Raw genomic sequence first — 113,597 nt, forward strand, 5'->3', positions numbered from 1 at the left:
GCACCCGGTTTTGCCGTCTGGTTGCGTGACCGCCGGGCGGTATCTCAGCCGCTGCCGGTCAGCAGCGATCCATTGTGCCATGCCGTGCGAGCTGCACGAAATCGCGCGATCGCGCCGTCGGGCGCTCCGGGCCCGCCGCGCGGGATTCCACTCGCCCTGCCGCCCCGGACGAGCGGCGGTAGCGTGCGGCCATGAGCACGAATCCCCTCGACGACGACGCCCTCCTCATCCCCGCCTACGCGGGCCGCCTCGGCACCGATCCGCTCCCCCGCGCCCGGCTGGCCGACGCGGAGACCACGCCGTCGGAGGCCTACCGCTTCATCCACGACGAGCTGATGCTCGACGGCCAGTCCCGGATGAACCTCGCGACCTTCGTCACCACGTGGATGGAACCGCAGGGCCAGGCGCTGATGTCCGAGTCCTTCGACAAGAACGCGATCGACCACGACGAGTACCCGGCGACCTCCGCGATCGACACGCGGACCGTCGCGATCGTCGCCGACCTGTTCCACGCTCCCGGACTCGACCCCAAGGACCCGGCGTCGGCGACCGGGACCACCACGATCGGCTCGTCCGAGGCCGTGATGCTCGCCGGCCTCGCGCTGAAGTGGCGCTGGCGCAAGGCGCGGCAGGCGCAGGGCCTGGACGCGAGTCGCCCGCAGCTGGTGCTCGGGTCGAACGTGCAGGTGGTGTGGGAGAAGTTCTGCCGCTACTTCGACGTCGAGCCCGTCTACCTCCCGATCGAACCCGGCCGCTACGTGATCACGCCGGAACAGGTGCGCGCCGCCGTCGACGAGAACACCATCGGCGCGGTCACCATCCTCGGCACCACCTTCACGGGCGAGTACGAGGACGTCGCGGGCGTGTGCGCCGCATTGGACGACCTGGCCGCGCAGGGCGGCCCCGACGTCCCCGTCCACGTCGACGCGGCCAGCGGCGGCTTCGTGGCCCCGTTCCTCGACCCCGATCTCCGCTGGGACTTCCGTCTTCCCCGGGTCGCGTCGATCAACGCCTCCGGGCACAAGTACGGCCTCACCTATCCCGGCATCGGCTTCGTGGTCTTCCGCGACCGGGCCGCGCTCGACGAGGATCTGGTCTTCCGGGTCAACTACCTCGGCGGCGACATGCCGACCTTCACGCTCAACTTCTCGCGTCCGGGCGCGCAGATCATCGGGCAGTACTACAACTTCATCCGGTTGGGTCGCGACGGCTACACCAAGATCATGACCGCGCTGCGCGGCACGGCGACCTGGCTGGCGAAGGAGCTGGGGGCACTGCACCACCTCCGAGTGGTCAGCGACGGCTCCGCACTCCCCGTGGTCACCCTGGAGGTCGACGACGACGCGCCGTTCACCGCGTTCGACGTCTCGCACGAACTACGGGCGTTCGGATGGCAGGTCCCCGCGTACACGATGCCCGCGGACGCGCAGAGCGTCACGGTGCTCCGCATCGTCGTGCGGGAGGGTTTCTCGGGCGACCTCGCCGGCAAGCTCCGCGACGACCTGACGAGCACCCTCCAGCGGCTGAGCAGCACGAACACGCCCCGTGAGCACCGGATCGCCTTCCACTACTGAGGCCCGATCGCCGGTCCCGCACCGCCGGGCGTCACGCCGCGACACGCGGCTCCCGTCACCGCCCGCATCCGGACGCTAGGCTCGGATCGAGCACGGTCGCCGCCGCGTGACACGCGCCACTCCGGGGCGAATGTTGCGAAAGCAATGGTTACCAGCGGGTAAACTAAAGCCCGTTGTCGCCTGCGCGGTGCACCGCCAGCCCGGTGTAGCCCACTGCCAGGCCACGTCCAGCAGCCTCGCAGGAACGGACCGCACACTCGGATCATGGCCACGCACCTGGATCGCCCCACGACGTCCCCGGCCCGCGCCGGGGACGCGGCGGCCGCACCCTCGCGCGGCGGCTATCTGCACCAGCTCGACTTCGTCCGCACGATCACCTTTCTCCTGGTGGTCTTCATGCACACGCTGACGAACACCAACGATGAGGTCGACGGCACCGTCACCAACGCGATCGCCATGAATCTGCACTTCACCCGCAACGCCTTCTTCGCGCTGACGGGTCTGGTACTGGCCTACGGCGTCGTGGAGCGCGGCGCCCGGATGAGCCCGATGCGGTTCTGGCGCAAGCGGCTCACGCTGGTGATCACCCCGTTCGTGCTGTGGGCCTTCGCCTACTGGGCGTACGACATGGCGGTCGGCGGCAATGCCGGCCGGATCCCGCACGAGCTCGGCGACTTCTGGAACAACCTCAAGTGGGGCGGCCTCAACGGCTACCAGCTCTACTTCATCTTCGTCACGCTGCAGATCTACCTGCTCTTCCCCCTGATCTTCGCGTTCGCGGAGCGCACCCGCCGCTTCCACGGCCGGGTTCTGCTGGCGAGCGCTGTGCTGCAGGTGGGCATCTACGTGGCCGCCACCTACTGGAATCCGACCACCGGCTGGTGGGGCGAGAACTTCTGGCACCTCTACGCCACGTTCATCCCGTACCAGTTCTTCATCCTGCTGGGCGTCATCGCCGCCTTCCATAGCGAGCGCATCGAGGCGGTCCTCCTGCGGCACACTCCGCTGGTCTTCGCCGTCGCGGTGTTCGTGGTGATCGGATCGCAGGTCCTCTACCGGATGCGCCTGAGCGACGAGACCGCCCCGAACGTGGCGTCGGCGACCTTCCAGCCGGGCAACTTCGTCCTCTACTTCACGCTGGTGGTGGCGGTCTACACCGTCGGACTGCTGTTGGCACGCAACCGGCACCGGATCCCGCGTCTGACGCGCTTCGCCTCCTACGGCGCCCAGCGCTCGTTCGGCGTCTTCCTGGTGCACGTGATGGTGCTGTCGACCCTGCTTCTCCCGCGGACCGCCGACGGTGCGCCCTGGCTCACGTCGGTCCTGCCCTCGCCCTTCGGCACCGCGGTCGCGTACGTCGTGACCATCGCCATCACCCTGGGTATCGTCGAGTTGCTCAGCCGGGCGCCCAAGGCCCAGTGGTGGGTGGGCCGGCCGCGGCCGGCCAAGCGGGTGCGCACCGACGCGGCGACCGCCCGGGCCTGAGCGCGCCTACCGGGGCAGGTCCGCGAGCTCACCCCGGATCACCACGGCCGACGGTGCCGGCAGCCCGCCGTGGGCGAGCGCGGTGCGCGGATCCTCGTCGTAGATCACCAGGTCGGCGGGAGCACCGTCGTCGATGCCGGCGAAGCCGAGCCACTGTCGCGCCCGCCACGAGGCGGCGGCGATGGCCTCCTCGGGAGGCATGACCGCGGCGAGCGCCTCGATCTCGCGCGGCAGCGCGCCGTGCACGTTGAAGCCGCCGGCGTCGGTGCCGGCGTACATCGCGACTCCCGCCTCCCAGGCGGCGCGGAAAGTCGCCTTACGGCGGTCGTGTAGATCCATCATGTGCCGGTGGTACGTGGGGAACTTCTCCGCGGCGGGTGCGGCGATCGACGGGAAGTTCTCGATCTGGATCATGGTCGGCACCAGGCCGATCCCCTTCTCGACCATGGTCTCGATGGTGTCCGCGGTGAGTCCCGAGCCGTGCTCGATCGCGTCCACCCCGGCGGCCAGTAGCCCCGGGAGTGCGTCCTCGCCGAAGACGTGCGCGGTGATCCGGGCGCCCGCGTCATGGGCCGCCGCCACGGCGTCGACGAGCACGTCGTCGGGCCACAGCGGCGCGAGGTCGCCCACGGACCGGTCGATCCAGTCCCCCACCAGCTTGATCCACGGGTGCCCCTCGGCGGCCCGGCGTCGCACGGCCTCCACCAGCTGGGACGGCTCGTCGAGCTGCTCTCCGAGCCCGCGGGTGTACCGCTTGACGAGGGCGATGTGCCGACCCATGCGGACGAAGCGCGGCAGGCCCGGCCGACCGTCCAGCGGCGACGTGTCGAGGTCGGATCCGGGTTCGCGGATGACGGTGACCCCCACGGCGACGTCCTCCAGCGCGAGGGCGCGGCCGCGCACGAGATCCGGCTCACCGTCCTCGACGATGCCCACGTGGCAGTGGGCGTCGACGTACCCGGGCACGGCGAAGCCGGTCAGCTCGGCCCGTGCCCCGGACGTCCCCGGATCGGAGAGGTGCACGGCACCGTCGGACACCCAGAACTCGCCCTCGCCGCCGGGCAGGACGACGCCGGAGAAGTGCAGATCGCTCACTCCGGCACTGTAGCCCGCCTACCGCTTCTTGCGGAGCTGCTCCTCGAGCGCGGCCATGTCGATGCCCTCGAGGCCGGGGGGCAGCTGGTTGAGGCCCTGCGGCATGCCGGAGAGGTCCATGCCCGCGGGCAGGCCGGGGAAGCCACCACCCATGCGCGGTGCCGACGGGCCGGACTGCCGGGCGCGGTTGTTCTTCTTCCCCTGCTTGCCCTTCTGCTTGCGCTTGGAGAGCCGCTTGGGGCCGCCGCCACCGAAGCCCGCCATCTGGGACATCATCTTGCGCGCCTCGAAGAACCGGTCGACCAGCTGGTTCACGTCGGTGACGGTGACGCCGGAGCCCTTCGCGATGCGCAGGCGGCGGGAGGCGTTGATGATCTTCGGATCGGCGCGCTCGGCCGGTGTCATGCCGCGGATGATGGCCTGGATGCGGTCGAGCTGGCTGTCGTCGACCGCCGCGAGGGCGTCCTTCATCTGGCCCGCGCCGGGCAGCATGCCCAGTAGGTTCCCGATGGGACCCATCTTGCGGATCATCAGCATCTGGTCGAGGAAGTCCTCGAGGGTCAGCTCGCCGGAGGTGATCTTGGCGGCCGCCTCCTCCGCCTTCTGCTGATCCATGTGCTGCTCGGCCTGCTCGATGAGCGAGAGCACATCGCCCATGCCGAGGATCCGCGAGCTCATCCGGTCCGGGTGGAAGACGTCGAAGTCGTCGAGCTTCTCACCGGTGGACGCGAACAGGATCGGCTTACCGGTGATCTCCCGGACGGAGAGCGCGGCGCCGCCGCGGGCGTCGCCGTCGAGCTTGGTGAGCACAACGCCGGTGAAGTCGACGCCGTCGGCGAAGGCCTGCGCGGTGGTCACGGCGTCCTGGCCGATCATGGCGTCGAGGACGAAGAGCACCTCGTCGGGGTTCACCGCGTCGCGGATGGCCCGCGCCTGGCCCATGAGCTCCTCGTCGATGCCGAGGCGGCCGGCGGTGTCGACGATGACCACGTCGTGCTGCTTGGCCTTCGCCTCGGCGATACCGCCGCGTGCCACCTCGACGGGGTCCGCCGCGCTGACCCCCAGGGTGCCCTCGCCGCCGACGGAGGTGCCGGGGTGCGGCGCGAAGGTGGGCACGCCGGCGCGCTCGCCGACGATCTTGAGCTGGTCGACGGCACCGGGGCGCTGCAGGTCACAGGCCACGAGCATGGGCGTGTGGCCCTGCTTCTTGAGGAAGTGCGCGAGCTTGCCGGCCAGCGTCGTCTTACCGGCGCCCTGCAGGCCGGCCAGCATGATCACCGTCGGCGGGGTCTTCGCGAGGTTGAGTCGCCGGGTCTCGCCGCCGAGGATCCCGACGAGCTCCTCGTTGACGATCTTGACGATCTGCTGGGCCGGGTTGAGCGCGGCCGAGACCTCGTGGCCCTTGGCCCGCTCCTTGACCCGCGCGACGAAGGCGCGCACCACGGGCAGCGCGACGTCGGCCTCGAGCAGCGCGAGGCGGATCTCGCGGGCCGTCGAGTCGATGTCGGCGTCGGTCAGCCGGCCCTTGCCGCGCAGGTCCTTGAGCGCGCCTGTGAGCCGATCGGAGAGGGATTCGAACATTGCTCCAGACTATCGGGTCGGTTCGTCCTCCGGTGGCGCAGGCGGTACGGCCTCCGGCAGAACCGCCAGGACGGCGCTCTCGGCGCTCGCCCGCACCGCGGTCGGGTCACCGTCGACGCTGAGGCAGAAGACGTCGACCGCGGTGGCGCCGAGCGTGGCGACCTTGGCCCACCGCACGTCGATCCCGGCGTCGTCGAGCGCCCCGGCGACCCGCGCGAGCAGGCCGGGGGTGTCGCCCGCGCGGACCTCGAGGACGACGGTGCCGGGCGCACCGTCGAACCAGCGCAGCCGCGGCGGTGCGGCCACCCGTAGTGGCGGGGCCGCCGCGCTCCCGTCGACGGGGGCCGACGCGGCGCGCTCGCGGTCGCGTAGCTCGGCGAGGACGTCGGTGCCGTCGAGGGCGGCGAGGAGCCGCTGCCGCACGAGGGCCGGATCGGGCGGGTCGCCGAAGGTGGGCACCACGACGAAGGTGTTGACGGCCGACTCCCCCACGCCGGCGACGGATGCGCTCTGCACCCGCAGGCCCGCGAGCGCGAGCACGGCGGCCATCCGGGCGAGCACGCCGCGCCGGTCGGGTCCGACGACGGCGACGGTGAAGGTGTGCGGCCCCATGGCGGGCGCCGGGGTGATCCGCACGTGCGTCCCGCCCGACGCGGCCATCGCCGCCACCTCCTCGGCCACGGGTGCCGGCTGCGGCGCCGGCTGCCCCGCCAGGACGCGAGCGGTGCGACGGACCAGTTCGCCGATCAGGCGCGACTTCCACTCGCCCCAGACGCCGGGTCCGGTGGCCAGCGAGTCGGCCTCGGCGAGCGCGTGCAGCAGCTCCAGCAGGACGGGGTCGTGGCCGACCTTCTCGGCGACCATCTCGATGGTCGCGGGATCGTCGAGGTCGCGCCGGGTGGCGACGGCGGGCAACAGCAGGTGCTGCCGGACCATCGCGGCGAGGAGCTCGGTGTCGGCTTCGCACAGTCCGAGGCGCGCGGCGATCGCCTCGGCGAGCTCGGCGCCGATCACGCTGTGATCGCCGCCGCGTCCCTTGCCCAGGTCGTGCAGCAGCGCGCCGAGCACGAGCAGGTCGGGGCGGGCGACGTCGGTGGCGCGGGTCGCCGCGTACGCCGCGGTCTCCACGAGGTGCCGGTCCACGGTCCACGTGTGGACGGCATCGCGCGGCGGCAGGTCGCGCACCGCGCCCCACTCGGGCAGCAGGCGGCCCCACAGGCCCGTGCGGTCGAGGGCCTCGATGACGGGCACGGCGCTGCGACCCGCGCCGAGCAGGGCCAGGAGGTCCGCAACGGTCTCCGCCGGCCACGGGCTGCGCGGCGCGGGCGAGACCTCGGCGAGGCGGTTCAGGGTGGACGCCGACATGGGCAGTCCGGAGGCCGCGGCCGCGGCGGCCACGCGCACGGTGAGGCCCGGGTCGCGATCGGGCCGCGCGTCGCGGGCGAGGGTGACCTCTCCGGCGTGCTCGACGACCCCCTCCGCGAGGGGCCGCCGTACCGGCGGACGGCGCAGCCGCGCGAGGCCGCGCCGGGGCAGGGCGTTCTGGGCGGTGCGAATCCCCACGTCGACGGCGTAGGCGACCGTCCGGCCGCTGTCACTGATCGTGCGGGCCAGGTCGAACCGGTCGCCGAGGCGCAGCGCCGCGCCGATCTCGTCGGCCTCCTGCGCGCGCACCTGATCGCGTGCCCGCCCGGAGATGCGGTGCAGCTCGGTGCGCACGTCCAGCAGCCGCCCGTACGCGGCTCCCAGGTCGTTGCCGGTGGTGCCGCTCGGGGTGGCCGACGGTGTCGGGATCCCGTCGGTCAGCTGGGCGAGCGAGAGGGCCTGCAGGAGCTGGACGTCGCGCATGCCGCCCCGGCCGTTCTTCAGGTCGGGCTCGGCGCGGTGGGCGATCTCCCCCGAGCGGCGCCACCGCTCGCGGGCCTGGTCGACGAGGTCGTCCACGCGGGTGCGGATGTCGGAGCGCCACTGCCGGCGCACACCGCTGATCAGCAGGTTGGTGATCTCCTCGTCGCCGACGATGTGCCGGGCGTCGAGCAGTCCGAGGGCCGCGGTGAGGTCCGACTTCGCCACGCGAACGGCCTCCGGCACGGTGCGCACGCTGTGGTCGAGCTTGATGTGGGCGTCCCACAGCGGGTACCAGATGCTCTCGGCCACGGCGGTGACGTGCTCGGGATCGATGCCGTCGTCGTGCACCAGCAGCAGATCGAAATCACTGTGGGGCAACAGCTCCCTTCGCCCCAGGCCGCCGACGGCGACGAGCGCGAGACCACTGTCCGGGCCGATGCCGGCCGCGGTGCCGTGCGTGGTGAGCCACACCTCGGCGAGGTCGGCGAGCGCTCCGCGCAGGGCCGCGGGATCGAGGCGGTGCTGCCCCGACGCGCGATCGAGGAGCCGGGACCGCGCGGCCACCAGTTCTTTCGCCCCGCCCGGCGCTGTGGCCCTCTCCGGCACCGTCATCGGCGTCCCTACAGCGCCTCGGCGCCGCGCTCGCCGGTGCGCACGCGGACCACGGACTCGACGGGCGTCACCCAGACCTTGCCGTCACCGATCTTGCCGGTGCGGGCGCCCTCGACGATCACGTCGACCACACTGTCCACGACGGCGTCGTCGACGACGACCTCGATGCGGACCTTGGGCACGAAGTCCACGGAGTACTCGGCGCCGCGGTAGACCTCGGTGTGGCCCTTCTGCCGCCCGTAGCCCTGCACCTCGCTGACGGTCATGCCGAGGATCCCGGCCTGCTCCAGGCCGGCCTTGACATCTTCGAGCGTGAACGGCTTGACGATCGCGGTGACCAGCTTCATCTCTGTTCCTTCTTGTTCGGGGGATTTCAGCTTATGCCCGGGTCACTCAGACCAGGTCGTAAGCCGTTTCAGCGTGCTCGGAGTTGTCGATGCCGTCCGCCTCGGACTCCTTGTCGATGCGCCATCCGAGCGGCTTCAGCGCGAAGGCGATGACCGCGGTCAGGATCGCCGTGAACGCCAGGGCGACTGCGGCGATCACGATCTGCACCACCAACTGCTTGTAGTCACCGCCGTAGAACAATCCGGTGTCCTTCGCCAGGAACCCCAGGGAGACGGTGCCGATCACGCCGGCCACGAGGTGCACGCCCACCACGTCGAGCGAGTCGTCGAAGCCGAACCTGGACTTCAGGCCCACACCGAAGGCGGCGGCGATACCGGCGACGACGCCCAGGATGATGGCGCCGACGGGGGTCACGTTCGCGCAGGCCGGGGTGATGGCGACGAGGCCGGCGACGACACCCGACGCGGCGCCGACGGTGGTGGCGTGTCCGTCACGGAACTTCTCCACTGCGAGCCAGCCGAGCATCGCGGCGGCGGTGGCGGCGGTGGTGTTGACCCAGGCGAGGCCCGCCGTGGCGTTGGCCGTGCCCGCGGAGCCGGCGTTGAAGCCGAACCATCCGAACCACAGCAGCGCGGCGCCGAGCATCACGAACGGGATGTTGTGCGGGCGGTAGGACTGCTTGCCGAAGCCGAGGCGCTTGCCGACGATGATCGCCAGTACGAGGCCCGCGATACCTGCGTTGATGTGCACGACGGTGCCGCCGGCGAAGTCGATGGGAGCCACGGTCGCCTTGCCGTCGGTGGTGCCGAAGAGCTTCGCAGCGATGCCCCCCTCCGCGGCGGACAGCAGTCCGCCGCCCCAGACCATGTGGGCGAGTGGCAGGTAGACGATGGTCGTCCAGATGCCGGTGAACAGCAGCCACGTCCCGAACTTCACACGCTCGGCGAGAGCGCCCGAGATCAGAGCGACCGTGATCACCGCGAAGGTCAGCTGGAACCCGGCGAAGACGATGGCCGGGAGCCCACTGCCCGCGGCGTTGAGCACCACCAGGGTGTCCGCGCCCGACGTCTTGGTCTCCATCAGTTGATCGAGGCCGAAGTACTTGAACGGGTTGTCGAACAGCCCGAGGTAGTTCCCCTCGCCGGAGAACGACGTGGAGTAGCCCCACAGCACGTAGATCACGGAGACCAGGCCCAGCGAGCCGATCGACATCATCATCATGTTGAGCACGCTCTTCTGACGGGAGAGACCGCCGTAGAAGAACGCGAGAGCGGGCGTCATGAGCAGCACCAACGCCGCGGACATCAGCATCCACGCGGTGGTGCCGGTGTCGACTTTGCCGAACAGTTCGTCGGGCACGGAAGCCAAGAGCACGGGAAACCTCCTCGGACGCGCCGCCGGTGCGACGCGAGTGAGAAAAGCTTCTGCCGCCGCGGTTTCCCGGCGGTCGCGCCCGTGTTGCCCGTGTGTAACCGGTCCGGGCGCCGTCGGGTCGCTGGGTTACGCCCGTGTTTCCGACGAGACCCTGTGCCTACTGCGCGGCGCGGCCGATCCCCCGCGCTCCCAGCCACCGCTCGATCTCGCGACCCGCGAGAGTCGCGGCCGTGGGCTCGCCCTCGGTGAGGGCCGCGCCGAAGTGCTTGCCCCGCACCCGCACGTGCTCGACATCGTCGGTGCCGAAGGCCGCGACCATCGCGCGGGCGTCGTCCGGGAAGCACGCCTGGTCGCCGGTGATCTCGATGAACAGCGTCGGCATCGTCACCGCAGGCGCGCAGCGCAGAAAGCCTGCGCGGCTGCTGAGCCCGGACCACGTCGACAGCCAGGCCTCGGGCGTGGTGAGCCGCCCGAAGCCGACGACGCCGTAGTCCGTGAGGTCGGGCCGGGCGCCGAACAGCGACCCGTAGGGTCGGTCGTTGGGGTCGATCGACGGATCCATGCAGCGCAGGTCGGCGTCGGTGCGCTGCACGGTGAGGAACTCGGTGGCCAGCGCGGCACGGCGGTCCGCCGGATCGCCGCCCTCCTTGAACCGCCGCTGCGCCTCCCGCGCCACCGCGACGCGCTCCCGGGCCACGGTGTCGAGCCGCTCCACCCGTACGCGCTGTGCCGCGCGGTACCTCTCGATGAAGTCCGGCGGGTACGACGACGGCTCGGGCGCCGGCCGGTAGCCGTTGGCGGGGTTGAACGGGTCCAGCTCCGGGATCACCGACAGGGGGTCGGACTCGTCCGCCACGGACGGATCGATCATGCGCAGCAGCAGCTCCCCCTGGCCGGGGTGCGGCGCCATGAACACCGCGTGGTCGGGCAGGGGCATCGTCGCCGTGCGCAGCGGCACGGGCTTGCCGCCCGGAGTGCCCGCGAACCGATCGTGGGCGGGCAGGCCGGCCTGCTCGATGTAGAACGCCGCGAGCGCCCCGCCGCCGGAGTGGCCGACGGCGATGACGCTCTCGTATCCCTGGTCCCGCAGGAAGACGTGACCCGCGGCCATGTCCAGCAGCGCCTGCTCGTGCAGCAGCGTGAGGTCGTTGCCCTGGGTGCGACTCCCCTGGGTCCACACCGCGACCCCGCGCCGGAGGAACTCGGGCACGAGCACGTGGTGGGTGAAGTCCTGGCGGGGGTGCATGAGGAAGGCGACGGCGGTGGCTCCGGGCACCGTGCGCAACACGCCGGCCACCTTGGCCCCGTCGACGGTGACCAGCTCGACGGGCGTCGCGACGGTGCCCTCCGGCACGTCCTCGGCGTCGAGGTACCGTCCCGCGCCGAGCCGCTCTGCGGTGGTCATCGGTCCACCACCCGGAGGGCGTTCTTGTCGTGCTGCGCGACCTTCGAGTCCTCCAACCCGGCGAGGGAGCTGTACCAGACGGCGTGCCGACAGCCCGTCGCGCGACGGTCGATGACGATCTCCTCGGGCCGGGTGATCCGGAAGTACGGCCCCACCTTCGTGATCTCGACGTCGGCCTCGGCGCCCGCGACCGTGACGACGCCCTCGTTCTCCGGGACGTCCAGGACGTACATGCGGCTCATCGGGCGGCCTCCTTCTCCAGGTTCTTCTCCCAGGCCTCGGCGCGCTCGACGATCAGCTCGGCCTTGCGGACGAGCAGCGCGTCCATCGACGGTGCGCCGCCGGAGACCACGTCGCACAGCGCCTCGATGGTGAGCGCGGCGTCGAGGTCCTCCTGGGGTGTCACCGGGCGCAGGGCCCGGGTGATCTCGATCATGTAGCCGTTGGGGTCGTGCGTGTAGATCGACTCGATGGTCTCGTGCATCACCTGCATCTCGCAGGGCCACGCCGAATCGTCCAGGCGGCGGCGGTATTCGAGCAGATCCTCCTCGCTGTCCACGTGGATGGCGAGGTGCCGCGAGTTGACGAAGTAGCCGGGCGTGCCCTGCGGCAGCCGGGCCCAGGAGTCGCCGGGGGCGCTCGGATCGCCGATCGGCTCGAGGCCGAAGTAGAAGAAGAAGGCCATCCGGTCGCCGTTGCCGATGTCGAAGAAGAAGTGGATGAAGTCCGGGTGGTCCTCGGGCCCCCAGCCGGCGGCGCAGATCGAGTGGACGATGGGGAACTTCAGCACGCCGTTGTAGAAGCGCACGGTGCCCACCGGATCGAAGGTGGGGAAGGCGGCGTGGTCGACGCCCTGCACGCGGTGCTCGGTGTTCTCGGTCATGACGGTGCTCCTTTCGGGTGCGGGTTCGAGTGTCAGGCGCCGACGGCGGCGGGAGCGTCGGCCCGCAGCAGCGAGCCGGCCCCGGGGATGTCGACGGTGGCGCCCACGGCCCGCAGGATGCGGTAGGCGCCGGCGGTGGCGGCCGTGATGACGGGCACGCCGAACTCGTCCTCGGCGGCCTGGACCAGGTCGAGCGAGGGCATCTGCACGCAGGCGGAGAGGACGAGCGCGTCCACGCCGCTCAGGTCCATGCTGCGGGCGGCCTCCATGACCCGGTCGCCGGGTATGCAGCCGACCTCGGCGTTGTCGGCCACCTCGAGGGCGCGCCAATCGGTCACCGTCAGGCCCTCGTGCTCGAGGTAGGCCATGACCTGTTCGGCCAGGGGGCGCAGGTACGGGGTCACGACGGCGATCCGCTTCGCGCCCATGTCGGCGAGCGCGTCCACGAGAGCCCCGGCGCTGGAGAGCACGGATGCCTCGCTGCCACCGGCGGCGAGTTGCTCGGCGATCGACAGCTCGACCTTGTGATGCTCGCCGAGTCCGCTCGACATGATCGCGACCAGGCAGGCGTAGAGCATGGCGTCCACACCCGCGTCGCCGAGCTCGATGACGCACCGCTCGCGCTGCGCGTTCATCGCGGCGAGCTGCTCGGGCGAGACCTTCTTCATGCGCATCCGGCTCGAGTGGAAGGTGAACTCCTGCTCCGGGTGCCGGGCCAGGATGCGCGGCATCTCGGTCTCGACGGTGACGTTCGAGCTGGGGACGACCAGTCCGATCCGAATGGGCTTGGCGCTCATGGTTCTCCTCCGATGGGTTTCGCCTTCCCTCCCAGTATTCGACGTCAGCGTTCAAATGTCAACACCAATGTCAGGATCGTGACGTCGATGTCACCGCACACCGACGACGCCCGCCCCGCCGGGAGGCGGAGCGGGCGTCAGGCAGGCGACGAAGTCGCGGAAAGATGCTGTCAGATCAGAGGTTCGAGCCGGTCCAGGCGGCTGCGGATCTCCGCGAGCAGGTCGGCCGGGCCGGCCACGGCACCGTCGACCTCGGGGACGCAGAGCATCTGCCGGGCGAGGGCGCTGATGGTGTCGACGATGGCCTGCACCTCGACGCCGTTCGCGGGTTTGGCCCACCAGGCGACCCAGTTGCACATGCCCAGCAGGCTGAGCGCGGCGGTACGGGGGTCGACGGGCGTGAACTGGCCCGCCTTGATCCCCTCCTCGATGATCGCGACCACCTCGCGCAGCACGCGGCGGCGAGCAGCGGCGTGATCCTCCCCCGCCTCCTTCGGCAGCATCATCTCGGAGCGGTCGAGGATGCGGAACTGGCTCGGATGCTCGGCGCGCTGCCGGACGAGCTGCTCGGTCAGGATGGTGAGCTTCTCGGTGGGCTCGAGGTCGGCGCGGGCGCTGAGCTCGGCGAAGACGTCGGCGAGCGCCTGCGAGACCCGCTCGACCAGCATCACCAGCAAGTCCTCCTTGCTGCTGATGTAGTGGTAGAGCGCGGGCCGCGACACCCCGACGGCGTCGGCGATGTCCTGCAGGCTGGTGGCGTCGTAGCCCTTCACGGCGAACAGGTCCGTCGCCGCGTCGAGCACGTCGCCGATCACCAGTTCGCGCCGCCGCTGACCGCTCGCCTTACTCGTGCGTTCCCCCGTCGCCATGGCTCGCAGTGTACGCACGCCGCGACTCACCCCACGGTGACGACGGCGTCCGCCCGGCCCGCGCCCACGGCCGCGGCACCCTCCGACCGCAGGGCCACGGGAATCTCCACGACCACGGTCTTGCCGGCCCAGCGCACGCGCTCGGCCAGGTCGATCCGAGCGCCCACGTCCGTCGGGCTCGACGGTCCGCCCAGCACTACGACGGGCGCGCCGGCACCGCGCAGCGCGGCGACGAGGTCGTCGTGCGCGGGCCCCCACACCTCCCCGCCGGTCCACTCGGCGCGGACGGCGTCGGCACCGTCGAGCCGCCCGGCCGGCAGCTCCCGCCGGGGCGCGGACAGTCCGGGCACCTCGAGCGGACGGCTCAGCACCCAGTCGTCGACGGTGCCGGGCGCAGCGACGGGCGCCTCCCCCAGTTCCCGCAGCGCGACGGCGGCGACCTGCGGGTACTCGGCGGCGTAGTGCTCGAGCCCGAGGTTCCCGGCGCGGGTCATGTAGGACAGGGCGATCCGCTCGGGCGCCTCGGCGGTGCGCTCGCGGAAGCTGGACCACCAGTTCTGGGAACGGGCGGCGAGGTGCTTGAACCGGCTCACGTACGGGCGGCGCGCGGCCTCGTAGGCGGCGAAGGCCTCGGCGACGTCCTCGTGCTCGGAGAGCGCCCGCGCCAGGGCGATGGCGTCCTCGAGCGCGAGCTTCGTGCCGGAGCCGATCGTGTAATGCGCGGTGTGCGCGGCGTCGCCGATGAGCACGACCTTGCCGATCGACCAGCGATCGAGGGAGACCGTCGGGAACTGCGCCCACCGGGTGCGGTTGGCCAGGAGCTTCCGGCCGCCGAGTTCCTCGGTGAAGACGTCCTCGAGCAGCGCGAGGCTGCGCTCATCGGACTCGCCGGCGGGGGTCTCGTCGGCGAACCGGTCCAGGCCCGCCGCACGGAAGGAGTGGTCGTCGGTCTCGATGAGGAAGGTGCTCCGGTCGTCGGCGTACGGGTAGGCGTGGACCACGAACGTGGCATCGCCCCGGGTGCGCCAGGTGAAGTTGGCGTCGTCGACCGCGAAATCGGTGCCGCACCACATGAAGTGGAGGCTGCCGTAGCTGACGGACGCGCCGAGCTCGTCGGCGAAGCGCTCCCGGACGGCGCTGCGCGCACCGTCGGCGGCGATGATCACGTCGGCCTCGATGTCGTCGATCCCCGTCTTCGCGCCGAGCCGGATGTCCACGCCCACCTCGAGCGCCGATTTGGTGAGCACCTCGAGCAGCACGGCGCGCCCGATCGCGAGGTTGCGGGCTCCGTGCAGCTCCACCTCGCGGTCGCCGGTGCGCAACACCAGGCTGTGCCCGTCGTGGCTCGCCTCGCGGAGCCGATCGGCGGTGACCGGATCCGCGGCGGCCATGTTGGACATGGTCGATTCGGTCAGTCCCACACCGAATCCGAAGGTCTCGCCGCTCGCGTCCGACCGCTCGTACACGGCGACCTGCGCGCGCGGGTCGCCGAGCTTGATCAGCCGCGCCGCGGCCAGACCGGCGGGCCCGCCGCCGATGATCGCTACCGTCCTGTTGCCCATGATCGTCTTCCTCGTATTCGTGTCGGTCAGCGCGCGGACTCGGCGCGCAGTGCTTCGGCGACCCGCTCGCGCAGGTCCTTCTTGGAGACCTTCCCCACGTTGGAGAGGGGGAACTGGTCGACGACCTCGATGCGCTCGGGGCGCTTGTACCCGGCGAGGCCCTGCGCGGTGAGGAACTCACCGATCGTCGCGACCGTCGGCGCGGGACGCCCGTCCTCGACGATGAGGTACGCGCACGCCTTCTCCCCCAGCACCGGGTCGGGCATGGCGACGAGCGCCGCACTGACGATGTCCGGGTGGCGCAGCAGCACCTCCTCGACCTCCTCCGCGTGGATCTTCTCGACGCCGCGGTTGATCACGTCCTTGATCCGCCCCTCGATCGAGTAGACGGTCACGCCGTCGATCACGTGGGCCCGCGCGAGATCGCCGGTGCGGTAGAAGCCGTCGGCGCTGAAGGCGTCGCGGTTGTGCTGCTCGGCGCGGTAGTAGCCGCGGATCGTGTACGGCCCTCGGGCGCAGAACTCGCCGATCTCGCCGACGGGCACCTCGTCGTCGCCGCCGATCTCGGCGATCCGCACCTCGTCGGCGGGCGAGACCGGTGCGCCCACGCTGTGGTGCCGGACGTCCTCGCCGGCACCGTCGGGCGTCACGAGGAACATCCCCTCGGCCATGCCGAACATCTGCCGCACCGGGATGCCCAGCTCGTCACGCAGCCGGATCGAGACCTCCTCGGGCAGCGCCTGCCCACCGACGATGAGGTCGACGACGCTGGAGAGGTCCGCGGTGGCGCTGCGCGGCTCCTCCAGCAGGCGCACCACGAGCGCGGGCGGCATGAGCGGCAGCACCGTGGGCCGCTCGGCCTCGATGAGGTCGAGCAGCTCGGGGATCTTCGGCGTGGGCGCGAGGACCACGGTGGATCCGCTGAGCAGCGCCGGCTGGAGGGCGAGGGCGATGCCGGCGTTGTGCATCACCGGCAGCGGGTAGAGGATCCGGGTCTCGGTGCCCCATCCCAGCGCGCGGGCCCAGGCGCGGGCGTTGTGCACGTACTCCTCGTGCAGGCGGGGCGCGACCTTCGGCAGGCCGGTCGTGCCGCCGGAGAGCTGGAACAGGGCGATCTGCTCGGGATCGACCGCGGGGGCCGCCGGTGCCGTCGCGCCGGCCGCGAGCAGGTCCTCGTACGTCGGGGTGGCACCGATCGCGGCACCGCGAGCGACGATGACGACCGGAAGCGCACCGTCGGCGTGCAGGGCGGAAGCGACGGCGATGGTCTGCCCCTTGCCGTAATCGCCCTGGACGACGGTGGCCCGGGCGCCGACGTGCTCGGCGAGCAGGCCGATCTCGCGGACGCCGTGCTGCGGCAGGGTGCAGACGGGGCGCAGGCCGGCGATGAGTGCGCCGAGGTAGGCGACGACGGTCTCCGCGACATTGCCCATCTGGAACATGATCGGTTCGCCCGGCCGCAGGTCCGTGGCGGAGAGGACGCCGCGGGCGAACCGGTCCGCGCGGTCGAACAGCTCCGCGTAGGTCCAGCGGACCTCGGGCGTGATCAGGGCCGCGCGCTCGGCGAAGACGCCCGCCGCTGCGCGGAGTTCGTCCGGGAGGGAGGAGCCGCGCCACAGCCCCTCGTCCCGGTACCTGCGCACGTACTCGTCGGGGTAGGCAACGAGGCCGGGCTCGTGGAAGGGGCTGGTCATCTGCATCACCGCAATCGTCTCTGACATAGAAGTCAAATTATCAACACAACTGTTGACAATCAAGGGGTTCGCGGAGTTTTCTTGACATCGACGTTGAAATCTCGCCATCGACGTATCGTTGCTTCACCCGCACAAGGAGACCTCACCATGACCACCGCCACCGCCCCCGTGGAATCGATCACCCTCGTCGCCGACGACGTCTCGCTCGCCGCCCGCATCGCCCGTCCCGCCGGTACCTCGCGCGCCCTGATCCTCGCCGTGCACGGCGGCACCTACGACTCCGAGTACTTCGAGGTGGGCGACGATTCCCTGCTCGCGATCGCCCCCGCGCTCGGCTACACCGTGGTCGCCGTGGACCGCCCGGGCTACGGCGGCAGCGCCGACGTCGCCGCGGATCGCCTGGGCTTCGACGCCCAGGCGAGGATCCTCACCGCCGCGATGGACGGACTCGCCGCGAGCTTCGACCTCCCCGTCGTGCTCGTCGGCCACTCGATCGGCGGCATGCTCGCGCTGCTCGTCGCGGCGTCGTCGAGCACGCCCCGCGGCGTCGAGGTCAGCGGGCTCGGCGAGCTGTGGCAGCCCGGCATCCGTGAGATGTGGGGCGGCCTGCGCGGCGACGCGCCGTCGATCGCGCTACCGCCCGAGGCGCACGCCGGCGTCATGCTGGGACCGGAGGGCACCTACCCCGCGGCCGCGACCGCCCGCGACGGGGAGCTGCTGCGCCCCATGCCGATGCCCGAGCTGTACGACGTCGTCGACTGGGCCGACCGGCTGCCCGCGGTCGGCGCCGCGGTGAGCGCACCCGTCCGCCTGACCTTCGCGGCGCACGACAACATCTGGCGCTCCGACGACGAGGCCGTCGCCGCCGTCGCGCGACACTTCACCGCCGCACCCTTCGCCGCCACGCTGATGGCGGACGTCGGCCACTCCATCGAGTTGCACCACATGGCCCGCGCGTACGTGCTCAGCCAGCTCTCGTTCGTCGAGCAGGTCCTGGCCTGATCGATCGCCAGGACGAGGGAACTACCCCAGCAGGGCGTCGACGAACGCGGCCGGCTCGAACGGCGCCAGGTCGTCGGCGCCCTCGCCGAGGCCCACGAGCTTCACCGGCACGCCCAGTTCGTGCTGCACGGCGTAGACGATGCCACCCTTGGCGGTGCCGTCCAGCTTGGTGAGCACGACGCCGGTGATATCCACGACCTCCGCGAAGACCTTCGCCTGCGCGAGGCCGTTCTGGCCGATGGTCGCATCGAGAACCAGGAGCACCTCGTCGACCTTGGCCTTCTTCTCGACGACGCGCTTGACCTTGTCCAGCTCGTCCATCAGGCCGGTCTTGGTGTGCAGGCGGCCGGCGGTGTCGATCATGACGACGTCGACACCCTGCTCCGTGCCCTTGGCCACGGCGTCGAAGGCGACGGCGGCGGGGTCGGCCCCCTCCTTGCCGCGCACCACCTCGGCGCCGACGCGCTCGCCCCAGGTCTGCAGCTGATCAGCCGCGGCGGCACGGAAGGTGTCCGCAGCGCCCAGCAGCACCCGGCGGCCGTCGGCCACCAGGACCCGGGCGAGTTTGCCGGTGGTCGTGGTCTTGCCCGTGCCGTTGACGCCGACCACCAGCAGGACCGACGGTGCGCCCGCGTGCGGCAGGGCCTTGATGCTGCGGTCGTACTCGGGGTGCAGCTCCTCGATCAGCACCTGGCGGAGAAGCGCCCGGGCCTCGGCGGCGCTGGAGACGCCCTGCGTCGCGATCCGGTCGCGCAGCTTCTCGACCACGGCCATCGTCGTGGGGGTACCGAGGTCCGCGAGCAGCAGCGTGTCCTCGATCTCCTCCCAGGAGTCCTCGTCCAGGTCGCCCGCGCCGAGCAGGCCCAGCAGCGACGCACCCACCGTCGACTGCGAGCGCGCGAGCCGGCCCTTGAGCCGGTCCAGGCGGCCCGCCGTCGGGGCGATCTCGTCCAGCTGCGGGGCCGACGGTGCCGCATCCTCCGCCGGAGCGGCGGGCGCCGCAGGTGCGGCCGGCGCCTCGGGCGCCTCGGGCTCGGGCTCGGGCTCGGGCTCGGCAGGAGCCTCCGGCTCAGCAGGCGCGATGGGCGCCGAGTCCTCGATCAGCTCGATCTCGGTGGGCACCTCCGGAGCGACGTTCGCGATGCCGGGGTCGATCTCCTCGGCCTCGGCGAGGCGAGCGTCCGCCTGCGCCTGCTCAGCCTCGGCGGCCTCCTGCTCACGGCTCTCCTGCAGGTTCTTGAGCGAGACCTGGGGCGCGGCTTCGACCTTCGGCGCGGGCGGCGCCTTCGGCACCAGCGGCACGGGCTCGGCCTCGCGGGTTCCCTCACTGAACGTGAAGCCGCCGCCGGCCTTGTACCCGCCCGACTTGTCGAGGCTCTTCGGCTCCGGAGTCTCGTCCTTCAGCGACACCCGCCGGCGCTTGTTCAGGTAGAAGCCGGTGGCCAGAGCCACCAAGACCACGAGGATGACGGCGACGGCGATGAGGATCGCGATGGTGGAAGTGCTCACGCCTCGACTGTAGTCAACGGCCGCTCAGCGACCGGCGGCGCTGCGCGCGGCGCGGCGACGGGCCCACGCCGGCGCATGCTCGGGAAGGGGCCCGATCGCGATCATCCGGGCGGTCACGCCCTGGAGGACGGGAAACCGGCGGAGCACCCGCAGCGGCAGTGGCAAGGCGGTGGCACCGTGGGTCCCCGCCACGGGTCCGGCGAGGGCGGGCGCGAGAATCGCGCGGTGGATCCCGCGCTGCACGCCCTGGATCACCACGGTCGGCAGCCACCGTCGCCGCTGGACCTTCGCCAGCAGCCGTGCCGGAACCGCACCGCGGGAGCGCAGAGTGGGCCCGAGTATCCGAGCGGCGGCTACCGCGTCGGCGACGGCCAGGTTGATCCCGACACCGCCCACAGGTGACATGGCGTGCGCCGCGTCGCCCAGAAGAAGCAGGCCGTCCGCGTACCAGCGACGGAGCCGGTTGAGCTCGACGTCGAGAAGTTTGACGTCGTCCATCGATGCGACGGAATCGAGCCGGTCGGCCGTCCAGGGCAGCAGCGCGGCCACGTCGCGGCGGAATTCCTCGATGCCGGCCGACCGGAGAGCCGCGTCGTGCCCCTTGGGGATGACGTAGGCGCACTGCCAGTACTCGCCCCGGTCGATGGTGATCGCGAACCGCCCGACGCTGAGCCGTCCGAAGACCCCGTCGGGGTCGGTGCTCGTACGCGGCAGCCGGAACCACAGCACGTCCATCGGTACCCCGAAGCGACGCGGCCTGATCCCGGCGGCGGCGCGGACGGCGGACGACCGGCCGTCGCACGCAACCGTCAGAGACGCCGCCAGGTCGTGCTCGGTGCCCGTCGCGCGGTCGCGATAGCGCACGCCGACGACGGTGTCGTCCTGCCGGAGCACGTCGATGACTTCCGCGTCACGGATCAGAGTGAAGGTGCGCTCCTCCGCCGCAGCTGCGGCGAGGAGATCGAGCAGGTCCCACTGCGGCGCGAACGCGATGTTCCTGTGCGCGCCGGGTAACCGGCGGAAGTCGGCGACCGGAGCCTCGCCCGCATCGAGCCGGACCGTCATCCGTTCGACGTCACGGTGCGGCATCGCCGCGAACCGCTCGCCGAGGCCGAGTTCGTCGAGCAGGGTCAGGGTCGAGGCGTGCACCGTGTCGCCGCGGAAGTCGCGCAGGAAGTCGGAGTGCTTCTCCAACACGGTGACTCGCACCCCGCCGCGCGCGAGCAGGAGTCCGAGCACCATGCCCGCGGGGCCGCCGCCCACGACGGCGCACTCATTATTCATCATGTGTTGAAATCTACTCCAGGCGTGACGCGCGGACAAGAGCGAGCGGCGTCCGGGCACCGCTGCGATCGAGATCACGGATCCCGGATCGCGGTGATCAGAACTCTTCGCGGGCCGTACGACCACAACTAGCGTTCAGCTTCCATCGGGCTCCCCACCTCCTGAAGAAAGCGAGATCGCCCCATGCGCACTCCCCTTCCCCGCCGGACCTTCGTCGCCGCGGTGGCCGTCACGGCGGCCGCAGCGGCGGGCGTCGTCGCCGCGCCCGCCGCGAACGCCGACACCCTCACGGGCACGTTCTCGATCGACTCGGGTTCCTACTTCCGGATGATCCTGCCCAGCGGCACCTCCTCGGGCCCGTTCCTCGCGAACGGCAACTCGACCGACTCGGACAAGACGATCACCCCGCTCTCCGGGTCGTTGACCTCGGGCTCGTACCAGGGCCAGGTGACCTCGGCGCGCACCTTCTTCGGCTCCGACTTCGTGACCTCGACCAAGGCCACCGACCCGCAGACCGGCTCGACGACGGCCGTCCCGACGATCACCCGCAACGGCTCGTCGCTGTCGGGTGACCTCTCGGCGTTCGGCGTCGCCTGGAACGGGCAGGTCTTCAACCAGGGTGCACCGAAGCCGGGGGGCGGCCTCCCGGGCAAGACCAGCCGCGTCACCGGCTCGATCAACGGCTCCAGCTACACCCTCACCTGGACCAGCCAGATCGTCGGCGGACCGTTCAACAACTTCACCGGCCTGTGGCATCTCACCGGTACGTACAGCAAGTAGCCGGTCCGGCCGGCGCGACGGCGGCGTTGCTCGGGGGCGTCCCCCGGCTGCGGGCGGTCGCGCCGCCCCGCACCGCGGCGGCGGCTCCCGCTCGTCTCTGGCCCGCGTGGATCCTCCTCGTTGCGGGGCTGGCCCTGGCACTGGGCTCGGTGGCGGGCGGGCTGCCCACCACCTCCGCCGGCGCGACGAAGATGCTCGACGCCTTCTCGCCGCACCTGACGCCGGCATCGCTGGATCGCCTCGACGGTGACGTCGACGGGATCTCCCGCTTCGGGGCAGCCACCCGCGCGGAGTCCGCGGCGGGCCGTCTCACCGGTGCGCCGCGCACCGCCGACTACGCGAACCGGTCGGTGGACATCGAGACCAACGCCCGCGAGCTGCTCGCCTCGGCCCGGGCGGCGAAGCCCGACGTCGACGCCCTCGCCCGGATCCGCGGACTCGGGACGCTCCCCCAGCTGCTCCTGCTCGTGGGGATCGTGCTGGCGGTCGCCGGCGCGGTGCTTCTGCGTTCCCGATCGGCGCCGCAGCGGCGATGGGCGAGCGCAGCCGCGGCGGTCGGTGCCGTCGTCCTCCTGGTGCATCCCTTCGCCTCCGGGCTGGCGGGCGGCTCCGGATCGGCGGGACGCGTGATCGACCGGTTCGCTCCGATCATGACCGAGCAACAGGTCGTGCGCCTCCAGCACGACTTCCTCTCCCTGGTCGGCGCCGTCGGGGAGATCGACCGCGGCACCGCGGTCCGGCGCACGCCGGAGGTCCGCGCCTTCACCGCCTCCTGGCAGACGGTCTCCTCCGACCTCGCGTCGCTCACCGGCGCGATCAACGACAACCTCCCCGACTACCGGCGTCTGGCATCCACCAACGCCGCGCTTCCGACACCCGGCGGGACCTTCGCGGTCCTGCCCTGGGCGGAGCTCGCCCTCGGCGTCGTCGTGGCGGGCGCCCTGGTCGGGTCCCGACGAAAGGCCCTCCCATGAGAGCGATCTCGGCTCCACGCCGGACCACGCGGCGCGTCGGCGCGCTCGCGCTCATCGCTGTGATCGCAGCGGCGTCCGCGGCATGCGGCTCGCCAGCACCGTCGCAGCCGGAGAATCCCGAGCAGCTCGTCGGACTCTTCCGTTTCACGCCCGGTGGATTCGCCGGCGGGAAGCCGACGGGCACCTACTTCAAGATGGCGATCGTCGGCGGCACGGCCGACGGGCCCTTCGTGAACAACGCCAACTCGCCGATCGACGAAGGCCGGGTCACCGCCCTGCGGCCGGGCTCCGCGGGCGGCCTGCGCACCGGCGCCTATCAGTCGGAGGCGAAACCCGGTTTCCGTAACGGTGATTCGCTCTCGGGATCGGTCATCACGCCGACGAAGTTCTTCGACGTGCTGTTCGGGATCTCGACGAACGCCGTCGACCCGCAGACCCTCGCGGCCCTCCCGACCCCCTCGGTGACGCGGACCGGCACGCGGCTGACCGCGGACGTCTCCGCCTGGGCCGCGTCGTGGAACAACCAGGAGTTCAATCAGGGCGCACCGAAACCCGTCGCGCGCACCGACGCCGCCGCGGCGGGCCAGGAACAGGTCGCGAAGGCCTGGGACGTCGTCTCGCAGCGCTGGCTGGCCCAGCCCGCCGCAGCGAAGTCCACCGGCCCCACCGCGACCGGGACCTTCGACCCCGCCACCCGGCGCTTCACTCTCGACTGGACGAGCCACATCCAGGGCGGACCGTTCAACGACTTCACGGGCGTCTGGCACCTGGAGGGCGTCTTCGAGCCCGGACTCCCTCCCACCGCCGCCGGTCCGCCCGCGTCTCCCCATTCCTCCGCACCGAAGAAGGCACCATGACCCGCATCCCGCCCGCGCTCGCCCGCACCGTCGTCACCGCCGCCCTCGCGGTCGCGGTCCCCGTCGCCGGCAGTGCGACGGCGGCCCCGACTCCGAAGCCTGCACCGAATCCGGCACCGTCTCCGGGCAGTTCGACAACGTCCCCGTCCGCTGCTGCGAAGCCGACCGGGGCGACGTCGTCGACGGGAAAGCCCGGGGGTGCGGCGTCCACCGTCGTGCCCGGCGTGAACCCGGCCGACATCCAGTGCCCGCTCGGCTGGCCCAAGCCGCGGGAGAAAGGCGGCCTGGCCTCCCTCATCCTGCTCGCACCCGCAGCCGGTGCGTTCACCGACGAGGCCTTCGCCGCCGGCCAGGCCTACGATCCGATCCTCAGCCTGTTCGGCCCCTTCCTCGCCGCGATCAAACCCGTGATCGAGCAGTCGCAGCCTGCGCTCGCAGGCCCCGTCGGCGCGCTCAACGCCGCCGAGCAGGCCGTCTACGACGCGATCAAGCCCCTCTACGCGCAGTACCGGCCCAAGGTCATCGAGGCCCTGACCAAGACCGGCGACGACCTCGCGCCCGCCCTCCAGGAGCTGGCCGCCACACCCGCCGCCGCGTGCCTCGTGGCCTGGGAGGACCAGGTCCTCGTCGGCCTGCAGACCGGGAAGTGGTCGCCCATCGCCACCGGCGGGCTGGCCGCGCTCGGCGAGCTCGCCACGAGCGGCAAGGGCGGCGGGGCCGCGCAGGCGGCACCGGCCACAAAGCCGGGCGCGAAGCCCGCCACACCGAAGCCCGGCACGACCGTCGCCGCGAAGCCGCGGTGATCGAACTCTCCGGGGTCACGGTCCGCTACGGCGGGGCGGTGGCCGTCGAGGACGTGACCTTCACCGCACAGTCGGGCGAGGTCACGGGGCTGATCGGCCCGAACGGCGCCGGGAAGTCGACCACCCTGCGGCTGATCGCCGGTCTGGAGCACCCTGCGTCCGGGACGGTCACGATCGACGGCCTACTCTACGCCGATCTCCCGAACCCGGGCTCCGCGATCGGCGTCCTCCTCGACGCCGGTTGGGCGTCGCCGACGCGGACCGCGCGCGAGCACCTGCGCTGGATGGCGGCGGCGATCGGGCTGCCTGGCGACCGTGTCATCGCGGCGCTGGAGCTGGTCGGCCTCCAGGACGTGGCCGACCGGCCCGTCGGCGGCTTCTCGTTGGGCATGCGGCAGCGGCTCGCGATCGCGGGCGCGGTGCTCGGTGACCCGCCGGTCATCGTCCTCGACGAGCCGGTCAACGGCCTCGATCCCGAGGCCATCGCGTGGATCCGCCGTACGCTCCGCGCCCTCGCCGACGAGGGGCGGACGGTTCTGCTGTCGTCGCACCTGCTGAGCGAGCTGGAGCAGACCGCGGACCGGATCGTCGCGCTGCACGAGGGCCGCGTGGTCGCGGATGCACCGCTCGCCGAACTCATCGAGCCCGCGCCGCCGGGGCGCTCAGGGCTCGAGGAGCTGTACTTCCGGCTCACGGGCGACGACGGTGCCGACACCCCCGCTCGCGCAGAGGCCCCCGCCCGGCCGCCCGGCGTCGTTCGACGGTCCGTCGCCGCAGAATCCCGGAAGTCGCTGACCTCCCGCGGTTTCCGCGCTGCGCTCGGCGGCGCGCTCGGCGCGGCCCTCGCGGTGGCCGTGGTCGTGGGCGTCTTCTCGCCGGTCTTCCGCGACGCGTCCGTGACCACCGCGGCGTACGGTGCCGGGCTCGTCGGCGGAGCGCTCATCGTGGTTGCCGGAACCCTGCTGATCGGCCTCGATCGCGAGCACGGCACCCTGGCGCTGACGCGGATACTGCTCCCCCGGTCGCTGCTCGGCTACGGCGCGAAGGCACTGGTGGCCGGCGTATCGGGCGCCGCGACCGGGCTGCTGAGTGCGGTGCTCGCCATCGTGATCGCGCTCGTCACCGGGCTTGCCTCTCCCGGCCGCGAGGTGCTGCACCTCCTCATCAGCATCCCGGTCGCGGGCGTCCTCCTGGCGGTGCTCGGGCTCGCCGTCGGGCATCTCGTCCCGTCCACGACGGCGGCGGTCGGGGTCGTGCTCGGCTGGTGGTTCCTCGTGGAGGCGATCGCGGTGCCCGCGCTGCCCTTCGGTCGTGCGCTGGCGGCGTGGCTGCCCGCGACCAGCGCGCAGTTCGGGACGATCGGCGTCCCCGCCCACACGGCGGCGTGGTCGCCGTGGATCTCGGTGGCGATCCTCGCCGCATGGACTGCCGTTCTCAGTGCGATCGCCGCGGTCCGGGAACGCCGGGCCTGACGCCGCCGTCGGCCGCCACGCCGCCTGCTAACGTCGAAGTCCGATTCGGTCAGGGGAACCCGGTGGGATTCCGGGACTGGCGCGCAACGGTGTGGGGCAACACGCTCCGAGTCCGATACCCGGCCGACTCGCATGTGTCCATCGCCGCCCCGCGCACGGGCTGCCGACGAAAGAGTGAAAACCATGCGCTCTGCCGCCCTTCTCGCACCCGTCGTCGCCGCCGCGACGCTCCTCGCCGGATGCGGCACCGCCGATCAGGCGGCCGCTCCGAGTAGCCGGGCGAACGGGAGATTCCCGGTCACCGTCAGCACCTGCGACTTCGCCTCCGAAGTCAAGGCCGAGCCGCGACGGATAGTCACGATGAACCAGGGCGCGACCGAGGTGGCGCTCGCTCTCGGCGTCGCCGATCGGATGGTGGGTACGGCGTACCTCGACGACGCCGTCGCACCACGCTTCCAGGCCGATTACGCCAGGATCCCCGTGCTCGCGGCGAAGTACCCGACGCAGGAGAAGATGCTGTCGGTGCGGCCGGACCTGGTCTACGGCTCGTACAACTCCGCATTCAGCGAGAAGAACGCCGGCGATCGCGCGAAATTGCAGGGGCAGGGCATCGCGACGCTGCTGGCACCGTCGGGCTGCGCGAAGAAGCCGGAGCGCGCATCGTGGGACCTGATCTGGGAGGAGCTGACCGACGCCGGTAGGGCCTTCGGCACCGAGGATGCCGCCGCGAAGCTCATCGCACAGCAGAAGGCCGAGCTCGAGAGCCCTGCCCTCAAGGGCGCGGCGAAGGGCCAGCGCATCCTGTGGTGGGATTTCGGCGCCAACTCGGGCCTGAACGTGGGCGCCGGCAAGGGCAGCCCGCAGCTGATCATCGACTCGGTCGGCGGCGTGAACGTCTTCGCGGACCAGCCGGGTAACTGGGCGGAGATCTCGATGGAGAACGTCGTGGGCACGAATCCCGACGTGATCGTCGTCGCGGATGCGTCCGGCCATCCGGCGCAGGAGCGGATCGACCAGGCACGCAAGGATCCGGCGATGGGTCAGCTGCGTGCGGTCCGCGAGAACCGCTTCGTGGTCATCCCGTTCTCGGAGACCACGTCCGGCGTCCGCCTGCTCGACGGTGCGCGCCGCGTCGCGGACGGGATCAAGGCCCTGCCGTGACGGCGGTCCTGGTGGGCATGTCCGCCGGCGTCGACCCCGCTGAGCTGCGTTCCCTCGCCGCGAATGCGGGAGCCGAGCCGGCGTTCCTGCAGGTCCACGACCCCGCGCTGGTCGACGTCCTGACGACGGTGGCCGACCGCGGCACTTCCGACCTCCTGCTGATCGGCACAGGGTGGGCGCAGCCCGGCCCGAAGCGGTCGTGGTTGCGCCGGGTCGCCGCGCACTGGCTCCGGAGCTACGACGGAGCGCCGACCGTCCGGCTCTCCCCGCAACTGCTCGCCGCACCCGATGCCGGCCTGCTCGCCGCCGCGATCGCCGCGGGTGGATCGCCGATGACGGATGACGCGGCGCCACTGCACTCCCCCGCGTGGGAGGACGTGCCACGGCACCGGCACCAGGTGCTGATCTGCCGCGGCCCGCGCTGCTCCGCGCTGGGCGCGTCGGCGCTGACCTCCGCCTTCGGCGACGAGCTGCGCCGCGCGGGGCTCGGCGACGATGACGCCCTGATCACCGTCACCGGCTGCCAGTTCCCGTGCAATCACGCGCCCGTCGTGACGGTCCAGCCGGATGACGCCTGGTACGGACGGGTCAGCGTCGACGACGTGCCCGACCTCGTCGAGCGGCACCTCGTCGGCGAGGCGCGCGTGGAGGGCCTCGCGCTGCCCCGGGAACGTTCCCCAGCCCGACGGTCCGCGGAATATTCGGACCGTGGTCCGGGGTTGTAGCGGCCATGAAGAAGATCGGCTTCCTGTCCTTCGGCCATTGGTCGGACTCGCCCGGCTCGCGGACCCGGACCGCGGCCGACGTCCTGCATCAGTCGATCGATCTCGCTGTGGCGGCCGAGGAGGTGGGTGCCGATGGCGCCTACTTCCGTGTGCACCACTTCGCGCGGCAGCTCGGCTCGCCGTTCCCGTTGCTCGCCGCGGTCGGTGCGAAGACGTCGCGGATCGAGATCGGCACCGGCGTGATCGACATGCGCTACGAGAACCCGCTGTACATGGCGGAGGACGCGGGCGCCGCGGATCTCATTGCGGGCGAGCGGCTGCAGCTCGGCGTGAGTCGGGGATCGCCCGAGCAGGTGATCGAGGGCTACAAGTACTTCGGCTACCAGCCGTCCGAGGGGAAGACCGACGCCGATATGGGCCGCGAGCACACCGAGGTGCTGCTCAAGGTGCTCGAGGGCGGCGGTTTCGCGCAGCCGAACCCGCGCCCGATGTTCCCCAACCCGCCGGGTCTGCTGCGCGTGGAGCCGCACTCCCCCACGCTGCGGGACCGGATCTGGTGGGGCGCCGCATCCGACGCGACCGCGGAGTGGGCGGCGAAGCTCGGCATGAACCTCATGAGTTCGACGCTCAAGACCGACGAGTCGGGCGAGCCCTTCCACGTGCAGCAGGCGAACCAGATCCGCAAGTTCCGCGCGGCCTGGGCCGAGGCGGGGCACGATCACGAGCCGCGGGTCTCCGTGAGCCGCAGCATCATGCCCATCATCGACGACGAGAGCCGCGCCTACTTCGGCCACGAGCGCTCCAGCGATGACCAGTTCGGCGTGATCGACGACTTCCGTGCCGTCTTCGGCCGCACCTACGCGGGCGAGCCGGACGAGCTCGTCGAGCAGCTCCGCGACGACGAGGGCATCGTCGAGGCCGACACCGTGCTGGTGACCGTCCCCAATCAGCTGGGCGTGGAGTACAACACCCGCCTGCTGGAATCCTTGGTCAAGGACGTGGCCCCGGCCCTCGGCTGGCGCTGACCGCTACAGCCGACGCCGCATCAGGACGCGGGTGAATCCGTTCAGCACTGAGGTGGTCTCCATGACGTACTCGAAGCCTGCGCGCTCGAACAGCGCGCGGGTGCCGACGTAGGCCATCGTGAGATCCACCTTCGCACCCTGGTTGTCCACGGGGTACGCCTCCACCACGGAGGCGCCGTGGGAGCGGGCGAATTCCACGGCGCCGGCGACGAGGTGGTGGCTGATCCCCTGCTTGCGGTGGCCGGGTCGCACACGCACGCACCACAGGGACCACGGATCGTCGTGCCCCTCGACGTGCGGGATGCGACGGTTCGTCGCGAAGCTGGTGTCCGACCGCGGATGGATCGCCGCCCAGCCGACGGGTTCGACACCGTCGTAGGCGAGGACGCCGGGCGGCGGGTCCTCCGCGCAAAGACCTCGCATCCGCTCGAACCGCGCGGGACCGCGCAGCGTCTGGTTCTCGACGGAGCCGATGCGGTACGAGAGGCAGAAGCAGTTGCTGGAGGTCTCCTTCTTCGGCCCCAGTATCTGCCTCACGTCCTCGAAGACGTCCGCCGCGCGCACCTCGATACCGGTCACGCGCACACGCTAGCTCAGCGTGCGGTCCAGCGGTCCTCGATCCGTCCGTAGCGCCAGATCAGCAGTGCGACGGCCCAGACCGCGACGAACAGGCCCACGATCACGAAACCCGCGTAGTCCAGATCGATCGACGCGATCCAGCCCAGCGGCCCGGTGTCGACGTGCGCCCGTTCGGCGAGCACGCCCAGCAGTTCGACGGTGCCGATCGCGAGCGCGACGGCGACGGACAGCGAGGTGATCGTGATGTTGTAGTAGACCTTCCGCACCGGCTTCGCGAAGGCCCAGCCGTAGGCGGCGTTCATGAAGACCCCGTCGATGGTGTCCAGGAGCGACATCCCCGCCGCGAACAGGATGGGCAGCACGAGAATGCAGTAGAAGGGCAGGGTGAACGCGGCCATGCCGCCGGCGAGCACCAGCAGGCCGACCTCGGTCGCGGTGTCGAAGCCGAGGCCGAACAGAATTCCCACGGGATAGATGTGCCAGGGCTTGCGGACCGAGCCGGCGACTCCGCGCAGCAGGCGGTTCATGAGGCCGCGGTTGTTCAGCCGGTCCTCGAGTTCGGCCTCGTCGTACTGCCCGGACCGCATGTCGCGGAAGACCTTCACGATGCCGACGAGCACCACGAGGTTGATGATGCCCAGGATCCACAGGAAGACGCCGGACACCGAGGTGCCGATGAAGCCGAGGATGGTCTGCATCGTCGAGTTCTCGTCCTCGACGGGCCCGACCAGGGCGCGCACGCCCAGCGCCAGCAGGGCGGCAAGGCCGAAGACGACCGTCGAGTGCCCGAGTGAGAACCAGAATCCCACCGACAGCGGCCGTCTCGGATTGCGCTCGCCAGTGGCGATCCGGTTCTCCCGGTCGGCGAGCAGCTTGCGGGTGGTGTTGTCGACAGCGGCGATGTGGTCGGCGTCGAAGGCGTGCCGCAGGCCGAAGGTGTAGGCGAGCAGGCCGATACCGATGGTGAACTCGCCGCCGTCGCCGATCCGGTAGTGCCCGGGGACGATCAGCAGGACGAGGGCGCCGAAGCCCACGACGTGCAGCGCGATCACGGTCGTCGTCATCCCGAGCAGCGATCGCCGGTCACCCGGGCCCAGCGCTGTCCACGCCGCCCGCAGACGGTGCGCGGTGGGAGAATGCGTCACGGAGTCCACCTCAGTACTTTCGCAGGTTCAGGGGCGCCTGTCCGGTCCATCGCCGGCGCAGCAGTGCGATGATCCCGTCGAACAGGCCGGACAGTTCGGCGGTGTCGTCACCGAGGCACCGGAGGACGAATCCGGGGCCGGCGAGCGCGGTCAGCCCGCTCCGAACGCCGGGCACCGTCGCGGTGACGCCGTGCACCTCGTCGAGCAGGTCCTCATCGATCCTCGGATCGACCGCGGTGAGCGAGCCGACGTGCGTGTGTCCGTCGAGGAAGCCGATCCCCGACGGGTCGGCCCGGCCGGGCTCGATGAGCAGGTTGTCCACCGCGAGCAGGGTGCCGCCGCGATGGATCTCGGTCCGCATCCGCAGCTCGTCGTAGCGGAACAGCGCACCGTCGGGCGACCACCCGGGGGTCACGATCTCCGCCAGGACGAGCGAGGCGGAATCGTCCATCTCGACGATGCAGGTCTGCCGGTACGTGGCCTCGCGGTAGAGGATCAGCGCGTCGGGGACGTACTCGAGGACGCTGTGCGGCCCCAGCTGGATCCGCATGTGCTGCGCGGCGGCGCCGTCGGGCGTCCGGTAGACCTTGGTCGCCGACTGGGTGGTCACCACGGCCCGGGCCTCGGCCTCCAGCTCGATGTCGATCGCGTAGGTGTCGCCGCGCAGGCAGCCGCCTCCGGGGTTCACCACGTGGTAGGTGACCTGTCCGGAATCGTCGAGGTACATGGGGCGCAGGGTCTGCAGGGTGCCCGCGTGCCGCTGTGCCACGGCGACGGTACGCCGCCCCCGCGGCGCGAGGGTCAGGGCCAGTTCGCCGGTGAGTCCACTCACGCGAGGTCGAGCATGAGAACGTCGCGCCGGATCCACTCCAGCACGCCGTCCAGGCCCTCGTCGGTCTTGAGGTTGGTCATGCAGAAGGGTCGGTCGCCGCGGAAGACCTTGGAGTCGGCGGCCATGACGGACAGGTCGGCGCCGACGTACGGCGCGAGGTCGGTCTTGTTGATCACGAATAGATCCGACTTGATCATGCCCTGGCCCGCCTTGCGCGGGATCTCCTCGCCCTGCGCCACATCGATGAGGTAGATCGAGAAGTCCACGAGCTCGGGGCTGAACGTCGCGGAGAGGTTGTCGCCGCCGCTCTCGATGAAGACGATCTGCAGGTCGGGGTGCGCGGTGACGAGGCGGGTGACGGCGGCCTCGTTCATCGAGGTGTCCTCGCGGATGGCCGTGTGCGGGCAGCCGCCGGTCTCGATACCGACGATGCGGTCGCCCGGCAGGACGCTGTTGCGCGCCAGGATCTTCGCGTCCTCGGTGGTGTAGATGTCGTTGGTGATGGCGGCCATCGACACCTCGCCGTCGAGGTGGCGGGTGATGCGCTCCACCAGCTGGGTCTTGCCCGCGCCGACGGGGCCGCCGACGCCGATCCGGATCGTGGTCATGGGATTCTCCTTCTAGCTCATGAACATCCGTGCGCGTTGGCGCCGGTGCCGCATCTGGGCGATCTCCAGACCGGGCGATGCGGCGCCCAGGTCCTGGTCGGTCAGGGTCATCGCGGTGGCGACGGCGTCGGCCACCACCTCGTGCATCGCACGCTGCACCCGCTGTCCCGCGGTCTGCCCGATGGGGATGGCGCGCACGGCGTTCTGCGTCAGCGAGGTGACGGCGGCGAAGAGGTGCGCCTCGATCGCGGCGGCCGGCGGCGCGTCCACCGCGTGGGCGAACAGCGCGAAGGCGACGGCCGGGTGGCCGTGGCAGCGGCCCGCATCCATCTCGGCCAGGTAGTCGGCGAGGAAGGACTCGGGCGTGACGACGGCGCCGACCTCGGCGGTGCGCCGGCCGATGGTGGCCGCGGCGGTGCGGACCTGTTCCGGCAGGGTCAACGCCGCGAGCAAGCGGTCGAGTCGCCACACCGCTGCGAGATCGCCCAGGTGCAGCGCGTCGTAGGCGAGCCGGATCGCGAGCCCGTCGGTGTACGCGAGCTGGCGGGAGACGTAGGCGCGCAGCCACGCCGCGAAGGTGTGCTCGTCGGTGATCGTGTCCTCGGCGAGGTAGGCCTCCATCCCGAAGGAGTGGCTGAACGCCCCCGTCGGGAGAGCGGAATCACTGAGCTGCAGTAGCGGCAGCAGGTATCCGGGCGAGGTCAATGCGTGTGCTCCGCGTGCCGGAAGGGCGTGGGCAGCACCCGGTCCTGGCGATCGAAGGGCACGCCGTGGTGGCGCAGGTAGTCCTCGACGGTGTGGTCGTACTGCACCACCATGACCTCGGCGCCGTATTCGGAGTCGGCGTCGAAGAACTGCGCCTGCAGGTGCCGGTTGCCGAGCCCGTGCGCGGTCCGTCCCATCTCGGTGACGGTCCGCGGGGCGATCACGAGCACGTCGGTCGCGAGCACCTGCACCGCGATGATGTTCTTCTCGTCGCGGTGCAGGATGTCACCGTCGCGCAGGTCCCCGTCGGGGCCCGCGGGGGCGGCGAGCCGCAGCCCGATCTCCCGGTCGTGGTCGGTCCGGACGCGCTGGATCCGCTTGACGAGGTCGGGGCCGGCCAGGGGCACGCGCTCCACGTGCAGTGCCGCGCGGTCGGCGGGGTCGAGCTCGGCGAGGTTGCCGAGAACGGTCTCGATGATCATCTCTCGCCTCTCAGAACAGGAAGTAGCGCTGGGTCATGGGCAGGGACGAGGCCGGTTCGGAGCGGACCGGCGTCCCGTCGACGGCGACGACGTAGGTCTCGGGGTCGACGGTGATGTCGGGCGTCGCGCCGTTGTGCGGCAGGTCCTGTTTGCGCAGCGTGCGGATCCCGCGAACGGGCAGGGTGCGTTTGCGCAGCCCGAGCTCGCCCGCGACACCGGATTCGACTGCCGCGGTGGAGAGGAAGGTGATCGCGGCGTCGTGCACCGCCGACCCCATCGATCCGAACTGCGGCCGCATGGTGCGCGGCTGGGGCGTCGGGATCGACGCGTTGGCGTCGCCCATCAGAGCCGTGGCGATCTGGCCGCCCTTGAGCACCAGGTCGGGTTTGACCCCGAAGAAGGCGGGGTTCCACAGCACGAGATCGGCGAACTTGCCCTCCTCGACGCTGCCGACGTACTCGGCGATGCCCTGCGCGAGAGCCGGATTGATCGTGTACTTCGCGATGTACCGCTTGATCCGGGCGTTGTCGCCACCGTCGGGATCCCCGTCCAGCGGGCCGCGCTGCCGCTTCATCGAATCGGCGAGCTGCCACGTGCGGGTGATCACCTCGCCGACGCGGCCCATGGCCTGGGAGTCGGACGACGTGATGGAGATGATGCCCATGTCGTGGAGCACGCCCTCGGCGGCGATGGTTTCGGGGCGGATCCGGGAGTCGGCGAAGGCCACGTCCTCGGGGATGTCGGCGTTGAGGTGGTGGCACACCATGAGCATGTCGAGGTGCTCGACGATGGTGTTCTGCGTGAAGGGCAGCGTCGGGTTCGTGGACGCGGGCAGCACGTTCGGGTGCCCCGCGATGGCGATGATGTCGGGGGCGTGGCCGCCGCCGGCGCCTTCGGTGTGGAAGGTGTGGATCACGCGGCCGTCGATCGCGGCCACGGTGTCCTCGAGGAAACCGCATTCGTTGAGGGTGTCGGTGTGGATCGCGACCTGCACGTCGTACTCGTCGGCCACGCGCAGCGAGTTGTCGATCGAGGCGGTGGTCGAGCCCCAGTCCTCGTGCACCTTGAGGCCGATAGCGCCCGCGCGGATCTGCTCCGCGAGCGGCTCGGTCGCACCCGCGTGCCCCTTGCCGAGGAGCCCGATGTTCATCGGCACGCCGTCGAGCGCCTGCAGCATGCGCGCGATGTGCCAGGGCCCGGGCGTCACGGTGGTGGCGTTGGTCCCCGCCGCGGGGCCCGTGCCACCGCCGATCATGGTGGTCACGCCGGAGTTGAGAGCGGTATCGATCTGCTGGGCACTGATGAAGTGGATGTGCGTGTCGATGCCGCCGGCGGTCAGGATGCGCCCCTCCCCCGCGATGATCTCGGTGGCCGCGCCGATGGTGATCGTGATGCCGTCCGCGATCTGCGGGTTGCCCGCCTTGCCGATCTGCAGAATGTGGCCGTCGCGGAGCGCCACATCGGCCTTGATGATGCCCGTGTGGTCGATGATCAGGGCGTTGGTGATGACGGTGTCGGGAATCGGCCCGGCATCGTCGGAGCCCTCGCGGGAGAGCACGCCGTTCTCGCCCATCCCGTCCCGGATCACCTTGCCGCCGCCGAAGACGACCTCCTCGCCGTAGACGGTGAAGTCGCGCTCGACGACCGCGAAGAGCTCGGTGTCGGCGAGGCGCACGGCGTCGCCGACGGTGGGGCCGTAGAGATCGGAGTACTCGCGCCGGCTCAGTTCGAAGCTCACTGCGCTCCCCCGTTCCCCACACCGTCGAGCGGACCGTTCACACGGTTCGCCAGGCCGTGGACCTCGCGCGTTCCGGCGAGCGCGACGAGGCGCACCGTCTTGCCATCGCCCGGCTCGAACCGGACGGCGGTCCCGGACGGGATGTCCAGACGGTGCCCGTAGGCCTCGGCGCGGTCGAAGTCCAGGGCGCGGTTGACCTCGGCGAAGTGGAAGTGCGAGCCCACCTGAATGGGGCGGTCGCCGGTGTTGACGACGCGCACGGTGCGCGTGGACCAGCCGTCGTTGCACAGGACCGGCGCGGACGCGAGGCGGAGTTCTCCGGGGATCATGGCGCGCCTACCGAATCGGGTGGTGGACGGTGACGAGCTTGGTGCCGTCGGGAAACGTTGCTTCGACCTGCACGTCGTGGATCATCTCGGGCACGCCCTCCATGACGTCGTCGCGGGTGAGGACGGTGGCGCCGTAGGCCATCAGGTCGGCGACGCTGCGGCCGTCCCGGGCCCCCTCGACGAGCTCGTAGGTGATGATCGCGACGGCTTCGGGATGGTTCAACTTCAGCCCACGGGCCTGGCGCCGCCGCGCCAGGTCTGCGGCGACCACTATGAGCAGTTTGTCCTGCTCTCGAGGCAAGAGGTGCATGAGAATTCACTCAAATCCTTTGGCCCCGTGGCCGTCAAGCCAGATCGTCAGGCGCAACAGGCTGGAAACACGAAGTTAACTTCCACCGCTCGCTGCGCCCTGCCCCAGCGCGGCCCGGGATCCCGACGACTGCCGGGCGGGGTCGCCGAGCCGGTATCGGATCAGCCTGGAGCTGTTGAGCACGACGGCGACGGAAGAGGCGTTGTGCAGGATCGCGGCCAGGACGGGCGAGAGCGCGCCGCCGGCACCGACGAGCAGGCCGACCGAGTTGACCGCGATCGACATCCCGTAGTTCTGCCTGATCACGTCCACGGCCCGCCGACCGAGATCCACGACGTCGAGAACGTTGCGCAGGTCATCGCCGGCGAGCGCCACGTCGGCGGTCTCGACCGCCACATCGGTCCCTGCGAGGCCCATCGCGATCCCCACGTCCGCCGCCGCGAGCGCGGGCGCGTCGTTGACGCCGTCGCCGACCATCGCGACCACGTGGCCCTCGTCCTGCAGCGACCGGACTTCTGCCAGCTTGTCCTCGGGCATCACTTCCGCGCGCCATCGCGTGATGCCCAGCTCGGCGGCGATGGCGGCCGCCGTCGCGGGATGGTCACCCGTCAGCATGACGACGGTGTCGATACCCGCAGCCGCCACGGCGGCCAGGGTCTCGGCGGCCTCGGCGCGCACCTCATCGCGCAGGCTGACGAGCCCGGTGAGGGCACCGTCCACCGCGAGCAGCAGCGGTGTCTCGCACTCGCCGCGGAGCCGGTCGACCCACCGCGCGGCATCGGCGGCCACGGCCACGCCGTGCTGATCCAGGAGAGCGGGGCTCCCCAGCAGGAGCACGCGACCGTCCTCGGCCTGAGTCCGCATGCCGAGGCCGACGATGACCTCGCACTCCGCGTGACTGGGAATCTCGATGTGCCGCTCCTCGGTGGAGCGGATGACCGCCTCCGCCAGCGGGTGCCGGGAGTGGATCTCGGAGCTGGCCGCGTGCGCGAGCACCTGCTCCGGCGTCCAGTCGTCGCGGAACGAGACGACGTTGGTCACCACCGGTCTCCCCGTGGTCAGCGTGCCGGTCTTGTCGAACACCACCGCCGTGACCGATCCCGCCGCCTCGAGGTGCGAGCCGCCCTTGATGAGGATGCCGCGCCGAGCACCGTTGCCGATCGCACCGCTGATCGCCGTGGGCGTCGAGAGGCCCACGGCGCAGGGGCATGCGATGAGCAGCATCGTCATCGCGCGCCGCAGGTCCCGGGTCAGGAGGAGGGTGAGCCCGGACAGGAGGAACGACCCGGGGACGAAGCGCCGGGAGAAGTTGTCCCCGACGGTCTGGATCGGCGCCCGGTCCCGCTCGGCCTCCTCGACCCGCTCGATGATGCGGCCGATGGCGGTGTCGGCTCCCACGGCCGTGGCGCGCACCACGAGGCGCCCCGAGACGACCACCGCTCCGGCGTGCACCGTCGCGCCCGGTTCGATCGTGACGGGGAGCGTCTCCCCGGTCAGCGCAGCCTGGTCGACGACGGCGAGCCCGTCGACAACGACGCCGTCCACCGGTACCGCCACGTGATCGTGCACGATGACGACGTCGCCGACGTCGAGCGCGTCGATCGGCACCTGCACCTCGGCCCCGTCCGAGAGCCGCAGCCAGGCGGAATCGGTGTTGCCGCGCAGCAGGTCCGAGATCGCACGCCGAGTGCGGCGCAGGGTGAGGTCCTGGAGGAACTCGCCGATGTTGAGGAGCCACAGCACCGTCAGCGCGACGACGTTCTCGCGCAGGAGGAGGCTCGCGATCGTGGCGGCCGAGACGAGCGCGTCCGTGCCGGCGCGTCCACCGCGCAACGACCGCAGGGCGCCACGCAGGAACGGATAGCCGGTGAAGACGGTGATCGCGGTCGCCGCGGTCCGCGTGCCGGGTCCGAGCAGCGGCGGTCGACGGAAGGCGTAACGGCGGAGCCCGAGGAGCACGAGCGCCGCAGCGCCGAGACCCATCCGGAGCACGTCCCCATTGGTCACATCGGCCGAGTGCGGCGCGTGCCGGGCGACGAGGGAGGCGTCGGCGGCGAGCCCCTCCGCAGCGGCCTCGGCGATGCGGGCGGGATCGACGTCGCTGCGATGCCAGACCACGAGGGACCCCGTGTGGCTGTATGCGTGCGCCGCGCGGACCCCGGGGATCGCCAGCACCGCGTCCTCGACCGCGATGCGGCGCTGCGGTGTCGCTCCGACGAGATCATCGAGCACCCAACGCAGCCGGCCGGCGGCCTGCGAGACCACACGGCCCGCCGGCTCCGACAGCACGGTCATCAGTGGTCGTGGTCGTGCGCGGCGCCGGTCGCCGGGGGGATCGACTCCTCGCCGACCCGCTCCTTGGCCTCCGCCAGGATGTCCGCGGCGTTCAGCCGCACGTTCTCGGCGACCTCCTCGGCCTTGCGGCTGCCCTTGAGTCCCAGCGCTGTCGCCGCGACCGCACCTTCACGCAGCGGCGCCTTGGCGAGCGCCTTCTTGGTCGCCTCGTACGCCGCGGCGCCGACGAGGCCGGTCACGAGCGCGGAGCCCGCCTTGAGGAGTACCGCCTGAACCGCCATCGGATCGTCCCTTCATCGGGCGGCGTACGCCACCTATCGAACATCATTTCCAACAGCGTACCGCGCGAGGCGGTATCGACGGAACGTTACGCACAACACCATGGGCCGACGGGCCGGCCGCATCTGATCGCACCGAAATCCTGCGGACGATCAGAAGGCGCACAGGGTGCAGAACTCGCCGCGGCATGACGTCGTTGCTGAGCAGTCGATCCCGATCACCAGTCGAGCCAGTGACCTACGTCGAGGTCGCGGGCGGACGCCAGAGCCGAGGACTGGCAGCTGAATCCGACCACGGTCCGGCCGTCGTCGAGGGCGACGGACCCGAGGGTCATCGGGGCGGGTAGCCGCGTGAGGAACGTCCCCAGCGCCGCGGGTGCGAGCCGCCAGAGCTCGCCGCGGATGCTGCGGCCTCGGGTGGCGTCGTGGACCAGGCCCGGCTTGGGCGGCGTCGTCGCCAGCTCCACCAGTCGGTACTCGTCGGCGGTCCGGATCTCCCCCGCCCAGTACGCACCGAGCGAGGTCAGCTCGTGCTCGAGCGGCTGACCGCGCAGGTGCGCCCCGAAGACCGCCAGGTCCACGGCACCCGCGAGGCCGAGATTCCACGGCGCCACGGGCGGCGCGCCGGTGATCCGCGCTGCGAGATCGAGCGCGACCCCGTCGTGCCCGGCGGGCGCGAGCACCGTGACCCCGAACTGGGCGCCGTCGGCGGTCTGGCCCGCTGGGACCGCGACCCCGCACAGATCGAGGAGGTTGCAGAAGTTGGTGTAGGTCCCCATCTGCGAGTTGACCCCGACGGGGTCCGCGGCCACCTCGGCGAGCGTCGGGTGCCGCGGTGCGGTGGGCACCATCAGGCCGGCGAAGTCCTCGAAGAGCGCCGCGGCCCGCGCGGCGATGGCGCGCAGCTCCGCCTGGTCGGAGGCCAGACGGTGCGCCGGCACGTCGCCCGCAGCGCGCACGATGCCGGCCACCGTCGGGTCGAGCCCCGCGTCGTCACCTGCGGAGGTGACGAACTCCCCCACCGCGCTGTACCTCTCGGCGACGAGGGCGCCGTCGTAGAGGAGCCTCGCGGCGGCGAGCAGCTCCGAGATGTCCACGGGCTTCACGCGCAGGCCTGCGGCCTCGGCGCGGGCGACGGCACCGTCGAAGGCCTCGCGCCAGGCGGCGGGTAGGGCCGGTAGCTCGGCCGGGATCGCGAGAGCCGCGTCGGGCGCGGCGGCGAACGGGGTGTCGGCGGCCCATCGGCGCGTGCCGGTCGTGCTCATGACCGCCATGGTGCGGCCCGCCGTGACGAGATCGCGGGCGAAGACCGTGACGCAGTCGTACGACGCACACGCGGGCACAACCCCGTCGGTGCTGACGGTGCCGATCGTGGGCTTGATGCCGACGATGCCCTGCAGCCCGGCCGGGACGCGACCGGAGCCGGCGGTGTCGGTGCCGATCGCGATGTCCGCGTAGTCGAGGGCGACGGCGACCGCCGAACCGGAGCTCGATCCCCCGGAGATGTGGTCCGGCCGTCGGGAATCCCGGACGGCGCCGTAGGGGCTGCGGCTGCCGACCAGGCCGGTGGCGAACTGGTCGAGGTTCGTCTTCCCGATCACGACCGCGCCGGCGGCGCGCAGGGCGGCGACGGCGGCGGCATCCGCCGCGGGGCGGTACGCGAATCCCGGACAGGCGGCGGTGGTCGGGAGGCCGGCCACGTCGACGTTGTCCTTGACCGCCAGGACGATGCCCGCGAGCGGACCGCCCGCAGCCAGGGATTGCGCGTACTCGGCGGCGACATCGGCCTCCGGCCGCAGGGCGAGGAAGACCTCGGACCGATCGTCGGCGGCGATGCGCCGGAAGATGTCGGCGATGCGGGTCATGCTGCGCTCCTCGTGAACTCGCCGGCGGCGGCCCAGCGGCCGCGCTCCTCGTCGCGGGCGATCTCCATCGCGGACCGCACTCGCGCGATGTCGTCGGCCTCGCGCGCCAGGAATGCCCGATGGGCGGAGAGGGAGAAGGACCCGGGCGTGATGCTCACCGAGCCGCGGCCGGCGGCGGTGTCGGCGCGCAGGTCCGCGAGTTCCTCGGTGCTGACGGGATACCAGCTGATCCGGTCGAAATGCCGTAGCAGCCAGGGATGCTCGGGCTCGAAACCGCCGGCGGATAGGGGATGCCGATGGTTCCACACCTGCGTGGTGCGACCGACGAACTGATAGCCGCCGGGGCCCTCCATGCCGTAGATGCAGAGGTAGGCACCGCCGATGCCGACGGCGTTCTCCGGTGTCCAGGTGCGTGCGGGGTTGTACTTGGTGGTCACCAGCCGGTGACGCGGATCGAGCGGGACCGCCACGGGCGCACCGAGATAGACGTCGCCGAGGCCGAGCACGAGGTACGAGGCGTCGAAGACGATCCGCTGCACGTCCTCGACCGAGCCCAGGCCGTTCATGCGGCGGATGAACTCGATGTTCCAGGGGCACCACGGTGCGTCGCCTCGGACGCCGAGGACGTAGCGCTCGATGGCCTCGCGGGTGCTGGGGTCGTCCCAGGAGAGCGGCAGGGAGACGGTGCGGCTGGGGACGATCATGTCGTCGGCTGCGGGGAGCTGCGACTCCGCCTCGCGGATCCAGTCGAGCGCCCCCGGTTGGCTCAGCGCGGTCGGGTCGAACTTCACCTGCAGGCTGCGGACACCGGCGGTGAGGTCGATCAGGCCACGCGGCGATTCCGCGCGGAGCCGTTGCTCCAACGCGTGGACGCGGGCACGCGACTCCAGGTCGAGCGTCATGGCGCCGTATTCGACGAGGATGTTGTCGTCACCCGATCGGCGGTAGGTGATGGTGGTCTCGCCGTCCGCGGTGGTCGACCGCGCGAGCACCCCGTCGTCGGAGTCTCCCCCGGCGGACAGCACGACGGGAAGGTTCGCTCGGCGCGCGGTGCCGAAGGCGCCGGGTGACGCGGCGGCGGCGGCGCGCACGGGGACGAAACGCACGGCGTCGCCGGGCCTGAGCTGTCCCAGCTTCCAGCGGTCCGCGGTGGTGACCGTCACGGGGCAGACGAAGCCGCCGAGGCTGGGGCCGTCGGGGCCGAGCAGGATCGGGGTGTCGCCGGTGAAGTCCAGAGCGCCCACGGAGTAGGCGTTGTCGTGGATGTTCGACGGGTGCAGGCCGGCCTCGCCTCCATCGGGACGCGCCCATTCGGGCTTGGGTCCGATGAGCCGGACGCCGGTGCGATCGGAGTTGAAGTGCACCTCGTAGGCGGTGTCGTACAGGGTCGCGATGTCAGCGTCGGTGAAGTACTCGGGGGCGGAATGCGGCCCGACGGTGACCGCGAGCTGCCACCGGGTGGTGAACGCGGGAACCTCGTCGTCGAGGATGCGGCGCGGGGCGGCCTTCGGTTCCGGGCCGAGCGGCAGTTCGTCGCCGGCGGTGAGGGTCCGGCCGTCGTGGCCACCGAACTTGCCCAGCGTGAACGTCGCCGCGCTCCCCAGATACTCGGGCACCACCACGCCGCCACGGACGGCGAGGTAGACGCGCATGCCGAGCGATCCGGTGGCGCCGATGGCGAGCTGCTGCCCGGGGAGGAGTTCGACGGGAACCCAGGTGGGGACGGGCGTCCCGTCGACGGTCACCGTGACGGGCGCGCCCGTGACCGCGACCGTGGTGGCCTCGTCGGCGGTGACGGCGAGGCCACCGAGGGTGCACTCGAAACCCGGAGCGCCCTCGTCGTTGCCGACGGCCAGGTTGGCGAGGCGGAACGAAAGATCGTCCATCGGGCCGGACGGCGGGACCCCGATCGACCAGTAGCCGGCACGGCCGGGCCAGTCCTGCACGGTGGTCATCGGGCCGGGGCGGACGACAGTGAGGGTGGTCATGCGGCGGCCTCCGAGATCTCGAGCTCGACGGCGGTGGGGTCGAAGCCGTTGCAGGGGTTGTTGATCTGCGGGCAGTTGGAGATCAGCACCAGGGTGTCGATCTCGGCGCGCAGCACCACTTTCTTCCCCGGCGCGGAGAGGCCGTCGACGATGCCTAATGTGCCGTCGGGGTCGACGGGGACGTACATGTAGAAGTTGACGTTGCCCACCAGGTCGCGCTTGCCGAGGCCGTGCCGGCTGCCCTCGATGAGGAAGTTCTCGACGCAGGCGTGCTGGTGTTTGGTGTGGTGGCCGTAGCGGAGCGTGTTGGACTCCTGTGAGCAGGCGCCGCCGAGGGTGTCGTGGTGGCCGACCTCGTCGTCGACGATGGTCATCATGGGGCGCGACTCCTGATCGCGGATAACAGTTCCGGCACCCAGGAAGATGCTGCCCTGGCCGAGGATCGTCTGCTGGGCGCTGTAGCGGATGGTGTGGTCGTGCGCGCCGTAGAAGAGGGTGTCGACAGCCTGGTTGCCGTACAGGTCGGTCATGGTGAGGGTGTGGCCGGCGGGGACGATGCCCGACCAGGGTGCCCGCGGGGTGACGGTGGCGATCATGGGAGCTCCTTCTGGGGACTGCGCGGTCAGTGCGCCGCGTGGTGGGCGTCTTCGGAATTGGCGACGGCGCGGCGGTATTCGGGGTCGGTGTCCGGATCGGCGACGAGCGAGGCCAGGTCGTCGTCGGCGCGCCAGGCCAGCACTTCGAGGAGGCCGGTGTCGAAGGTCGGCGACGGGTCGAGCGGGTGGGCGGTGTTCGCGACGGCGACGACGCACGGCAGGTGCAGCACCAGCTCCACGGCCTTCCCCGCCCCCGCACTGCCGGTGGAGGCGAGGGCACCGTCGGCCCCGACGGTCACGCCGTGGAAGAAGGAGACGGGCGGGGCGACGTCGGTGGGCGTGAGACCGTGCTTGGCCGCGGCGAGGACGAGCAGCTCGCGGCCGGCGGGGCTGTCGGAGTGCGCCTCCCCCGCGCCGTACTTGGCGGTGTTGCTGGCGAGCGTGGTGGCGCCGCAGAGGGCGTCGTGGTGGCCGGAATCGTCGGCCACGACGGTGGCGAGCACGCGCCCCTGGTCGGAGAGGAGCGGGTGCCCCGCGCCGAGGTGGGCCTGCCACGGCACCTTGACGGTGTCGGCGAGGTTGAGTCGTTCCCAGGGGGCGTCGGCGCGCCAGAGCAGGACGTTCGCGCACGCCGTGCCGGCGGTGTCGGTCAGCCGGATGCGGGTGCCACGAGCGAGGACCTTGGTGGTGTACCGACCGCCGGGGACTGTCTCCGCCCAGGTGAGGGCGTCAGCGGGCACGCCGGCGGGCGGGTCGGGCCAGGCGGTGGCGGGCACCGTCGGCATGCCCTCGACGCGGGTGTCGGCCTGGGCGCGGGCGTGGTCGCGGGCGCCCTGGGTGGTGGCGGTGGTCTCGGCGATGGCGGTCACGTCAGATGCCTTTCGTGGCGGGGATGGTCGGGAGGACTGCGGTGACGGGGCGCGGGTGCTCACGGCGCGGGAAGCAGGCGATGCCCGCGAGGACGACGACCGCGATGGTGATCGGGCCGGCCCACTGCAGCAGCGGGGATTGGCCGGTGGGGTCGTAGATCTCGGCGCGCGGCCAGGCGAGGTTGATCACCATGGCCCCGCCGTAGAGGACGGCGGCGGCGTTGATCGGCACGCCCCAGCGGCCCAGGGTCAAGACGGGCTTCCCCTCGGAGTCGCGGACGGTGGCGCCGTGCGGCCATCCGCGGAGCCGCTGGTAGAGCATCGGCACCGTCACGGACAGGTAGGCGAGGTAGATGAGCACGATGCACACGCTGGCGAGGGTCGCGAAGATCGCGGGGTTGCCCACGTTCACCAGCAGGACGGCGACGCAGAGGATTCCGATGAGCACTGCGGGCGCGACGGGTGCCTGGGTGCGCGGGTTGACGCGGGAGAGCCGCTCCCAGAACGGGAGCCGGTGGTCGCGGGCCATGGAGAAGATGAGGCGGCTGCACGCGGTCTGGATGGCGAGCGTGCAGATGAACACGGCCACGGCCACGTCGACCAGGAGGACCTTGCCCCAGAACGAACCGAGGACGGACTGGAGCACGGAGGGCAGGCCGCCGGCGGCGAGCTCCTCCCCCAGCGTCGGCGCCGCCATGAGAGCGGTGATCAGCATGAGCCCGCCGCCGACCGCCGAGGCGGTGAGGGCGAATCGGATGGTGCGCGGCGCGACCCGGCGGGGGTTGACGGTCTCCTCGGCGAGCTCGCCCGCCGAGCCGAAGCCGACCATGACGTACGCCGCCATGAGACCGGAGACGATGAAAGCCCCGAGGTAGCCGCCCGAGCCGGTGGTGGTGACGTGCGAGGTGTCGAAGACGACCTGCGGCCCGCGCTGGGCGTGCATCGCGAGAGCGCCGATGACGGCGACCACGCCGACGAGTTCGCACGTGACGCCGATCGCGTTGATGCGGCTCATCCAGTGAACGCCGATGCAATTGATGGTGGTGGTGACGATCAGCAGCACGGTGCCGAGCAGGACCGCGTTGGCCGCACCGCTCGAGCTCGTGAGGGACGGGTCGTCGCCGATGATCTGGAAGCCCGACCACACGGTGGGCAGGACCACCTGCAGCGCGATCGCGGCCGCCGCGGCGGTGACGATCTGCGCGAGGATCATGAACCAGCCGCCGAACCAGCCGATCACCTCGCCGCCGAGGCGACGCGACCACTGGTAGATCGCACCGGAGATCGGGTAGCGGGCGGCCATCTCGGCGAAGCACAGGGCCACGAGGAACTGACCGAGATAGACGAGGGGCCAGGTCCAGAAGAAGGCGGCTCCGCCGAGCGAGTAGCCGAGGCCGAACAGCTGGAAAATGGTGGTGAGGATGGACACGAACGAGAATCCGGCGGCGAACGACGCGAACGTCCCGAGCGAGCGGCGCAACTGCGGCTGGTAGCCGAGCTGGGCCAGATCATCCGAATCATGGTGTCGGGGTTGGGTGGTTGTCATGGGCGGCTTCCCGGTCGGAACTCTATCTGTCACTTGATAGAAAACCGTTCTCCGGGGTCAGACGGATTGCCCCGCTGTAAGGACTGGGAAAACCGGCGCTACGAACATGTTTCGCGGCGGGTAGCCTGTGTGCCGTGACGGAGGCGAACGGTGGGGCGGAAACCGCAGGTAGACGGGGTCGGCCGCGGGCGAACGATCCGCGCCGCCCCGGGGCCACGGCGGTGGACGAGATCCTCGACGCCGCGGCGGAGCTGTTCACCCAGCGCGGATACGCCGCCACCTCGACGCGGCAGATCGCCGAGGCGGTAGGAATCCGCCAGGCCTCGCTGTACCACTACTTCCCCACCAAGGGCGAGATCCTGACCGCGCTGTTGGAGGCAACGGTGCAGGCGCCGCTCGCGCTCGCGCGCTCCGTGGTGTCGGCCGATGGTGGGCCCTTGGACCGGCTGTTGACGTTGGCCCGTTCCGACGCCGGCCAGTTGCTGGCGGCCCGCTACAACCTGGGCGCGCTCTACCACCTGCCCGAGCTGGCGGCCGACGAGTTCGCCGGGTTCCGATCGGACCGGGCGGAGCTGGCCTCGCACTACCGTTCGCTGGCCTCAGCCGTTCTCGGCGACGACACCGACCCGCGCGCTCTCCTGCCGTTCCGGCTCGTGGAGTCCGTGATCGGCCTGCGGTCCGACGGTGCCCTCGGCCCCGAGTCGGGCGACGCCCTGGTGGATTCGATCTGCGACGCGATCCGGCGCGTGCTGGCGTAGTTCGAGACCCACGACGAAGGGGCGCGGCCAGTGGCCACGCCCCTTCAGTCATATGGTGATTAGTCCGTCTGAACCTCGCTGCGGTCACCCGACCACAGGGTGTGGAAGGTGCCCGGCTTGTCGACGCGCTTGTAGGTGTGCGCGCCGAAGAAGTCGCGCTGCCCCTGGACGAGCGCGGCGGGCAGGCGATCGACATTAAGCGAGTCGAAGTAGCTCAAGGCGGTCGCGAAGCCCGGGACCGGGACGGCCGCCTGGGTGGCGGTGATGACGACGCGGCGCCAGGCGTCTTCGCCGTCGCGGATGGCCTGAGCGAAGTACGGGGCCTCGAGCAGGGTCGCGAGATTGGGGTTCGTCTCGAAGGCGTCAGCGAGGACGTTGAGGAACTGCGCGCGGATGATGCAGCCGCCGCGCCAGATCTTGGCGACGGCGCCCTTGTCGATGTTCCAGCCGTACTTCTCCGCGCCTGCGATGATCGCGTCGAAGCCCTGGGCGTAGGCGACGATCTTGGAGGCGTAGAGGGCCTTGGCGACGTCGTCGACGAAGGAATCGTCGACACGCGGTGCGGTGGGGCGCTCGATGCCAAGGGCCTGCACCGCGTCGCGCTGGCTGCGCTTCGACGAGACTGCGCGGCCGAAGACCGCCTCAGCGACGCCGCCGACGGGCACACCCAGGTCGAGCGCGGTCTGCACGGTCCAAACGCCGGTGCCTTTGCTGCCCGCCTGGTCGGTGACGATGTCGACGAAGGGCTTGCCCGTCTCCGCGTCAACGTGCTTGAGGATGTCGATGGTGATCTCGATGAGGTAGCTGTTGAGCGGCCCCTCGTTCCAGGTGGCGAAGAGGTCCGAGATCTGGGCGGGCGTGTAGCCGGCGACGTTGCGCAGCAGGTCATAGGCCTCGCCGATGAGCTCCATATCGGCGTACTCGATGCCGTTGTGGATCATCTTGACGAAGTGGCCGGCGCCGTCGGTGCCAACGTGGGTCACGCACGGCTCCCCCTCGGCGACCGCGGCGATCGACGCGAGGATCGGGCCGAGGGTCTCGTAGGACTCCACGGTGCCGCCGGGCATGATCGACGGGCCCTTGAGCGCGCCCTCCTCGCCGCCGGAGATGCCGGCGCCGACGAAGTGGATGCCGGTCGAGGCGATCTTCGCTTCGCGGGCGATGGTGTCATGGAAGTTGGCGTTGCCGCCGTCGACGATGATGTCGCCCGGCTCGAACCGCTTCTTGAGCTGCTCGATCACCGCATCAGTGCCCGCGCCGGCCTGCACCATGATGATCGCGGTGCGCGGCTTGGCGAGGCTGGCGACGAACTCGTCGATGGTGTCGCTCGCAATGAAGTTCGCCTCGGGGTGGTTCTTGACCACCTCGTGCGTCTTCTCCGGCGAGCGGTTGTAGATCGCGACGGTGTTGCCCTCACGGGACGCCAGGTTGCGGGCCAGGTTGGAGCCCATCACCGCCATCCCCACCACTCCGATGTTCGCCTTGGCGTCGTTGCTGCTCATCGCTTGTTCGTCCCTCTTCCTCGTGGTGGTTCTCACTCGGCCCCTACGTTACGTCCCCACGCCCGACGGTGCCCCCACCTCACCACACAGCACAAGCGCGCGTATGGGAACCTCTAAGGTAAGAACCTCTTATACTGCAGGGCATAGCGACCACATGACTGAAGGCAGGCGCGGGTGCCAGAACCAAAAGACTCAAACGCTGAGATCGAAGACTACGAGAGTGTTCAGCTGGTTCCAGATCAGGGCGAGGATGAGGGAGACCTAGCCGATCAGCCATCAAAGTTCAGAGCCTCCGTTAGCGGAAAGGATTGGACCGTCGAAACCCTCGTGTCGCAGATGCGAAAGGGACGAATAGACCTTTCGCCCTCATTTCAACGAAGGAATGCTTGGCTCTCCAACCGCAAGAGTAAACTACTCGAATCGATCATGCTCCAGTTTCCGATTCCCCAGATTGTGCTCGCGGAGAAGCAAGAACGCCCTGGCCACTATCTTGTTCTAGACGGAAAGCAGCGACTTCTCGCATTACGACAATTCTTCGTCGACGACAGCATGCCTCAGGACACTGAGTTCGACCGACTGACCCTGTCAGGCCTAGAGGTTCTAACAGATCTAAACGGTCTCTCGCTCGAAGATCTCGAGCGCAGACACCCCAATCACTCGGCCTCAATTGAGAATCACAGCATCCGGACGGTAGTTCTTTCCGGATGGAATTCGGAACGGTTGCTACTTTCGTTGTTCCTTCGTCTCAACACAGGTAGCGTTGCACTCTCGCCACAAGAGCTCCGCCAAGCACTCATACACGGAGAATTTACGAAGTGGCTCGACGTAACATCAGGCGATTCACCCGCCCTTCAGTCCCTACTAAACAATAACCATCCAGACCGCAGAATGGTCGACGCGGAACTTCTTCTGCGACACCTTGCCTTCTCCCACTCTCCGTTCTCATACTCTGGCAATTTGAAAAAGTTCCTCGACGAAACCTCGGAGCACTTCAACAAGAACTGGACATCCCTGTCCACTCCACTAAATCAATCGTCCGATGAATACTTCCGTGCGATAATGTTCGGCCTCGAGGAGGTGAACCAGGATTTCGCGTTCGCTCGCAAATGGTCCAAAAAGCCTCGGAACCAGCCCGACGGTTTCGAACGCGCGCTCAATCGCGCGGTGCTAGACTTCCAAGCCTACTCTTTTACATTCAAAGAAGTCAGATCGGCTTCCGCTGGCACTATGGACGCCATCATGGAACGATTCCAATCAGAGTGCATAAACAACGAAACCTTCTCACGTTCGATATCCACTACCACAAAGACCACTGATGCGTTCAAGACTCGGCACGAGACATGGAGAAACATCATTCTCGATGCTACAGGAGTCGACTATCCGCTTCCAGGACCTCTGCAAGGCCCGTAACAATGAACATTGACGAACAGCTAGAACATCTGGACGAGATGTTTCTTCGATCGATAACAACAGATTTTCCGGGAATACTCACCGAGCGAGAACGCGCGCAAGTGAATGCCTACTTGGTGCTATCTCATGCTGTGCTCGAAGAATATCTTGAAATCGTGTTCGAGGCGTACTTTCAGAGAATTTCCGGATGGCTCCGATCAGGGTTCAAGCAACTACCCGCCGCTTGTGTTGATCTCGCGTTCGCCGCGGGCGCGGCCAGCAAACCTCCAGGCTACACAGGCTGGGACATCCGCAAGCTCGTTACCGAAGAAGGCCTAGCGGCATTGCGCAAGAAGATAAGTTCCAATCACGGTCTCAAGGAACGGAATCTACAAGGGCTGGCACAACTCACCGGGATATCTTGGAACGAGTTCGATAATTTCCTGTCAACCGAACTCGCAGACCTAAACACACTGGGATCCAAACGCGGTGCGGCTGGCCATCTTTCACCATTCACCGAAAAGGTAACCGAGATCTCGGCGTCCGACGGGCCTGACGACGTTCGAGGATGGGTCACAGCGGCGAAAAACGCGGCATCGAAAATCGAATGCTACCTGACCTCAATAATTCGAGGCCAGGAGCCCACAACCCTCATCGGAGATTGGGACGGAAATTGAGTGCCTTGATATCGAGATGTTGGATGCCTGCAAACCCGAGGCAGCCCGCTCATGCAATGACGGTATTTCTGTCGGTTGAATCAATAGAAACATATCCTAGCTGCTCCATGAGAGACCTCATGACAGCTTTCCCAAGCTCAAGGGGTACTGCATTACCGAGTTGACGTTGAGCGTCAGATCTTGCGCCAACAATCTTGAATTCGTCAGGGAATGACATCAGCCTCAGCATCTCGTTGACGCGAAGGCGACGCGCTCTTTCGTTCCCCGCGGCGGTGCGGACATTCTCCCAATGGAATGGCCCTACCCAAGGTCCTGGCTGTGCTTGGAGAGTCGTCGATGGCCGCTCAGGGGAAAGGCGAAGGAGAAATGTCCAATAACGACTACGCCACTCAAAGTAATCTCGACCGGCGTAACGTTCCGTATGCCATAGATAGTTCTGACCAGGAGGCACTTCAGAAGCCAGTTCGCCATATTTTCCGTCGACGATCTCATCCTCAGATGCGACCGCAACACGCGGCAAATCAGCGAATGCTTGCGCGGCCGTTATGTGTGGAATCTTCGTTGTATCGATCCTGCGATCTCGTTCGCTCCAACCGGAATGGGTGGGTTCGGGAAACTCGAACCTCGCCCCGTCCCGCCTGCCGACAACGAACACGCGGCGGCGTAGTTGCGGCACTCCATAGTCTGCTGCGAGAAGCACCTTCCACTGGGGATTGTAGCCCAACGCGCCAAGGCCCTTGAGCAAGCGCTCGAATTGAGCCTTGTGGGTCTTGTAGGTCAAGCCCTGCACGTTTTCCAACACGAATGCTTCGGGACGGGATTCCCGGACCACCCGGACGTACTCGTCAAGCAGCGAGGCGTTCGGGTCACGGCTCTCTCGCTTCTGCTCCAGCCAGAACCCAGACTTCGAGAACGGGGTACACGGAGGCCCTCCGACCACGAGAACGGGCTCCTCGGGCCGTAGACCGGCGGAGGCGAGGATCTGCCCAGTGGGAGTGGTTCGGATGTCGCCGGTCAGCGTGGCGGTGGAGGTGAAGTTGGCTTTGAGAGTCGCCAGCGCAGGTTCATTGTAGTCCGTGGCGACCGACACCTGCAGCAGGCCGCTGCCGGGGTCGCCGCTAACCAGCGGCTCAGCGTCCGCGCGTTCGACGGCAAGGTCAAGCCCCCCCGCACCCGAGAACAGGCTGATCACCGGGAGTTGCTCGCGCATATGCCACCTCGTTCGTATCCGCACAGGCCGCCCCTAGGTCCAGGGCCCTACACGTATGACCATTATCCTTGACAGCAGTCTTCCAGATGGCACCGACATGCCCAGCGCACATCGATCTCAGAGGAGCACCCGTGACACACGACTCGCTGGCCAACCGCTCGTTCGGCGAGGTCTATCGAGTCCGAGGGCGTGACCTACATGCCTTCCTTATCGAAGCCGTCCAAGCCGCCGGTGGCCGAGTCCTATACGCGAGCGACGTCCACCGAGCTCCGATGTACCTCGGTGTGCAACTCGACTCTGATGAGCGGATAGGAATGCTCATCTACCCTTTCCGAATTACACGGAAGCTTACCAAGAACCGCCCCAAAGATGAGGTGCGCGGACAGCTTCGATACGGCTCCGAGCCCTCGTGGACGCGGGATCATCCGCTGGCACGCGACGTCGCCGGCGTCGACGTGACGATGGTTCTGGGAATCGATTTGGAGGATGGGGTAGTCGTCGGCCTTGACGCAAACCTGTGGGACCCCCTGCCGATGGGTATCTCGTTCTATGCCAAAGACGCTGCAATTGCGCGCGCCAAGGAATCAGGATGGTATGTCTGGGAGAAGGCTAGCCGCGCGGGTACCAAGCGTTACGAGGCCCGCTCCACGACCAACCTTGAGGCCGTCGTTGCCTTTACACCGGATCACTTGATCGACTACGCCAGGCTGGAGCGACGCGCCACTTCACTGCGACTAGACACGCCCCTCCGGCACTCCACTGCGATCGCGATTGCGAAGAGCGGCACCCTCGAATTCCAGCGCCGACACGTGTTGGAGAAGCAATTCGCTCTGACCAGCGAGCAGATCCTCGATATCATCGGCGGTCGCAATCGCCTCTCCGTCGCAGTGAAAGGCGGTGTCGCAGAGTACCACCTGGAGCAATTACTGGGACAGGCTCCCGGTGTCGCAGAGGTGGAAAGGCTTGACGTCGACGCAAAGCACGACTTCGATGTCACCATGACCGACGGCCGAAGGCTACGAGTCGAGTGTAAGAACGCGAGCCCAAACACTTTCGCTAACGGCGACTTCAAGGTGGAAGTTCAGAAAACCCGGGCTTCAAAAGGCGACCCCGCATCACGGTTCTACCGAACCGATGGGTTCGACGTGGTAGCAGCATGCCTCTTCTCGCCCACTGGGCGTTGGGAGTTCCGCTATGGACTGACCGATGAGATGAAGAAGCACAAGGACTTCCCTGATCGTCTGGCACCAATTCAGCCGATCACCACCGACTGGGTAGAGAGTCTCGTAGATCTCAAGACGTGAGAATTCGTCTAGACCGGAAGCGCACCGAGCTCCTGGCCACGGATCCGCTGGGAGATGACTTGGGTGATGCCGTCACCCCGCATCGACACGCCGTAGAGCGCGTCGGCGACCTCCATCGTCGGCTTCTGGTGCGTGATGACGATCAGCTGGGACTTGTCACGCAGCTGTTCGAACAGGGAGATCAGGCGACGCAGATTGGTGTCGTCCAGCGCGGCTTCGACCTCGTCCATCACGTAGAACGGTGAGGGGCGGGCACGGAAGATCGCGACCAGCATGGCGACGGCGGTGAGTGACTTCTCACCACCTGAGAGCAGGGAGAGCCGCTTGACCTTCTTACCCGGCGGCCGGGCCTCCACATCGATGCCGGTGGTCAGCATGTCCGAAGGCTCCGTCAGGATCAGGCGCCCCTCGCCACCGGGGAACAACGTCTTGAACACCTCGACGAACTCGCGCTCGACGTCCACCCAGGCCTCGGTGAACACCTGCAGGATCTTGGCGTCCACCTCCTCGACCACGCTGAGCAGGTCCTCGCGGGCCGATTTCACATCCTCGAGCTGCGTGGAGAGGAAGTTGTAGCGCTCCTCCAGCGCCGCGAACTCCTCCAGCGCCAGCGGGTTCACCCGCCCCAGCGTCGCCAGATCCTTCTCCGCGAGCTTCAAACGCCGTTCCTGCACCGCCCGGTCGAACGGCAGCCCCTGCGGCTTCACCACGGTTTCGCCGCGCTCGCGCGCCGCCTCGTACTCCTCCAGCTCCAGCGCAGAAGGGGGCAACGAAACATCGGGCCCGTACTCGGCGACCAGATCATCCGGCGACATCGCGAACGACGCCACCACCTGCTCCTCGAGCTGCTCGATCCGCAGCGCCGCCTGCGCGCGCGCCACCTCGTCGCGGTGCACCGCATCCGTCAACTGGGCCAACCGCGCGGTCAGCGACGTCGCCTCCTGTCGCGCGACGTCGAGCGCACCGGCGCGCTGCGCGCGTGATGCCTCCAGCGCATCACGGTGCGCAGCGGCACGCGTCACCGCGCGCCCCAGCCGCGAGGTCACCAGCGCAGCGCCCTCCGCCACGGACGCGGCCACGGCGGCCGCTGACAACCGCGCGGCAGCCGCAGCCTCAGCCCGCTCCCGCGCGGCGCGCTCGGCGGCGGCGGCCCGTCGAAGCCCCTCGGCCTTGCCCCGCACGCCGGCCGCACGCTCCTCCGCGGTGCGCCGAGCGAGCCGGGCCTCCATCTCGACCGAACGCGCCGCGGCCAACGCCGCAGCAGCCGCATCCCGCTCATCGGTGCCGACGGACACCGAATCGTCCGGCAACGCCTCCGCGAGACGCAGGCGCTCCTCGTGCTCCACCAGCGCCGCCCGCGTCTCATCCCGCGACGACTCGATCCGGGTTCGCTGCGCCACCAGGCGCTCCGCCTCGTCGCGCGCGCTCCGCGCCGCCTGCCCCAACCGGGCCAACTGCTCGTAGATCGCGCCCAGCTGCGCATCCGACTCGTGCAGCGCCGCCAGCGCCGACTCCGTCACCTCGCGCCGCGACTCCGCCTCCGCAACAGCTCCGGCCAGCGCCGCCGACAACGACTCCACCGACCGCCGGGTCTCCCCCAGCGTCGCCTCGGCGGCATCGATCGACTTCTGCACCTCCAGGGTGGACTGCCGCGCCGCGGAGCCGCCGGTCAGCACGCCGTGGGAGATCACGTCACCGTCGGACGTGACGGCCCGCAGCTCGGGCCGCGCGGCGACCACGGCCACCGCGTCCGCCACAGACGCGACCAGTACGTACCCCGCCAGCCCCGCCGTGACGGCCCCCTCCAACGAGGACGGCGCGTCCACGCACGACACGGCCCAGACGGCACCGTCGGGCAGGGGGCCGGTCGGCACGGTCCCTGTCGCGACGCCCTCGATGACGACGGCCGCCCGGCCCCCGTCGGCCTCGCGCAACCGCGCAACAGCCGTCACGGCCGCATCGACGGAGCCCGCCGCGACGGCCTCCGCCACCGGTCCCAGTGCGACGGCCACGGCCTTCTCGTAGCCCGCGCGAATGGACAGCCGGGACGCGACTGCGGCCGTCACACCGTCGACGTGCTCGACGACCCAGGCGGCACCGTCGCCCCGGTCCAGGTTCATCGACAGCGCTTCGATGCGCGCGACCAGCGACGCGACCTTCTGCTCGGCCTCGCGCTCCGCGGCGCGCAGCTCCTCCACCCGGGCGCTGGCGGCGTTGAAAGCGGCGACGCTGCGCTCGTGGTGCTCATCGAGCGAGGCCTCGGAGGCATCGAGCTCGGCGATCTGTCCCTGGACCTGCTCGAATTCGGCCTCGGCGGCCTCGGCCCGCTCGACGGCCTCGGCGATGGCGGCGGTCAGGCGCCCGGACTCGGACTCCACGGACTCGGCGCGGGTGCGCAGGGTCTCCACCTGGCCGGCCAGGCGGGCCAGGCCTTCCCGACGGTCCGCGATGGCCGCGACCGCGGCCATGTGCGCCTTCTCGGCGTCCCGCGCCGCCTCCTCGCGCGCCGCGAGCTCCTCCGTCGCCTCCTCGAGGATCATGGCGGCCTCCTCGAGGGCCTCCATGAGCTCGGCCTCTTCCTCGGCGACGCGCTCGGCCTCGGCCTCGAGCTCATCGGGGTCCCGGCCGGGGGCGTGCTGCACGGGCTCCGACAGCAGGCGGGCGCGCTCCGAGGCGATGCGTTCCGTCGAGGAGACGCGCTCGGCGAGCGCGGACAGCGAGAACCAGCCCTCGCCTGCGGCCTTCACCGCCGGGTCCAGAGCCGCGACGGCCTCGGAGTGCTCCGCGACCAGCGCGTTCGCCTCGTCCAGCTGTTCAGCGACGAGATTCTGCTCCTCACGCACCGCCGCCTCGTTGCCACTCTGATCGGCCAACTCGGCACGTCGCCGCACCAGGTCATCGGCGGCGAGGCGGAGCCGGGCGTCGCGGAGGTCGGCCTGGATGGTCTGCGCCCGACGGGCGACCTCGGCCTGCCGCCCCAGCGGCTTGAGTTGGCGGCGCAGCTCCGTCGTCAGGTCGGTGAGGCGCGCCAGGTTCGCCTGCATCGAGTCGAGCTTGCGGACCGCCTTCTCCTTACGGCGGCGGTGCTTGAGCACGCCGGCCGCCTCCTCGATGAAGGCGCGGCGCTCCTCGGGCTTGGACTCGAGGATCGCGGCGAGCTGCCCCTGCCCGACGATGACGTGCATCTCGCGGCCGATGCCGGAGTCCGAGAGCAACTCCTGCACGTCCATCAGGCGGCACTTGGTGCCGTTGATCTCGTACTCACCGGCACCGTCGCGGAACATGCGCCGCGTGATGGAGACCTCGGAGTAGTCGATGGGCAGCGCACCGTCGGAGTTGTCGATGGTGAGTGTGACCTCGGCGCGGCCCAAGGGCGCGCGGCCGGAGGTGCCGGCGAAGATGACGTCCTCCATCTTGCCGCCGCGCAGGCCCTTGGCCCCTTGCTCGCCCATCACCCAGCGCAGGGCGTCGAGGATGTTCGACTTGCCCGAACCGTTGGGCCCGACGACGCAGGTGATGCCCGGTTCGAGGCGCAGAGTCGTCGCCGAAGCGAAGGACTTGAAGCCCTTCAGTGTCAGCGACTTGAGATACACGAAACGCCAGTTTAGGCGGTGCCCGCTACAGGACCGCCATCGCCACGATCAGACCGAGCGCGACGTGCGATGCGGCGATCACCCGGGCCTGCGGCAGGAACAGGTCGGAGTACATGAGCTCGTCCATGTCGACGCCCGTCACCAGATCGAGGACGCGCACGCACACGACCTGCGCGACGATCCCGATGAAGCCGTAGACCAGCGAGTACACGACGCCCGCCCACAGATCGCCGCCGCCGGCGTAGTTCGCGTAGATGGCCACGACGATGATGAAGGCCATCGAGAGCATGCCCGCGCCGGTGATGTAGGTGGCGTTCGGCTTGCCGGCCTTCACCAGGTCGCGGAGCTTGCCGGGCGTCGAGAGGTCCACGGCGTAGAAGCCGGCGATCATCAGCACCAGGCCGACGAGGGCGTACAGGCAGATCGCGCCGATGCCCTTGCCCAGGGTGGCCAGCTGGGCGCCGGCGAGAAGCGTCGTGTTCATGATGCGGTCGTGCCTTTCGGGGTGATGCGGTGCGGGATGAAGGCGGCACCGTCGTCGGTGATGAGGCCGGAGGTCTCACGGATGCCGATACCGGCGGACTCGTCGCCGACGACCCAGGCGCCGATGACAGGACGGTAGCCGTCGAACTCGGGAAGCGGGTCGAACATCTGGTACACGTAACCCTCGGCGCCGTAGACGCCGCCGGTGGCGGTCTCCCGGCCCCCGTCCACGATCGTGAGGTTCGCGCCCTCGCGCCCGAGCTTGGGCTTCTTCACGTACTCAGTGAGGAAGCCGGGGCTGTCGATGAAGGCGGGCAACAGGTTCGGGTGGTCGGGGTACATCTCCCAGAGCACCGCGAGGATCGCCTTGTTGGAGAGGATCGTCTTCCACAGCGGCTCGACCCACGTGGTGGCGGGAATCGATTCCACGACCCGCTTGCCGAAATCGTCCTCGAGGATCCACTCCCACGGGTAGAGCTTGAACACCGAGTGGATCGGGGCGTCCTCGAGGTCGACGAAGGTCTTCAGGTCGTGGTCCCAGCCGATGTCCTCGATGGGCAGGCCGACGGTGTCGAAGCCGGCCTCGGCGGCCGTCTCCTGCAGGTAGCCGGTGGTCACGTGGTCCTCGCCCGTCGCGTCGGCGCCCGACCAGGTGAAGTGCAGCTCGGACGGCGGGATGAGGTTGCGGATCTCGCCCCAGCGCGCCACGAGCGACTCGTGCAGCGAGTTCCACTGGTCGTAGCCGCCCTCGTCCCAGGAGCGCTTGTCCGGCGCGGTGTCCTGGAACCAGTACCACTGCACCACAGCGGCTTCCAGCAGCGAGGTGGGCGTATCGGCGTTGTACTCGAGCAGCTTCGCGGGCCGCCGGCCGTCGTAGCGCAGGTCGAAGCGGCCGTAGACGTGCGGGTCCTGCCGCTTCCACGACTCCTCGATCGCGCCCCACGCCCACTCGGGGATGCCGAAATCGGCGTAGCGCTCGGTCAGGATGACGTTCTCCACGGCCTTGAGGCACATGGAGTGCAGCACCTCGACCTGGGCCTCGAGCGAGAGCACCTCGTCCATGTCGAACTCGTAGAACACGGACTCGTCCCAGTAGTTCCGGCTGTCGCCGGCACCGTCGCGCGCGGGCGTGCCGAACACCAGGCCCTGCGATTCGACGGTCCGCTGCCAGCCCTCGCGGGGCGTTCCCCGCATGCGCCGCATCAGGAGCCGCTCGATCCGGAGCCGCCCTTGGAGCCGCCGCCCTTGCTGCCGGTGCCGAGGCCGCCACGGTCGATGTTCTTGCCGCTCGATCCGCTGTTGCTGCCCGCGTTCGTATTCCCCGAGTTGCCGCTGCCGGAGCCGCTGCCCGAGCCCGTACCGCTCGAGCCCTTGCTCCCCGAGCCGGCGGCGGGCGGCGCGGGCTTGCCCGCCGCGTTCGTCTGTCCGTTGGACCCGAAGGACGTGGTCTTGGCCGGATCCACCGCGGCACCCGACGAGGTGCGGAACGCGGTGTTGACGGGACGGTCGTAGCTGCCGCCGGTGATGTGGCCGTTGTTGTAGGAACCGCCGTAGTTGTACCGGTAACTCATGCCGTTGAGGAAGATGAACCCGGTCACGGGGTTGTACGTGCCGCGCGAGCAGTAGTCGTCGGAGACCACCTGACCGCCGTCCACGGTGCAGTACGCGGTCTGCGTGTTCACATTCTGCGTACCGTTGTTGTCGGGGATCGCCGCGTACAACAGGGCGATCGTGCCCACGACGCCCACGCCCACGCCGGCACCGATCATCTGCTTGCGCCGCCGGCTCTTCTTCGCGGCCGCTGCGGCGGCCTCCGCCGCCTCGCGCTCCTCGTCCTCCGCGCGCTGCCGCTGCGCCCGCTGACGGGCACGGGCCTCCGCCACCGTCTCGGGGCGGGCAGTGGTGTTCTCGTCCTGCTCCCGGATCCGGCCGGGTCGCCGCGGCGGTTCGACGGTGTCGGGCAGATTCACCTGGGGCGGGAACCCGGGGACGGGCGGCAGATGGTTCGACTCCGGCCCGGGGATGTCGCCCGCGGGGCGGTTCTCAGGAACGGGTGGCTGCATGCCTCACCTCTCCTCGAACGACGGGAGCCCGCCTCGTGCGGGCCCGAACAGTTCCACGACCAGATCGACCCTGCCCGGAGTGTCCCCCGACCACAGACGCTGCAGCAGAGTTTCGCATGCGGACCGGACACCCTCGACCACGACGCGCACGCGACCGTCGGGCTGGTTGGCAGCGTAACCGAGCAGGCCCAGCTCCAGGGCCTGCGTCTTCGTCCAATAGCGGAACCCGACTCCCTGCACCTGGCCGTGCACCCACGCCGTCATCCGGGCCTCGTCATCGACCACCGACTACTCCGAGGTGATCTCGAGATTGACCGTGGTTCCGGCCTTGAGCGTGCGGCCCACGGTGCACACCTGATCGATCGCGCGCCGCGCGACGGTGATGAGCCGCTCGCGGCCGGCCTCGTCCAGCTCGGACAGGTCGAGCTCGAGGATCTCGTTGAGCTCGGGGTAGACCTCGTTCTCGCGGTCCGCATCGCCCGAGACGCGCACGGTGGCGTCGTAGTCGTCACCGAGCCGGCGCGCCAGGACGTGATCGGTGGACATCCCGCTGCACGCCGCGAGCGCGATCTTGAGCAGCTCACCGGGGGTGAATACGCCTTCCACATCCACGGAGCCCACCAGCACCTCGGCGCCGCGCGAGCTGCGCCCGGTGTAGCGGCGCACGCCGGTGCGCTCGACCCAGAGTTCGGTGGACGGTGCCTGCGCGGTGGTGTCGTCGGCCATATGTCCAATCTACGGCAGCATCGTCCGCCACCAGCGGCCAACCGGGCCGTGCTCCCGCGTCACGACGCCGGACGGGACGGTAGCGTTGGAGGCATGCGCGCGCGGTGGTGGTCGTTCCTCGGGACGGTCATCGCGTACGCCGCGGCATCGGCGTGGGCCGCCGTCTCCGGCCCGGACCCCTTCCCCACCCACTTCGGCCTGTCCGGCCATCCGCTGACGTGGAGCCCACGGGGCGAGGCGGTAGTCGTGCACACGCTGATCGCCGCCGGGATCGCCGTCGTCTTCGCCGGCCTGGCGCTCGTCGCGCCCCGGATCCCGTCGTCACTGATCAACACACCCCGCCGCGACTACTGGCTCTCCCCCGCACACCGTCCCCGCTTCGACGCGATCGTCTCCGGCTTCCTGCTGTGGACCGGCGGCCTGCTCCTACTGCAACGTGCGGCGACCGTCGTCGTGACGATCATCGACGCCGACGAGACCGCCGCGAAGTCGACGCTGCTCGTCCTGTTCCTCCTCGCGGTCGTGGGTTCCGTCGGGTACCTGCTCTGGTCGCTGTGGCACCCGCCCACGCGCTCCATGCCGACGCGGGGTGCCCACCCGGATCACCGCACCACTCGTTCGCGACGGTAACGTTGTAGCCATGCGACCCCGCTGGTGGATCTTCCTCGGCGCACTTCTACTGTGCGGTGCCTCCCTCGCCTGGGCCGCGGTCTCCGGTCCCGACCCGTTCCCGACCCATTGGAACGTCTCCGGAGTCGGGGACGCATGGGCGCCCCGCGGCCGGGCACTGGCGATCGCCGCTGCCTCCACGGCCGGTGTCGCGGCACTGTTCGCCGTCCTCGCCGCGTGCACGTCGGCCATCCCGGACCAGTTGATCAACCTTCCCGTCGGCTCCCGCGCCTACTGGCTCGACCCCGAGCATCGCCCACAGCTCGACGCCCAGCTGCAGCGCTTCCTGCTCACCATCGGCACCGGAGTGCTGCTCCTGCTCACCGTCACCGTCGTCGGAACCATCGTCAGCCCGGACGGCAATCCGGTTCTGGCCGTGTCCATGTGGGTCTTCCTGGCGCTGGTCGTGCTCAGTGTCGGGCATCTGCTCTGGCGGCTCCTGCGTCCTCCGGCCCGGTAGTCTGGGCCGATGAGCGCTGCATCGGAAACCGGCCCGTTCTTCCACGGCACGACCGCCGATCTTCACGTCGGTGACCTGCTCAGCGCGGGTTTCGTCTCGAACTACCGCCCCGACGTGGTGATGAACCACATCTACTTCACGGCCCTGCGCGACGGTGCCGGTCTCGCCGCGGAGCTCGCCGCGGAGCTCAAGTCCGACGGTGCCGCACCTCGCGTCTACGAGGTCGAGCCGACGGGCCCCTTCGAGGACGATCCCAACGTCACGGACAAGAAGTTCCCCGGCAATCCCACGCGTTCCTACCGCAGCACCGAGCCGCTGCGCATCGTCGCCGAAGTGACCGACTGGACCCGGCTCACCCCCGAGGCCCTCCAGATGTGGCGCGACACCCTGATCTCGAAAGCCCCCACCGATCGCGGCGAGATCATCAACTGATCCACCGCTCAGCGGCGCGGCACCGTCTGACAGGTCGGGCAGAAGTGCGAGCCCCGGTTCATGAAGGACTCGCGCCGCATGATCGTGCCGCAGCGGCGGCACGGCTCACCGTCACGCCCGTAGGCGTTGAGCGACCGCTCGAAGTAGCCGGACTGGCCGTTGACGTTCACGTACAGCGAGTCGAAGCTGGTGCCGCCCTGATCCAGCGCACGCCGCATCACGGCGGTGGCGTCGTTGATCAGCCGGCCGAGAGCGGGCTTGGTGAGCGCGGAGGCGCGGCGCCGGCCGTGGACGCCGGAGAGCCACAGCGCCTCGTCGGCGTAGATGTTGCCGACGCCCGAGATCACGGTCTGATCGAGCAGCACGCGCTTGATCTCGGTGTCCTTGCGCTTCATCCGGGCGATGACCGCATCGCGGTCGAACAAGGGGTCCAGGGGATCGCGTGCGATGTGCGCCACGGACGCGGGCACGAGCGCACCGTCGGCCTGCACGAGCGGGTCCACCGCCCACCCGCCGAAGGTGCGCTGATCGACGAACCGCAGGACGGCGCCGTCGGACAGCCCGGCTCGGATGCGCAGGTGCCGGTCATCGCCGGGCCCCACCAGCATCTGCCCGCTCATCCCCAGATGCACGACGATCGCCGCGTCCGCGGAGGCACCGCCGCGCGCGAGCGGCAGCCACAGGAACTTGCCGCGCCGCTCGGCGGATTCCACATCGGCACCGGTGATCTGGCCGATGAGATCCGCCTCACCGGCGACGTGCCGGCGCGCGGCGCGCGGATGCAGTACCTCGACGGAGGTGACGCCGCGGCCCACCAGGTGATCGACCAGACCGCGCCGGACGACTTCGACCTCGGGCAGCTCGGGCATCAGGCGGACTCGGGCGCCTGCTCGGCCCCGCCGTCCGCCGCATTATCGGCAGCAGATCCGGCGCCGCCCTCGTCCAGCGACTTCCAGGCGGCCGCGGCGGCCTTCTGCTCGGCCTCCTTCTTGGTGCGACCCACGCCCTCGCCGAGATCGCTCGAATCCACCACCGCGACGGCGGTGAACTCCTTGTCGTGATCCGGCCCCGTCGACGTGATGCGGTACGCCGGCGCGCCCAGGTCCCGCTCCGCGGTGAGCTCCTGCAGGGAGGTCTTCCAGTCGAGTCCCGCGCCCATCGACGACGAGGTCGTGAGCAGCGGCAGGAACAACCGGAGGACCACCTCGCGGGCGGTGTCGATGCCGTGCTGGATGTGCACGGCGCCGAGCAGCGCCTCGGTGCCGTCGGCGAGGATCGAGTCCTTGTCGCGGCCGCCCGTCAGCTCCTCGCCGCGGCCGAGGTAGAGATGCGCGCCGAGGCCGCCCTCCCCCAGCCCACGGGCCACGCGGGCCAGTGCGTGCATGTTGACGACGCTGGCACGGATCTTGGCGAGCTCGCCCTCCGGCTTGTCGGGATGCGTGGTGTAGAGCCACTCGGTCACCGAGATGCCCAGCACGCTGTCGCCGAGGAACTCCAGCCGCTCGTTGGTGGGCAGCCCGCCCGCCTCGTAGGCGTAGGAGCGGTGCGTGAGGGCCAGGGTGAGCAGTTCGTCGTCGAGTTCGACGCCCAGGGCTTCCAGCAGCGGAGCGCGGTCCGTGGCGGGCGGCGCGGGGAGGCGCTTGCTCACTTCTTGTCGGCCTCACCCTCGGTGGCGAACTTCGCGAGTCCGGCCCAGCGGGGGTCGATCTGCTCGTGGTGGTGATCGGCGGGCAGGTCGGCCAGCTTCTCGCCGCAGCCCTGGCACAGGCCCGGGCAGTCGTCGGAGCAGGTCGGATCGAGGGCCAGCTCCATGCCGATGGCGTCGATGATCGCCTGCTCGAGGTCGATCATGTCGTCCTCGATGCGGTACATCTCGTCGTCGTCCGTGGTCTTGGCCGTCTCGCTCTCCGGGTAGGCGTAGAGCTCCGTCAGGAAGACGTTGAGTGCGCCGGACAGCGGGTCGAGGCAGCGGGCGCACAGCCCGGCGGTGTTCGCGCTGACGGTGCCGGTCACGAGCACGCCCTCGGAGACGGCCTGGACCTGCAGGTCCAGGTCGACCTCCTCGCCGGGCTCGACGCCGATCAGGTCGACGCCGATGCGCTCGGGCGCGGCGACCGTGCGATGCACCTGCGCTGAGGTGCCCGGCCGTCGCCCGAAGGCACGGACGTCGAGCACGTACGGCTTACCAGCCGGCTGGCGCACGGCGGCATTGGGTTCGTTCACAACAATCCTCGTCGAACTCGTCAGGTCAAGCCAAACACCCGATTGTACGTCACGAGGCCCGATGCGCGTCCGCCCGTGATTCTGCGAACTCCTCGAGGTAGCCGTCAGTGGCGCCGTGATCGCTGTAGTCGTGCACGCCAGCGGCGGTGCGCAACTGCTGGCGGCCGCGGTTCACGGACCGCATGGTGGCGCCCAGCACCTCTTCGAACTGCGAGAGCTTGGTGTCGACGTACACGTCGCACTCCCCGCGCAGGCGATCCGATTCGGCGTGCGCGGCGTCGATGATCCGGTCCGACTCGCCCTTGGCGGCGGCCACGACCTCGGTCTCGGCGACGAGACGTTCCTGCTCGGCGATGCCCTCGGCCACCGACCGCTGGTACGCGGCGTTGCCGTCGGCCACGAGTCGCTCGGCCTCGGCGCGGGCGCGGCCGGTGACGGCCTCGTACTCGCGCTGGGCACCGCGACGGATCCGCTCGTCCTCAGCGCGGGCTTCGGCGACCAGGCCGGTGGCGTGCTGATGGGCCTCCGCCACCATGCGGTCGGCCTGCGCCTTCGCGTCGGCGAGGAGGCGGTCGGCCTCCGCACGGGAGCGACTCAGCGTGGCGTCCGCCTCGGAGTTGGCCTGGGCCACGGTGGTGTCGTAGTGGGTGCGCGCCTCGCTGATCAAGCGATCCTTCTGATCGAGCACGTCCTGCGCGTCGTCGAGGTCGGCCGGAAAGGCGTCGCGGATGTCGTCGAGGAGCTCGAGCACATCGCCGCGGGGCACGAGGCACCCGGCGGTCATGGGGACGCTGCGCGCCTCCTCCAGGATGGCGCCCAGCTCGTCCAGTGCTTCGAATACGCGGTACATACACCCATTGTGACGGGTGGGACCGATGTTTCGCCGTAACGGCGTCGCCGCGTGTCGACCCTCGGGGAATCCGCCGATTTTCAACTCGCGCTGAATATATGCGCTGCCGGCTCGAGATCGGCCGAATTCACGACAGCTTGGCGGCCACAGCCTTCTGCACGTTGGGCGGGATCAGGGCGGACACATCGCCACCCAGCTTCGCGACCTCCTTGACCAGCGAACTGGACACGTAGGAGAACTCCGGCGCGGTGGTCAGGAAGGCGGTCTCGACGCCGGTGAGGTGCATGTTCATGCCGGCCATCGGGAGCTCGTAATCGAAGTCCGTCGAATTGCGCAGCCCCTTGAGGATGCACGCGACGCCCTGCTGTTCCGCGTAGTCCACGAGCAGCCCCGTCCACCGGTCCACGGTGACGCCGGGCAGGTCCGCGACGTTCTCCTCGATCAGCGCGATCCGCTCGTCGATGGAGAACATGCCCTGCTTGTTGGGGTTGACGACGACGGTGATCACGAGCTCGTCGAAGATCCGCGCGGCACGGCGGAAGATGTCCAGGTGGCCGTTGGTCATCGGGTCGAACGATCCGGGGCAGCACGCCTTACTCATGCCCGGTCATCCTGCCAGACGGCGATCTCCACGCGCGTCTCCCCGTAGTCGCGCGTCAGCTCCGGTTCGAATCCCTCGGGCCATGTGGTGCCGGCCGAGCGGGTGGACCGCTCCACGACGACGAACGCGCCGGGCGCGAGCCACCCCCCGGTCAGCGCGGCCACATCACCGTCGACGGTGTCCGCGGGCAGGTCGTACGGCGGGTCGAGGAAGACCAGGTCGTAGGGCTGTGCCGGAAGCTCGAGGTACGCCCTCGCGGCCCGACGGTGCGCCGCCGCCCCCGGCAGGCCGACGGCGCGCGCGTTCTGGTCGATCACCGCCACCGCCTTGGCATCGGCGTCGACCAGCACAGCCCGGGCGGCACCACGGGAGAGGGCCTCGAAACCGAGCGCCCCCGACCCCGCGTAGAGGTCGAGGACGGCGAGATCGTCGAAGTCGAGGCGGGACTGCAGCGCGCTGAACAGCGCCTCGCGCACGCGATCCGAGGTGGGGCGGGTGCCGCGGGGCGGCACCGCGAGCCTGCGTCCGCGTGCCGCCCCGGCGATGATCCTGGTCACCGGTCCACTGTAGTCACGCGCGTCAGCTCGCCTGGGCGAGCTTCGCCTCCTCGATCTGCGCGAGATGGGTGGCGTTCGTATCGGGCCCCGGCACCTCGGTGCCACGGATGGAACATCCCTTCGTCTCCTGCAGGAAGGGCAGCGCGATGAGGCCGATCACGCACGCGCCCATCATGTAGAACGCCGGGAACATGATGTTGCTCGTGGCGTCCACGAACGCCTCGTTGACCAGCGGCGCGGTGCCGCCGAACGCTGCGGTCGCCACGTTGTAGGAGATGGCGAAGCCGGCGAATCGCACCTGCGTCGGGAACATCGCGGGGAAGGTCGCGGTGATCGTGGCCAACTGCGGGACGTACAACAGACCCAACACGGTCAGTGCGATGACCGCCCATACGAAGCCCTGCGTCATCAGCTCGAACATCGGCCAGGCCAGCACGAGCAGGCCCACCAGCGAGACCCACCACATCGGCTTCCGCCCGGTCCTGTCCGACAGTGCACCGAAGAAGGGGATCGCTGCGGCCATGATGACCTGGGCGATCAGGAGCATCATCGACGCATCCTTCTTGGGCATGTCGATCGCACCGTTGAGGTAAGTGGGCATGTAGGCGATCAGCGTGTAGTTCGCGACGTTCAGGGCGATCACGAGTCCGAACAGGATCAGGATCGGGCGCCGGTACTCGACGAGCAGCTGGCGCAGCCCCTTCAGCGCCGAATCCTGCGACTGGTCCTTCTCCTTGATCTCCTCGAAGACCGGGCTGTCGTGGATCTGGTTACGGAGGTACCAACCGATCAGGCCCATGGGCAGCGCCATCAGGAACGGCAGGCGCCAACCGAAGGACTGCATCTGCTCCTCGGTGAGCAGGACCTGCAGGAGCAGTACGATCGCGGTACCACCGGCGAAGCCGCACATGGTGCCGAACTCGAGGAAGCTTCCGTACCGGCCGCGCTGACGATCCGGCGAATACTCCGCCATGAAGGTCGCGGCGCCGCCGTACTCGCCGCCCGTCGAGAAGCCCTGCACCATGCGGAGAACGATCAGCAGGACGGCTCCGAGCCACCCTGCGGTGGCGAACGTGGGCAGGACCGCTACCAGCGCAGTCGCCCCCGCCATGAGCAGAATCGTGGTGGCGAGGACGGCCTTCCGGCCGATCTTGTCGCCCAGCGGACCCCAGACGAACCCGCCGAGCGGCCGCAGAATGAACGACACGGCGAAGCCGAGGAGGGTGCCGATGGTCCCGTGGTCGGGGAACAGGGCGGTGCCGATGTAGGTCGCCGTCGACGCGTACACGCCGTAGTCGAACCATTCGGTGAAGTTGCCCATCGCGGACGCGGAAATGGCTTTGTGCAGCTTCGACTTACGCTGCTGCTCCGTCTCCTGGAGCCCCACCGAAGAGAGCGGCGAGCTTCCGGACGTTGTTGAGTTATCAGGCATGCAGATCAGCCCCTGGCGTTGGTCACCGTGCGGACCGGGCTTGCCTGTGGCTAGACACTGCTGGGCCCACCGGACGTGTGATTACCGCGCGTTCGACGTTAACAGAATCGAAGTGCCGATCCCGCCTTTGTGGTTCACCATGTGGACACCGGTTCGCATCCCCGCTGGTAACCGGTTGTTCGCCGGCACGGAACCGGACTGCGGCATCGTTTCCGCAATGCCCCTCAGTGATTCGCAGTTCTCGCGTCGTTCCCTCCTCAAGGCCGGCACCGCAGGCGCCCTGCTCGTCCCGGCCGGCTCGCTCCTCTCGGCGTGCGGCAGCTCGTCCGACGGTGCCGCCGCCTCGTCCTCGCCCGGCGTCGTCCGCGCCCGGCCCTCGCTCACGCACGGCATCGCCTCCGGCGACCCCCGCACCGACGGCGCGCTGGTCTGGGCCCGGTCAGACGCTCCCGCGCGGATGATCGTCGAGACGGCCTCCTCGGAGTCCTTCAGCAACCCGCGGCGCTTCGAGGGCCCCCGGCTCGATCCGTCGTCCGACGGTGCCGGACGCCTCCGCATCACCGGCCTCGAGCCCGGCCAGACGGTGCACTACCGCGTGACCCTTGAGGGCGAGAACGGCGCGACGTCGGAGCCGGTGGCGGGCACTTTCCGCACGGCGCCGTCGGCGGCCGGGAACGTGAACTTCACCTGGTCCGGCGACGTTGTGGGCCAGGGCTGGGGCATCAACCGCGACGGGGGCATGGCGATCATGGGTGCGATCGCCGATACGCGCCCGGACTTCTTCATCCACTCCGGTGACGCGATCTACGCCGACAATCCGGTCGAGGAGACGCAGAAGCAGAACGACGGCAACGTCTACCGCAGCGTGACCGCGCCGGCGAAGGCGCATGTGGCACAGACCCTGGACGACTTCCGCGGCAACTTCGCCTACAACCGTCTCGACGAGCACTATCGGCGGTTCGCGGCGACCGTCCCCCAGCTGATCCAGTGGGACGACCACGAGGTGATCAACAACTGGTTCCCCGGCGAGAACCTGACCGGCCAGAACCGCAAGGGCTACACCGAGACCGACGTGAACAAGCTCGCCGACTTCGCCTATCAGGCGTGGCGCGAGTGGCAACCGGTGCAGCCCACCGAGGCCGCCGACGGACGCCTGTACCGCAAGATCTCCTACGGTCCGCTCCTCGACGTCTTCGTACTGGACATGCGCAGCTACAAGGATCCCAACCCGAACAACTGGGCCACGACGGACGACGGCGGCATCCTGGGGCGCCAAGCAGACCCAGTGGCTGATCGACGGCCTGACCTCCTCGAAGGCGGTCTGGAAGGTGGTCGCGAACGACCTGCCGCTGAGCATCGTGGTGCCGGACTCGCTGTCCGACCCGAAGGACGGCCCGAAGTCGATGGAGGCCGTCGCGCAGGGCGACAACGGCGCCCCGCTGGGCCGCGAGATCGCCTTCTCCCGCATCCTCTCCCGCACCAAGGACGTCAAGAACGTCGTGTACCTCACAGCGGACGTGCACTACACCGCTGCGATCTCCTACCACCCGGACAAGGCGGCCTTCCAGGACTTCTCGCCGTTCTGGGAGTTCGTCTCGGGTCCGCTCAACGCGGGCGCCTTCCCGAAGAGCCCGCTCGACGGCACTTTCGGCGCGCAGTACGAGTTCGTACACGCCCCCGACAAGGCGAACGCCTCGCCCGCCGAGGGCTTCCAGCACTTCGGGCAGGTCACCATCGACGGTGGCACGCGCGCTCTGACGGTCAACCTGCGCGACGCCAAGGGCGCCTCGCTCTACAGCAAGGAACTCCCCGCCGTCTGAGTCCTACACGGACGCGCCCACGCGGGTCTCATCGCCCGCGCGGGTGTAGCGGTACCGCTGGGCGGGGTGATCGGCCGCGAGCCGGTCACCCTGCCCGAACAGCTTGTTGCGCAGCGTCCCCGGTGCGTACTCCGACGGGTACACGCCCCGTCGGCGCAGCTCCGGCACGATGAATTCGACGATGTCCTCGAACGTGCCGGGCGTGATCGCGTAGGCCAGGTTGAAGCCGTCCACATCGGTCTCCTCGACCCATTCCTGCAGCTCGTCGGCCACGCGCTCGGCGGAGCCGACGAGCACCGGCCCCATGCCGCCGATACGACCCCACTTGCCGATGTCCTCGACCGTCCACTCCTTGCCCGACGGATCGGCCTGTTGGAAGTTGGAGACGGCGGAGATGATCGCGTTGGACTGCACATCACCGACGGGATCGCTCGGGTCGTAGGCGCCCAGGTCCACCCCCATCCAACCGGACATGAAGACCAGCGAGCCCTCGATGCTCGCGTAGCGGTGGTACTCCTCGAGCTTGGCCTGCGCCTTGGCCTCCGTCTCGTCGGTGACGATCGTGAGCAGCGTGTACACCTTGGCCGAGTAGGGATCCCGGCCATTGGCGACCAGCCCCTCGCGCACCGTGCGGACCACCTTCTTCAGGATCTCCTTGGTGGGCGCCGCCACGAAGATCGCCTCGGCGTTCTCCGTCGCGAACTTCAGGCCGCGCGGTGAGGCTCCGGCCTGGTAGATGACTGGCGAGCGCTGCGGCGAGGGCTCGCCCACGTGGATGCCCGGCACGTCGAAGTACTTGCCGTGGTGGTTGATCGGATGCACCTTCGACGGATCGGTGAAGACGCCGCTCTCGCGGTCGCGGATCACCGCGTCGTCCTCCCACGAGCCCTCCCACAGCTTGTACAGCACCTCCAGGTACTCGTCCGCGTGGTCGTAGCGCTCGTCGTGCTGCAGTTGGTCGAGCTGCCCCATGTTCTTCGCTGCGGACGGCAGGTAGCCGGTCACCACGTTCCAGCCGATCCGGCCGTTCGTGAGGTGATCGAGGGTGGTCAGGCGGCGCGCGAACGGGAAGGGGTGCTCGAAGCCGGTGCCCGCGGTGATGCCGATGCCAAGATGCTCCGTCGCGCCCGCGATGGCCGAGGCCAGCAGGATCGGATCGGACACGGGGACCTGCGCCGCGTGCTTGATCGCCGCGTCGCCGTTGCCGTTGTACGCGTCGTAAACGCCCAGGACGTCGGCGATGAAGATGCCGTCGAAGGTGCCGCGCTCCAGCAGCTTCGCGAGGTCCGTCCAGTAGCCGAGTTCCTTGTAGCGGTGCGACTGGTCCTCCGGGTGCCGCCACAACCCCGGGGACTGGTGGGCGACGCAGTTCATGTCGAAGGCGTTGAAACGGATCTGACGGCTCATATCGGCCGACGGTAGGCGGCGGGCCCGCGCCCGCCCAGGCTTGCACTCAGCGTGAGGCGAGCCCGACCGCACGCACCGCGGGGCGAACGGCGGACCGTCAGGCCAGGTTGAGCTGCCAGGAGACGCCGAACCGATCGCCCACCCACGCGAAGGCCGTGGAGAAGCCGTACTCGCCGAGCGGCATGTAGGTCTTCCCGCCGGCGCCGAGCGCCGCCGTCAGCCGCTCCAGTTCCTCACGGTCGTCGCAGTCCACGAACAGGGAGGTCGACGGGGTGAAGTCGAAGGCGTGATCGACCGCGCTGTCGCTGATCAGCACGTGCTGCCCCTTGATCACGAGCTCGGCGAGCTGGATTCCGTGCTGCGGTTCCGCGTGCGGGACCGAGGTGAGCACCGCACCGTCGAAGGTCGCGACGTACAGCGCGATCGCCTCGGCGGCGACCCCGCCCTGGAACATGAGGAACGGACGAATCATGGTCATGGGCCGAGCCTACGGTCGCCGTGCGCCGTAGGGTGCGGGCATGACGTCAGTGGTCGTGGTGGGCAGCGTGAATCTGGACGCGGTCACGGTTTGCGAGCGATTCCCGCAGCCGGGCGAGACGGTGACGGGTGTGTCGGTGGCCTTCGGCCAGGGCGGCAAGGGTGCGAATCAGGCCCGGTCCGCGGCGCGCGCCGGCGCGTCGACGGTGTTCGCGGGCGCGGTCGGCGAGGACGCCGCCGCCGAGACGGTCCTCGGTTCTCTCGCCGCGGCGGGCGTGGACGTCTCGCTCGTCGCGCGGGTCACCGGCAGCACCGGTTTCGCGAACGTGACCGTGGACGCCACGGGCGAGAACCACATCGTGGTGGTTCCCGGTGCGAACGGTTCCGTCACCGTCGGCGAGGCGACCCGTGCGGCGATCGCCGACGCGGACGTCCTGCTCCTGCAACTCGAGATCCCCTTGCCGGCCGTCATCGACGCCGCCCGCGCCGCGCGAGAGGCGGGCACCGTGGTCCTGCTCAATCCCTCGCCCGTGCAGGCGCTTCCCGATCGACTCGTCGATCTCCTCGACGCCGTCATCGTCAACCGCGAGGAGGAGAAGGCGCTCGCGGAGGTGGTGGAGCGCGTGCCGTACGTGGTCACGACCCTCGGCGGCGACGGTGCCCGCGCCGCCGGATCCGACGGCACCGTCGAAGCGCCGGGGTTCGTGGTCGAGGTCGTCGACACCACCGGCGCCGGGGACGCCTTCGCCGGAGCCCTCGCCGCCCACTGGGACCTGCCGCCCGCCGAGCGCCTGCTCCGCGCCAACGCCGCCGGCGCCCTCACCGCCACCGCCGCCGGCGCGGCGGCCGCCCCGACCGGCGCCGAGATCGACGCCTTCCTCTCCGAACAGGAGAGCAGCCGATGACGATCACGTTCCACGACGTACCCGGCGCGGGCCCGTACGCCGTGACCACCGGGCCGGACGGCGGGCTGTGGTTCACGCTGGTCGGGAGCGGCGAGATCGGCCGGTACGACGTCGCGACGGGTGAGACCGTACGCTTCCCCGTCGGCGCCGACTCCGGTCCCACGATCATCGTTCCCGGGCGGGACGGCGCCCTGTGGTTCACGCAGTACCGTGCCCACCGTCTCGGCCGGATCACCGTCGACGGGGAGGTCTCCCACATCGAGCTGCCGCCGGGCTGCGGGCCGTACGGCCTCGCGACGGGGCCCGACGGTGCGCTGTGGTTCACCGCCACGGCCACGAACCGGATCGGCCGGGCCACGGTCACGGGCGAGGTCACCGAGTTCGACCTTCCCATCTCGGGCGCCTTCCCGTCCGCAATCGCCGCGGGCCCCGACGGCGCGCTCTGGTTCCCGCTCAATCAGGCCGACGCGATCGGCCGGATCGCCCTCGACGGATCGATCCGGACCTTCCCCCTCGACGCCGGCAGCGCACCGGTCGGCATCGCGGCGGGCCCGGGCGACACCCTCTGGTTCGTGGAGATCGGGGCGGGACGGATCGGCCGCATCATGCCCGACGGATCCGTCTCCCGGTACCCCCTCGCCGACCCCGGCGCCCGACCGCACGCCGTCTGCGCGGGGCCCGACGGGCGGATGTGGTTCACCGAGTGGGCCGGCAATGCCCTCGGTTCGATCGACCCGGACGGACGAATCCGCAGGTACGAGCTGTCCCGGGCAGGCTCCGAGCCGCACGGCATCACCCCCGGGCCCGACGGTGCGCTGTGGGCGGCCCTGGAGATCGGCGCACTCGCGCGGATCGCCCCCGAGGACTCGTGATGTGACCCATCTCACATTGACCCGACTCGCTGGGGATACCCCGGTGTTCCAGTGACCGATTTCCGGCGACGGGTGACTTCCCCGGAGCCGGTTGTTAGCGTCGAAAGCGATGAGCCCGTCTCACAAGAGCGATCCCACCACCGCCGCGGAAGCGGGGGTTTCCACCCGATGCCCGTCGATCGACGACGGGATTCGGCTCTGGGAAATCGCCCGCGACACCGAGGTTCTCGATCTCAACTCGACGTATGCGTACACGCTGCTGTGCCGTGACTTCGCCGCCACGTCGATCGTCGCCGAACGCGACGGCGCCGTAGCGGGATTCGTCACGGGCTACCGCCGACCCGACCGCCCGGACACCTTGTTCGTCTGGCAGGTCGCGGTGGACGCCGCACACCGCGGCCACGGCATCGCCTCCCGCATGCTCATCGACCTGTTGGACCGTCTTGCGGTGGAGGGCGTTTCACGCCTGGAGACCACGATCACCGCGGACAACACCGCGTCCCAACAGCTCTTCGGCGCGGTGGCGAAGAAGCGCGGCTCCACCCTCGTGGTGAGCGATCTCTTCGCCTCGCACCACATCTCCCCCACCGATTCCGAACCACACGATCCCGAGCAGCTGTACACCATCGACCCCGCGTGATCGCGGGGCGCTGCACGGCCCAGAGGAGGATCACCATGGCAACCCTGACCGATGATCACACCAGTACCGCAGATTTCGAGCAGCCCTCGATCTTCAGCACCCGCGAGTCGCAGGTGCGCAGCTACTCGCGTGGCTGGCCCGCCGTGTTCGATCGCGCCGAGGGCTCATGGCTCATCGATCGCGACGGACGACGCTACCTGGACTTCTTCGCAGGCGCCGGCGCACTCAACTACGGCCACAACCACCCGAAGCTGAAGCAGGCCCTGGTCGAGTACATCTCCGAGGGGCACATCACCCACTCGCTGGACATGTCGACGGTGGCCAAGGGCGAGTTCCTGCAGACCTTCGAGGACAAGATCCTGCGTCCGCGCGGCCTCGACTACAAGGTGCAGTTCCCCGGCCCGACCGGCACCAATACCGTGGAGGCGGCACTGAAGCTCGCCCGCAAGGTGAAGGGCCGCGAGTCGATCATCAACTTCACCAACGCCTTCCACGGCATGACGCTCGGCGCGCTGTCGGTGACCGGTAACTCGATGAAGCGCGGTGGCGCGGGCATCCCGCTGGTGCACGCCACCCCGATGCCCTTCGACAACTACTTCGACGGCGTCGCGCCCGACTTCCAGTGGTTCGAGGCCGTGCTCGCCGACTCCGGCAGCGGACTGAACAAGCCCGCCGGCGTCATCGTCGAGACGGTGCAGGGCGAGGGCGGCGTGAACGTCGCACGGCCCGAGTGGTTGCGCGCACTCGCGGACCTGTGCGAGCGGCACGACATGCTGCTCATCGTCGACGACGTCCAGATGGGTTGCGGCCGTACGGGTCCGTTCTTCTCCTTCGAGGTCGCCGGGATCACCCCGGACATCGTGACCCTCTCGAAGTCGATCGGCGGCTACGGCCTGCCGATGGCGCTCACGTTGATGAAGCCCGAACTGGACGTGTGGGGCCCCGGTGAGCACAACGGCACCTTCCGCGGCAACAACCCGGCCTTCGTCACCGCCAAGCACGCAATCGACGAGTTCTGGTCCGACGACGCCCTCGAGAAGGAGACCCTCCGCAAGGGCGCGCACATCGAGAAGCGCTTCGAGGAGCTGTGCGCCGAGTTCCCGGAGCAGCTGAGCCATCGCGGCCGCGGCATGGTCCAGGGCCTGGTCTTCGAGGACGCCGACAAGGCCGGTGAGGTGTGCGCCGCCGCGTACCAGCAGGGCCTCCTCGCCGAGACCTCCGGCCCGTCGGACGAGGTGGTCAAACTCCTTCCGCCGCTGACCATCACCGATTCCGACCTCGACCTCGGCCTGGACATCCTGGCCACCGCGACCCGAAAGGTTCTGTCCGCATGATCGTTCGCACCACCGACGAGATCACAGGTACCGAGCGCGACGTCGCCGCCGGACACTGGCGCAGCAAGCGCATCGTCCTCGGCGGCGACAGGGTCGGATTCTCCTTCCACGAGACCGTGATCGAGCCCGGCACCGTCAACGAGTTCCACTACGCCAACCACGTGGAGGCGGTCTGGCTCGTGGAGGGCGAGGGAACTCTCCTCGACCGGGAGACCGGCGTCGAGTACCCGCTTGCTCCGGGCACGATGTACCTGCTCGACGGCCACGAGCGTCACACCGTGACGACGAAGACGCGGATGCGCATGCTGTGCGTCTTCAACCCGCCCGTCGTCGGCACCGAGGTGCACGACGAGAACGGTGTGTACCCCCTGGTCGCGGTCGACTGACCCGCCCCCGCTTCGACGCCCCGATGGTGCCCGGCACCATCGGGGCGTCGGCGTCAGAGGGCCAGGGCGAGCGCGCACGCCGCGAGCACGACGACGCCGGCAACGGCGTCGGCGCGGCCCGGCCCCGTGGCGTGGGCGACGAGACGGCCGGTGCCACCGCGGGCAGCGATCGCCTCCCCCATCTCGGTCGCCCGCCGCAGCGCCACCACCATCGCGGCCACGCACAGATCCACCAGCTCCGCCCTCCTGGTCCGCCTCACCGCGGGAGCGGGCTGCAGCCGGCGGGCGGCGGAGAGCGTGCGGAACTCGTCGATCATCAGCGGGAAGGTGCGCAGCGCCAGGGCCAGCGTGACGGCCCACTCGTCCACCGGAAGACGGAACACGCGCAGTGGCCGGCCCAGCAGAGCGACCGCAGGGGCCACATCAGCAGGATCGGTGGTCCACGCGACCAGCGCTCCCGCGCCCAGGAGCACCAGCCCGAGGAGCACGACCCTGGCGAGGTTCAGCAGCCCGCCCACGCCGAGCGCAGTCGACCCCAGTTGCCAGTACGGCGCCCCGCCGCTCGCGATCATCAGGCAGCCGCCGATCGCGGCGACCACCAGGATCCAGCGCGGCACCGCGGGCACCACGGAGACCGGGATCCGCGCGAGGGCCGCGGCGAGGACGAGCAGCACCGCGAACATACCGACCACGGGCCAGCCGGGATCGATCGTGAGCACGATCGACACCGCGGCGAGGGCGAGCAGCTTGGTGCCGGCCCAGAGCCCGTGCAGGTAGGTGCGCTGCGGCAGGACTCTCAGCACCAGCGACGACGATCGGCTCATGCGATCTCCTCCGCATCGACGGTGCCGCGGACGAGTTGGACCGTCCGGTCGCACAGCCGGTCCAGGTGGTCCACGTCGTGCGAGATGATCACCATCGCCTGACCGGCGTCGCGGATGCCGATCAGCAACTCGATGAGCTCGCGCTGCGAGGTGAGGTCGAGCCCGGCCAGGGGCTCGTCGAGGATCAGGAGCCGGGGCTCGCGCGCGAGGAGCCCCGCCAGCGCGACGCGGCGGAGCTGGCCGCCGCTGAGCCGGTCCACGAGGACGTCCGCCGAGGCCGCCGGAAGGCCGACCGCGGCGAGTGCCCGCGTGATCGCGACGGCGTCGTCGCCGCGGTAGCCGGCCAGGGCCGCGAGGGCATCGCCGGCCGAGCCGCGCATCAGCTGCAGGCGTGCGGCCTGCAGCGCCAGGGCCACCGCCCCGACCTGGTCCGTGACCGGCGCACCGTCGAGTTCACAGCTCCCGGCGGTGGGTGCCAGCAGGCCCGCCATCACCCAGGCGAGCGTCGACTTCCCCGATCCGTTGCCGCCGCACAGCAGCACCGCCTCCCCTTCACGGACGACGAGGTCGACACCCCGCAGTGCCGTACGGCGCCAGGGTGTTCCGGCGTCGTACTCATAGTGGACGTCGCGCAGGGTGAGCAGGGCGCCGCCCGGCGCCGGGCGCTCGTCCCCGGGGGCGTGGGCCGACGGGCCGGAGCGTTCCGCGCCCCCGAGGTCGACGGTGCGGTCCGCCCCGTCGGCCTCCTCCGGATAGTGCGTGATGTTGATCAGGCCGAGGTCGTGCTGCCGCGTGAGTCCGCGCAGCAGTCCCATCAGATCCGCGCGGCCGTCGCGATCGACCATCGTGGTCACCTCGTCCGCCACGACCAGCGCCGGCGTACGGGCCAACGCCGCCGCCACCGCCAGGCGCTGCGCTTCCCCGCCCGAGAGACCGGACGTGTCCCGCTCCCCCATGCCCCCGAGTCCGACCTCCGCGAGGAGGGCGTCCACATCCACGTCGACACCGTCCGGGAGCCCCCACACGACGTCGTCGGCGACGCGGATCCCGAGGATCTGGCTGTCGGCGTGCTGCAGCACGAGCGCCGTGCCCCCGATGCGGCCCAGGCCCACCGCGCCGGGCCGCTCGACGGTGCCGCCCGTCGGCGGGACACCCGCCAGGACGCGCATCAACGTCGACTTGCCCGTGCCGTTCGCGCCGGTGATCGCGAGATGATCGCCCGGCGCCACGGCGAAGGACAGGTTCGCGAGGGTGTCGCGATCGGCCCCCGGGTACCGGAAGTCGACGGCGGTCAGCCGCACGGGAAGCGGCCCGGGCACGGCGCCGTCCGCCTCGCGCGGCAGCAGGTCGCGCGGTGCGGCGCTGGTCGCCAGGACACGGCGCAGCACCGGGGTGAGGATCCGCCAGGCGAAGGAGCAGCCGAAGACCACGATGAGCCACACGGAGACCCAGACGAAGACCTGCCAGCGCTGCAACCCGAAATCCGCGAGGCGCAGCAGCGCGGACCCCGGTCCCGCACCACCCGGGAGCGGTAGCAGGAGCGCACCGAGGCCGCGCACGTTCGCCGCGAAGACGCCGAGCACCACCGTCCGGATCTCCGCGAGCACGGCGAGGAAGGCGAGCACCGCGCTCGCGACCACGACACCCCACAGTGCGGCGACAGCGAGCATGCTCCCCCGGCCACGGCCCCGTCGGCGCACGTGGCCGCAGATCACACCCATGTACACGCACGTCCACGCGGAGACCAGGCCGCCGAACCCGGCGAGCAGGAAGGACAGCAGTCCGGACGCCATCGCGGTCGCGACCGCCACGCGGGCGCGGTGGTGGAAGGCCAGCACGCCCATCGGAACCGCTCCGGCCCAGGCGAAGACGACAGCGCCCGGTACGACCATGGAGAGCACCGCGATCGCGGACATGAGCGCGGCGGTCACCGCCGCGTGGGCGAACTCGACGGGCCGCAGCGGACCTCTTTGCACGTCCAACATCGAATCACCCTATCCGCAGTAGATGCGTGGAACCGGTTCTGACACGGCACGGGGAAGGGCTGCGCCGCAGTCACGGATGGACCAGACTGAGCCCATGACCTCCCTCGCCGATCTGGCCACCACGCTCACGTCCCTCCACCGCAAGGGGGATCCCGTCGTCCTTCCCACCACCTGGGACGCCTGGTCGGCGAACACCGCCGTCGCCGCCGGCTTCGCCGCACTCACCGTCGGCTCGCACCCGATGGCCGATTCGGTCGGCAAGCCCGACGGCGAGGGGATGTCCTTCGACGAGGCGATGACCCGCGTCGCGCAGATCACCGCCGCGGTCGACGTGCCGGTCTCCGTCGACATCGAGTCCGGCTACGGACAGTCCCCCGAGCGGATCATCGAGGGGCTGCTGGGCGCGGGCGCAGTGGGACTGAACATCGAGGACACCGTCCACTCGGAGGGCGGGCGCTTCCGCGAGGCCCAGGAGCACGCCGACCTCGTGGCCGCCCTCCGCGCCGCCGCGGACGCCACGGGGGTGCATGTCGTGATCAACGCCCGCACCGACATCTTCAAGAATCAGGTGGGTGAGGCGGACGATCGCGTCGAGCGCGCCATCGCGCGGATGCAGTTGTGCGCCGACGCGGGCGCCGATTCGCTCTACCCCGTCGCGTTCCACGATGCCGCCACGCTCCGGCACCTCGCCGACGCGCTGCCGCTCCCTGTGAACGCGATCGCGAATCCTGCGACCGACGACCTGGCCGCTCTCGCCGCTGCGGGCGCGGGCCGGATCAGCTTCGGGCCGATCTGGCAGATGGTGCTCACCGAGCGGTCGAACGAGTTGCTCGCCCGCTGGCGCTGACGTCGTGGGACTGTTCTCGAGCTCGCCCCGTGGGACGAGCGGCCTCGTCGCCGGGCGCGTCACCGTGGTGGGTCTCCCTCTCGACGCCGAGGATTCGCGCGGCTACATCGGACGGTCGGTCCACGTGGCCGTGTCCGCGCCGGGGATCGCGCCTTTCCACCGGCGGGTGCGGGCCTCGATGCTCACATCCGACCGTTACCCCGAGGTCGGAATGACGGTGCCCGCGTGGCTCGACCCCGGCACTCTCGAGCCCGTGCACATCGAGTGGGAGATCATCCCGACGCGGGACGAGCGGGCCCGCGCCGCCTTCCAGTACTGCACCGGAGCGCCGGACACGCCCCCGCCCGGACTGCTCGCCGACGGGACGCCCTCGCCGCTCAGCCCGGCGGTCCTCGCCGCCTTCGCGACGACGCCGCATCCCGTCGACCGGTTGCACACCCTGGCGACCCTGCTCGACCGGGGACTGATGACGCGCGCACAGTTCGACGGCCTGCGCGACCGCGTCGTGCGGGAGGCCGGAGCGTAGCCCTACCGCGCGCCGTCGGCCACGAAGGCGCTGCCGCGCTCCCGGTCGAGGAAGGTCTCGGACTTATTGCGCAGGAAGACGATGTACACGAACAGCGAGATCGCGATGGTGATCGTCACGTAGGCGATGAACCACGGCACGTGCCCGGACTTCTTGGCCGCCTCGTACAACAGGGGCGCAGTACCGCCGAAGATCGAGTTGGCGAGCGCGTAGCCGATGCCGACGCCCAGGGCGCGCACGTGCGAGGGGAACAGCTCCGCCTTCACGAGCGCGTTGATCGAGGTGTAGCCGGTGATGATCACGTAGCCGAAGCAGACCATCGCGAGCGAGGCGATGGCGACGTGCACGTTCGGCAGGTAGGTGACGAGGAAGTAGGTGTACAGGACGCCGCCCACACCGAAGAAGACGAGCATGGGCTTGCGGCCGATCCGATCGCTGATCATGCCGCCGATGGGCTGGATGAGCATGAGGAAGATCAGGCCGATCAGGTTCACCCACGTCGCCGTGAGCGCGTGATCCGTGTACGCGGTCTTGACGATGGCCGGGGCGTTCACGCTGTAGACGTAGAAGGCCAGCGTGCCGCCCATCGTGATGAGGAAGCAGAGCACGAGCTGCCGCCAGTACCCCGTGAGCAGCTCGCGCATCGTGCCCGAGCTGGTGTCCTCGCCCGCCCGGACGGCGGCCAGCTGCTCCTCGGACAGCGACTCGTCCATCGTGCGGCGCAGCCAGAAGACGACGATCGCCGCGATGCCGCCCACGAAGAAGGCGATGCGCCAGCCGAAGTCGGACACCTGCGCCTTGGAGAAGATCCCCAGTAGGACGAGCAGCATGAACTGCGCGAGAACGTGGCCGCCGACGAGCGTGACGTACTGGAACGAGGAGAAGAAGCCGCGCCGCTCGCGCGTGGCCGCCTCGGACATGTACGTCGCCGACGTGCCGTACTCGCCGCCGGTGGCGAAGCCCTGAACCAGGCGGCACAGGATCAGGATCACGGCTGCGGCCACGCCGATCGTCTCCCGCCCGGGCACGATCGCGATGATGAAGGAACAGGCCGCCATGAGGGAGACACTCATCGTGAGCGCCGCACGCCGGCCCTTGCGATCCGCGTAGCGGCCGAAGAACCACGACCCGACGGGGCGCATGACGAAGGTGACCGCGAAGATCGCATAGACGTAGACCGTGGAGTTCTTGTCCGCCTTGTCGAAGAACTGGCTCTCGAAGTACGTCGCGAAAACGGTGTAGACGTACACGTCGTACCACTCGACCAGGTTCCCGCTACTGCCGCGCAGGGTGTTCCAGATCGCCCGTCGCGTCTCCGCCCGCGACGACGCGGGCGTCTTCGCACTCGATTCCGTCATGATCGCCTTCCGTCCTCGACCTCGTCGGCGGAGCGGCCCGTGCTCCGGTGGCCGAGAACGGCCACCGTGATCATCAGGGCGAGCATCGCCGCCGCGACCACCGCGAACACCCACACGCTGCCACGCTCATCGAGAATCGGAAGCAGAACGAATGGAAGAAACGCGGTCACCAGCTTCGAGAGCGAGTACGCCGCCCCGGCTGCCGTACCGCGGATCGCGGTGGGATAGGAGTCCGCGAGGTACACGTGGTAGGCGTTGGAGAACAGGTTCGACGCCAGCGTGTAGCAGAAGCCGGCGAGCACGATCTGCACCGGACTCGCGGCGAACCCGAACCACAGCCCGAAGGCGGCCATCAAGCCCGCCGAGCCGATCACGAGGTAGCGGCGCTCGATCCGCTCCACGATCGGCACCGCGATCGCCGCGCCCAGCGGGTATCCGATGTACGACAACGCGACGAACAGCAGCGAGGTCTGGATCGAGTACCCCTTGGCGAGCAGGACCAGCGGCGCGATGGTGCCGAACCCGTAGTAACCGAAGACCTCCAGCGCGGAGACGATCCACAGCATGACGGTGCGCCGGCGGTACGGCGGGCGGAACAGGTCGCGGATCGCGATCGACGTGGACTTCACCGGGCGCAGTGCCGCGTCCGGCTCGGCCAGCACCTTCCCCTCCGCGACCGCCTGCGCCTCCAGCCGGCGGACGATGGCGTCGGCCTCGTCGTACCGCCCCTGCGCCTCCAGCCAGCGCGGCGACTCCGGAAGGCCCCGTCGGACCAGCCATACGGCGAGGGAACCGAACGCACCGAAGAAGAACAGCAGTCGCCAGCCCTGCACCTCGGTCCCGCTGATGTCGAAGACGTGCGGGGTCAGCCAGCGCGCCGCGAAGCCTACGACGGGGACGCCGAGGAAGGAGACGACGTAGGCGAGCGAGATGTACTTGCCGCGCACGTTCTTCGGCAGGATGTCGGAGAGATAGGAATCGGCGAGAGCGAATTCGCCACCGATCCCGATGCCGGCGATGAACCGCGTCGCCACGAGGAAGGCGGCGTTCGGGCTGAACGCGCCCGCGAGCGACATCGCCGAGTACAGCGCCAGGTTGATCATGAACGCGGTCCGTCGTCCGTACCGGTCCGCCAGCCGGCCCATGAACAGCGCACCGATGAACTGTCCGATGAACGCCGAGGCCAGCAACAGTTTCAGCTCGTCGGGACCGAGCGCGAAGTCCTTCTTCAACACGGTCGCGATGGTCGCCGCGAGGAAGTTCTCGTATTGATCGAAGAACAGGCCGAGGCCGATCACCCCGACCGCGGCGAAGTGCAATCGCGTCATGGGGAGGCGGTCCAGCCGGGCCGCGATGGACGGTGCCTGCGAGGTCTCGGTGGTCACCCACCGAAATATACTTCGGTGTACGAATTCACGTGTACCGAGTGTGTCCGCGGGACGAATGGCTGGTGTGATCCCCCGCGCGCCGGCGGCGGGTGGTGTTGAATCAGCCCGTGATCGTCGATTGCGCCCACTACCTCGACGGTGCCCGGCAGGCCGAGGGGACCCTCGCCCCGCTCGACGCCGCACGTCTGTGCACCGGGGACGGATTCGTCTGGCTCGGACTGTTCGAGCCGACGCCCGACGAGATGGAATCGGTCCGCGAGGCCTTCGATCTGCACGAACTCGCCGTCGAGGACGCGCAGGACTACCACCTGCGCCCCAAGGTCGAGGACTTCGAGGCCTCGGTGAAGCTGGTCATTCTCCGCACGGCCAGGTACGACGACGCCCGCGAGGAGGTCGACTTCGGCGAGATCAGCGTCTTCGTCGCGAAGAACTTCGTCATCACCGTGCGGCAGGGGGTGGCGAGCGAACTGCACGAGGCGCGTGCCCGGCTGGAGCAGAAGCCCGAGCTGCTCGCGCTCGGGACCGACGCCGTTCTGTGGGCCATTCTCGACCAGGTCGTCGACGGATACGAGCCCGTCGTCGCCGGCTTGGAACACGACATCGAGCAGATCGAGGCGACGGTCTTCTCCGGTGCCGTCGCGCCCACCGAGCGGATCTACCTGCTGCGCCGCGAGGTCACCAACTTCTACCGCGCCGCGCATCCCCTGCTCGCCGTGGTCACCGCGGTCGGTAAGGGCCTCGGCGAGGAGCGCCTGGCCCCGTACCTGCGCGACGTCTACGACCGCCTCCAGCTGGTGAACGAGGAGGTCTCGGCCCAGCGCGATCTGCTCGGCACGATCCTGCAGGCGAACATCGCCGTCGTCTCGGTGCAGCAGGCCCACTCGGCGGCGCGACAGAGCTCGACGATCGAGCGGCTCACGATCCTGTCCACCATCTTCCTCCCGCTGACCTTCGTGACCGGCTTCTTCGGCCAGAACTTCGGCTGGCTCGTCGACCACATCGGCGGCGAGTGGCAGTTCTTCATCCTGGGCATCGGCGGTCTGCTGATCCCGCTCGTCGCGCTCGCATTGTGGCTGCGCCGCAACAAGGACCCCGAGATCGATCCGTTCGCCAGTGCGCACCACGGCGGGCACTCCACCTCGGGCGGTGCCGCGTCGGCGATCGGCGGCCAACCGCCGGCCGACCGGGCCGACGGTCAGCGCTGAGACCGCCCCGTCGGCCCCGTTCCGGCGAGTAGCCTGGTGGCGTGCGCACTGCGATACCCGCCTGGGAGCCCGCGGAGGCCACGGCGCCCGATGCCGACTGGGCAGAACGGCTCGACCGGGCTCGGAAGCTGCTGATCGGGCGGAGCATCGTCGCTCTCACCGGCGCGGGCGTCTCCACCGCGTCCGGCATCCCCGACTACCGCAGCCCGGGGGCTCCCCGTCGGACTCCGATGACGCTCCAGCAGTTCCTCGGCTCCGCCGAGTTCCGGCGACGGTACTGGGCGCGCAACCACCTCGGCTGGCGGCACATGGATTCCGCGCGGCCCAACGCCGCGCACCGGGCTCTGGCCGCACTCCCCGGCGTGACGGGGGTGATCACCCAGAACGTCGACCTGTTGCATCTGAAGGCGGGTTCGCGCGGGGTGATCGACCTCCACGGCAACTACGCCCAGGTTCGCTGTCTGAGTTGCGACTACCGGATCAGCCGCCACCGCCTGCACGCCCGGCTCGAGCCGCTCAACGCCGGCTTCACGGCACGGATCGCCGGACGCGGCGCGCTCGAGGTCGCGCCGGACGCCGACGTCGTGGTCGAGGACACGACGGACTTCACGATGGTCGACTGCCCCACGTGCGACGGCGTGCTCAAGCCCGACATCGTCTACTTCGGCGAGTCGGTGCCCAAGCCGCGCGTCGCGCGGGCCTTCGACGCGGTGGACGGCGCCGACGCCCTGCTCGTGCTCGGCACCTCCCTCACCGTGATGTCCGGCCTCCGGTTCGTGCGGCACGCCGCCAAACAGGGCAAACCCGTCGTCATCGTCAACCGCGGACGTACGCGTGGCGACGAGCTGGCGGACGTCACCGTCGACGTGGACGTGGCAACGGCGCTGAACCGCCTCACCGACGACCGTCGCACCCCGACCGAGAGGACCCGATGACCTCCGCCGCCGACCTGTCGCTCGAGGACCGCGCCCGGCTCCTCACGGGCGCCGACTTCTGGACCACCGCCGCGGCCCCCGGAGTCCCGTCGATCGTGCTGACCGACGGACCGCACGGCGTGCGCCGCCAGATCGGGGCATCGGATCATCTCGGGCTGAACGCGGCCGCACCCGCGACCTGTTTCCCGCCGGCCGTCGCAGTGGGGTCCAGCTGGAACCCGGAGCTCGCACGGTGCATCGGCGCGGCGGTCGCCGCCGAGGCGCGGGCACTCGGCGTCGCCGTCGTCCTGGGTCCCGGCGTGAACATCAAGCGGCACCCGCTGTGCGGCAGGAACTTCGAGTACTACTCGGAGGACCCGCTCCTGGCCGGTGCGCTCGGCGCCGCCCAGGTGCAGGGGCTGCAGAACGGTGGCGCGGGCGCATCGGTGAAGCACTTCGCGCTGAACAACCAGGAGACCGAGCGCATGCGGATCAGCGTGGACGCGGATCCGCGCACCGTCCGCGAGATCTATCTGCCCGCCTTCGAGACGATCATCCGCGAGGCGGCGCCCGCGACCGTGATGTGCTCCTACAACCGCATCGGCGGCGTCTACGCCTCCGAGAACCCGTGGCTGCTCACCACCGTCCTGCGGGACGAGTGGGGATTCGGGGGCCTCGTCGTCTCCGACTGGGGTGCGGTCCACGATCCCGTCGCCTCGGTGCGGGCCGGCCTCGACCTCGAGATGCCACACGGCCCGCACAGCACCGCGAAGGTCGTCGCCGCCATCGAAGCCGGCGAGCTCGACGAGGCCGTCGTGACGGGCGCGGCGCAGCGCGTGATCGATCTGGCGCGCTGGGCACCGTCGGATCACGAGCCCGCGCCGGACCTCGGCGCGCACCACGCTCTGGCGCGGGAGGCGGCGGCGGAGTGCGCCGTGCTGCTGCGCAACGAGAACGCGACGCTCCCCCTGGGTACCGGCTCCGGCCCGATCGCCGTGATCGGCGAACTGGCGCGCACCCCGCGCTTCCAGGGCGGCGGTTCGAGCCACATCAACGCCACCCGCGTCGACGTGCCGCTCGACGAGATCAGCTCGCAGGGTGCCGATCTGGGTCTCACCGTGGAGTTCGCGGCGGGGTACGCACTGGACGACGAGGGCGACGCCGAGTCCCTCCGCGCCGAGGCGGTCGCCACGGCCGGCCGGTCCGGCGTGGCGGTGGTCTTCGCCGGGCTCACCGAGTCCGAGGAGTCCGAGGGCTTCGACCGCCCCGATCTCGCGATCGCCCCTCGGCAGGTCGAACTCGTCCGCGCGGTCGCGGCCGCAGCACCCCGCACGGTCGTCGTCCTGGTCGGCGGGGGCGTGGTCGAACTGGAGTCGTGGCACGACGAGGTGGACGCGATCCTCGAGACCTTCCTCCTGGGCCAGGGCGGCGGCGCGGCCGTCGCGGACCTGCTGTTCGGCCGAGCGGAACCGTCGGGCCGGCTCGCGGAGACGATCCCCCACCGGCTCGAGGAGACGCCCGCATTCGGCACCTTCCCCGGCGAACTGGGCACCGTGCGCTACGGCGAAGGTCTCCTGGTGGGGTACCGCTGGTACACCACGCGCGGAATCGCCCCGCGGTACCCGTTCGGTCACGGTCTGAGCTATACCGACTTCGCGGTCGACGACCTCGCCGTCCAGGTCACCGGCACCGACAGCGCGACCGCCACGGTGCGCGTCACGAACACCGGATCGCGCGCCGGGAGTCACGTGGTGCAGCTGTACATCGGCGGCGGGCCCGGCCCCGTCTTCCGGCCCCGACGGTCCCTGGCCGCGTTCCGCAAGGTCGCGCTCGAACCCGGCGAGTCGACGACGGTGACCCTCGACCTGCCGCGACGGGCCTTCGCCTTCTGGGACGTGCGGCGCGGCGACTGGGTCGTCGCACCCGGCCCCTACCTCGTGGAGGCGGGGCGCAGCAGCTCGGACATCGACGCCGCAGCGGAGATCGTGCTCGACGGCGACACCATCGTCGAAGCCCTGGACATGGATTCGACCATCACCGAGTGGGCGTCACACCCCGTCGCGGGCGAGGGCTTCCGCGCAGCACTCGCGGGGGCCGCGGGCGGCATGCCCGCCGACCAGCTGCTGGAGCTCGCCGGTTCGATGCCGCTCGGGAAGGCGCTCGACATGCTGCCCGGACCGGCCGGCGACGAGGCGCGGGCCCGGCTGGAGGCCGCGGTCGCCGCGCAGTGACCGCTCTGCTCAGAGCGGATCCGACGGTGCCCGGCGCCCGGGGGTCGTAGCGTTGCCGGTATGACGATCCGCGGCGAGGCACTGTTCCGGCACGAACTCGGCGCCCACCTACGCCGATTGCGGCACGAGCGGGGTGAACGCCTGACGGATACCGCTGAGCGGGCCGGGATCTCACCGCAGTACCTGTCCGAGATCGAGCGGGGCCTCAAGGATCCGTCCAGCGAGATGCTCGCCGCGATCGCCGGCGCCTTGGACACCGGGGTCGGGGCCGTCGCGATCGAGGTGGGACGACGCCTGCAGCCGGCCCGGCCCGCCCTGCGCCTGGATCTCACGACGACCGCGGTGCCGGCGGCCCGCCCCGTCTCCCCCGCTCCGGCATCCCAGGGCCCCCGCCTCCTGGCCCTGGCGGCGTGACGGTTCAGGCCTCCTCGATCACCTCGTCGATCAGTCCGTAGCCGACGGCCTCCTCCGCGGTGAAGACGCGGTCGTGATCGGTGTCCGCACGCAGTTCCTCGGGCGTCCGCCCGGTGTGCCGCGCCAGCACCCGTTCCATCTGCGCGCGGACGCGGATCACCTCGTCGGCCTGGAGGATCAGGTCCGGGATCGTGCCGCGCCCCTGCGCGGAGGGCTGGTGCAGCACCACGCGCGCGTGCGGCAGGCCCATCCGCCGGCCGGGTGTGCCGCCCGCGAGGAGCAGCGCGCCCACCGCGACGGCCTGGCCGACGCAGGTGGTGGCGATCGCCGGCCGGATGTACCGCATGGTGTCGTAGATCGCCAGCGCCGCACTGGGATCACCGCCCTCGCAGTTGATGTACAGCTGGATCTCGCCATCGCCGTCGGAGGCGAGGAAGAGCAGCTGGGCGACGATCGCGTTCGCGACGCCCGCGTCGATCGCCGTGCCGAGGTAGACGACGCGCTCGGAGAGCAGGTGCGAGTAGACGTCGGTGATCCGCTCGCCGTTCGGGCGTCGGTCGATGACATTGGGAATGGTGTACGTGCTCATCGAACCGCCCCCGCCAGGTCGAATCCCGCGCGGCGCCGGCCGGGCACGACGGTCTCGAAGGAGTCGACGATCTCGTCGATGAAGCCGTATTCGCGCGCCTGCTCCGCGGTGTACCAGCGATCGTGCAGCGAGTCCTCGAAGATCTGCTCCACGGGCCGGCCGGTGTCCGCCGCGATCAGGCCGAGGACCGTGTCGCGGGTGTGCCGCAGATCGCCCGCTTGCAGCTCGATGTCGACCGCGGTACCTCCGATGCCCGCGGACCCCTGATGCATGAGCACGCGGGCGTGCGGCAGGGCGCGGCGCTTGCCGGGTGTACCGGCGGAGAGCAGGAACTGGCCCGCGCTGTAGGCGATGCCGAGGACGAGGGTCGAGACGTCGCACGGGACGAGTCGCATGACGTCGCGGATCGCGAGCATCGACGGGACGGAGCCGCCGGGCGAGTGGATCCAGAGCGCGATGTCGGCGGAGCCTGTGGAGGCCAGAGAGAGGATCTGCGTGGCGAGCAGGGAGCCGTTGTCGTCGTCGAGCGGACCGTCGAGGACGACGACTCGTCGGTCGTAGAGCTCACGGCGCACGCTCTCGGTGAAATGCGGGATCTTCGGGTTATCAGTCATGCGCCCATGATGGAGTGGCGCGGGACCGTGAGACAGACGAATCCGCCTGGGGCGGAACCGCTCACGGCAGCTCCGCTCCAGGCGGATTCGTGGGGCCGGGTCAGCCCGCGGAGTAGGCGGGCTCGCTGCGGAAGCGCGAGACGCGGCCGTCGATGCCGAGGGCCCGCCACAGCACCCGCGAGACCGGGTTCATCAGCTTGGTCTTCTCGGCGAGCAGCCGGACGTCACCGAAGACCTCGCGCTTCATTGCCTGCGATTCGGGCGAGCGCCAGTACATCTGCTTCCAGACCTCACGCGGAATGTCGAACCGCTTGCGGAACTCGCGCGGCGGTACCGCGATCGCGGTGAGCAGCGAGCGCATCACCAGCGGCAGCGCCAGCGAGAGCAGGAACCGCGGGAAGGCGCCGCGGGTGGGGATGCGATGCTCCAGCAGCTGGTGCGCGAAGGAGATGTGCCGCGCCTCCTCCGCCACGTGGATCTGCATGACCGCGGTCATCGTGGGGTGCTGCTCGATGCCGGAACGCAGGAACTGCTTCTGCACGTGATCGATCGGCTCCTCACCGCCCAGCACGCCCATGTAGAAGATCATCGGGAAGGTCGTGGCCGCCAGCGGGATGAACGGTGAGAGGCGGCGGAACCACAGAGGGCCGCCCGGTACGTCCATGCCGATCCGGTTGACGAACTCCTGGAACATCAGCGTGTGCTGGCACTCCTCCTTCGCCTCATGGGTGGCGTAGCGGAATTCCGGCGAGTTGTTCGGTTGCACGGCGGTGTACTGCATGATGCCGCGGATCAGCACCGACTCGAACTGCAGGCCGACCTTGGCCACGTTGGCCTGGCGCCACATGCCCATCTCGATCTGCTTCGCGCGCGGCTGCGAGCGGTACCACTCGGTGCGGCCGATCGGGTCGAACCGGGAGTCGAGGATCCACCGCGGATCGTCCGGGACCACGGCCAGCTCGGGCGAGTCCCAGTCGATGTCCACGTACGGATCGAAATTGCGCTCGACGGAGGCCTCGGACAGATCCTGCAGGGTCTGCTCGTACTCCGCCTGCCCGGGGAACGGACGGCCACGTGTGCGACCCATGTGCGTGATGTGCAGTGCCATGACGGACTCCTCCTGCGGGCTGACACAGTTCTATTGAAAATGTACCACGATGCTGGACATTTCCTACCCGTCTGTATGAACGCGCAGGCCACGCCTGTAGGGTCGCCGATGACTTTTCCGGGACGCCGAGTCCCGGGTGTTCGCCCGACGCCGGAGGTTCCATGACCACGATCCACCACACCGCGACCGCGTCCGTGCCCCTGAGCACCGCCTTCGCGCACGTCGCGGACTACCGGACCGTGCCCCAGTGGTTCGTCGGGATCAGCAGGTTCGCACCCCAGGGCGAGAAGGACTACGGCCTGGGCGCCACCTACGACTCCGCGGTCAAGATCGGCCCGAAGGAGATCGGCTCCGTAGTGCGGGTGACCGAGTTCGAGGAGGACCGCCTGATCACGCTCACCTCGATCGCGGGGTTCAAGACCACGTCTCGCTGGACCTTCCGCGCCGTCGACGACGACCGGACCGAACTCGACGTCGAGTTCAGCTACGAACTCCCCGGTGGTCTCGCCGGCAAGGCGCTCGGCATGATCATCGAGCCCTTCGCCGTGCAGGCCGTGAAGGCCTCCGAGTCGGCGCTCCGCCGCGACCTCGAGGGCACCCGGGCCTGATCCGACCCGGAGCTCTACCGCACCGGCACCAGGTCGTCCGCGTGGACGACCGGCCGCCGCAGGCCCTCGGGCAGCATCGACGTGCCCTGTCCGAGCATCGCCTCGATCTCCGCGTGGTCGTAGGCCACCACGCCGCGGGCCCGGACCGTGCCGCGCAGGTCGCGCAGGTTCACCACGTCGCCGCCGGAGAAGGTGCCGCTCACACCGTGCACACCCGCGGGGAGCAGCGACCGCCGGCGATCCACGACCGCGGCCACGGCACCGTCGTCCAGCACGAGGTCCCCGTGCACGTCCGCGGCGTGCCGCACCCAGAACCGCCGGGCCGACAGGCGCACGGCCCGGGGCCGGAAAACGGTGCCGACGTCGGCACCGTCGAGCGCGCGATCCGCGAGCGCGGCGGCGGTCAGCAGCACCGGTACGCCCGCGTCGGCGGCCAGCCGGGCCGCGGAGAGCTTCGAGGCCATCCCACCCGTGCCGAGCGCGCCGCCCGAGCCGGCGACCACTCCGTCGAGGTCCTCGGGGCCGTCGACGGCTCCGATGAGCGAGGCGTCGCCCTTGCGCGGGTCACCGTCGTAGAGCCCGTCGACGTCGGAGAGCAGGACGAGGGCGTCGGCGCCGGTCAGGTGCGCCACGAGTGCGGCGAGCCGGTCGTTGTCACCGAAGCGGACCTCGTTGGAGGCCACGACGTCGTTCTCGTTGATGATCGGGACGGCACCCAGTGCACGCAGCCGGTCGAGCGTGCGCTGCGCGTTCGCCGCGTGCACGCGCAGGCCGATGTCGTGCGCGGTGAGCAGGACCAGCGAGACGATGCGGTCGTACCGCCGGAAGGAGGCACCCCAGGCGTTGGCGAGCTGCAACTGCCCCACCGAGGCGACGGCCTGCTTGGTGGCGAGGTCCGTCGGCCGTCGCTTGAGGCCGAGAGGCGCCATGCCGGCGCCGATCGCACCGGACGAGACGACGATGACCTCGGTCCCCCGGTCCAGTCGCGCCACGATGGCGTCGGTCAGCGCGTCCAACCGGTCGGAGGCCAGGCCGTGTTCCAGGTCGGTCAGCGCGGAGCTGCCGATCTTCACGACCAGCTTGCGGGCACCCGCGACGAGCGCGCGCATGTCCCCGTCGAGGAGCTCCGCCGCGACCGTCCCGGGCGCCTCGGTCATTCGTCGTCCTCGTCGTCGTCGCTCGCGAGACCGCGCCGCACGTCGTGCTGGCGGCGGCGCTCGGCGGCGCCCACGCGGTCGTTCTGCTCGAGCCGGATGTCGGTGCCGCGGCCCGTGACGGGCACGTCGTCGATAGTGCCCAGCGTGGGCTCCCAGTTGAAGCACACGTCGCCGATGGTGACGGGGCAACCGGGCTCCGCACCGAGCTTGATGAGCTCCTTCTCGACGCCGAGGCGGTTGAGACGATCGGCGAGGTAGCCGACGGCCTCGTCGTTGTCGAACGGCGTCTGCTTGATCCACCGCTCGGGGCGCGGGCCGCGCACGATGAAGCCGCCCGGCTGATCGGGATCGGAGATCACCTCGAAGCCGGACTCGTCGATCGCGATGGGCCGGATGACGGGCCGTCGCGCGACGGGGGTGCCCCGCTCCTCGCGGTACCGCTGCACCAGCTCGGCCAGCGCGAAGGTCAGCTCCCGCAGGCCGGTGTGCGCGACGGCGGAGATCACGAAGACCGGCCAGCCGCGCGACTCGAATTCGGCACGCACCATCTCGGCCAGTTCCTCGGCGTCCGGCACGTCCGCCTTGTTCAGGACGACGATGCGCGGACGCTCGGACAGGTCGCCCAGGCCGGTGTCGGCGGCGAGCGCGGGCTGGTAGGCGGCGAGCTCGGCCTCGAGGGCGTCGACATCGCTCACGGGGTCACGGCCGGGCTCCATGGTCGCGCAATCCACGACGTGGGCCAGCACGGCACAGCGCTCGAGGTGGCGCAGGAAGTCCAGGCCCAGGCCGCGGCCCGTCGAGGCGCCGGGGATGAGGCCGGGGACGTCGGCGATGGTGAAGGTCGTCTCCCCCGCCGAGACCACGCCGAGGTTCGGCACGAGCGTGGTGAAGGGGTAGTCCGCGATCTTCGGCTTCGCGGCCGACAGCACCGAGACCAGCGAGGACTTGCCCGCCGAGGGGAAGCCCACGAGGCCGACGTCGGCAACGGACTTGAGCTCGAGCACGAGGTCACGGACCTGGCCGTCCTCACCGAGGAGCGCGAAGCCGGGGGCCTTGCGCGCCTTCGAGACGAGCGCGGCGTTGCCCCGGCCGCCGCGGCCGCCCTGGGCCGCATCGAACCGGGTGCCGGCGCCCACCAGGTCGGCCAGCATCTTGCCGTCGGTGTCCAGCACGACGGTGCCGTCCGGCACCTTGAGGATCAAGTCCTGGCCGGAGCGGCCCTCACGGTTGCCGCCCTCGCCGGGCTTGCCGTTGGTGGCCTTGAGGTGCGGCCGGAAGTGGAAGTCGAGCAGGGTGTGCACCTGCGGATCGACCTCGAAGATCACGGAGCCGCCGCGGCCTCCGTTGCCACCGTCGGGACCGCCGAGCGGCTTGAACTTCTCGCGGTGGATCGAGGCGCAGCCGTGGCCCCCGTTACCGGCCGTGACGTGCACCGTCACCCGGTCGACGAACCTGGACATATGAACCTCTTTCTACCGATGTGCCCTACTGGGCGAAAAGCCGAAGGCGGGCGGATCCCACGTGGAGACCCTGCCCGCCTTCGAAAAGACTCGTGTCGCTGCTGCGGGACTAGGCCTCCGCAGCGACCGGCACGATGTTGACCGTCTTGCGGCCACGCTTGGTGCCGAACTCCACCGCGCCCGCCGCGAGGGCGAACAGCGTGTCGTCGCCGCCACGGCCGACGCCCACGCCCGGGTGGAAGTGAGTGCCGCGCTGGCGGACCAGGATCTCACCGGCGCTGACCTTCTGGCCACCGAACCGCTTGACGCCCAGTCGCTGGGCGTTGGAATCACGACCGTTGCGCGAGCTGGACGCGCCCTTCTTGTGTGCCATCTGGCTACTCCTGTACTAAAAAGTGGTGTGGTCTTCGTTCGCCAGTCAGGCGATCGCGGTCACCTTGACGACCGTCAGCTTCTGCCGGTGGCCCTGACGCTTGTGGTAGCCGGTCTTGTTCTTGAACTTGTGGATCCGGATCTTCGGGCCCTTGACCTGATCCACGACCTCGGCCGTGACCGAGACCTTCTCCAGGGCGGCGGCGTCGGTGGTGAGGTTCGCGCCGTCGACGACGAGCGCGACGGGCAGCGAGACGCTGCTACCGGTCTCGGCGTCGATCTTCTCGACCTTCACCAGGTCGCCGACGGCGACCTTGTACTGCTTGCCGCCGGTCTTGACGATCGCATACGTGGCCATCTTCTCCACTTACCTCTTCAACACATCTCGTAGTTCAGCGCGCGCCAGGTGCGCGGCTCGTATCACGCGGGAACTCCCGGACCGCGCACGCACGAGCGCGCCGCCGGAAAAGCGACCTTCCCAGGTTACGGGAACGCCGACGGCAGGGTCAAACCGGCTGGTCCGCCCTGTCGGCACCGTCGTTCTCGGCTCCGCCCGCCGCCGGCCCGGCCGGTCGGGCCGCGGCCCGTCGCCGAGCGCGCTTGCGGGCGGGCTCGGCCACCGACGCACCGGCGCTGTCCGTCGCGGCCGCGGGGGCGTCGGCCGCCGGGGCGGCGATGTCCACGACGATCGTCTGCGGCGCGGCCGAGGTTGTGGTGGGCGACTTGCGTGCCACCCGCCGGCGTCGCGGCGTCGACGGTGCCGTCGCCTCGGGAGCCGCAGCCGGCTCAACGGGAGCCGCAGTCGCCGCATCGGCGGGGGACTCTGCGGTCTCGATGGGAGCGTTCGCCGACTCCGTGGTCGCCTCGGCCGCGGGGGTCTCCACAACCGCGGTCTCCCGCTCGACGGTGGCGTTCTCGCCGGCGTCGTCCTGCTCGGGCGCCTCGCCGTCGTGATGGGCGGCCATCGCCCGGAACATCGGGTGCTCGCCCTTGTGGGCGGCCGGCTCCTTGGCGGGGGCGGGAGGCGCGGCCGGGGCCTGAGCCTGGGCGGCACCGTCGGACTTGGTGCGCTTGCGCTTCTTGCGGCCCGAGCCCTCCGCCTTGTCGCCGGAGCGTCCGCCGTCCTCGCCGCCGCCCGCGGACTCGACCGGGGCGTCGTGGACGATGATGCCGCGGCCCGCGCACGCCTGACACGGCGTGGAGAAGGCCTCGACGAGGCCGGTGCCGATCCGCTTGCGGGTCATCTGGACGAGGCCCAGCGAGGTGACCTCGGAGACCTGGTGGCGGGTGCGATCGCGGCCCAGCGCCTCGGTGAGGCGGCGCAGGACGAGGTCGCGGTTGGACTCGAGGACCATGTCGATGAAGTCGACGACGATCATGCCGCCGATGTCGCGCAGGCGCATCTGCCGCACGATCTCCTCGGCCGCCTCGAGGTTGTTCCGCGTGACGGTCTCCTCCAGGTTGCCGCCGGCGCCGGTGAACTTGCCCGTGTTGACGTCCACGACCGTCATCGCCTCGGTGCGGTCGATGACCAGCGTGCCGCCCGAGGGCAGCCAGACCTTGCGGTCCATCGCCTTCGCGAGCTGCTCGTCGATGCGGTAGGTCGCGAAGACGTCAGGTGCGTCGGCGTGGGCCTTCTCGAACTTCTCGACGCGCGGCAGCAGGTCGGGCGCCACGGTCGAGACGTACTTCTCGACGGTGTTCCAGGGCTTGACGCCCTCGATGACGAGCTTGCTGAAGTCCTCGTTGAACAGATCGCGCACGACCTTGACCAGCAGGTCCGGCTCCTCGTAGAGCGCCTTGACGCCCTTCTGCGAGGACGCGGCCTCGATCTCGGCCCACTGCGCCTGCAGCCGCGCGACGTCGCCCGCGAGCTCCTCGGCGCTGACGCCCTCGGAGGCGGTGCGGATGATCACGCCGGCGTCGGCGGGCACGATCTCCTTGAGGATCTCCTTGAGGCGCTTGCGCTCGGTGTCGGGCAGCTTGCGCGAGATGCCGGCGGAGCCGCCGCCGGGTACGTAGACCAGGAAGCGGCCCGCGAGCGAGATCTGGGTGGTGAGACGGGCGCCCTTGTGACCCACCGGGTCCTTCGACACCTGCACCAGCACCTGATCGCCGGGCTTGAGCGCCTGCTCGATCTTGCGGGCGTTACCGTCCAGGCCGGCGGCGTCCCAGTTGACCTCACCGGCGTAGAGCACGCCGTTGCGGCCGCGGCCGATGTCGACGAAGGCGGCCTCCATCGAGGGCAGCACGTTCTGCACGCGCCCCAGGTAGATGTTGCCGACCATCGAAGCGGAGCTCGACGAGGTGACGAAGTGCTCGACCAGCACGCCGTCCTCGAGCACGGCCACCTGGGTGTAGTCCTGCGGGTGCGGGACGGTGTGCCCGTCCTGCCCCTCGGACGGGCCGACGCCGGTGCGCTCGCGCACCACCATCACGCGGTCGACGGCCTCGCGGCGCGCGAGGAACTCGGACTCGGTGAGGATCGGCGGGCGGCGGCGCACGGTGTCGCGGCCGTCGCGGCGGCGCTGGCGCTTCGCCTCGAGGCGGGTCGAACCGCTGATGCCGCGCACCTCGTCGCGGCGCGTGCGCTGCCGCGGCTCGCGCTCGTGCACGACGGTGTTGGGCGGATCGTCCGAGGACTCGGCCTCGGCCCCGTCCTCCCCCGTGCCGGCGCGGCGGCGACGGCGGCGCCGACGGCGACGCGAGCCGCCGTCGGTCACGTCCTCGACATCATCGGACTCGGACTCGTCCGCCTGCGCGTCGTCGGACTTCTGCTCAGCGTCGGACTCGTCGGTCGCTGCGCCGTCGGACTTCGACGGGGTCGCGGGCCGCTCGGCGGCGTCCGCGTCCTCCGCCTGATCGGACTGCTCCTGGCCGTCCTGCTCCTCGGCGTTCTCACCGCGACCACGACCACGACCGCGCCGGCCGCGGCGACGGCGACGGTTGCCGCCGGGCTCGTCGTCGTTCTGCTCGGTCGACGGAGCCGCCTCGGCGGTCTCGGTATCGGCCTCCGCCGTCTCCGTGATGTCCGCACCGGGGGCCTCGGCCTTCTCAGCGACGGGCTCGACGTCCTGCGACTTCGGTGCGCGCGCCTTGCGCGAGGGCTTCTCGACCTGCTCGGGCTGCAGGAACAGGGGCGCGTTCGCGTCGAAGGCGGCCGGGGTCTGCTCCACGACGACGGGCTCGGCGACGGCAGCGGCCGAGAACAGCGACGGCGTCGCCTCGGCGGCGGCCTGCGCGGGCGCCTCCTCCGCGGGCTGCTGCGGAACCTCGGCGGCATCGGCGTCGTGGTCCGCCGCGGGTGCGCCCGCCGCCTCGGCGATGCGGTCGCGCACGCGCTCGGCGGCGCTGCGATCGATGCTGGAGTGCGCACTGCGCGCAACGAAGCCGAGCTCGCCGAGGTGCCCCAGCACCTCCTTGCTGGTGAGGCCCAGCAGACGCGCCAGCGCGTGGACGCGCAGCTTCTGCGGGAACTCCTCCCGAGCTTCGTTGTTCTGTTCTTCCGGCGACGTTGTGTCGGCCACTCAATACTCCTACCGACCCCCGGGCGCGATCACCTTCGGTCGCGGCCACGCGGGGGCGTGTCATGTGGTGCGGGCGAAGGAAGTGCTCCTACCGCCCCACGTTTGTCAAGGTCTGCACGTGTCTCGTGCGTGGCGCACGCGGACCCCTGGTTCTGCGGGTCAGCCGGGCCGGTCGGTGCTGCGCGGTTGCGCGCGCCGACGTGCGTCCGATGTCAGTATCCCACACCCCACAGGCAGTGCGGAAAAGTATCGGGCCCGCGCCGCGCGGTTCGCGCGGGCGGGCCCGTCGGGATCAGGTGGGAGGAACAGGTTCTCGCAGGTCAGGCGAGACCGGGGAACCAGAGGGCGATCTCGCGAGCGGCGGACTCGGGCGAGTCGGAGCCGTGCACGAGGTTCTCCTGGGTCTCCAGGCCGAAATCGCCGCGGATGGTGCCGGGCACGGCCTTCTCCACAGGATCGGTGCCTCCGGCGAGCTGGCGGAACGCCGCGATCGCGCGCGGGCCCTCCAGCACCGCGGCCACCACGGGCCCGGAGGTGATGAACTCGAGCAGGGAGCCGAAGAAGGGCTTCTCCTTGTGCTCGGCGTAGTGGCCCTCGGCCACCTCGGTCGAGACGTGCTTGAGTTCGAGGGCCGCGATGGTCAGGCCCTTCCGCTCGATGCGCGCCAGGATCTCCCCGGACAGGCCGCGCCGCACGCCGTCGGGCTTGATGAGAATCAGAGTCCGCTCAGTCACGGGCAACAGCGTAGCGGCACCGTCGGGCACCACGTCACTCGGTGACGGGTTCCTGTCCGGGGAGCCGGCCCTCGGCCATCCGCTTGCGCACGTCGCGCTCGATGTAGGCGATGTACGCCCAGACGAGGGCGAAGACGATGCCGACCGCACCGATCCCCCAGTGCACGAAGAAGCCGGCGATGACCGCGAGCTGCATCGCGCAGAAGGCCGGGATCGCCCACGACTTCTTGACCACCATGCACCCGGCGAAGCACGCCGCGGCCAGGATCAGCACGTACGCCACCTTGAGCCCGGACAGGCCCGGCGAGAGCCGGATCACCACCGGCAGGGCCAGCAGGATCACGATCATCTCGAGGATCAACGTGCCCGAGAGGATGCCGCGGAAGCTCTTCCACGGGTCCCTGGGCGGCGGTGTGAACCGCTGAGGCTCGGTCACTGGGGTTCCTTTCCGAACAGCGAGCGCGCGGCACCCGCGGTGACCACGGAACCTGTGATGAGGACACCGACACCCGAGGCGGGTCCGTCCTCATCGTCGGACTCCTGATCGGCGAGTGCGACGGCCGTCTCGACCGCGTCCACCATGGTGGGCGAGGTGACGACCCGGTCCTCGCCGAAGATCTCCTCGGCGATGGCGGCGAGACGCTCGACCTCGAGCGCGCGGGGCGAGCCGTTGTGGGTCACGACGACCGTGTCGAGCACCGGCTCGAGCGCCGTGAGCACGCCGACGGCGTCCTTGTCCGCGAGGACGGAGACCACGCCGATCAGGGTGCGGAAACCGAACTCCGTCTCGATGGTCCGCGCGAGCGCCTGCGCGCCGTGTGGATTGTGCGCGGCGTCGAGGAGCACCGTCGGGGCGCTGCGGACCCGCTCGAGACGGCCGGGCGAAGCAGATTTCGCGAAACCCTCGCGCACCGTGTCGATGTCGAGCTGCTGGTCGGCGCCCGCGCCGAAGAAGGCCTCGACGGCGGCCAGCGCGACCGCGGCGTTGTTCGCCTGGTGCTCGCCGTGCAGCGGGAGGAAGACGTCGTCGTAGACGCCGCCGAGTCCCTGCAGGGTCAGCTGCTGTCCGCCGACGGCCACGCGCCGCTCGACGACCATGAACTCGGAACCCTCACGGGCGACGGCGGCATCGGTCTCGACGGCCCTGCGCAGCAGCACGTCCATCGCCTCGGGCTCCTGTCTGCCCACCACCATCACGGTGTCCTTGGGGATCAGCCGCTCGGGGGCGCGCTTGACGATGCCCGCCTTCTCCCCTGCGATCGACGCCAGGTCGGGGCCGAGGATCTCCACGTGGTCGAGACCGATAGGGGTGATCACGGCGACCTCGGCCGTCACCACGTTCGTGGCGTCCCAGGTGCCGCCGAGACCGACCTCGACGACGGCCACGTCGACGGGGGCCTCCGCGAACGCCGCGAAGGCCATCGCCGTGAGCACCTCGAACTTGCTCATCCGGGGGCCGTCGGCCGCCTCGGACTGCTGGTCGACGAGTTCGATGTACGGCTCGAGCTCGCGATAGGTGTCCACGTACTGCCGGGCGGTGAGCGGCGCACCGTCGACCGCGATGCGCTCGGTGGCGAGCTGCAGGTGCGGGCTCGTGATCCGGCCCGTGCGGCGCGAGAAGGCCAGCAGCAGCGAGTCGATCATCCGCGCCGTCGAGGACTTGCCGTTGGTTCCTGCGACCTGGATCGACGGGTACGCGTCCTGCGGCGAGCCGAGCAACTGCATCAGCGCCGAGATCCGGGCCAACGAGGGCTCGATCTTCGTCTCGGGCCAGCGTTGATCCAGCTCCGCCTCGACCTGCGCGAGTTCGGCGAGGTCCTCCGGGTCGGCGGCGAAGGCGGGGACCGTCACGCGGCGCCTCCGCCGAGCTGGGCGATCCGGGCGGTCAGTCGCTCGACCTCCTCCTGCGCGACGGTCCGCCGCGCGCGGATCTTGTCGACGACCGCATCGGGCGCCTTGGCGAGGAAGGCCTCGTTGCCGAGCTTCGCGGTGGTCCCGTCGAGCTCCTTCTGCGCGGCCTTGAGGTCCTTCTCCAGGCGCGCCCGCTCCGCCCCCAGGTCGACGGTGCCGGACGTGTCCAGTTCGACGGTGACGGTGCCGCCCACGAGGCGGACCTCGAGCGACGCGGTCGCCGCGAAGCCCTCTTCCGGCGGCGTGAGCCGGCACAGGCTGGCGGCCGCGGGGGCGAGCGATGTGAGCCCGGCCTCGTCGAGGCCGGTCAGCCGGGCCGCGACCCGCTGGCCGGGCTTGAGCAGCTGGTCGCTGCGGAAGCGGCGGATCTCGGTGACCAGTCGCTGCAGATCGGCGAAGCGGCGGGCGGACTCGACGCCGTCGGCGGGGATCTCGGCCGGCGCCCAGTCGAGCGACGGCCACTCGGCGATCACCAGCGAGGTGCCTCCGGTGAGCGCCTTCCACAGCACCTCGGTCACGAAGGGCATCGTCGGGTGCAGCATGCGCAGGACGACATCGAGGGCCTTGCCGAGGACGAGGCGGGTGTTCGCGCCCAGCGCCTCGTCGCCGTTGTCGTTCGCGGCGTGCAGTTGGAGCTTGGCGACCTCGAGGTACCAGTCGCACAACTCGTCCCACGCGAAGTGGTACAGGGCCTCGCAGGCCTTACCCAGCTCATTGGCGTCGAAGGCCGCGTCGGCCTCGGCCTGAACCGCGGCGAGGCGGTCGAGGATCCAGCGATCGGCGTCGGTCAGCGCGTCGCGGGCGGGGAGGTCGCCGACGTGGGCGTCGTTCATCAGTGCCAGCTTGGTGGCGTTGAACAGCTTGGTGGCGAACTTCCTCGACGACGCCGCGGCGTCGGCGCCCACGTTGAGGTCGGCGCCGGGAATGGTGCCGCGGGCCAGGGTGAAGCGCAGCGCGTCGGCGCCGTACTCGTCGACCCAGTCGAGCGGGTCGATGCCGTTGCCCTTCGACTTCGACATCTTCTTGCCGAACTCGTCGCGGACGAGCCCGTGCAGCAGGACCTCGCGGAAGGGGACCTTGCCGGGCGCGGACGGCTCGTCGCCGATGAAGGTGCCGAACATCATCATCCGGGCGACCCAGAAGAAGATGATGTCGTAGCCCGTGATCAGCGTGGACGTGGGATAGAACGTGGCCAGATCGGCGGTCCGATCGGGCCAGCCCATCGTCGAGAAGGGGAACAGGCCGGAGCTGAACCAGGTGTCGAGGACGTCCGGGTCCTGCTCGTAACCGGCGGGCGGGGTGTCCTCGGGGCCGCAGCACACCACGTCGCGGTTGCCCTCGGCGTCGGCCGGGCCGTACCAGACGGGGATGCGGTGGCCCCACCACAGCTGGCGGGAGATGTTCCAGTCGTGCATCTCGTCGACCCAGTCGAAGAACCGCGGCGCCAGCGACTCGGGGACGATCCTGGTGTCACCGTTGCGGACGGCGTCGCCGGCGGCCTTGGAGAGCTGATCGACCTTGACCCACCACTGCATCGACAGCCGCGGCTCGATCGGCTCGCCGGAGCGCTCGCTGTGGCCGACGCTGTGCCGGTACGGGCGCACCTCCTTGACGATCCGGCCCTGTTCGGCGAGGGCGTCACGGATCGCCTTGCGGGCCGCGAACCGGTCGAGGCCGTCGAACTGCGTTCCGGTGCCGACGATGTGGGCGGTCTCGTCCATGATCGTGGGCATGGGCAGGTCGTGCCGCTGGCCGAGTGCGAAGTCGTTCGGATCGTGCGCAGGGGTGATCTTCACCGCGCCGGAACCGAACTCGGGATCGACGTAGTCGTCGGCCACGACGGGGATGCGACGGTCGAGGAAGGGGTGCTCCAGCGTGGTCCCGACGAGGGCGCGGTAGCGCTCGTCCTCGGGATGGACGGCGATCGCGGTGTCGCCGAGCATCGTCTCCAGCCGGGTGGTGGCGCAGACGATGTGCGGCTCATCGTCGTTCAGCGATCCGTACCGGAAGGAGACGAGTTCACCGTCGACCTCCTTGTGATCGACCTCGAGGTCGGAGATGCCGGTCTGCAGCACGGGCGACCAGTTGACGAGGCGCTCCGCGCGATAGATCAGGCCCGCGTCGAAGAGCTGCTTGAAGATGGTCTGCACGGCGCGGGAGAGGCCCTCGTCCATGGTGAACCGCTCGCGCGACCAGTCGATGCCCACGCCGATGCGGCGCATCTGCCCGGTGATGTTGCCGTGACTGGCCTCCTTGAAGGCCCATGCGCGCTCGAGGAACTTCTCGCGGCCGATCTCGCGACGGTCGGTGCCCTCGGCTGCGAGCTGCTTCTCGACGAGCGACTGCGTCGCGATGCCGGCGTGGTCGGTGCCGGGCAGCCAGAGCACCTCGAAGCCCTGCATCCGCTTGCGGCGGCACAGCGCATCGGTGATGGTCTGGTCGAGCGCGTGACCGAGATGCAGGCTGCCGGTCACGTTCGGGGGCGGCAGGACCACCGAGAAGGCCGGCTTGGGCGAGCTGTTGTCGGCGGTGAAGTACCCGGCGTCGACCCACCCCGCGTAGATGTCCGCTTCTACCGCACCGGGCTCCCAGGCGGCGGGGAGGCGGTCGACGGCGTTCTGCGGCTCAGTAGTCACCCCACGATTCTAGTCAGTGCACGCGCGCGCCCGGCGTGGGGCTTCAGGCGCGGCCCCGACACGGAAAAGCGGTGGCGCATTCCCTCCCGTGAACGACAGGATGGGGCATATGGGACATCTCGAGGCGACGCACGTGGAGTACTACCTGCCCGACGGGCGGGCGCTCCTCGGTGATGTCTCGTTCCGGGTCGGCGACGGTGTGGTGGCGGCGCTCGTAGGCCGCAACGGCGCAGGGAAGACGACGCTGCTGCGGCTCCTCGCGGGCGAACTGGAACCACACGGCGGGACGGTGACCTCGAGCGGCGGCGTGGGCGTGATGCCGCAGTTCATCGGGTCGGTGCGTGACGACCGCACCGTGCGTGATCTGTTGCTGTCCGTCTCCGCGCCCCGGCTCCAGGAGGCCGCGCGCGAGCTCGACGCGGTCGAGCTCGCGCTGATGGACGACGACGGCGACGCGAACCAGATGCGGTACGCAACCGCGCTCGCCGAGTGGGGCGACGCAGGCGGATACGCGGCCGAGACCCTGTGGGACGCCTGCACCGTCGCGGCGCTCGGAGTGCCCTACGACCGCGCCCAGTGGCGCGGGCTCACGTCGCTGTCCGGCGGCGAGCAGAAGCGACTGGCCCTCGAGGCACTGCTGCGTGGCGACAGCGAGGTGCTCCTGCTCGACGAGCCCGACAACTACCTCGACGTCCCCGGCAAGGAGTGGCTCGAGGATCAGCTGCGGCAGACCCCGAAGACGGTGCTGTTCGTCAGTCACGACCGGGAACTCCTCGCACGTGCCGCCACGCGGATCGTCGCGGTGGATCCCGCACCGGGCGGCGCGGACGCGTGGGTGCACGGCGACGGCTTCGCCACCTTCCCGGCCGCTCGGGAGGAGCGCTTCGCCCGGTTCGACGAACTCCGGCGCCGGTGGGACGAACGCCATCAACAACTGAAGAAGCTGGTCCTCACGCTGCGCGAGCAGGCGAAGTTCAACGACGGCATGGCCTCCCGCTACTCGGCGGCGCAGACGCGACTGCGGAAGTTCGAAGAGGCCGGTCCCCCGCCGGAGCCGCCCCGACGACAGCAGATCGCCATGCGGCTGCGCGGCGGGCGTACCGGCGTCCGCGCGGTGACGGCGAAGCGGTTGGAACTGACCGGCCTGATGAAGCCCTTCGATCTGGAGGTCTTCTACGGCGAGCGGGTGGCGGTGCTGGGCTCGAACGGCTCCGGGAAGTCGCACTTCCTGCGACTGCTCGCCGGCGAGGACGTGGCGCACACCGGCACCGCGGCGCTCGGCGCGCGCGTCGTCCCCGGACACTTCGCGCAGACGCATGCGCACCCGGAGCTGCAGGGGCGCACGCTCGTCGAGATCCTCCGCCACGAGCACGCGGCCGATCTCGGACGTTCCATGCCCGCGCTGCGTCGCTACGAGCTGCACGGCCAGGCGGATCAACGCTTCGAGAGCCTGTCCGGCGGGCAGCAGGCACGCTTCCAGGTGCTGCTGCTCGAGTTCGAGGGGAGCACCGCGCTCCTGCTCGACGAGCCGACCGACAACCTCGATCTCGAGAGCGCCGAGGCGCTCCAGATCGCTCTGGAGGCCTACGAGGGCACCGTCCTGGCGGTCACCCACGACCGCTGGTTCGCGCGGACCTTCGACCGATTCCTGGTCTTCGGCTCCGACGGCACGGTCCGCGAGGCCGACGAGCCCGTCTGGCACGAGAAGCGCGTGCAACGCAGCCGGTAGCGAAGACGTGTGCCCCCGGCCGATACTCGGCCGGGGGCACACGTCAGTCGAGCCTAGGCGCTCTTCTCGCGCCGCTCGCCGCGAGAGTGCTTACGCGGCACGATCGTCGGAAGTACGTTGTCGCGCACCGTCTCCCCGGTAACGACGACCTTCGCCACGTCGTCGCGCGACGGGATGTCGAACATCACGGGGTTGAGGACTTCCTCCATGATGGCGCGCAGGCCACGGGCGCCGGTGCCGCGATGGATGGCCTGGTCGGCGATGGCGCCGAGGGCGTCCTCGTCGAACTCGAGCTCGACGCCGTCCATCTCGAACAGGCGCTGGTACTGCTTGACCAGAGCGTTCTTCGGCTCCGAGAGGATCGAGACCAGCGACTCCTTGTCGAGGTTCGAGACCGAGGCGATGACGGGAAGGCGGCCGATGAACTCGGGGATCAGGCCGAACTTGATCAGGTCCTCGGGCAGCACGTCGGCGAAGTGATCGACCGAGTCGACCTCACTCTTGGTGCGCACCTCGTTGCCGAAACCGATGCCGCGCTTGCCGATCCGGTCACCCACGACCTTCTCCAGCCCGGCGAAGGCGCCGGCCACGATGAACAGCACGTTCGTCGTGTCGATCTGGATGAACTCCTGGTGCGGGTGCTTGCGGCCGCCCTGCGGCGGGACGCTGGCCTGCGTGCCCTCGAGGATCTTCAGCAGCGCCTGCTGCACGCCCTCGCCGGAGACGTCGCGAGTGATCGACGGGTTCTCGCTCTTGCGGGCGATCTTGTCGACCTCGTCGATGTAGATGATGCCGGTCTCGGCGCGCTTGACGTCGTAGTCCGCGGCCTGGATCAACTTGAGGAGGATGTTCTCCACATCCTCACCCACGTAGCCGGCCTCGGTCAGCGCGGTGGCGTCGGCAATGGCGAAGGGCACGTTGAGCATCTTCGCCAGAGTCTGGGCGAGGTAGGTCTTGCCGCAGCCCGTGGGGCCGAGCATGAGGATGTTGGACTTCGCCAACTCCACGCCCTCACCGCGCGCGTCCTTGCGCTCGCCGGCCTGGATGCGCTTGTAGTGGTTGTACACGGCCACCGCGAGATTCCGCTTGGCGGAGTCCTGACCGATGACGTAGTTGTCGAGGAAGTCACGGATCTCGACGGGCTTGGGCAACTCGTCGAGCTTCACGTCACTGGTCTCGGCCAGCTCCTCTTCGATGATCTCGTTGCAGAGGTCGATGCACTCGTCGCAGATGTACACGCCGGGGCCCGCGATCAGCTTCTTGACCTGCTTCTGACTCTTTCCGCAGAAAGAGCACTTCAACAGGTCTGCGCCGTCCCCGATCCGTGCCATGCCCTGTGCCCACTTCCCTTGCTGATGACTCGCCCGCCCCGTTGCTCAGCGGGTGGCGCCTGTTTACGACGGTACCCGCGAACTTCCGTCCCGGCGACCGATATGAATAGCTTGCTGCAGGTGACACCGGGGGCCGCGGAACCCGCTCACGCGGCGTGTCGCGACCCCCGTGTCCTGCGGACTACTTCGCCGACGCCTTGCGGTACGGGAAGACCGTGTCGATGATCCCGTACTCCTTGGCCTGATCGGCCGTGAGGATGTTGTCGCGGTCCGTGTCCTTGCGGATCTGCTCCACGGTCTGGCCTGTGTGGGTGGCCAGGATCTCGTCGAGGCGGTTGCGCACGCGCTCCATCTCGTTGGCCTGGATCTCCAGGTCCGAGACCTGACCGCGGGCGCCGCCACCCGTGCGCGGCTGGTGGATGAGCACCGTCGAGTTGGGCAGGGCCGCGCGCTTGCCGGGCGTACCGCCGGCCAGCAGGATCGCCGCGGCGGACGCGGCGGTACCGAGCACCACGGTCGCCACGTCGCAGTGCACGTACTGCATCGTGTCGTAGATGCCGAGCGCGTCGTAGACGCTACCGCCGGGCGAGTTGATGTAAATCGTGATGTCGCGGTCCGGGTCCTGCGACTCGAGCACCAGCAACTGTGCCATCACGTCGTTCGCCGAGACCTCGTCGACCTGGGTCTTGAGGAAGATGATCCGCTCGTCGAAGAGCTTGGCGTAGGGGTTGGTGACCCGCTCGTTGCCGTTGGGCGCGCGCTCGATGAACTGCGGCACGTCGTAGCGCTGCTGCGGCAGCCGCAGGGCGGGGTGCGAGTAGGGGCTGTGGATACCGTCGGTCATGTAAGTGGTCCTCTCGCTACTTGACGGAGCTGGCGCGGCTGACGACGTGATCGACGAAGCCGTAGTCGCGGGCCTCTTCCGCGGTGAACCACTTGTCGCGGTCCGCGTCGATCTCGATCTTCTCGACCGGCTGGCCGGTGAACTGGGCGTTGAGCCGGTTCATCTCGACCTTCGTCTTGCGGAACAGCTCGGCCTGGATCGCGATGTCGGCCGCGGTGCCACCGATTCCGGCGGACGGCTGGTGCATCATGATGCGCGCGTGGGGCAGTGCGTAGCGCTTGCCCTTGGTGCCCGCGGCGAGCAGGAACTCACCCATCGAGGCGGCCATGCCCATCGCATAGGTCGCGACGTCGCACTCCACGAACTCCATGGTGTCGAAGATCGCCATGCCGGCGGAGATGCTGCCGCCGGGCGAGTTGATGTAGAGGTTGATGTCCTTGGTCGGGTCCTCCGCCGACAGCAGCAGCATCTGCGCGCAGAGCTGGTTCGCGATGTCGTCGTTCACCTCGCTACCGAGGAAGATGATCCGCGACTCCAGGAGGCGGCTGTACACCGAATCGTTGAGGTTCAAACCGGCGAGTCCGGTCCGCATGATGGGGTTGGAAGTCATCCGCTGCACCCTGCCTTTCTTTGCTGACATCGACACTAACGAACGGCACCGGCCGAACCGTCCCCCGGCACGCCCGGCTCCGCTGAGGGCAGAAACGCCCCGCAGCCGGTTCCGGCTGCGGGGCGCTCCGCGGGGTCCTACTTCTCGTCGGCCTCGGCGGTGATCTCCTCCGCCTCGGCGACCACGTCCTCCTCGGCCGCGGCCTCCTCGGCGAGCTCCTCGCCGGCGTCGGCGCGGTCGAACAGGGCCTTGGTGTCGACGGCGTTGCCGTCGGCGTCCTTGACCGTCACCTCGAGCACGACGTCCGCGAGGCCCTTGCCCCGGCGGACCTCCTGGAAGAGGGCGGGAAGCTGACCGGCCTGCTGGATCTGCTGGATGAACTCCTGCGGCTGCATGCCGTAGCGCTGCGACTGGAACAGGATGTGCTCCTGCAGCTCCTGCTGGTCGACCTGCACGTCCTGCGCGTCGGCGATCGCGTCGAGCAGCAGCTGCACCTTGACCTGCTTCTCGGCGGACTCGCGCGCCTGCGTCTCGAACTCCTCGCGGGTGGTGCCCTGCGCCTTGAGCGCGGTCTCGAGGAGCTCCTCGTTGTGGCCCACCTGGTGCAGCACGTCGTGCACGTTGGCGTCGGCCTGCTCCTTGACGACCGCCTCGGGCAGCGGCACCTCGACGGCCTCGAGCAGCTTGTCGAGGACGGCGTCCCGGATGTCCGCGGCCTGGCCGAGCTTCTTGTTCTGCTCGACGCGCTCGCGCAGGTCGGCACGCAGCTCGTCGACGGTGTCGAACTCGCTCGCGAGCTGGGCGAACTCGTCGTCCAGCTCGGGCAGCTCGCGCTCCTTGACGGAATCGACGACCACGGTCACCTCAGCCTCCTGGCCCGCGAACTCGCCGGCCACGAGGGTGGTGGTGAACTGCTTCGACTCGCCGGACTTCAGGCCGACGACGGCCTCGTCCAGACCGTCGATGAGGTTGCCGGAGCCGACCTCGTGCGAGAGGCCGGTGGTCTTGGCGTCCTCGACGTCCTTGCCGTCGACGGTGGCCGACAGGTCGATGGTGATGAAGTCGCCGGTCTCGACGGCGCGGTCGACGCCCTTGAGGGTGCCGAAGCGGGCGCGCAGGCCCTCGATCTGCTCATCGATGTCGGCGTCGGTGACCTCGAGCGACGGGACCTCGACCTCGATGGTCGAGTACTCGGGCAGCGTGATCTCGGGGCGCACGTCGACCTCAGCGGTGAACGAGAAGGTCTCGCCGTACTCGAGCTTGTCGATGTCGATCTCCGGCTGGCCGAGGGCCTTGACCTCGGACTCCAGGACGGCCTGGCTGTACTTGCCGGGCAGCGCGTCGTTGATCACCTGCGAGAGCACGGCGTCGCGGCCGACACGCGCCTCGATCAGCTTCGCGGGGGCCTTGCCCTTGCGGAAGCCGGGGATGTTGACCTGCTGCGCGAGCGTCTCGTAGGCGCGATCGAAATCGGGCGCGAGCTCGTCGAAGGGAACCTCGACGCTCAGGCGGACGCGAGTCGGGCTCAGCTGCTCGACGGTGCTCTTCACTCGTTCTCCTCGGGTTGGTATCAGCAGGAGGGCCGTGATGTGCGGTTTCCTGCGGGCAGCACGGGACCCCGTCGGGCCCACGGCACTCGGACAAGCGTACGCGACGGTGTCCGGTCCCCGACAGGCCGGGCGGGCGGGCGTACGGGCCGACGATCCGACATGATGAGCGGATGATCCTGGCCGGACTCGTCCTCGCCGCCCTGGCGGCGCTCGTGCACTGCTTCATCTTCTATCTGGAGTCGATCGCGTGGACCTCCGCGCGTGCGCGGGCGGCCTTCGGTACGACCGAGGAGACCGCTGAGGTGACGCGCCCACTCGCGTTCAACCAGGGCTTCTACAACCTGTTCCTGGCGATCGCGGTGTTCCTGGGGATCGTCCTGTTCTCGTCGCAGCGCGCCGTGGGCGCCACGCTCGTGCTCGTGGGCGTCGGATCGATGCTGGCCGCGGCACTGGTACTCGCGCTGTCGGACCGGTCGAAGCTCCGGGCGGCCGCGATCCAGGGAACCGCACCGCTGCTCGCGATCATCGCACTGGTGATCGGTCTCCTCGCGGCCTAGCGTGGGTTCCATGACCGTTCAGCTGCGCGCGATGGAGCGCACGGACCTGCGGTTCGTGCACGGACTGTTCAATGACCGCGCCGTGATGTCGTACTGGTTCGAGGAGCCCTTCGACGCGCTCGCCGAACTCGAGGACATCTACGAGCGACACGTCCACGACGAGCGCGAGCGCCGGTTCATCATCGAACACGACGGGCTACCGGTGGGCCTGGTCGAGCTCGTGGAGATCAACTTCATCCACCGGAACTGCGAGTTCCAGATCATCGTCGCGCCGGCCGCACAGGGCCACGGCTACGCGGGCGTCGCCACGCGCAAGGCGCTCGACTACGCCTTCCGGATCCTCAACCTGCACAAGGTGTACCTCTACGTGGACGTCGCGAACGAGAAGGCGGCGCACATCTACGAGAAGATCGGTTTCGTCCAGGAGGGGCTGCTCCGCGAGGAGTTCTTCTCGAACGGCTCCTACCGGGACGCACGCCTGATGGGCGTCTTCCAGCGCGACTTCCTCGCCACCGACTCGCCGCCCGCCTGAACCCGCTCCGCGCACAGTGTGATGCGCCTCCCACCGCGGCTCGAATGTGAATCGATGCGGCCGCACGGCGAAGGCCGGTTCCCCTCGGTAACCATGGGGAATGACCACCTCGACGGAGCATCAGCCCACGAAGCAGCAGCCCCGCCCGGTCGTCTCCCGGGATGCGGCCATCGGTTCCGACGCGCGCCTGTCCTGGCTCCTCGCCGGGGTCGCCGGCATGGTCGGCGCGGTCGCCTTCCTCCATTCGGCCGGGTACTTCGTGACCTTCATGACCGGCAACACCGAACGCGCGGTGCTCACCTGGTTCAAGGCCTCGGACGCGCAGCAGATCGCCGGAGCGGGCGCGCTCGCCGCGACCGCCCTCATCGTCGCCTTCGTGACCGGCGTGGTGGTCGCCTCGATCTGCCGCCGGTACTTCTGGCACGGACATCCGCACGGGCCGACCGTGCTGACCACCGCGGGCCTGCTCGTCGCGTCCGCGACGGACTTCGTTCTCGACGGATTCGACGAGCCGGAGGTGCGTTTCGTCCCGATCCTGATCATCACGTTCTCCCTGGGTGCACTGAACACCTCGTTCACGAAGAACGGCGAGGTCTCGGTCCCGCTGTCGTACGTGACCGGCACGCTGGTCAAGCTCGGACAGGGCATCGAGCGGCACGCGACGAGGAACGGCACCGTCTTCGACTGGCTCGGATACGCGCTGGTCTACGTGGGCTTCGTGCTCGGCGCCGCGGTCGGCGGCGTCATCGGCTCGTTCGTCACGGGCCCGCAGGTGATCCTCGTGGCCGGCCTCCTCTGCGGCGTCACCACCCTGGTCACCTTCCTCCACTCGGATCGGCAGAAGCTGCTGGGCTGACCCCGTCCGCCGCGGGCCATCGATCCGGGTTGAGCCGGATCTCGATCGCACTCGCGGGTATCTCGGCACCGTCGACGGCGGGCCGCGTCCGGACCGCATCACCCGATTCCGCGTCCACGAAGACGAGCGGCGGACCGTCGGGCTGCAGGTGGGCGTCCCCGAACTGCACCAGGGCCAGGAACACCGGGAGCAGATCCTGCCCGGCCGGGGTCAAGTGGTACTCGGCGCGGGCTCGCGAACCGGGCTCACGGTACTCCGTCGCCACGATGAGATCGGCGGAGGCGAGTTGCTTGAGGGCGCGCGACACCGCCGGCGCCGAGGTCGCCGTCCGGGTGACGAGATCATCGAACCGGGTGGTGCCGTAGAGCAGTTCCCGCAGCACGAGGAACACCGTCTTCGTGGTGAGCAGATCGAGTGTGCGCGCCGCGGAGCAGCCGTCGCCGATCGCCCACCTGCTCCTGTCGCGCAGTCGTTCCTCGAACTCCATGGCACCATCATAACTAACGCTTGCGTTAGTCAGAAGTGAGTGCTTCAATCAAGCTGACTAACGTAGTCATTACTCAGAAGGAGTTCGCCATGGTCGCTCTCAAGGACGCCGTCGTCGTGGTCACCGGAGGCCGGCGGGGCCTCGGCGCCGCACTGGTCGACGGTGCGCTCGCCCGCGGGGCCACAAAGGTCTACGCCACCGGCCGGGAGCCCTTCATCGACGCCCGGCCGGAGGTGGTCCCCGTCGCGCTCGAGGTGCGCTCCGACGACTCGGTCGCCGCCCTGGCGGAGCTCGCCGACGACGCCACGATCGTCTTCAACAACGCCGGGGTCATGACCCCGACCCCGCTTGTCACCGGTGCGCCGCGGGAGATCGAGGCGATGTTCGACGTGAACGCCTTCGGCCTGCTCCGGGTGGCCCGCGCGTTCGCTCCCGTGCTCGCGGCCAACGGCGGCGGCGCGCTCGTCGACATGCACTCGGTGCTCTCCTGGCTGGCCGGCTCCGGCGGATACGGCGCCTCCAAGGCCGCCGCCTGGTCGATCACGAACTCGCTGCGCGCCGAGCTCGCAGCGCAGGGGACGCAGGTGGTCGGCGTGCACGCGGGCTTCATCGACACCGAGATGGTCACGGAGATCCCGCTGCCCAAGGCGACGCCGGCTGCGATCGCGGGCGCGATCCTCGACGGCGTCGAATCGGGCGCGGTCGAGGTCCTGGCCGACGCCGTCAGCGAGACGACGAAGGCCGCCCTGTCCGGCCCCGTCGAGAACCTGGCCTTCCCCGCCCACGCCTGACGCACCCACCATCGAACAGAGGAATCCCATGCCGCTCTGGAACATCCACCACACGCCCGACGTCTTCACGCCCGCCGAGAAGGAGACCCTCGCTGCCGCCATCACGGATCAGTACGCAGCGATCGGGCTCCCCCGCTTCTACGTCGTCGCGCTCTTCCACGAGGTCTCGCCGGAGAACTTCTTCATCGGCGGCGCGAGCGCGCCCACCGCGGTACGCATCGCCATCGACCACATCGCCCGGCACGCATCCGATTCGGCGAGCCGGACGCGGATCGCCGAGTGGGTGCGCGCGATGGTCGCGCCCGCACTGACACGGCACCCGGATCTGCAGTGGGAGTTCCATGTCGACGACACCAGCGAGGAGATGTGGATGATCAACGGCCTCGTGCCGCCGCCGGCCCAATCGGAGGCGGAACGGAGCTGGGCCACCACGAATCGGACTGCGGTGTACTGACCCCGGTTGCGGTCACCGCGATCACAACCGGTGACAGGGGCACCGGTCGCCGATAGGTTCCGGCCGGTGAGTACCGCCACCGTCGACACCGCACCCGCGACCTCCGCACCGGACCGCTCCCAGCTGCGGAGAGTGATCGCGGCGTCGCTGCTGGGCACGACGGTCGAGTGGTACGACTTCTTCCTGTACTCGACCGCCGCATCGCTGGTGTTCAACAAACTCTTCTTCCCGGACACCAGTTCGTTCGTCGGCACGATGCTCAGCTTCGTGACCTTCGCGGTCGGATTCGTCATGCGACCCGTCGGCGGCTTGGTCTTCGGACACATCGGCGACAGGATCGGCCGACGGCAGACGCTCGCGTTGACGATGCTCCTGATGGGTGCGGCGACGGCGCTGATGGGCGCACTGCCGACCGCGGGGCAGGTGGGCGTTCTCGCGCCGATCCTGTTGCTGCTCCTGCGCATCGTGCAGGGTTTCGCCCTCGGCGGCGAGTGGGCCGGCGCGGTCCTGCTCGCCGTCGAGCACGCACCCGCCGGACGGAAGGGACGCTTCGGCGCCATTCCGCAGGTCGGGCTGGCGCTGGGACTGGGTCTCGGCACGGCCGTCTTCGCGCTGCTGCAAACGGTTTTCGACGACGATCAGTTCCTTCGGTTCGGCTGGCGCATCGCCTTCGCCGTCTCGATCGTGCTCGTGGTGATCGGCATCGTGGTGCGCCTGGCGGTCGACGAGACGCCCGCCTTCGTCGCGGCACGTGCGACGCTCGACACGACACGCACTCCCCTGCGCCAGTTGCTCTGCGATCCGGCGCTACGGCGCAGCACGATCGCGGGATGCCTCGCACGCTGGGCCGAGGGGAGCGCGTTCAACACCTGGGGCGTCTTCGCGATCACCTATGCGACGGCGTCTCTGGCGATGAACAAGGTGGAGGTGCTCCTCGCGGTCACCGCGGCCGCCCTGGTGATGGCCGTGGTGATCCCGTTCGCGGGTGTGCTGGCCGATCGCGTCGGACCCGGCCGGGTCTACGGAATCGGCGTGCTGTTGTACGGGCTGGCGGTCTTCCCCGTTTTCGGACTGTTCGGCACCGGGTCGATCGTGTGGTTCACGGTGGGCCTCGTCGTGGTCTTCGGCCTGATCCACGGCGTCTTCTACGCGGCGCAGGGCACCTTCTTCGCGAGCCTGTTCCCGACCGAGGTCCGGTACACGGGCCTGTCCGTCGTGTACCAGTTCTCGGGGATCTACGCATCGGGCCTGACGCCCCTCATCCTCACGGCACTCATTCACGGGTCCGACGGTGCGCCGTGGACCGCCGCGGGTTACCTGGTCGCGACCGCGGCGGTCTCCGTAGCGGCGACCGCGTGGATCCGCCGAGTCGCCCTCACGCGCTTCGATGGAAACTGATTGGAACATCCGATCGCCGTCTGATATTGTTTCGAACAAGTTCGTGAGCGTGACTGTAAACCGCTCAGTGAAACAGAGGCCGGGGCGCGTTACAGGTGCCACCGGCCTCGCCCATATCCAGAGCCCCTCGCGCGCCCCGCGGCCTAGGCTCGTGTCATGGCCCGTCCCGCCCGATCCACAGCGCCGGAGAAGGCACCGTCCGCGGCGATGAGCGCGCGATCCGTGCGGGACCTGGACTCTCTGATCCGCTCGTGCCGGGCATGCCCGCGGCTCGTGGCGTGGCGGGAGGACGTCGCGCGCGTGAAGCGCGCCGCGTTCGCCAACCAGGAGTACTGGGGCAAGCCCGTTCCGGGGTTCGGGCCCGCGGACGCTCGGATGCTCGTCGTAGGGCTGGCGCCGGCGGCGCACGGCGCCAACCGGACCGGGCGCATGTTCACCGGTGATCGGAGCGGCGACGTGCTGTTCGCCGCCCTGCACGCCGTCGGGCTCGCGAACCAGCCTCACGCCGTCGCGGTCGAGGACGGCCTGCGGCTCACCGACGTCCGTATCAGCTCGCCGGTCCGCTGCGCGCCACCGGAGAACAAGCCGACGCCGGCCGAGCGCCGCGCGTGCTCCCCTTTCCTCGCCCGCGAGCTCGAGCTGTTGACGTCCGTGCGGGTCGCGGTGGTGCTGGGCGGATTCGGCTGGCAGGCTCTCTTCGCGGTGCTGTCCGACGGTGGCTGGCTCGTCCCGCGCCCGAGGCCCGCGTTCGGGCACGGCGCCTGGGTGGACCTGAACCATCCCGACGGCCGCACGCTCACCGTGCTCGGCTGCTTCCATGTGAGCCAGCAGAACACCTTCACCGGACGGCTCACCCCCGCCATGCTGGAGGATGTTCTGACGACCGCCCGATCGATCGCGGTCGACGGCGCGGCGAAGGGAACCAGCATGACGGTCCGGGTCAAGCGGGTGTACGAGGCGCAAGCAGAGGGCGACGGTGAACGGATCCTCGTGGACCGGCTGTGGCCCCGCGGGATCAGCAAGGACCGCGCCGATCTGACCGAATGGTGCAAGGCCGTCTCGCCGTCGACGGAGCTGCGGAAATGGTACGAGCACGATCCCGCGAGGTACCCCGAGTTCGTCGAGCGGTACAAGGCCGAGCTCGCCGAACCCGAAGCGGCGTCCGCCTACGACGGGCTCGCGGCACGGGTGTCCCGCGGTCCGGTCACCCTCCTCACCGCGTCGAAGGCGGAGGACATCAGCCACGCACACGTGCTCGCGGCCCTGCTGAGTGGACGCGATCCACTCGTACGGTGAGCTCACGGACTTCGCCGACCCGCACCGTCGAACTCCTTCCGACTGCTAGCGTCGCGCCGTGGCCGCGTTGTCCTTCCTCGACCGAGAGCACTCCGTCGCACCGCTGAACTACAACCGGTGGTTGATCCCTCCTGCGGCGTTGGCGATCCACCTGTGCATCGGCCAGGTGTACGCGACGAGCGTCTACAAGGACGCCCTGGTCAAGCACTTCGACACCAACAAGACGATGATCGGCATCGTCTTCTCCATCGCCATCGTGATGCTGGGACTCTCCGCAGCCGTCTTCGGCACCTGGGTGGATCGAGTGGGTCCGCGTCGCACGATGTTCACCTCCGCGAGCTGCTGGGGCGCCGGGTTCCTCATCGCCGCAGCGGGTATCGCGACCGGCCAGTTGTGGCTCGTCTACCTCGGCTACGGCGTGGTCGGCGGCATCGGGCTCGGATTGGGCTACATCTCGCCCGTGTCGACGTTGATGAAGTGGTTCCCCGATCGGCCCGGTCTTGCGACGGGCATGGCCATCATGGGCTTCGGCGGCGGCGCCATGGTCGCCTCCCCGCTGTCGAAGGAGCTCCTGAAGCTCTACGGCGGCGCGGAGGCCGGCGGCAGCGCGGTGACCAAGCTCTTCCTGACCCTCGGCATCGCGTACTTCCTGGTGATGATGATGGGCGTCTTCACGATTCGCGTGCCCGCGCCCGGATACATGCCCGCCGGCTTCGAGCCCGCGAGCGTCACGTCCAAGGCGATGGTCAGTGGCGGGAACGTCTCCGCCGCCAACGCGATCAAGACGCCGCAGTTCTGGCTGCTGTGGATCGTGCTGCTGTGCAATGTGACTGCGGGCATCGGCATCCTCGAGCAGGCCGCCGATATGATCCAGGACTTCTTCCGCGACGCCGGCGGCGTGTCCACGGTGACCGCGACCGTCGCCGCCGGCTTCGTCGGGCTCTTGTCCGTCGCGAACATGGCGGGTCGCCTCGGCTGGTCGACGACCTCGGACTACATCGGGCGCAAACCGACCTACATGATGTATCTCGGTGTCGGTGTCCTGCTCTATCTCGGGCTGGCCACCGTCGGTGCGTCGTCGACGGCGTTGTTCGTCCTGT

At 69.8% G+C, this 113,597-nt stretch carries 107 protein-coding genes, 2 pseudogenes and 1 riboswitch (1 of these 110 cut by a window edge); of the genes and pseudogenes, 41 read left to right on the plus strand and 68 right to left on the minus strand.

What is annotated here, in order from left to right; all coding sequences use genetic code 11:
* Positions 1 to 191 precede the first annotated feature (191 nt).
* Positions 192 to 1,574 carry a glutamate decarboxylase gene (gad, locus tag FK268_RS08510; protein WP_146433057.1) on the plus strand — a complete coding sequence of 461 codons (1,383 nt, stop codon included), beginning with the start codon at positions 192 to 194 and terminating at the stop codon, positions 1,572 to 1,574.
* 264 nt (positions 1,575 to 1,838) lie between these two features.
* On the plus strand, positions 1,839 to 3,059 hold the full coding sequence (locus FK268_RS08515; protein ID WP_146433058.1) for an acyltransferase: 1,221 nt from the start codon (positions 1,839 to 1,841) through the stop codon (positions 3,057 to 3,059).
* Positions 3,060 to 3,065: 6 nt separating this feature from the next.
* Here the strand turns inward: FK268_RS08515 and FK268_RS08520 are convergent, their stop codons facing one another.
* The 12 genes from FK268_RS08520 to FK268_RS08575 all read right to left on the minus strand — a co-directional run bounded on the left by FK268_RS08520 (position 3,066) and on the right by FK268_RS08575 (position 17,154).
* Complete coding sequence (locus tag FK268_RS08520; protein WP_193560254.1) at positions 3,066 to 4,154, minus strand: amidohydrolase family protein; 1,089 nt, start codon at positions 4,152 to 4,154, stop codon at positions 3,066 to 3,068.
* Between the two features lie 18 nt (positions 4,155 to 4,172).
* Complete coding sequence (ffh, locus tag FK268_RS08525) at positions 4,173 to 5,735, minus strand: signal recognition particle protein (protein ID WP_146433060.1); 1,563 nt, start codon at positions 5,733 to 5,735, stop codon at positions 4,173 to 4,175.
* Positions 5,736 to 5,744: 9 nt separating this feature from the next.
* Positions 5,745 to 8,195 (minus strand): [protein-PII] uridylyltransferase, encoded by a 2,451-nt coding sequence (locus FK268_RS08530; protein WP_146433061.1) that lies wholly within the window; start codon positions 8,193 to 8,195, stop codon positions 5,745 to 5,747.
* Between the two features lie 8 nt (positions 8,196 to 8,203).
* Positions 8,204 to 8,542, minus strand: coding sequence for a P-II family nitrogen regulator (locus tag FK268_RS08535; RefSeq protein ID WP_068535602.1), 339 nt, complete (start codon positions 8,540 to 8,542; stop codon positions 8,204 to 8,206).
* Between the two features lie 46 nt (positions 8,543 to 8,588).
* Positions 8,589 to 9,854, minus strand: a complete 1,266-nt coding sequence (locus FK268_RS08540; RefSeq protein WP_166443468.1) for an ammonium transporter — start codon at positions 9,852 to 9,854, stop codon at positions 8,589 to 8,591.
* Between the two features lie 220 nt (positions 9,855 to 10,074).
* Positions 10,075 to 11,322 carry an alpha/beta fold hydrolase gene (locus FK268_RS08545; RefSeq protein WP_146433065.1) on the minus strand — a complete coding sequence of 416 codons (1,248 nt, stop codon included), beginning with the start codon at positions 11,320 to 11,322 and terminating at the stop codon, positions 10,075 to 10,077.
* Positions 11,319 to 11,564 carry a hypothetical protein gene (locus FK268_RS08550; protein WP_146433066.1) on the minus strand — a complete coding sequence of 82 codons (246 nt, stop codon included), beginning with the start codon at positions 11,562 to 11,564 and terminating at the stop codon, positions 11,319 to 11,321. The genes FK268_RS08545 and FK268_RS08550 overlap by 4 nt, the downstream gene beginning before the upstream one ends.
* Positions 11,561 to 12,205 carry a VOC family protein gene (locus FK268_RS08555; RefSeq protein ID WP_146433068.1) on the minus strand — a complete coding sequence of 215 codons (645 nt, stop codon included), beginning with the start codon at positions 12,203 to 12,205 and terminating at the stop codon, positions 11,561 to 11,563. The genes FK268_RS08550 and FK268_RS08555 overlap by 4 nt, the downstream gene beginning before the upstream one ends.
* Before the next feature lie 32 nt (positions 12,206 to 12,237).
* Positions 12,238 to 13,002, minus strand: coding sequence for a maleate cis-trans isomerase family protein (locus FK268_RS08560; protein WP_146433070.1), 765 nt, complete (start codon positions 13,000 to 13,002; stop codon positions 12,238 to 12,240).
* Between the two features lie 170 nt (positions 13,003 to 13,172).
* The gene (locus FK268_RS08565) at positions 13,173 to 13,871 is read right to left on the minus strand and encodes a TetR/AcrR family transcriptional regulator (RefSeq protein ID WP_146433071.1); all 699 of its coding nucleotides are present in this window, start codon (positions 13,869 to 13,871) and stop codon (positions 13,173 to 13,175) included.
* A gap of 26 nt (positions 13,872 to 13,897) precedes the next feature.
* On the minus strand, positions 13,898 to 15,433 hold the full coding sequence (locus tag FK268_RS08570; RefSeq protein WP_146433073.1) for an FAD-dependent monooxygenase: 1,536 nt from the start codon (positions 15,431 to 15,433) through the stop codon (positions 13,898 to 13,900).
* A 26-nt stretch (positions 15,434 to 15,459) separates the two neighbouring features.
* On the minus strand, positions 15,460 to 17,154 hold the full coding sequence (locus FK268_RS08575) for an AMP-binding protein (protein WP_231706985.1): 1,695 nt from the start codon (positions 17,152 to 17,154) through the stop codon (positions 15,460 to 15,462).
* A gap of 120 nt (positions 17,155 to 17,274) precedes the next feature.
* Here FK268_RS08575 and FK268_RS08580 point away from each other — a divergent pair, with 120 nt between their 5' ends.
* Positions 17,275 to 18,129: an alpha/beta fold hydrolase gene (locus FK268_RS08580; protein WP_146433075.1), complete on the plus strand. Its 855-nt coding sequence runs from the start codon at positions 17,275 to 17,277 to the stop codon at positions 18,127 to 18,129.
* Positions 18,130 to 18,150: 21 nt separating this feature from the next.
* Here the strand turns inward: FK268_RS08580 and ftsY are convergent, their stop codons facing one another.
* A complete protein-coding gene (gene ftsY / locus FK268_RS08585) occupies positions 18,151 to 19,638 on the minus strand; it encodes a signal recognition particle-docking protein FtsY (protein ID WP_146433077.1) in 1,488 nt (495 codons plus the stop codon).
* A 24-nt stretch (positions 19,639 to 19,662) separates the two neighbouring features.
* Positions 19,663 to 20,925: an FAD-dependent oxidoreductase gene (locus FK268_RS08590; RefSeq protein WP_146433079.1), complete on the minus strand. Its 1,263-nt coding sequence runs from the start codon at positions 20,923 to 20,925 to the stop codon at positions 19,663 to 19,665.
* 180 nt (positions 20,926 to 21,105) lie between these two features.
* Between FK268_RS08590 and FK268_RS08595 the strand changes: the two genes are divergently transcribed.
* From FK268_RS08595 to FK268_RS08630, 8 genes are all read left to right on the plus strand, one after another.
* Positions 21,106 to 21,702: a hypothetical protein gene (locus FK268_RS08595; RefSeq protein WP_146433081.1), complete on the plus strand. Its 597-nt coding sequence runs from the start codon at positions 21,106 to 21,108 to the stop codon at positions 21,700 to 21,702.
* The gene (locus tag FK268_RS25750; protein ID WP_146433083.1) at positions 21,672 to 22,676 is read left to right on the plus strand and encodes a hypothetical protein; all 1,005 of its coding nucleotides are present in this window, start codon (positions 21,672 to 21,674) and stop codon (positions 22,674 to 22,676) included. Before FK268_RS08595 ends, FK268_RS25750 begins: the two co-directional genes overlap by 31 nt.
* A complete protein-coding gene (locus tag FK268_RS08605; RefSeq protein WP_231706986.1) occupies positions 22,673 to 23,533 on the plus strand; it encodes a hypothetical protein in 861 nt (286 codons plus the stop codon). Before FK268_RS25750 ends, FK268_RS08605 begins: the two co-directional genes overlap by 4 nt.
* Positions 23,530 to 24,336: a hypothetical protein gene (locus FK268_RS08610; protein WP_146433085.1), complete on the plus strand. Its 807-nt coding sequence runs from the start codon at positions 23,530 to 23,532 to the stop codon at positions 24,334 to 24,336. Before FK268_RS08605 ends, FK268_RS08610 begins: the two co-directional genes overlap by 4 nt.
* A complete protein-coding gene (locus FK268_RS24730) occupies positions 24,333 to 25,808 on the plus strand; it encodes an ATP-binding cassette domain-containing protein (protein WP_193560255.1) in 1,476 nt (491 codons plus the stop codon). The genes FK268_RS08610 and FK268_RS24730 overlap by 4 nt, the downstream gene beginning before the upstream one ends.
* A gap of 29 nt (positions 25,809 to 25,837) precedes the next feature.
* A riboswitch (cobalamin riboswitch) is annotated at positions 25,838 to 25,950 on the plus strand.
* Between the two features lie 41 nt (positions 25,951 to 25,991).
* Entirely contained in the window at positions 25,992 to 26,969 is a 978-nt protein-coding gene (locus FK268_RS08620) for an ABC transporter substrate-binding protein (RefSeq protein WP_158636075.1), read from the plus strand.
* Positions 26,966 to 27,694 carry a (2Fe-2S) ferredoxin domain-containing protein gene (locus tag FK268_RS08625; RefSeq protein ID WP_146433089.1) on the plus strand — a complete coding sequence of 243 codons (729 nt, stop codon included), beginning with the start codon at positions 26,966 to 26,968 and terminating at the stop codon, positions 27,692 to 27,694. Before FK268_RS08620 ends, FK268_RS08625 begins: the two co-directional genes overlap by 4 nt.
* Before the next feature lie 5 nt (positions 27,695 to 27,699).
* A complete protein-coding gene (locus FK268_RS08630; RefSeq protein WP_146433091.1) occupies positions 27,700 to 28,719 on the plus strand; it encodes an LLM class flavin-dependent oxidoreductase in 1,020 nt (339 codons plus the stop codon).
* 3 nt (positions 28,720 to 28,722) lie between these two features.
* Here the strand turns inward: FK268_RS08630 and FK268_RS08635 are convergent, their stop codons facing one another.
* The 16 genes from FK268_RS08635 to FK268_RS08710 all read right to left on the minus strand — a co-directional run bounded on the left by FK268_RS08635 (position 28,723) and on the right by FK268_RS08710 (position 44,884).
* Positions 28,723 to 29,289, minus strand: coding sequence for a GNAT family N-acetyltransferase (locus tag FK268_RS08635; protein ID WP_205124469.1), 567 nt, complete (start codon positions 29,287 to 29,289; stop codon positions 28,723 to 28,725).
* Positions 29,290 to 29,312: 23 nt separating this feature from the next.
* Positions 29,313 to 30,443, minus strand: a complete 1,131-nt coding sequence (gene nicT, locus FK268_RS08640; RefSeq protein ID WP_438695975.1) for a Nickel transporter NicT — start codon at positions 30,441 to 30,443, stop codon at positions 29,313 to 29,315.
* Between the two features lie 10 nt (positions 30,444 to 30,453).
* Positions 30,454 to 31,275 carry an urease accessory protein UreD gene (locus tag FK268_RS08645; protein WP_146433095.1) on the minus strand — a complete coding sequence of 274 codons (822 nt, stop codon included), beginning with the start codon at positions 31,273 to 31,275 and terminating at the stop codon, positions 30,454 to 30,456.
* Positions 31,272 to 31,883, minus strand: a complete 612-nt coding sequence (gene ureG, locus FK268_RS08650) for an urease accessory protein UreG (RefSeq protein ID WP_146433097.1) — start codon at positions 31,881 to 31,883, stop codon at positions 31,272 to 31,274. Before ureG ends, FK268_RS08645 begins: the two co-directional genes overlap by 4 nt.
* Before the next feature lie 12 nt (positions 31,884 to 31,895).
* Positions 31,896 to 32,588: an urease accessory protein UreF gene (locus tag FK268_RS08655; protein ID WP_231706987.1), complete on the minus strand. Its 693-nt coding sequence runs from the start codon at positions 32,586 to 32,588 to the stop codon at positions 31,896 to 31,898.
* Positions 32,585 to 33,070 (minus strand): urease accessory protein UreE, encoded by a 486-nt coding sequence (gene ureE / locus FK268_RS08660; RefSeq protein WP_146433099.1) that lies wholly within the window; start codon positions 33,068 to 33,070, stop codon positions 32,585 to 32,587. Before ureE ends, FK268_RS08655 begins: the two co-directional genes overlap by 4 nt.
* 10 nt (positions 33,071 to 33,080) lie before the next feature.
* Positions 33,081 to 34,808: an urease subunit alpha gene (gene ureC / locus FK268_RS08665; RefSeq protein ID WP_146433101.1), complete on the minus strand. Its 1,728-nt coding sequence runs from the start codon at positions 34,806 to 34,808 to the stop codon at positions 33,081 to 33,083.
* The gene (locus tag FK268_RS08670; RefSeq protein WP_146433103.1) at positions 34,805 to 35,137 is read right to left on the minus strand and encodes an urease subunit beta; all 333 of its coding nucleotides are present in this window, start codon (positions 35,135 to 35,137) and stop codon (positions 34,805 to 34,807) included. The genes ureC and FK268_RS08670 overlap by 4 nt, the downstream gene beginning before the upstream one ends.
* A gap of 7 nt (positions 35,138 to 35,144) precedes the next feature.
* Complete coding sequence (locus FK268_RS08675; protein WP_146433104.1) at positions 35,145 to 35,447, minus strand: urease subunit gamma; 303 nt, start codon at positions 35,445 to 35,447, stop codon at positions 35,145 to 35,147.
* A 75-nt stretch (positions 35,448 to 35,522) separates the two neighbouring features.
* A complete protein-coding gene (locus FK268_RS08680) occupies positions 35,523 to 37,742 on the minus strand; it encodes a heavy metal translocating P-type ATPase (protein ID WP_146433106.1) in 2,220 nt (739 codons plus the stop codon).
* A complete protein-coding gene (locus FK268_RS08685; protein ID WP_146433109.1) occupies positions 37,742 to 38,023 on the minus strand; it encodes a DUF1490 family protein in 282 nt (93 codons plus the stop codon). The genes FK268_RS08680 and FK268_RS08685 overlap by 1 nt, the downstream gene beginning before the upstream one ends.
* A gap of 215 nt (positions 38,024 to 38,238) precedes the next feature.
* On the minus strand, positions 38,239 to 39,885 hold the full coding sequence (atzF, locus tag FK268_RS08690) for an allophanate hydrolase (protein WP_146433110.1): 1,647 nt from the start codon (positions 39,883 to 39,885) through the stop codon (positions 38,239 to 38,241).
* On the minus strand, positions 39,882 to 41,873 hold the full coding sequence (locus FK268_RS08695) for a 5-oxoprolinase/urea amidolyase family protein (protein ID WP_146433112.1): 1,992 nt from the start codon (positions 41,871 to 41,873) through the stop codon (positions 39,882 to 39,884). The genes atzF and FK268_RS08695 overlap by 4 nt, the downstream gene beginning before the upstream one ends.
* On the minus strand, positions 41,870 to 42,469 hold the full coding sequence (locus FK268_RS08700) for an urea amidolyase associated protein UAAP2 (RefSeq protein WP_146433113.1): 600 nt from the start codon (positions 42,467 to 42,469) through the stop codon (positions 41,870 to 41,872). The genes FK268_RS08695 and FK268_RS08700 overlap by 4 nt, the downstream gene beginning before the upstream one ends.
* Before the next feature lie 26 nt (positions 42,470 to 42,495).
* Positions 42,496 to 43,338: an urea amidolyase associated protein UAAP1 gene (locus FK268_RS08705; RefSeq protein WP_146433115.1), complete on the minus strand. Its 843-nt coding sequence runs from the start codon at positions 43,336 to 43,338 to the stop codon at positions 42,496 to 42,498.
* A gap of 1 nt (position 43,339) precedes the next feature.
* A complete protein-coding gene (locus FK268_RS08710; protein ID WP_146433117.1) occupies positions 43,340 to 44,884 on the minus strand; it encodes an amino acid permease in 1,545 nt (514 codons plus the stop codon).
* Positions 44,885 to 45,018: 134 nt separating this feature from the next.
* Here FK268_RS08710 and FK268_RS08715 point away from each other — a divergent pair, with 134 nt between their 5' ends.
* Positions 45,019 to 45,642 carry a TetR/AcrR family transcriptional regulator gene (locus FK268_RS08715; protein ID WP_146433118.1) on the plus strand — a complete coding sequence of 208 codons (624 nt, stop codon included), beginning with the start codon at positions 45,019 to 45,021 and terminating at the stop codon, positions 45,640 to 45,642.
* A 59-nt stretch (positions 45,643 to 45,701) separates the two neighbouring features.
* Here FK268_RS08715 and gnd read toward each other — a convergent pair whose 3' ends face one another.
* On the minus strand, positions 45,702 to 47,144 hold the full coding sequence (gnd, locus tag FK268_RS08720) for an NADP-dependent phosphogluconate dehydrogenase (RefSeq protein WP_146433120.1): 1,443 nt from the start codon (positions 47,142 to 47,144) through the stop codon (positions 45,702 to 45,704).
* A gap of 174 nt (positions 47,145 to 47,318) precedes the next feature.
* Between gnd and FK268_RS08725 the strand changes: the two genes are divergently transcribed.
* Positions 47,319 to 48,554, plus strand: a complete 1,236-nt coding sequence (locus tag FK268_RS08725) for a DUF262 domain-containing protein (RefSeq protein ID WP_146433123.1) — start codon at positions 47,319 to 47,321, stop codon at positions 48,552 to 48,554.
* 2 nt (positions 48,555 to 48,556) lie between these two features.
* Positions 48,557 to 49,210: a hypothetical protein gene (locus FK268_RS08730; RefSeq protein ID WP_146433125.1), complete on the plus strand. Its 654-nt coding sequence runs from the start codon at positions 48,557 to 48,559 to the stop codon at positions 49,208 to 49,210.
* A gap of 49 nt (positions 49,211 to 49,259) precedes the next feature.
* On the opposite strand, the gene FK268_RS08735 is transcribed toward FK268_RS08730, so the two are convergent.
* Positions 49,260 to 50,420 carry a DNA cytosine methyltransferase gene (locus FK268_RS08735; protein ID WP_146433127.1) on the minus strand — a complete coding sequence of 387 codons (1,161 nt, stop codon included), beginning with the start codon at positions 50,418 to 50,420 and terminating at the stop codon, positions 49,260 to 49,262.
* Positions 50,421 to 50,551: 131 nt separating this feature from the next.
* On the opposite strand from FK268_RS08735, the gene FK268_RS08740 reads away from it, so the two are divergent.
* Positions 50,552 to 51,724 (plus strand): hypothetical protein, encoded by a 1,173-nt coding sequence (locus tag FK268_RS08740; protein ID WP_231706988.1) that lies wholly within the window; start codon positions 50,552 to 50,554, stop codon positions 51,722 to 51,724.
* Between the two features lie 8 nt (positions 51,725 to 51,732).
* Here FK268_RS08740 and smc read toward each other — a convergent pair whose 3' ends face one another.
* The 6 genes from smc to FK268_RS08770 are packed head-to-tail and all read right to left on the minus strand — an operon-like array spanning position 51,733 to position 58,589.
* Positions 51,733 to 55,317: a chromosome segregation protein SMC gene (gene smc / locus FK268_RS08745; RefSeq protein WP_146433128.1), complete on the minus strand. Its 3,585-nt coding sequence runs from the start codon at positions 55,315 to 55,317 to the stop codon at positions 51,733 to 51,735.
* 25 nt (positions 55,318 to 55,342) lie between these two features.
* Positions 55,343 to 55,801 carry a DUF350 domain-containing protein gene (locus tag FK268_RS08750; protein ID WP_146433130.1) on the minus strand — a complete coding sequence of 153 codons (459 nt, stop codon included), beginning with the start codon at positions 55,799 to 55,801 and terminating at the stop codon, positions 55,343 to 55,345.
* Positions 55,798 to 57,003: a glutathionylspermidine synthase family protein gene (locus FK268_RS08755; protein WP_146433132.1), complete on the minus strand. Its 1,206-nt coding sequence runs from the start codon at positions 57,001 to 57,003 to the stop codon at positions 55,798 to 55,800. Before FK268_RS08755 ends, FK268_RS08750 begins: the two co-directional genes overlap by 4 nt.
* The gene (locus FK268_RS24735) at positions 57,003 to 57,863 is read right to left on the minus strand and encodes a hypothetical protein (protein WP_193560256.1); all 861 of its coding nucleotides are present in this window, start codon (positions 57,861 to 57,863) and stop codon (positions 57,003 to 57,005) included. Before FK268_RS24735 ends, FK268_RS08755 begins: the two co-directional genes overlap by 1 nt.
* Positions 57,864 to 57,866: 3 nt before the next feature.
* Positions 57,867 to 58,148, minus strand: coding sequence for an acylphosphatase (locus FK268_RS08765; RefSeq protein ID WP_269434215.1), 282 nt, complete (start codon positions 58,146 to 58,148; stop codon positions 57,867 to 57,869).
* Between the two features lie 3 nt (positions 58,149 to 58,151).
* A complete protein-coding gene (locus tag FK268_RS08770; protein ID WP_146433134.1) occupies positions 58,152 to 58,589 on the minus strand; it encodes an OsmC family protein in 438 nt (145 codons plus the stop codon).
* Between the two features lie 93 nt (positions 58,590 to 58,682).
* Between FK268_RS08770 and FK268_RS08775 the strand changes: the two genes are divergently transcribed.
* Genes FK268_RS08775 through arr form a run of 3 tightly spaced genes read left to right on the plus strand, consistent with a single transcriptional unit; the run spans position 58,683 to position 60,150 of the window.
* Complete coding sequence (locus FK268_RS08775; protein ID WP_146433136.1) at positions 58,683 to 59,219, plus strand: hypothetical protein; 537 nt, start codon at positions 58,683 to 58,685, stop codon at positions 59,217 to 59,219.
* A gap of 10 nt (positions 59,220 to 59,229) precedes the next feature.
* Positions 59,230 to 59,718: a DUF1648 domain-containing protein gene (locus FK268_RS08780; RefSeq protein ID WP_146433138.1), complete on the plus strand. Its 489-nt coding sequence runs from the start codon at positions 59,230 to 59,232 to the stop codon at positions 59,716 to 59,718.
* A gap of 9 nt (positions 59,719 to 59,727) precedes the next feature.
* On the plus strand, positions 59,728 to 60,150 hold the full coding sequence (gene arr / locus FK268_RS08785) for an NAD(+)--rifampin ADP-ribosyltransferase (protein WP_146433140.1): 423 nt from the start codon (positions 59,728 to 59,730) through the stop codon (positions 60,148 to 60,150).
* An 8-nt stretch (positions 60,151 to 60,158) separates the two neighbouring features.
* On the opposite strand, the gene mutM is transcribed toward arr, so the two are convergent.
* From mutM to FK268_RS08820, 7 genes are all read right to left on the minus strand, one after another.
* On the minus strand, positions 60,159 to 61,019 hold the full coding sequence (gene mutM / locus FK268_RS08790) for a bifunctional DNA-formamidopyrimidine glycosylase/DNA-(apurinic or apyrimidinic site) lyase (RefSeq protein ID WP_146433142.1): 861 nt from the start codon (positions 61,017 to 61,019) through the stop codon (positions 60,159 to 60,161).
* Positions 61,019 to 61,798 carry a ribonuclease III gene (rnc, locus tag FK268_RS08795; protein ID WP_146433144.1) on the minus strand — a complete coding sequence of 260 codons (780 nt, stop codon included), beginning with the start codon at positions 61,796 to 61,798 and terminating at the stop codon, positions 61,019 to 61,021. Before rnc ends, mutM begins: the two co-directional genes overlap by 1 nt.
* Positions 61,795 to 62,373, minus strand: coding sequence for a YceD family protein (locus FK268_RS08800; protein WP_146433145.1), 579 nt, complete (start codon positions 62,371 to 62,373; stop codon positions 61,795 to 61,797). The genes rnc and FK268_RS08800 overlap by 4 nt, the downstream gene beginning before the upstream one ends.
* 49 nt (positions 62,374 to 62,422) lie before the next feature.
* Complete coding sequence (locus FK268_RS08805; protein WP_146433147.1) at positions 62,423 to 63,223, minus strand: DivIVA domain-containing protein; 801 nt, start codon at positions 63,221 to 63,223, stop codon at positions 62,423 to 62,425.
* 127 nt (positions 63,224 to 63,350) lie between these two features.
* Entirely contained in the window at positions 63,351 to 63,824 is a 474-nt protein-coding gene (coaD, locus tag FK268_RS08810) for a pantetheine-phosphate adenylyltransferase (RefSeq protein ID WP_146433149.1), read from the minus strand.
* The gene (rsmD, locus tag FK268_RS08815; protein ID WP_146433151.1) at positions 63,821 to 64,381 is read right to left on the minus strand and encodes a 16S rRNA (guanine(966)-N(2))-methyltransferase RsmD; all 561 of its coding nucleotides are present in this window, start codon (positions 64,379 to 64,381) and stop codon (positions 63,821 to 63,823) included. The genes coaD and rsmD overlap by 4 nt, the downstream gene beginning before the upstream one ends.
* Positions 64,382 to 64,403: 22 nt before the next feature.
* Positions 64,404 to 65,813: an MFS transporter gene (locus tag FK268_RS08820; RefSeq protein ID WP_146433153.1), complete on the minus strand. Its 1,410-nt coding sequence runs from the start codon at positions 65,811 to 65,813 to the stop codon at positions 64,404 to 64,406.
* Positions 65,814 to 66,030: 217 nt separating this feature from the next.
* On the opposite strand from FK268_RS08820, the pseudogene FK268_RS08825 reads away from it, so the two are divergent.
* Positions 66,031 to 67,633: pseudogene (locus tag FK268_RS08825) on the plus strand (alkaline phosphatase D family protein).
* A gap of 3 nt (positions 67,634 to 67,636) precedes the next feature.
* Here FK268_RS08825 and FK268_RS08830 read toward each other — a convergent pair.
* Complete coding sequence (locus tag FK268_RS08830) at positions 67,637 to 69,040, minus strand: LLM class flavin-dependent oxidoreductase (RefSeq protein WP_146433155.1); 1,404 nt, start codon at positions 69,038 to 69,040, stop codon at positions 67,637 to 67,639.
* 97 nt (positions 69,041 to 69,137) lie between these two features.
* On the minus strand, positions 69,138 to 69,518 hold the full coding sequence (locus FK268_RS08835; protein WP_146433157.1) for a VOC family protein: 381 nt from the start codon (positions 69,516 to 69,518) through the stop codon (positions 69,138 to 69,140).
* Positions 69,519 to 69,558: 40 nt separating this feature from the next.
* Between FK268_RS08835 and FK268_RS08840 the strand changes: the two genes are divergently transcribed.
* From FK268_RS08840 to FK268_RS08860, 5 genes are all read left to right on the plus strand, one after another.
* Positions 69,559 to 70,422: a ribokinase gene (locus FK268_RS08840; protein ID WP_146433159.1), complete on the plus strand. Its 864-nt coding sequence runs from the start codon at positions 69,559 to 69,561 to the stop codon at positions 70,420 to 70,422.
* Complete coding sequence (locus tag FK268_RS08845; protein WP_146433161.1) at positions 70,419 to 71,294, plus strand: Vgb family protein; 876 nt, start codon at positions 70,419 to 70,421, stop codon at positions 71,292 to 71,294. Before FK268_RS08840 ends, FK268_RS08845 begins: the two co-directional genes overlap by 4 nt.
* Positions 71,295 to 71,403: 109 nt before the next feature.
* Positions 71,404 to 71,934: a diaminobutyrate acetyltransferase gene (gene ectA / locus FK268_RS08850; RefSeq protein ID WP_146433163.1), complete on the plus strand. Its 531-nt coding sequence runs from the start codon at positions 71,404 to 71,406 to the stop codon at positions 71,932 to 71,934.
* A 35-nt stretch (positions 71,935 to 71,969) separates the two neighbouring features.
* Positions 71,970 to 73,268 carry a diaminobutyrate--2-oxoglutarate transaminase gene (gene ectB / locus FK268_RS08855; RefSeq protein WP_146433165.1) on the plus strand — a complete coding sequence of 433 codons (1,299 nt, stop codon included), beginning with the start codon at positions 71,970 to 71,972 and terminating at the stop codon, positions 73,266 to 73,268.
* Entirely contained in the window at positions 73,265 to 73,654 is a 390-nt protein-coding gene (locus FK268_RS08860; protein WP_068535713.1) for an ectoine synthase, read from the plus strand. The genes ectB and FK268_RS08860 overlap by 4 nt, the downstream gene beginning before the upstream one ends.
* Before the next feature lie 53 nt (positions 73,655 to 73,707).
* Here the strand turns inward: FK268_RS08860 and FK268_RS08865 are convergent, their stop codons facing one another.
* Positions 73,708 to 74,478 (minus strand): energy-coupling factor transporter transmembrane component T family protein, encoded by a 771-nt coding sequence (locus FK268_RS08865; RefSeq protein WP_146433167.1) that lies wholly within the window; start codon positions 74,476 to 74,478, stop codon positions 73,708 to 73,710.
* On the minus strand, positions 74,475 to 76,463 hold the full coding sequence (locus FK268_RS08870; RefSeq protein ID WP_231706989.1) for an ABC transporter ATP-binding protein: 1,989 nt from the start codon (positions 76,461 to 76,463) through the stop codon (positions 74,475 to 74,477). The genes FK268_RS08865 and FK268_RS08870 overlap by 4 nt, the downstream gene beginning before the upstream one ends.
* Positions 76,464 to 76,557: 94 nt before the next feature.
* Between FK268_RS08870 and FK268_RS08875 the strand changes: the two genes are divergently transcribed.
* A complete protein-coding gene (locus FK268_RS08875) occupies positions 76,558 to 77,310 on the plus strand; it encodes an isocitrate lyase/PEP mutase family protein (protein WP_146433169.1) in 753 nt (250 codons plus the stop codon).
* 4 nt (positions 77,311 to 77,314) lie between these two features.
* The gene (locus FK268_RS08880) at positions 77,315 to 77,836 is read left to right on the plus strand and encodes a hypothetical protein (protein WP_146433171.1); all 522 of its coding nucleotides are present in this window, start codon (positions 77,315 to 77,317) and stop codon (positions 77,834 to 77,836) included.
* A gap of 2 nt (positions 77,837 to 77,838) precedes the next feature.
* Here FK268_RS08880 and FK268_RS08885 read toward each other — a convergent pair whose 3' ends face one another.
* Both FK268_RS08885 and FK268_RS08890 read right to left on the minus strand, forming a co-directional pair.
* The gene (locus FK268_RS08885) at positions 77,839 to 79,194 is read right to left on the minus strand and encodes an MFS transporter (protein WP_146433173.1); all 1,356 of its coding nucleotides are present in this window, start codon (positions 79,192 to 79,194) and stop codon (positions 77,839 to 77,841) included.
* Complete coding sequence (locus FK268_RS08890; protein WP_231706990.1) at positions 79,191 to 80,579, minus strand: MFS transporter; 1,389 nt, start codon at positions 80,577 to 80,579, stop codon at positions 79,191 to 79,193. The genes FK268_RS08885 and FK268_RS08890 overlap by 4 nt, the downstream gene beginning before the upstream one ends.
* A gap of 110 nt (positions 80,580 to 80,689) precedes the next feature.
* On the opposite strand from FK268_RS08890, the gene FK268_RS08895 reads away from it, so the two are divergent.
* The 4 genes from FK268_RS08895 to FK268_RS08910 are packed head-to-tail and all read left to right on the plus strand — an operon-like array spanning position 80,690 to position 85,346.
* Positions 80,690 to 81,787, plus strand: coding sequence for a magnesium and cobalt transport protein CorA (locus tag FK268_RS08895; RefSeq protein ID WP_146433175.1), 1,098 nt, complete (start codon positions 80,690 to 80,692; stop codon positions 81,785 to 81,787).
* A 41-nt stretch (positions 81,788 to 81,828) separates the two neighbouring features.
* Positions 81,829 to 82,722, plus strand: a complete 894-nt coding sequence (locus FK268_RS08900) for a Sir2 family NAD-dependent protein deacetylase (RefSeq protein WP_146433177.1) — start codon at positions 81,829 to 81,831, stop codon at positions 82,720 to 82,722.
* Positions 82,719 to 84,932: a glycoside hydrolase family 3 C-terminal domain-containing protein gene (locus tag FK268_RS08905; protein WP_146433178.1), complete on the plus strand. Its 2,214-nt coding sequence runs from the start codon at positions 82,719 to 82,721 to the stop codon at positions 84,930 to 84,932. The genes FK268_RS08900 and FK268_RS08905 overlap by 4 nt, the downstream gene beginning before the upstream one ends.
* Before the next feature lie 60 nt (positions 84,933 to 84,992).
* On the plus strand, positions 84,993 to 85,346 hold the full coding sequence (locus FK268_RS08910) for a helix-turn-helix domain-containing protein (protein ID WP_146433180.1): 354 nt from the start codon (positions 84,993 to 84,995) through the stop codon (positions 85,344 to 85,346).
* Between the two features lie 4 nt (positions 85,347 to 85,350).
* Here FK268_RS08910 and FK268_RS08915 read toward each other — a convergent pair whose 3' ends face one another.
* The 3 genes from FK268_RS08915 to FK268_RS08925 form a co-directional block, all read right to left on the minus strand.
* Positions 85,351 to 85,935 (minus strand): ClpP family protease, encoded by a 585-nt coding sequence (locus FK268_RS08915; RefSeq protein ID WP_146433182.1) that lies wholly within the window; start codon positions 85,933 to 85,935, stop codon positions 85,351 to 85,353.
* The gene (locus tag FK268_RS08920; RefSeq protein WP_146433184.1) at positions 85,932 to 86,549 is read right to left on the minus strand and encodes a ClpP family protease; all 618 of its coding nucleotides are present in this window, start codon (positions 86,547 to 86,549) and stop codon (positions 85,932 to 85,934) included. The genes FK268_RS08915 and FK268_RS08920 overlap by 4 nt, the downstream gene beginning before the upstream one ends.
* 100 nt (positions 86,550 to 86,649) lie before the next feature.
* Positions 86,650 to 87,657 carry an AurF N-oxygenase family protein gene (locus tag FK268_RS08925; protein WP_146433186.1) on the minus strand — a complete coding sequence of 336 codons (1,008 nt, stop codon included), beginning with the start codon at positions 87,655 to 87,657 and terminating at the stop codon, positions 86,650 to 86,652.
* A gap of 161 nt (positions 87,658 to 87,818) precedes the next feature.
* On the opposite strand from FK268_RS08925, the gene FK268_RS08930 reads away from it, so the two are divergent.
* Complete coding sequence (locus tag FK268_RS08930; protein ID WP_146433188.1) at positions 87,819 to 88,265, plus strand: SRPBCC family protein; 447 nt, start codon at positions 87,819 to 87,821, stop codon at positions 88,263 to 88,265.
* Positions 88,266 to 88,279: 14 nt separating this feature from the next.
* Here FK268_RS08930 and proB read toward each other — a convergent pair whose 3' ends face one another.
* From proB to FK268_RS08975, 9 genes are all read right to left on the minus strand, one after another.
* Positions 88,280 to 89,422 carry a glutamate 5-kinase gene (gene proB, locus FK268_RS08935; protein ID WP_146433189.1) on the minus strand — a complete coding sequence of 381 codons (1,143 nt, stop codon included), beginning with the start codon at positions 89,420 to 89,422 and terminating at the stop codon, positions 88,280 to 88,282.
* Complete coding sequence (obgE, locus tag FK268_RS08940) at positions 89,419 to 90,882, minus strand: GTPase ObgE (protein WP_146433191.1); 1,464 nt, start codon at positions 90,880 to 90,882, stop codon at positions 89,419 to 89,421. Before obgE ends, proB begins: the two co-directional genes overlap by 4 nt.
* A 109-nt stretch (positions 90,883 to 90,991) precedes the next feature.
* Entirely contained in the window at positions 90,992 to 91,255 is a 264-nt protein-coding gene (rpmA, locus tag FK268_RS08945; RefSeq protein ID WP_146433193.1) for a 50S ribosomal protein L27, read from the minus strand.
* Between the two features lie 45 nt (positions 91,256 to 91,300).
* Positions 91,301 to 91,612: a 50S ribosomal protein L21 gene (gene rplU, locus FK268_RS08950; RefSeq protein ID WP_146433195.1), complete on the minus strand. Its 312-nt coding sequence runs from the start codon at positions 91,610 to 91,612 to the stop codon at positions 91,301 to 91,303.
* A 148-nt stretch (positions 91,613 to 91,760) separates the two neighbouring features.
* Positions 91,761 to 94,781: a translation initiation factor IF-2 N-terminal domain-containing protein gene (locus FK268_RS08955; protein WP_146433197.1), complete on the minus strand. Its 3,021-nt coding sequence runs from the start codon at positions 94,779 to 94,781 to the stop codon at positions 91,761 to 91,763.
* Between the two features lie 320 nt (positions 94,782 to 95,101).
* Entirely contained in the window at positions 95,102 to 95,515 is a 414-nt protein-coding gene (gene ndk, locus FK268_RS08960; protein ID WP_068524796.1) for a nucleoside-diphosphate kinase, read from the minus strand.
* Positions 95,516 to 95,549: 34 nt separating this feature from the next.
* Positions 95,550 to 95,951 carry a DUF4233 domain-containing protein gene (locus FK268_RS08965; RefSeq protein WP_146433199.1) on the minus strand — a complete coding sequence of 134 codons (402 nt, stop codon included), beginning with the start codon at positions 95,949 to 95,951 and terminating at the stop codon, positions 95,550 to 95,552.
* Positions 95,948 to 97,366, minus strand: coding sequence for a bifunctional tetrahydrofolate synthase/dihydrofolate synthase (gene folC / locus FK268_RS08970; RefSeq protein WP_146433201.1), 1,419 nt, complete (start codon positions 97,364 to 97,366; stop codon positions 95,948 to 95,950). Before folC ends, FK268_RS08965 begins: the two co-directional genes overlap by 4 nt.
* A complete protein-coding gene (locus FK268_RS08975) occupies positions 97,363 to 100,062 on the minus strand; it encodes a valine--tRNA ligase (protein ID WP_146433202.1) in 2,700 nt (899 codons plus the stop codon). The genes folC and FK268_RS08975 overlap by 4 nt, the downstream gene beginning before the upstream one ends.
* Positions 100,063 to 100,171: 109 nt before the next feature.
* On the opposite strand from FK268_RS08975, the gene FK268_RS08980 reads away from it, so the two are divergent.
* A complete protein-coding gene (locus tag FK268_RS08980; RefSeq protein ID WP_146433204.1) occupies positions 100,172 to 101,791 on the plus strand; it encodes an ABC-F family ATP-binding cassette domain-containing protein in 1,620 nt (539 codons plus the stop codon).
* 53 nt (positions 101,792 to 101,844) lie between these two features.
* Here the strand turns inward: FK268_RS08980 and clpX are convergent, their stop codons facing one another.
* The 4 genes from clpX to tig form a co-directional block, all read right to left on the minus strand.
* Positions 101,845 to 103,122, minus strand: coding sequence for an ATP-dependent Clp protease ATP-binding subunit ClpX (gene clpX, locus FK268_RS08985; RefSeq protein WP_146433206.1), 1,278 nt, complete (start codon positions 103,120 to 103,122; stop codon positions 101,845 to 101,847).
* A gap of 181 nt (positions 103,123 to 103,303) precedes the next feature.
* Positions 103,304 to 103,966, minus strand: a complete 663-nt coding sequence (locus FK268_RS08990; protein WP_146433208.1) for an ATP-dependent Clp protease proteolytic subunit — start codon at positions 103,964 to 103,966, stop codon at positions 103,304 to 103,306.
* Positions 103,967 to 103,982: 16 nt separating this feature from the next.
* Positions 103,983 to 104,576 (minus strand): ATP-dependent Clp protease proteolytic subunit, encoded by a 594-nt coding sequence (locus FK268_RS08995; RefSeq protein ID WP_146433210.1) that lies wholly within the window; start codon positions 104,574 to 104,576, stop codon positions 103,983 to 103,985.
* Between the two features lie 137 nt (positions 104,577 to 104,713).
* Positions 104,714 to 106,126 (minus strand): trigger factor, encoded by a 1,413-nt coding sequence (tig, locus tag FK268_RS09000; protein WP_146433213.1) that lies wholly within the window; start codon positions 106,124 to 106,126, stop codon positions 104,714 to 104,716.
* Between the two features lie 170 nt (positions 106,127 to 106,296).
* Here tig and FK268_RS09005 point away from each other — a divergent pair, with 170 nt between their 5' ends.
* The 3 genes from FK268_RS09005 (at position 106,297) to FK268_RS09015 (ending at position 108,071) form a co-directional block, all read left to right on the plus strand.
* Entirely contained in the window at positions 106,297 to 106,683 is a 387-nt protein-coding gene (locus tag FK268_RS09005; RefSeq protein ID WP_146433214.1) for a DUF1304 domain-containing protein, read from the plus strand.
* Positions 106,684 to 106,693: 10 nt separating this feature from the next.
* On the plus strand, positions 106,694 to 107,215 hold the full coding sequence (speG, locus tag FK268_RS09010; RefSeq protein ID WP_146433216.1) for a spermidine N1-acetyltransferase: 522 nt from the start codon (positions 106,694 to 106,696) through the stop codon (positions 107,213 to 107,215).
* A gap of 100 nt (positions 107,216 to 107,315) precedes the next feature.
* On the plus strand, positions 107,316 to 108,071 hold the full coding sequence (locus FK268_RS09015; protein ID WP_146433218.1) for a YoaK family protein: 756 nt from the start codon (positions 107,316 to 107,318) through the stop codon (positions 108,069 to 108,071).
* Here FK268_RS09015 and FK268_RS09020 read toward each other — a convergent pair.
* Positions 108,031 to 108,558 carry a winged helix-turn-helix transcriptional regulator gene (locus tag FK268_RS09020; RefSeq protein ID WP_146433220.1) on the minus strand — a complete coding sequence of 176 codons (528 nt, stop codon included), beginning with the start codon at positions 108,556 to 108,558 and terminating at the stop codon, positions 108,031 to 108,033. The two genes, FK268_RS09015 and FK268_RS09020, sit on opposite strands and share 41 nt — an antisense overlap.
* Positions 108,559 to 108,647: 89 nt before the next feature.
* Between FK268_RS09020 and FK268_RS09025 the strand changes: the two genes are divergently transcribed.
* The 6 genes and pseudogenes from FK268_RS09025 to FK268_RS09045 form a co-directional block, all read left to right on the plus strand.
* A complete protein-coding gene (locus FK268_RS09025; protein WP_146433222.1) occupies positions 108,648 to 109,349 on the plus strand; it encodes an SDR family oxidoreductase in 702 nt (233 codons plus the stop codon).
* A gap of 28 nt (positions 109,350 to 109,377) precedes the next feature.
* Positions 109,378 to 109,803: a tautomerase family protein gene (locus FK268_RS09030; RefSeq protein ID WP_146433224.1), complete on the plus strand. Its 426-nt coding sequence runs from the start codon at positions 109,378 to 109,380 to the stop codon at positions 109,801 to 109,803.
* A gap of 66 nt (positions 109,804 to 109,869) precedes the next feature.
* Positions 109,870 to 111,201, plus strand: a complete 1,332-nt coding sequence (locus tag FK268_RS09035) for an MFS transporter (RefSeq protein WP_146433226.1) — start codon at positions 109,870 to 109,872, stop codon at positions 111,199 to 111,201.
* 207 nt (positions 111,202 to 111,408) lie between these two features.
* Positions 111,409 to 112,101 (plus strand): annotated as a pseudogene (locus tag FK268_RS24955) (uracil-DNA glycosylase); the annotation flags it as partial.
* 27 nt (positions 112,102 to 112,128) lie between these two features.
* Positions 112,129 to 112,497 carry a DUF488 domain-containing protein gene (locus tag FK268_RS24960; protein ID WP_166443470.1) on the plus strand — a complete coding sequence of 123 codons (369 nt, stop codon included), beginning with the start codon at positions 112,129 to 112,131 and terminating at the stop codon, positions 112,495 to 112,497.
* A 58-nt stretch (positions 112,498 to 112,555) separates the two neighbouring features.
* Positions 112,556 to 113,597, plus strand: partial view of an L-lactate MFS transporter gene (locus FK268_RS09045; RefSeq protein WP_146433228.1) — the 5' portion only. 374 nt of this gene lie beyond the right edge of the window; 1,042 of the gene's 1,416 nt are visible here — the first part of the coding sequence; it begins with the start codon at positions 112,556 to 112,558; its stop codon lies beyond the right edge, outside the window.

The sequence above is a fragment of the Tsukamurella sputi genome (assembly GCF_007858445.1).
In the GTDB taxonomy this organism is placed as follows: Bacteria; Actinomycetota; Actinomycetes; order Mycobacteriales; family Mycobacteriaceae; genus Tsukamurella; species Tsukamurella sputi.

Bases quoted from the DNA above. Each gene is read 5' to 3' on its own strand.
- gad (WP_146433057.1), top strand. From the start codon at position 192: ATGAGCACGAATCCCCTCGACGACGACGCCCTCCTCATCCCCGCCTAC.
- FK268_RS08515 (WP_146433058.1), top strand. From the start codon at position 1,839: ATGGCCACGCACCTGGATCGCCCCACGACGTCCCCGGCCCGCGCCGGG.
- ffh (WP_146433060.1), bottom strand. From the start codon at position 5,735: ATGTTCGAATCCCTCTCCGATCGGCTCACAGGCGCGCTCAAGGACCTG.
- FK268_RS08530 (WP_146433061.1), bottom strand. From the start codon at position 8,195: ATGACGGTGCCGGAGAGGGCCACAGCGCCGGGCGGGGCGAAAGAACTG.
- FK268_RS08535 (WP_068535602.1), bottom strand. From the start codon at position 8,542: ATGAAGCTGGTCACCGCGATCGTCAAGCCGTTCACGCTCGAAGATGTC.
- FK268_RS08540 (WP_166443468.1), bottom strand. From the start codon at position 9,854: ATGCTGATGTCCGCGGCGTTGGTGCTGCTCATGACGCCCGCTCTCGCG.
- FK268_RS08545 (WP_146433065.1), bottom strand. From the start codon at position 11,322: ATGACCACCGCAGAGCGGCTCGGCGCGGGACGGTACCTCGACGCCGAG.
- FK268_RS08550 (WP_146433066.1), bottom strand. From the start codon at position 11,564: ATGAGCCGCATGTACGTCCTGGACGTCCCGGAGAACGAGGGCGTCGTC.
- FK268_RS08555 (WP_146433068.1), bottom strand. From the start codon at position 12,205: ATGACCGAGAACACCGAGCACCGCGTGCAGGGCGTCGACCACGCCGCC.
- FK268_RS08560 (WP_146433070.1), bottom strand. From the start codon at position 13,002: ATGAGCGCCAAGCCCATTCGGATCGGACTGGTCGTCCCCAGCTCGAAC.
- FK268_RS08565 (WP_146433071.1), bottom strand. From the start codon at position 13,871: ATGGCGACGGGGGAACGCACGAGTAAGGCGAGCGGTCAGCGGCGGCGC.
- FK268_RS08570 (WP_146433073.1), bottom strand. From the start codon at position 15,433: ATGGGCAACAGGACGGTAGCGATCATCGGCGGCGGGCCCGCCGGTCTG.
- FK268_RS08575 (WP_231706985.1), bottom strand. From the start codon at position 17,154: ATGTCAGAGACGATTGCGGTGATGCAGATGACCAGCCCCTTCCACGAG.
- FK268_RS08580 (WP_146433075.1), top strand. From the start codon at position 17,275: ATGACCACCGCCACCGCCCCCGTGGAATCGATCACCCTCGTCGCCGAC.
- FK268_RS08590 (WP_146433079.1), bottom strand. From the start codon at position 20,925: ATGATGAATAATGAGTGCGCCGTCGTGGGCGGCGGCCCCGCGGGCATG.
- FK268_RS08595 (WP_146433081.1), top strand. From the start codon at position 21,106: ATGCGCACTCCCCTTCCCCGCCGGACCTTCGTCGCCGCGGTGGCCGTC.
- FK268_RS08605 (WP_231706986.1), top strand. From the start codon at position 22,673: ATGAGAGCGATCTCGGCTCCACGCCGGACCACGCGGCGCGTCGGCGCG.
- FK268_RS08610 (WP_146433085.1), top strand. From the start codon at position 23,530: ATGACCCGCATCCCGCCCGCGCTCGCCCGCACCGTCGTCACCGCCGCC.
- FK268_RS08620 (WP_158636075.1), top strand. From the start codon at position 25,992: ATGCGCTCTGCCGCCCTTCTCGCACCCGTCGTCGCCGCCGCGACGCTC.
- FK268_RS08630 (WP_146433091.1), top strand. From the start codon at position 27,700: ATGAAGAAGATCGGCTTCCTGTCCTTCGGCCATTGGTCGGACTCGCCC.
- ureG (WP_146433097.1), bottom strand. From the start codon at position 31,883: ATGACCACGATCCGGATCGGCGTCGGCGGCCCCGTCGGCGCGGGCAAG.
- ureE (WP_146433099.1), bottom strand. From the start codon at position 33,070: ATGATCATCGAGACCGTTCTCGGCAACCTCGCCGAGCTCGACCCCGCC.
- FK268_RS08670 (WP_146433103.1), bottom strand. From the start codon at position 35,137: ATGATCCCCGGAGAACTCCGCCTCGCGTCCGCGCCGGTCCTGTGCAAC.
- FK268_RS08675 (WP_146433104.1), bottom strand. From the start codon at position 35,447: ATGCACCTCTTGCCTCGAGAGCAGGACAAACTGCTCATAGTGGTCGCC.
- FK268_RS08680 (WP_146433106.1), bottom strand. From the start codon at position 37,742: ATGACCGTGCTGTCGGAGCCGGCGGGCCGTGTGGTCTCGCAGGCCGCC.
- FK268_RS08685 (WP_146433109.1), bottom strand. From the start codon at position 38,023: ATGGCGGTTCAGGCGGTACTCCTCAAGGCGGGCTCCGCGCTCGTGACC.
- atzF (WP_146433110.1), bottom strand. From the start codon at position 39,885: ATGACCCGCATCGCCGACATCTTCCGGCGCATCGCCGCCGACGATCGG.
- FK268_RS08695 (WP_146433112.1), bottom strand. From the start codon at position 41,873: ATGACCACCCTCACTGTCGTCCGCCCCGGCCCGATGACCACCGTGCAG.
- FK268_RS08700 (WP_146433113.1), bottom strand. From the start codon at position 42,469: ATGATCGCCACCGTCACCCCGCGGGCACCCTGGTCGGGCATCGTCCCC.
- FK268_RS08710 (WP_146433117.1), bottom strand. From the start codon at position 44,884: ATGACAACCACCCAACCCCGACACCATGATTCGGATGATCTGGCCCAG.
- gnd (WP_146433120.1), bottom strand. From the start codon at position 47,144: ATGAGCAGCAACGACGCCAAGGCGAACATCGGAGTGGTGGGGATGGCG.
- FK268_RS08730 (WP_146433125.1), top strand. From the start codon at position 48,557: ATGAACATTGACGAACAGCTAGAACATCTGGACGAGATGTTTCTTCGA.
- FK268_RS08735 (WP_146433127.1), bottom strand. From the start codon at position 50,420: ATGCGCGAGCAACTCCCGGTGATCAGCCTGTTCTCGGGTGCGGGGGGG.
- FK268_RS08750 (WP_146433130.1), bottom strand. From the start codon at position 55,801: ATGAACACGACGCTTCTCGCCGGCGCCCAGCTGGCCACCCTGGGCAAG.
- FK268_RS08755 (WP_146433132.1), bottom strand. From the start codon at position 57,003: ATGCGGCGCATGCGGGGAACGCCCCGCGAGGGCTGGCAGCGGACCGTC.
- FK268_RS24735 (WP_193560256.1), bottom strand. From the start codon at position 57,863: ATGCAGCCACCCGTTCCTGAGAACCGCCCCGCGGGCGACATCCCCGGG.
- FK268_RS08770 (WP_146433134.1), bottom strand. From the start codon at position 58,589: ATGGCCGACGACACCACCGCGCAGGCACCGTCCACCGAACTCTGGGTC.
- FK268_RS08775 (WP_146433136.1), top strand. From the start codon at position 58,683: ATGCGCGCGCGGTGGTGGTCGTTCCTCGGGACGGTCATCGCGTACGCC.
- FK268_RS08780 (WP_146433138.1), top strand. From the start codon at position 59,230: ATGCGACCCCGCTGGTGGATCTTCCTCGGCGCACTTCTACTGTGCGGT.
- arr (WP_146433140.1), top strand. From the start codon at position 59,728: ATGAGCGCTGCATCGGAAACCGGCCCGTTCTTCCACGGCACGACCGCC.
- mutM (WP_146433142.1), bottom strand. From the start codon at position 61,019: ATGCCCGAGCTGCCCGAGGTCGAAGTCGTCCGGCGCGGTCTGGTCGAT.
- FK268_RS08805 (WP_146433147.1), bottom strand. From the start codon at position 63,223: ATGTACCGCGTATTCGAAGCACTGGACGAGCTGGGCGCCATCCTGGAG.
- coaD (WP_146433149.1), bottom strand. From the start codon at position 63,824: ATGAGTAAGGCGTGCTGCCCCGGATCGTTCGACCCGATGACCAACGGC.
- FK268_RS08820 (WP_146433153.1), bottom strand. From the start codon at position 65,813: ATGCCTGATAACTCAACAACGTCCGGAAGCTCGCCGCTCTCTTCGGTG.
- FK268_RS08830 (WP_146433155.1), bottom strand. From the start codon at position 69,040: ATGAGCCGTCAGATCCGTTTCAACGCCTTCGACATGAACTGCGTCGCC.
- FK268_RS08835 (WP_146433157.1), bottom strand. From the start codon at position 69,518: ATGACCATGATTCGTCCGTTCCTCATGTTCCAGGGCGGGGTCGCCGCC.
- FK268_RS08840 (WP_146433159.1), top strand. From the start codon at position 69,559: ATGACGTCAGTGGTCGTGGTGGGCAGCGTGAATCTGGACGCGGTCACG.
- FK268_RS08845 (WP_146433161.1), top strand. From the start codon at position 70,419: ATGACGATCACGTTCCACGACGTACCCGGCGCGGGCCCGTACGCCGTG.
- ectA (WP_146433163.1), top strand. From the start codon at position 71,404: ATGAGCCCGTCTCACAAGAGCGATCCCACCACCGCCGCGGAAGCGGGG.
- ectB (WP_146433165.1), top strand. From the start codon at position 71,970: ATGGCAACCCTGACCGATGATCACACCAGTACCGCAGATTTCGAGCAG.
- FK268_RS08860 (WP_068535713.1), top strand. From the start codon at position 73,265: ATGATCGTTCGCACCACCGACGAGATCACAGGTACCGAGCGCGACGTC.
- FK268_RS08865 (WP_146433167.1), bottom strand. From the start codon at position 74,478: ATGAGCCGATCGTCGTCGCTGGTGCTGAGAGTCCTGCCGCAGCGCACC.
- FK268_RS08870 (WP_231706989.1), bottom strand. From the start codon at position 76,463: ATGTTGGACGTGCAAAGAGGTCCGCTGCGGCCCGTCGAGTTCGCCCAC.
- FK268_RS08875 (WP_146433169.1), top strand. From the start codon at position 76,558: ATGACCTCCCTCGCCGATCTGGCCACCACGCTCACGTCCCTCCACCGC.
- FK268_RS08885 (WP_146433173.1), bottom strand. From the start codon at position 79,194: ATGACGGAATCGAGTGCGAAGACGCCCGCGTCGTCGCGGGCGGAGACG.
- FK268_RS08905 (WP_146433178.1), top strand. From the start codon at position 82,719: ATGACCTCCGCCGCCGACCTGTCGCTCGAGGACCGCGCCCGGCTCCTC.
- FK268_RS08910 (WP_146433180.1), top strand. From the start codon at position 84,993: ATGACGATCCGCGGCGAGGCACTGTTCCGGCACGAACTCGGCGCCCAC.
- FK268_RS08915 (WP_146433182.1), bottom strand. From the start codon at position 85,935: ATGAGCACGTACACCATTCCCAATGTCATCGACCGACGCCCGAACGGC.
- FK268_RS08920 (WP_146433184.1), bottom strand. From the start codon at position 86,549: ATGACTGATAACCCGAAGATCCCGCATTTCACCGAGAGCGTGCGCCGT.
- FK268_RS08925 (WP_146433186.1), bottom strand. From the start codon at position 87,657: ATGGCACTGCACATCACGCACATGGGTCGCACACGTGGCCGTCCGTTC.
- FK268_RS08930 (WP_146433188.1), top strand. From the start codon at position 87,819: ATGACCACGATCCACCACACCGCGACCGCGTCCGTGCCCCTGAGCACC.
- proB (WP_146433189.1), bottom strand. From the start codon at position 89,422: ATGACCGAGGCGCCCGGGACGGTCGCGGCGGAGCTCCTCGACGGGGAC.
- obgE (WP_146433191.1), bottom strand. From the start codon at position 90,882: ATGTCCAGGTTCGTCGACCGGGTGACGGTGCACGTCACGGCCGGTAAC.
- rpmA (WP_146433193.1), bottom strand. From the start codon at position 91,255: ATGGCACACAAGAAGGGCGCGTCCAGCTCGCGCAACGGTCGTGATTCC.
- rplU (WP_146433195.1), bottom strand. From the start codon at position 91,612: ATGGCCACGTATGCGATCGTCAAGACCGGCGGCAAGCAGTACAAGGTC.
- FK268_RS08980 (WP_146433204.1), top strand. From the start codon at position 100,172: ATGGGACATCTCGAGGCGACGCACGTGGAGTACTACCTGCCCGACGGG.
- clpX (WP_146433206.1), bottom strand. From the start codon at position 103,122: ATGGCACGGATCGGGGACGGCGCAGACCTGTTGAAGTGCTCTTTCTGC.
- FK268_RS08990 (WP_146433208.1), bottom strand. From the start codon at position 103,966: ATGACCGACGGTATCCACAGCCCCTACTCGCACCCCGCCCTGCGGCTG.
- FK268_RS08995 (WP_146433210.1), bottom strand. From the start codon at position 104,576: ATGACTTCCAACCCCATCATGCGGACCGGACTCGCCGGTTTGAACCTC.
- FK268_RS09005 (WP_146433214.1), top strand. From the start codon at position 106,297: ATGATCCTGGCCGGACTCGTCCTCGCCGCCCTGGCGGCGCTCGTGCAC.
- speG (WP_146433216.1), top strand. From the start codon at position 106,694: ATGACCGTTCAGCTGCGCGCGATGGAGCGCACGGACCTGCGGTTCGTG.
- FK268_RS09015 (WP_146433218.1), top strand. From the start codon at position 107,316: ATGACCACCTCGACGGAGCATCAGCCCACGAAGCAGCAGCCCCGCCCG.
- FK268_RS09020 (WP_146433220.1), bottom strand. From the start codon at position 108,558: ATGGAGTTCGAGGAACGACTGCGCGACAGGAGCAGGTGGGCGATCGGC.
- FK268_RS09025 (WP_146433222.1), top strand. From the start codon at position 108,648: ATGGTCGCTCTCAAGGACGCCGTCGTCGTGGTCACCGGAGGCCGGCGG.
- FK268_RS09030 (WP_146433224.1), top strand. From the start codon at position 109,378: ATGCCGCTCTGGAACATCCACCACACGCCCGACGTCTTCACGCCCGCC.
- FK268_RS24960 (WP_166443470.1), top strand. From the start codon at position 112,129: ATGACGGTCCGGGTCAAGCGGGTGTACGAGGCGCAAGCAGAGGGCGAC.